A 115,343-nucleotide genomic window follows, 5' to 3' on the forward strand; every position below is an offset into this window, starting at 1 on the left:
ATGTGTTGGGCAGACACAAATTTATGTGAGTACTCATCAAGTAATATGTTTAAATGCTGGTAAAACGAATGACTTAAACCATCACTTACAGCAAACGTCGGGGAATAATTCAACGCAATTGTATCAGGGCAGTGAACTTCTACAAGACGCTTAAGGCACTCCCATTGATCACAATCTTCCGGTTTCCAGACACGTTCATAAAATGGCTCAAAGTTCGGATTAGGATGCAGTACCCACCTTTTCAGTTGTTGATCTCCGTCAAGATAAAACACTAGAATCGTCAATCTCCCGGAACCGTCTATTGATGCCGGATAAAGACTTTTCAGAACAGGATCTTCATTATACTCTCTCCCAGCAATAATCCACATATCAAGATTATGCTTTTTCATTAAGGAAGGTAAAAGGGTATTAAGTCGATGAAATAGCCATCGGTTCCGTGTTTCTTCTCTTTTCTTCAACGGAAGAATTCCCGGTAAATGTTTCATATCTCCACTCATGGGTATCACTCCCTTGTTTCATGAATTGATTTCATTACATTTTCGACAAATAATGATTTTTTCCTCCTGAAAAATAAAAATGACCATTGGATAAAATACCCCCAATGGTCAGCAGCTCCTATGTATTCTCTTTTGCTAAATGGTTCTTTCACCACTAATTACTTCTTTCTGTAGATAGTCTACAAACTCTTCAAGATGACGGGGTGAACAGATATCTTCTTCTAATAGAGGAATTCGATATAAGGTCTGGTTTGTAAACTTCTCTCTCATCAGCTTTAGGTATAATTTTTCCTGGTCCTTTCTTTTTTGCAGGAATTCTCCATCTGCCTGAATCGGGAGGATCTTATTTATGATCAGTCCCCCAATATTCAATCCGTGTTTAGACATCAATTCAATGGCTTTTTCTGTCTCCAGTATCGGGAGCCTTTCAGGAACGAGTACAAAGATAAATCCTGTTCTTTTTTGATCCAGTAGAATCCCCCGTACTTTTGAAAACTTTTCACGACGCTTTTGCAGGACATCATAAATGGGGTCCTCTACCGGCTCGCCATCATTTAATAGCTGTGAATAGTTCTTGTTTGTTTTCTTCCGCCTATCTAGCATCCCGTCCATCCATACTCCCATGAGTTCAGGAAGGGATAAAAGTCGGATCGTGTGGCCTGTGGGCGCTGTGTCAAAAATGATCTTATCGAACTCATCTCCCTCCTCGAGAATGATGGAAACCATCCTGTCAAATAATGCAGCTTCTTCTGCCCCGGGTGCCGAAGCTGCCATATCGATTTGACGGTGAACCTCATTGACCATCTTCGATTTAACCATTCCCTTTAAATTTCGTTTCACTCCGTTAATGTAATCATGTGTTTCAACCTCAGGGTTAATTTCTATACCCCATAGATTTTTGAGTAGAGGAGTTTTATCCCCCTTGATTTCCTGGTGAAAAATATCTCCCAGGTTGTGGGCGGGGTCTGTGGAGATGATTAGCGTCTTTTCTCCCATATTCGCAAACATTACGGCTAATGCAGAGGCAGACGTTGATTTCCCTACTCCTCCTTTACCGCCTACAAATAGAATCGTCTGGTGTTGTAATTCATTCATGTATGAATCCCCCCTCCCTATACTTCAACAACATCTGATTCCATCCAAGGGTGAGTGCTCCATTCCCATTCTCAAATGCCAATCGTGAAATTTCTCTATTATATATGGATAAAGTTCCAATGTGTAATAATAAACGGGATTCGGCAGGCCAAGCATATCTGAATAGAGCAATAATAAGAATAAATCATCCTCATCTCTCAATTCCCTGGCGATTTCCGTTTTGTGAGGGAGGGAAATGATTTCATCGTATAGCTGTATGATTCTTTTAAACTTTTCTTTCATAGACGAATCCATTCGTGCTCCCCTCCTTATTGTTGTGTCTGTAATGTGACTTGTTAATTGCGATAAACTTGTTCCTCCTTTAAAAAGAAGTAGAAAGAGGGGGCAAAGGACCCGAGTCCCCCTTATCTATCTCATGACTAAGCAGAGAACTGTGAAGGATCATCTCCCTTTTTGGATAGGGAAGATGCCGCAGTTATTAAAATCCATAAAGTGAAAATGAGAATGATACTACCAAAGATAAAGAGCAGCATATTCCCTTCTGATTCTCCTACACCTGACCATTCAAACACGACTTGGTTAATCATCGCCCATAAGGTCATGAACATAAGGAATACCATTGGAATTAAGGTAGCGATATAATTCCTTCCTTGACGCTTAAGCCAGATGGTAATCAGAAGTAAACTGATTCCAGCAAGCAATTGATTCGATGTACCAAAAAGCGGCCATAGAAGGTACCCACCCGACCCGAATCCTTTAGGGCCTTGAGGTAATAAAGTTAAAGCTGCACTTGAAACAACGGCAATCGTCGTTGCAACATGAGCATTTGTTAAAGGATTTACGTTGTACTCTTCTCCCAACTCCGCGATGATATAGCGCATCAGTCGAACAGAGGAGTCCAATGTTGTTGCAGCGAAGCTCACAATGATCACTGAAACAATCGTAGCTGCGATATCAGCAGGAATTCCCACACCTGTTGCAAGTTGTCCGGCTCCTTGGATGAAGACACCAAGCCCAGCACCGCTTGCTGCAGCAAAACCGCTGTAAGTAGCTTGGAATTCTTCCACGTTCGGGAAAAATGTGATACATGCAATGATCGCTATCAATGCAAGTGCCCCTTCACCTACAGCTCCTAAATACCCTACAAAGCGTGCATCCGTTTCTTTATCCAACTGTTTTGATGATGTGCCTGATGAAACCAATCCGTGAAATCCGGAAATGGCACCGCAGGCGATTGTGATAAATAGTAACGGGAACCAGGAAACATCTGCAGCTCCGTTTGTCATTGGTGCGGTAATTTCAGGATTTGTAAACAAGAGTCCAAGATATAGCAACCCTAACCCAACGATTAATTGATGGGAGTTGATATAATCACGTGGCTGTAATAGCTTCCAAACAGGTAGAGTTGAAGCTATGTATACATAAATCATCAGAATGATGATCCACACCAGGAAAGCCATACTTGTTGAACTTAAGCCAAACAATGATGTGGCCTCTTGTCCACCAAAATAACGAACTAAATCAATTTGCAAAAAATCAACACGGCTTGCAATGACAGCTGATGCATACATGACTGCCAATGCAACGATTGAAGGCAACAACATGCTGCCATTACGCTTATAAACCGAATACCCAATCCAAACTGCTAATGGAATCTGAATGAACACCGAGACGACACTAGCAGGGAAAGTAATGAACAGATTTGCAATAACCCAGGCAAATACTGCGTTCACCATCAACACAAGAATTAAAATAATAAATAGAAAAAGTACTTTTGCTCTTTTCCCTATTAACTTATTGGCTAATGAACCGACGGATTGTCCTTTGTTTCGAACTGAAAGAACCAAAGTTCCAAAATCATGCACCCCGGCTGCAAATACTGTTCCTAATATGACCCAAAGAAATGCTGGAAGCCATCCCCAGTAAACGGCGATTGCAGGTCCTACAATCGGAGCCGCCCCTGCTACAGAAGTAAAATGGTGACCCCACAGAACAAACTTATTCGTTGGGACGAAATCGACACCATCTTTGTATTGGTGTGCAGGCGTGACATAATTCGGATCCAGACGGTACACCCTCTCAGCAATAAGCTTGGAATAATATTTATACCCTAATAAAAAGACAAGCCCCCCTATTACAGCTAACCATATTCCACCCATCAAATTCCTCCTTCTTTTTTTAATTTGTACACATTTAAATATCTGAATTTTTAGAATGTATACGCTTACTACATTTTACATTGGGTTTTTATGGTTTTCAATGAGAACATTTACTCTTATTGGTCTTATAAACCAAATAAAAAGACAGATTCAATAATAGAATCTGCCTTAGAGTTAGACGACGTATATGCTATCTTCGTCTGTCGGATCTACCGCTTGGGGTATGTCTACTGTGGTTCTTAAAATGGTTTTGTTAGCATCCGTTGTTTTGGGATGATCCGTAGATGTAGGAAATGTGAAAGAAATCCTCTTTTCTTCACCCGCACCAATTGTACCGATCTTATCAAGGATAATCGTGTCTAAATCTTTTTCATGATAAGAAAAGTCACTATCCTTTTTATCCTCCTCATATTTTTCAAGAAGCAATAAACGAATTTCATTAATAGGCTGATCGGCCATACCACCGATCAAAATGACTTCACCTTCGATTGAATCTCCAGGAGAAATTTTCGTTTTGTGCACGATTGTATCTACTTTAACATGCCCTATCCCAATACTTGACAAAAACTGTTTAAACATATTTCAGCCACCTTTCCATGTCTAATTGTCTTTAACCTATCATGTACCCCTCTTATCCATCTATTCCTACATATTCTGCGGATTTTCCGCAAACAATATGAGAGAAACATTGGAAAGGAGTGAATAAAATGAAAAAACTGGTTGTATCTATCTTAGCTGTATTCTTGATTAGCTTGAGTGTCGGTACATTTGCAGCAGCAGAAGGTGAACCACAAACGCCTAAGGTAAACCTTACTGAAGAACAAAAAGCCGAGCTTGCCAAATTGCATGAACAGATGTATTCAACAAAAAAAGAACTTGTGAACAAATATGTAGAATATGGCGTCTTCTCAAAAGAACAGGGAGATAACGTACTTAAAATGATGGAAGCTAAGTATCAAAAACTGAAAGATAATGACTACATGATGAGATGGCATCCACATTCACACCATGGAAAAAAACTAGATCAAAAAGAGTAAGCGGAAGGGCTTTTTTGGCCCTTCCCTACTAAAATGATCAGAATATCCCCTCCAGTAATTAAGAAAGATTCCTCAATATTTCAGACACCTTGTTTATTTCTTCCATTGTAACATCATAATGAGTGGTAAAACGTACAAGAGTAGGACCAAAGGTCACTGCCTGAATCCCCTTTTCTTTTAACTCATCAATGAATTGGTCTGCTGTTTCTCCTCTTCCCTTTACATCTGCAACGACAATATTCGTATCAACTTGATTGATTACTTCAATACCCTTACAGGCTTGAAGGGTTTCTTTAAGTACGATTGCTTTCTCATGATCTTCCACTAATCGTTCTCTCATAGTTGTTAATGCAACCAATCCTGGGGCAGCAACCAGACCTACCTGTCTTAACCCCCCGCCTAATCGCTTTCTCCACTTTCGGGCACGATTAATGAATGTATGATCACCTGCGATGATAGACCCTATAGGGGCACCCAAACCTTTGGATAGGCATATTTGCACAGTATCACAATGATCAGTGAACTCCCTGATATCTCTTCCACTAGCATATACTGCATTAAAGAGCCGCGCTCCATCGATGTGCACTGGAATTGAATGTTTTTTCCCTAGAGTATAGATCGCTTTCATATTCTCTGGAGACACAATTGCTCCACCTGCACGATTATGTGTATTCTCCAAACAAATGAGCCCTGTTTCTGGAAAATGCTGATCTTCAGTACGTATAGCCGCTTCTACTTCAATCGGATCCATCTCTCCATTTATCCCTTGGATCGTACGTGTTTGAACACCTGCCAATGCGGCAACCGCTCCTGATTCATAGTAGAAAATATGAGAATTCGCTTCTAATAGAATTTCATTCCCTGGACGTGTGTGTGTTAATACAGCAACTTGGTTACCTTGAGTACCACTTGTTACAAATAGGGCTGCTTCTTTACCGAGTAAAGTGGCAGCTTCTCTTTCAAGCTTTATGACTGTAGGATCTTCTCCATACACATCATCCCCTACTTCAGCCTCGAACGCAGCCCTTCGCATTTCTTCTGTTGGTTTTGTTACTGTATCACTTCTTAAATCGATCAAAATGAAATACCTCCTCTTAAACCTTAAACTACTTTCATTATAACAAAAGTAGGTGGTTGACGAATCAACCTTGAGATGAATAAAAGACCATACAAAATACCCAGAAAAAAATATAATTATAGGAATATTCAAAACATTTACCTTTTTTATATGTTACTATTTTAATAATCAATTACCTGAACGAAATGAGTAAATAAAACCAGTTAGAGGAGAAGGTCATATGACAATCGGTTCTAAAATCCGCTTTCACAGACTAAAACGAAATTTAACACAAGAAGATTTATCAAAAGGGATTATTTCCGTATCATACCTTTCCAAACTGGAAAACAATCAAGTTACTCCGTCAAATGACATAATTAATTTACTCTGTGACCGATTAGGTGTAAATAATCTTCTTGATACGACTGACCATTTGAACAAACTACTTGAGAAATGGAATCATGCTCTACTGTGGAATAAAACAGAGGACGCCAAGTCTATCAATGAGGTCGTTAAGAAGGACCTTGATCAGACGGATGATCTCATTCCACATTTATTCTATAAGATCCTTTGCTTTCGTGTTCAACTAATTAAAGGGAACCTTCAGAACGCGTTGGATAACATGAAACAGATTCAATCCAACTATAAAGAACTGACCGATGCACTGAAATTCTATTATCACAAATACAAAGGTAACTATTATTATTTGATTAAAGAGTACGATAAAGCCATCGGAGAACTGAAAGAAGCTGAAACCTGCTATGTAATTGGAAATGTGATCAATGAAGAAGAAAGAGCAGATTTATATTATTTATTCAGCCTGGTCCTGACCCGTTTAAGTAGGTACCGATTAGCAATATTCTACGGGGAGAAGTCACTCTCTATTTTCCAGGGGGTCTATTTCCAGAAAAGATGCGCTGAGGTGCATTTGATTTTAGGAATTTGCTATCGGCGTATACGTTATAGCGAAGAAGCGATAAAGCATTATGAGTGGGCCAATTTCATTTCTCAATCCATAGACTATACGTCGTTAAATTCCAAGGTAGAGCAAAACCTGGGATATTTAAAATCATTTATGAACAAGAGCGATGAAGCCATTCAGCATTATTTGCGAAGTATTGAATTGAAAGGATCGGACGAAGAAGGAAAGCTGTACTCTATTCTCTCTCTGGTCAAGGAATATTATAAAAAGAACCAATTTTCCGAGGTGCGTTTCTGGTTACCTAAAGGGTTACACCTTTGCTCAAAAGAAAAGTTCCCCGATAAATTTTATCAATTATCTTATTATCAGTTTGCATTAAATGATTTTCCACAAGGTTTTGAGGCGTTTATGAAGGAATATGCACTCCCCTTCTTTAAAAAAAGCGGATCCCATCTATTATATGCTGAGTATTCTAAATTCCTTGGCCAATATTACCAAGGGGTTAGAAAATATAAATATGCAGCATTTCATCTAAATGAAGCTAATCTCATTTATGAAGAAATGTTAACTGTATAGGAGGTGAAATGATGAAAAAGGTGAAAAAATTATTACTAATCACAAGCCTGACTGCTATGGCACTCTCTGGTGTTGTCGTAATCAACTCCAATGAAGAAGAGTTCCCACCATACTCAGGAAAATTATAAACACAAAGCAATCAGGACTGGCCTATTTTGGACCAGTCCTTTTCAATTGTTCAGCTTATTAGGCAACCCACCCGGGAATAAAGAAGTTCTACATACTTTACGTATACTCCTATCAATCAATTGATTGGAAATTGTAATTATTCAATGAAATTTTCTGAATAAAGAGATATAGTTAGTATTGAATACATATTTTAGGGGGATTTTAGATGAATACATCATTTGAAAGTAATTTAGAAAGATACGCAGATTTAATCGTACAGGTAGGACTAAACGTGCAAAAGAATCAAGAACTTCTGATTTCTGCACCTATTACTGCGTATAAATTTGTTCGACTTGTTACTAAGAAGGCATATGAAGCCGGTGCATTAAATGTACTAACCGACTTCTACGATGAAGAGTTAAAGAAAATCCGCTTAGACAGTTCTTCTGAGGAAGGATTGAAAGCGTTTCCTGATTGGAAGGCAAAGGGATTTATTGAAATGGCGGAAAATAATGTCGCGCTACTAAATTTAGCGGCACCAAACCCTTCACTATTAAGAGATTCAGATCCAAAAAGGGTTGCCATTTTGAACAGAGCTTCCGCTGAAGCAATGAAAGATTTTTCTGCTTATATCGGCGGCGGAAAAATCAGCTGGTTAATAGCGGCATTCCCTACAATCGAATGGGCTCAAACTGTCTTCCCTGAACTCTCTCAGGACGAAGCAATCGATAAACTATGGGAAAACATCTTTTATACAACCCGGACGGATCAGGAGAACACGGTAGCTCTATGGGAATCTCATATTAGTAATCTGAATAAGAACGCCGACCGTTTAAATGAAAGCAAATACAAAAAGCTTCATTATAAAGGACCTGGAACAGATCTTTCCATCGAATTTCACCCACAAACAAAATGGATCAGTGCCCAGTTTACAAATGATCAAGGAATTCCCTTTGTTCCGAACCTACCAACGGAAGAAGTGTTTACAATCCCAGTCAAACAGGGTGTAAATGGGACTGTCACGAGTACGAAACCACTTAACTATAGCGGTACGTTAATCAGGAACTTTTCACTAACATTTAAAGACGGTAAAGTGGTAGAATTTACAGCTGAGGAAGGATATGAAACCCTGAAAAATCTGCTCGAAACAGATGAAGGTGCCTCCTATTTAGGAGAAGTGGCATTGGTTCCTCACAACTCCCCCATTTCTAATACAAACATTATCTTTAACAACACACTTTTTGATGAAAATGCTTCTTGTCATATAGCGCTGGGTAGAGCATTATCAGTGTGTGTGGAGGAAGGCAAAAATATGACGGCGGAACAATTACAGAAAGTAGGTTTTAACGAAAGCATGATTCATGTAGATTTCATGATAGGATCAGCTGAGTTAGACATTGACGGCGAAAAGGAAGACGGAACGATTGAACCTATCTTCAAAGCTGGTGATTGGGTTTAATATTTGATTTAGAAGGAAGAATAATGGTGCAGGCTTAAATAATTTATTTAAGCCTTTTTTTATTGAGGTTTTCGTTCATGGATTGTTTTCTCTCAATCACGCTTTTGGAGAAAAGGGTTACTATTATAAAACCTCGCCACATAATTGGTAAAAGTTACATATAATATGACAAACAAATTTCTTTTTTAACATATTCAATACTTCACGAATCCTTTACAATAGAAGTATACCTTTTTTAAAGGAGCGATTTCCTTGTCGATCAATCACAAACATTCGTTTTTATGGAGTGGCATCATTATCTCTTTCTTCACTTTATATATAATATTTCGCACTACAAATGTACAATCCAGTGAAAAACCCTTAACCGTTGAAGAGAAATATCCCACTGTCTTTGTCCACGGGTACAAAGGTACATATAATTCTTTCAGAACGATGCTGGAACGTTTTGAAAACCAGCATGGCTGGGGTCAAAAAAAATTGGAGATTTATGTGTCAGAGAATGGCAGTGTGGTGTATAAAGGATCTCTTTCCACAAATCCCACTTCACCTCCACTCGTTCAAGTCATTTTTGAAGATAATCGGGCATCATTGGAGAAACAGGCGATTTGGTTAGAAAATGCCATGAAGCTCTTACATCATCAGTTTGACGTTTCAAATGTAAATATTGTTGGCCACTCCATGGGCGGCCTTGCGTCAACAAAATATATTCTAAATACCAGGGATAGCTCGTTTGTCCCCCGGACTCATAAATTCATTACGATTGCCACCCCTTTCCTTGGTGTTACGAAGGATTCCTATGATCAAATCAATACAGGCGCAGCTGTTATAGACTTAAAACCTGAATCACGTGCATTGAAGAAATTATTTCTCAATCGCCATTTAATCCCTTCCGATATAAACGTATTATCCATAGCAGGATCGGGTGATGATGTGGTGAATGTTCAAAGTGCTATAGGCAGTCAATCACTTTTTGAAAAAAACCAATATCAATCCAGGATCGTGTATGATCCATCCATTTCTCATAGCGGACTACATGAAACGATAAAAGTAGACCGGCTTGTAGGAGATCACTTATGGGGTAAATGATCTGCTTCCCTATTCAGATAGTTTTATATCTGAATAGGGAAGTTTTTTAATGTACAGTTGCGTAAACTTCCTTTACGTTCTATACTACACAAGACTAAACCTCAAGGTTAGGATGAGTAGAATGACAAAAGAAAGAATCATTAAAGCAAACCCTAAATACATACAACAATTCCAAAAAGGATTCCCCCTTCTTAATAAAGAAAATGTGACAACATCAATTGAGAATATTCAAGAAGGAGAAGTTCTCAAACTTGTAGACAATAACAATGGCTTTATCGCCAAAGGCTATTCGGGAATACAGAACAAAGGAATCGGATGGCTTCTGAGTTGGAAAGAACAAGAAGCAATTGACAAAGACTTTATCTTTAAAAAGCTTCAAGCTGCCATCAATCAACGTCTTCACTTCTTTTATAGTGAAGATACGACCGCGTTTCGAGTGTTTAATGGTGAAGGAGACGGATTTGGAGGAATCACCATAGACTACTTTGATGGATACTACCTCGTTCAATGGTATTCAAAAGGAGCCTATGCCTTTAAGGAAGAAGTTATGCAAGGGTTAAGAGAATTAACGGATTACAAAGGCATTTATCAGAAAAAGCGATTTGCACAGGAAGGAAAATATGTGGAAGAAGATGATTTCGTTGAAGGAACCCGCCCTTCATTCCCTCTTCTCGTCAAGGAAAATGGCGTTCAATTTGCCATCTATTTAAATGACGGCGCAATGGTAGGGGTTTTCCTTGACCAACGTGAAGTGCGTAAACGAATTCGTGACTCATACTCTGAAGGAAAACGAGTATTGAATACGTTTTCTTACACAGGTGCTTTTTCTGTGTTCGCTGCACTCGGTGGTGCCCTGGAAACAACCAGCGTTGATCTCGCTAATCGCAGTTTAAGTAAGACTATTGAACAATTCAGTATTAATGGGATCGATTACGAAGCACAAAACATCATTGTAGAAGATGTCTTTAAATACTTTAAATATGCCGTAAAAAAAGAACTCTCCTTTGATCTTGTGATTCTCGATCCGCCAAGCTTTGCCCGTTCAAAGAAACATACATTCAGTGCAGCTAAGGATTATAAAGATTTGTTAAAAGAAGCGATTACCATTACTGAAAAAAAGGGTACCATTGTGGCATCCACTAATTGCAGCACCTTCAATATGAAGAAATTCAAAAGCTTTATTGAAACAGCCTTTAAAGAAACCAATGAAAAATATAAAATACTCGAAGAATACACACTGCCGGAAGACTTTAAAACCCTCAGTCAATACAAACAAAGTGATTACCTTAAAGTCGCCTTTATTCAAAAACTATAATGGATAGGGACGGACCTTTAAAGGTCCGTCCCTCCTCCTGTCTTTATATAGAGAAAAGGTGGTAAAATTTCAATTAATGCGTTTAGGTTTATTGTTTCTATAGATGACAGAATAATCTGTCATTATTTCCTCGGAAACCGCATAATGCGACATATCGCTTGAACTTATTGGAGAAAAAGATCGAATAAGGAAGTCTACTGATGAAAAAAGCTGTTTTTCTTGATCGTGATGGAGTAATTAATGAGGTGAAAACAGAAAGAGTGACATTTGTTAATCGACCCGATCAATTTTATTTCCTGGAGGGAGTCCTTGAAGCTATTAAATTATTGACTGATTCCGATTTTCAAGTTTTCGTCGTTACCAACCAGGGTGGAGTTGGGTTAGGATATCTATCTCATGAACAACTTCAATCCATTCACGATCATATGTTAAGGGAAATTGAAAAGGCCGGGGGGTTCATTCAAGAGGTATCCTGTTGTACTCACAAGCCTCACGAAGGTTGTGGGTGCAGAAAACCTGAAGCAGGGATGCTCTTGGACCTGGCAAAAAAGCATGATATTGATATTGGCCAATCGTATATGGTAGGTGATCGCGAGGTAGATATTGAAGCTGGTCGCAAAGCGGGATGCACTACTGTCTTACTTTCAGACAGCCCCTCTCATCTATATAACGCCGATCACATGTTTACTAACTTAATGGATGCTGCTGAGTTTATCCTCACTAATAAATAAGTCTCAAAGGTGCCCCAAACGGGACACCTTTTTTTATCCCATATTTGATTATTAAGTGCTTTCGTGAAGCATTGAATACTTCCATTCAAACTTACATCGGGACATCCGGAAGATCCCGTTTTATCGTTTTCAAAATAGGGAATTCTATGGTAAAGTACTATGGGACTAATGAGAACGGGAGGTATTCGATGAACCAGCAGGAATTATTACAAATTATACGAGATCACTACCCCTTTGATGTTCTGACCACTGAACAGCTAGATTACATTATTTCCGGTTCTAAATACACCACTTTTAAAAAGGGTGAATTCCTTTTTCATGAAGATGAAACGGTAGAAGAACTTGATATATACTTCCTTGTCTCAGGGCTTGCGAAGAATGTTCTCCATCGCTCGAGCGGCAAACAGTATTCACTCCGATTCTATTATCCTGGAGACTTAATCGGGATTATGATTATGCTTACAAGCGGTGAAATGACATTTTCCGTGCAGGCAATAGAGGATTGTACTGTGTTCCGCATTCGAAAGGATCGACTATTGGAGATAATGACCAAGAACAATGACTTTTCAAAGATCATCTTCGAAAGCATTGGAAATCGCATGAAAACATTGTACGATGAAATAAAAGCGAAATCTGCCAATGAATCCGACGACGAAAATATCAACCTGTTTCGAACTAAAGTACATACGTTAATGGATCGCCCCACCTTCATTGACGAAAATGCCACTGTTCTTGACGCAGCCAGAAAGATGAAAAAAGAAGATACATATGGTCTAGTGGTAGTAGATCAAAAGAAACAAATGAAAGGGATTCTTACCCAACATGAAATCCTGTCTTATATTACAAACCCGATAATTAGTGAATCCGTAAAAGACTGGATGAAGAAAAAACCGTTTTGGATTCGTGATGAATCCTTTGCCTATGAAGCCCTTTCTTATTTCAAACATGAAGAAGTGGATTTTGTACCAATCATTCGCAATGATGAAGTCGTTGGGGTTCTGACGAGTACATCATTTCTCAATATACAGGATTCAAATTATTTGGACCTCTCATATAAAATCCAAAAAGCTGTATCGAATGACGAACTCGTAGAGCTGGCAACTGTTAAAAGTAATACCTTTCAACAGTTCATTCAAGATCTACTCCTTCAAGATAGTTTTGGCTACGATATTTGCGAAGTGATCTCAAACTATAATGATCGCCTTCACCGAAAAATCATTCAATTAACCGAAAAAGAAATGCGTCAGGAAGGCTTCGGTTCTGCGCCTATCAATTATTGTTTTATCGTCATGGGCAGTCAAGGCAGGAGTGAGCAAGGCTTTCATACAGATCAGGATAATGGAATCATTCTTGATGATTATAATCACTTGTCCGATCTTAAAAAGGTTGATTTGTATTTCCAGGCATTCACCGAAAAACTCAATTTAAAGCTTGCTGCATGCGGTTTTCCTGAATGTACTGGCGGAATCATGGCGAAGGAACAGAAATGGAAACGATCTTATACTGATTGGAAAAAGGCAATTGATGAATGGCTATATGAAATAGATGCACAGGAAGTTCAAAACATTACGATGTTTTATGATTTCCGCCCCATTTATGGTGATTACTCCATCGCAGAGGAAATTCGAAATTATTTAGCGGAAAAATCGAAACGGTCTCTCAATATGCAACAATTATTAAGAAAAGATGCCCTTCGTTTCAAACTTCCTGTTGGCCCTTTGGGACGAGTCAACCTGAAACCCAGGAATCATTTGTTTAACATTAAAAAGTCGGGGCTTTTGCAAATTGTCAATATGATTCGCATTCATTCGGTAAAATACGGAATTAAAGAAGTCAACACCATAAAGAGGGTTCAAGCATTGAAGAAGATGCAGGCATTCCATCCAAGGGATGCTGAAAATGTAAAAACAGCGATGCATATTCTCCTCACTCTCCGTACAAAGCAAAACCTAATTGAACTTGTAGAAGGAAAACCATTAAGTAATGATATTGATGTACGTACTCTTTCAAAAGAAGATCGTCAGAAATTAAAAGAATCCATCCAGATTGCTAATCGACTTCAACAAGTGATGGAAATTAGTTTTAATAGGAACCGGGTGGTTTAATGAATGATATTGGAATTAATGTGGGTTACCGCATTCTGAAATATTATTTATGGCAGCAATTTTTCTTTCGCTTTCAAGTGAAACGGGAAAAAGAAAAGCTTTCCTACCATAAATTATCTCGTGCCCTAAAAGAGTTTGAAGAAGAAAAACCCACGCTACAACAAAAACATTTATTCGACTGTGACTTTACCATATTCGACCTTGAGACAACGGGCTTTTTTCCGGAGGTAGGGGATGAAATCATCTCGATCGGAGCGGTTAAGGTTAAGGAAGGTAAAGTGCAACGGAGAGATACATTCTACCAGGTCATCAATCCCCTTCAAACGGTGTCGAGGGATACGAAGCGATTTACAGGTCTGAGACGAAAAGACTTTCTGAATGGTGTTACGTTACCTATCGGACTGGAGCGATTTATTGAGTACAGTAAAGGAACGATCTTAGTCGCTCACCCAGCTAGTTTCGACATAAATTTTCTCCAAAAACGGATTTATAAGTGGCAGCTCCCTTCATTTGATCCTGAATATGTCGACTCTTTTTCGCTTGCCAATGGATTATTGGAACGGGACGATTGCTACCTGGACTCCCTTGTAAAACGATTTGACATCGACTACAGGACACGGCATCATGCTCTGAATGACGCTATCATGACCGCCGAAATCTTTGAAGAGCTATTAAAAATCTGTTATCAGCAAGAAGTTCACACGATAAAAGGATTGAATGAGTTTATACTGGAGGAGACAAGCTCGGGCTTTTAATCTGAACTCTTCCCTCCTGATAACTGATTAATGAGAAAAAACGCTTGAGGAAATTACCTCAAGCGTTTTTCTATGTTGATTATCGGATTTGTCCAGTTCCATGCATCATATACTTAACGGTTGTTAACGCTGGGAGCCCCATTGGTCCTCTGGCATGAAGTTTCTGTGTAGAGATTCCAATTTCAGCACCGAATCCCAACGCACCTCCATCAGTGAAACGAGTGGAAGCATTATGATAGAGGGCGGCAGCATCAACGAGCATCATGAATTTCTTCGCTGTTTCTGTGTTTTCCGTGACAATCGCTTCTGAATGCTTTGTACCATATTGTTCGATGTGATCGACTGCTTCATCCAAAGAAGGTACAATTTTCACGGCAATATCCAGACTTAAATATTCATTTGCCCAATCTTCTTCTCCGGCAGGTTTCGCATCTTCAATCGCTTCGACAACTTTTTCATCTCCGTGAATGGATACATTGTGCTCCTTAAGCTTTTCTACAAATGCACTCTTATTTTCTTTAAACCAGTCTTCATGCAAGATGACGGTTTCAGCTGCATTACATACCGCTGGACGGTCTGTTTTTGTATTGATGATTATGTTTAATGCTTTTTCCACTTGAGCTTCTTTGTCAATATAGATATGGCAGTTTCCTACTCCAGTCTCAAGGACAGGTACAGTTGCATTATTAACGACAGCATTGATTAATGCACCTCCACCGCGGGGAATCAGCACATCAATATACTCTTTCATCGTAAATAGCTCACCCGTTGCTTCTCGATCGGTTGTATTAATGAATTGTACTGCATCCTTAGGAATATCCGTTTTCTCAAGTGCTTCATGCATGACATCCACAATTGCTTTGTTCGAGGTAATGGCATTTGAACCACCTTTCAGGACAATGGCATTACCGGATTTTAGTGCTAATCCGGTTGCATCAACCGTTACATTTGGACGTGCTTCATAAATCATTCCAATTACCCCAAGAGGGACTGTTACTTTTTGAACTTGCAGTTGATTTTCAAGAGTCCAATCGGATACTATTTGTCCAGTGGGATCTTCCAGGTCAGCTACTTGACGGAGACCACTTGCGAAATCTTCAACACGTTCTTTTGAAAGTGATAAACGATCCATAAATGCAGCTTCGAAGCCCTTTTCTTTCCCTCTTTCAAGGTCTTTTTCATTTTGCTTTAGTATAGATTCGTAATTCGCCTCTAAATGATCGGCAAGTATATGAAGGGCTTTATTTTTTTGGTCGGTAGTCAGCATACTCAGTGTTTTAGAAGCTTTCTTTGCTAGCATAGCTTGTTTTTTTACATCAGTTTTTTCTATAGTTAAAGTCATCAAATACCTCCTGTTTTTTTGAAAAAGAATTCTACCGGATTGTGCAGGGGAAGAATGAGACAAACTCCTTCTTTTATACTCCTACTGGGATGGGTAAATCAACATGACATACTAGTTGGTCAATTTCGACTGCGATTTGATCAGCTTTGATGTCTGTAGGATTTTTCAGTTGTCCTGAACGGAAATTGACCATTCCCAAACCAATTTCTTCATTTCGATTATCAAGGATTCGCACCACTGCACCTTTATTAAATCGGCCTTTTACAGTATAAATATCATCAATTGTTAAGCTTTCTTTTTGTTCCAGAATACGGTCTTTCGCATCTGAATCGATGGTGATTTCACCTTCGGGACCTGAGTTGAACGCAATCCATTGCTTTTTGGAATCAAGGTTTACGGAATCTTCTGCCGTTTCAAAGTACGTCCCTTTTGCTGTATGTTGGACAGCATCGTAAATAACATCTGAGTTTCCTGATTTACCTAGAAACGCAGGAATTCCAGAAGCCATTGTGATCTTAAATGCATCGATTTTCGATCTCATTCCACCAGTTCCTACAGAACTTCCAGGCTCTCCTGCCATGTCTTCGATATCTTCAGTAATTTCCGTTACGCTTTCTAGCAGTTCAGCATCTGGATTTTTACGTGGATCAGAATCATACAGTCCGTCAATATCAGATAGAATGATGAGTTGATCAGCATCCACTAATGCCGCAACTTTGGCAGACAGGGTATCATTGTCTCCAAATTTCAGTCGATCAACCGTTACTGTATCATTTTCATTGACAATTGGGATGATCCCTCTTTCAAGCAGGACATTGATTGTATTTCTTGCATTGTTATATCGGTCTTCATCAGAAAAATCACTACGAGTGATCAGAATTTGAGAAGCCACGTATCCGTTGGAAATTAACAGATCGGAATACGCTTCAATCAATAGTCCTTGACCAATAGCTGCTGCTGCCTGCTTCTCCGGAAGAGAGCTAGGACGTGTTAAACATCCTAGTTTACGATAACCGGCAGCGACGGCACCTGATGAAACAAGCAATACTTCATGGCCATCATCCTTTAAACGGACAACTTCATCTACAAGGCGTTCCAGTTTTCTACGACTCATTTCTCCATGCAGGCTTGTTAATGAACTACTTCCAATCTTGATTACGATACGTTTCTTCTGATTATTTTGGGACATTCAATCACTCCTAGTAAAAAGGTCCGTCCCACGCCCCTCTTTATGTGTGTAGGGACGGACTTGTATTTCTTGTTTGGTTGGTATTAGTTATTTGGGGTGTTTAGGATTCGATGTTTGTTTAGCTAGTTACTAATTGTTTGGACTGTAAGGATGAGCTTATTTCTTTCGATCGTTTTTCTGCTCCCTTGACAGCTTCTGAGATAGCCTTACCTCCGCCGAACTCTGCTAGTGCATCCAGTCCTGCAGCTGTAGTACCATTTGGGGATGTTACATTCTCTCTAAGTTGAGTTGGTGATTCTTCACGCTCAAGCATCATTTTGGCTGCACCGAAAATGGTTTGAGCTCCGATTTTACGTGCTAATTCAGGATCTAATCCGGCTTCGGCACCTGTCTTTTCAATGTGTTCCATTAAATAGTAAAAGTATGCCGGGCCACTGCCTGCAATGCCCGTGAAAATATCCATCTGACCTTCTTCAATCACGAACACTTCACCAATGCTCGATAATAACGCTTTTGCATTTTCCATATCTTCTCTTGAAGTAAAGCGACCTGCACTTATGGCTGTAGCAGATTCTTTCAACATACTTGACGTATTTGGCATAACTCGGATAACAGGCTGACCTGCAGGTAATTGCTCTTCCATATGAGAAGTAGTGATTCCTGCCAGAACCGACATAATCACTGTATCGTTTCTTACTAAGTGATTAATTGAATCTAATGCTTTATCAATATCCTTCGGTTTCATTGCGAGAATAAGAATATCTATCTCATTAAAGGGTAGATCATCTTTTGTTAAAGCTGTTACATCGTATTTCTCTTTCATTTCCTGAAGTCTTCCTTGATTGCTTCGATTAGAAACAATAATTTGTTCTGATGGGATCTTTCCGCTTTGTACAGTACCTGAAATCATTGCTTCCGCCATGTTTCCTGCACCTAGAAAAGCAATCGTTTTATGTTTTAACAATCATATCCACTCCTCTTCCTACATTATTTTTCGGGTTTTTAATCGTACATTCAATGTTTAAGTTTAATATTAAATATGAAAGAATTGTTTGTTGTTAAATTTCCTGGTTAATGTGTCTAAAAACCTTTGTTGTCGTGTGTTTGTTCACAACGTTTATAATCGTAACATGCTGGTATATGATATCAAGGGCAATAAAGGAAGTAGTTAGGAATTAGCCGAAATACGAAGTGGAAGCGTTATCATTACCATTTATGTTAGTCAGATTCCTTCTAAAGGCTATATATTGGCTCAGAGAGCGTATAATCAGAATTTTTACTTTTGCTTTACTGCTTGAATGAGAGTCGATTTTTCCAACACATACTGTCAGGTCAGTTCTTATCGATGTATTCATTCCTACTTCCCACTCGTCAAAAAAAACCCGTTAAGCATTTTTCAGCTTTACGGGCTTTATAAATTCATTCAGTTGTAACTTCGTCTGAGCTCTTACCATTAAGAAAATCTTTCAGAGCTTGTATATTTTCTTCAAAATTAATATCAAGTACAGATCCTACACCGCTATAGCTGCCAAAACCATACGACCCTTCAACTGGAATGGTGAGCTTATCCATATCACTGCTATTACTCAACAGGATATCTTTAGCGATGGAAATTTGATCAAGCTTACTCATATTTGTCTGAATATAGGGTTGAATGGATCCCGCCATTTTAGGAAGCTTTGTCACTCCACCTATTGAGAGGACCTCATCTTTAAGAGCATTTATGACTTTTTGTTGTCTTTCAACCCTGCCAAAGTCTCCCTCTGCATCAGCACGGAACCTTGCATACCCCAATAATTCTTTCCCATTTAAGTTTTGAACACCAGGCTGAAGGGAAACGCCAATGTTTTCCGACATCGCCTTTTCCACATCCATTTCAATTCCATCAGGTGCCAATACATCAACGGATTGTTCAAATCCTTTGAAGTCGACTACCATGAAATATTGAATATCAATATCGAAGTTGTGTTTGATGGTCTTTCTGAGCAATTCTGGTCCACCTAAATAAAATGCTGTATTCAGCTTATAGTTTTGGTATCCCGGTATTTCAACATATATATCCCTCATAAAGGAAACGAGTTTGGTTTCATTTGTTTTCGGATCGATCTGTGCGAGCATCATCGTATCGGTCCTGGATTTCTCCTCGCCTCTGCTGTCGACTCCCAATAGCAGTACGTTTACCTTACCGTCCTTATCTTTCACACCATTGAATGTATAATCTTCTTGAAGCTTATCGTCTCCAGCCATTTTATATCCGCTATAAAATTGAAACCCTGCATAACCGAGTAAACTAAATATAAGTAATAATAATACCAATATCACTTTTCTTCCGCGTTTTTTCTTTTTAGACTTGCGATCTAATCGTGAATCCATTTCTTCACCTACTTTTATGACATTCATGAATTACTGATGATAGTATGAAATAGTACTCTATTCGAATGAAATTGACAATCAAAGAATCTTGGATGAACTAACACATTTCTCCATACCATTTGAAAGTATATTTTATCACAAATATCCATAAAAGTATTTATTTGTTCCTACCACTGCAAATCGAGTGAATGGAAGAAATCATTTGTAAGGTCTTTTACATCAAGCTCCTCCGCTTTTCTGTATGAAATGATGAATGAAGTAGAAGGCCCGCTGGATTTGTCCAAGTCTTGAGTTGAAGTGACATTCTCTCTTCTTAAAGGCTTCCCTGATAAGAGAGAAAGTTCATGAAGAACGCCTTTAGAGCCGACTGGCATTATATCGATGATAGATGAGTGATGAACACAATTCATAAATAGAGATAATGGAGCGATGAATGTATGTTGGTCTATCACTTCATTTCCTACCAAGGGGGTTCCGATAAGCGCATAAGCAAGATTTGAACAAGAGGAAATGGGACTTTTCTTGTTTCTCATGCCAATACACGTAACTCCAATGGCCGATTGATTAAGACTGATATTCGATTCAGTGCTCCCTGTAATAGGAATACCATCCAGGTTCATTTCACTTAATCCTTTTTTCACACCACTGCAATACTGATCCCATACAGCCTCACTTGTAAAGTTCAGTAATTGAATAGCTTTGAGCCTTGCCCCCACGGCCAAACATTCCATCACTGCTACACGGAAACAGTAATAACCCACTGTCTCAGGATCCGCAAGGACTACATCTTCTTCCTTATTTCCAATCCCTCCGCTGCAATCAGAAGCCAGTATCAGCTCTTCCTGATCTGAAATTGAAATGGATATAACATCTCGAAGCTTGGTCATGCGGTTTCCCCCCTATTCACTTTTGAATGCAGAGGAGGATACAAGAAGTGTGCTACCGTTAAATTAATGAAACTGGCTATTAATAATGAAGGAATAATAGCATAGTAAAATGAAGGATTAAGGATGAATATAAATGGAATTCCTGCTAGTAGACCGTTTCCTATAAAAAACAGAATGGCTGCAAGTACCCTTTTTCCTTTCGCAAACACATATCCAAATATCCATACAAAGAAGGCCATTTCAATAGCAATGAGAACATGAAACGGTCCCAACGGGAAACCAACGTATAAGCTTGATAGTAAGTGTCCTCCCCCTGCAACGATTGCACCCCATCTCCGATTGTAAAGGGATGCAATTAATAGTGCAGGCATACTATCTAAAGCAATCGTCCCAATTACAGCAGGTATCTTTACCATTCCACCGATCGCAGAAAAAGCCATAAACAAGGAAAGTAATAAAAGAGTCCTAAGATTACTTTTCATTTTTTTTCTGAACTTTACCTGTTGAAAATACGTTTGCGCTGCGAATGTATTCAACATCTTTTACATTACAACGATAATTGATCACACGTGCTAAGGCAAAAAAGTAGTCGGATAATCGATTGATATACTGCAATGTCACAATAGGAAAGTCCTCGTCCGTTTTTGAAAGCGAAACCATGATTCTCTCTGCTCTTCTTGTAACCGTCCTAGCTATGTGAATACTTGATGAAGCTTTCACACCTCCTGGTAAAATGAACTTCTCAAGTGGAGGCGCTTCCTTCGTAAACCTATCAATCTTCTCCTCCAACGTCTTGACGGATTGAGTTTGAAGTTTGATTTTTCTATGCTTAGAAACGTTGGATAGATCACCGCCACAATCAAATAGTTCATGCTGAATCGTCTCTAAATCCTGTAGGACATCCTGAAAACGCTCGACATCCAGTTCTGAAACGGCTTGCCCAACAAAAGAATTCACTTCATCCAATGTACCATATGCTTCGACACGAATATCATCTTTATCTACTCTTCCACCGATTAAACTTGTTTGACCTTTATCACCAGTTCTTGTGTAAAGCTGCATACTTACCCTCTCCTTTATCCTTTTAGCGATGTAGCAAGGCCGTACCAAACCAGCCATACTTGCTTAGACATTTTCGCCAGATCTTGATAAACCCATCCTGTCATATCCCGCCATTCCCTGGATAGCTTTTCCATTGGGACAATTCCTTTCCCGACCTCTGAACCTATCCAGATCACTCTACGATCAGGGTCTTCTTCTTCCCACTGCTTTAAGGTTTGCATCAAAATTGTAAAAGACTTTCTGACTTCGGAATCATTATTTAAAATGGTTGATCGAATTCCATACTCAAGTCCCTCTATTACGATGACAGAGTTTGAAAAGTTGATATCATCCAAATGAATCCTTTCTCCACTAAATAATGGAATCCAGGTTGCATCAGTTTCTTTAAGATTAAAATGGGTTTTCACCCATATGCTTTTCCCATTAAAGGAACCTCCCGTAACGAAGTACATGTTTGATTCCTCCAATCATTTTCTGTCTTCCATACCATTTCATACCCTTCTCCATGGTTGACCTTCCATTCCCAAAACGTTCTGTGAACATGTCCAGGAGATAAAGAAGTTAATAGATGTCGAATGACTCCACCATGAGTAATAACGGCGTACCGCTTCCCATTGTGCTCTTCTATCTGGGCAACGATCTGTGCCCAGGCTAAATCGACTCGTTTTCCAAATTGTTCTATCCCTTCTCCATTTGGTGGAGAAATGGATGGGTCCAATAACCATTCTTGATAAGCATTGTCATCCTTTAAGCTCTCATAGGTTAGACCTTCCCAGCCTCCAAAGTGTATCTCTCTTAAAAGGGATGAAGAGATTAATGGAGCATGAGGAAACAGAAAATGAGCGGTTTCTAAACAGCGATTAAGATCACTCGAAAAGCATCGTTCATACTCTTCAAAAAAAGTATTTCGCCTTTTAAGTAATTCGATTCCTTTTCGAGATAAACTGGAATTGGTCCAGCCGAGGTATTTCCCTTTCTCATTTTCCTCTGTTAAACCATGGCGAATACATGCAATAACCATATAGTCATCCATAAAAACAACTCCACTCCCTCTACACTGCCCCCGATTGTATCACCGGACATACCGCCAAACCATTTGATGGATCTAGAATAAACAAAGAAGAATATAGCTAACGTCACCAGGCTGAATAAAGCATAAAAATTAAAGCAATTTAATAAGAAGCTGCCGACTCCACCCAGCAATAAACCAGAAACAATCCATATAAGATCATAACCGGTCACATTCTTTCTGAAACCATATCCCATTCCAGACGTCTGGGCTGCAGGGATAAGGATTATACTCGCCCCCATCACCATTCGACTTAAAAAGGGAATCGACACAAGAATCATACCTATCAAAATAGTGGAATGGGTTTGAAGGATGGTTTCATAAATAAATAAAAACCGTGAAGAAAGCAATACCACCAGTGACAAAACGCCAAAGGCGCCTACCCTCGGGTCTTTCATTATTTCTAATCGCTTTTCCTTATCTCTATAAGAAAAAAAGGCATCACTTGCATCCATATAGCCATCTAAATGAATACCGCCCGTTAATACGATTGGCAATACCCAAATAAAGAATGATATACCTAAAGGGCTTATGTGCGTAAAAGAATTTAGAAAAACATATCCTCCTACAAGAAACACACCTACAAATAAACCTAACAGTGGAAATGTCCGGACCATCCACTTCATTTCCCTATTCCCTATTGAAAATTCTTTACAGATCGGCAGAATCGTAAAAAACTGCAGGTTAAGGAGAAAGCTTTTAAATAGGATCATGAGGAAACCGTCCTTCCTCATTCGGACCCCTCTTTTTCACAACTGGGATTCCCACCGTCATTTCAATTGCCACACATGCTTTTTTCACCATTCTTATGTGCAATGCACCAAGCCGTTTCTGGAAAGTAAGGATATCCTTTGAATCAATTGGAAGGTCAGAAACCAATTCATTGCTAACCAGGAACAGTACATCAACTTTATTTAGCAACTGTACGATAGATTGATAGATTTTCTCTTCTATATATTGACTTTTCTCCTCATTACTATCATACATCTCATTTGTTAAAAGAGTCGTGAGGCAGTCCAACAGTACAACGGAGTGTTGAGGAATTTGGTTGATTATCCTTTCAATTGAATTGGGACATTCAATCGTCGTCCATTCCACAGCAGACGCTTGCCGGTCCTGCTGGTGTTTCAAGATTCTTTGCTCCATCTCCCTGTCAGTGTTTACTCCACAAGCAAGATAGACCAATGGAACGTTTGACTTCTTCTTCTCAATTGCCCATTTTTCAGCAAAAGAGCTTTTGCCGCTTCTAACCCCTCCGGTAATAAAATATAGGGCTCCCAAGCCGATTCCCCCTCTCCTCAATTACCTTTTCATTGAAATGATTCTACTCTGTTTGATCCAAATAGCGTTCAATGGCTTTTTTTGTTACCTCATACACACCGCGCCCAATCAACTTCCCTATTGGTGTAATCGGTCCGGCAAACGGTTCCAGCTCTCCTTGTTGACTTGAGGAGATCAGAATACTGTCGGTCGGTGTCCCGGTTGCAAGTTGACCAGTTCTTCTGTCCCTCACATTCATGTCATGTAGGGCCCTCACTTTCGCTTCTGTTGAGGTTACAAGGGCTTCTATATATGCTTCATCTGAAAGATTCCCATTTATGAACACCCATGTATTAATCGTGCCTGGCCTTAAATCAATATCATATTGATAACTTGTCGAGACATCAATCGCATTCCCGACACCGGCTGTCACTACGACGAATACGGAATGCCCCTGAACTTCGAATGATTCGCAAACCATATTATTTAAAGGAAGCGCCGTCATCATGCCTACAGAAAATGAGGGGTCCAGGTCTTTATGAACAAGAAATTCTTTCATGTCCTCTTGATAATCTGAACAGTCATAATCTGCAGGGACCCTACGATTGATAAAGTGCCTGTACCACCCGATTCCTGCACCAATAATTCCTGAGGACATGCATTTTAATGGGTAAGGAGCAGAGAAATGTATGTATTCTTCTCTTACGTTTAGGTAGCTTTCATCTAACACAAAGTTCTCTGTCGCACTCTCCTCAGGAACAATGACCATTTGAGGTTTTGCAACTAAAGGATGAGCTTGTTTCTGAACCTTTGTATGATACACCTCTTCTATATGTTTCTCTTTCAGAACCTCTTCCGGGTGATGGAGAAGTTTGGTTCTTCCATTATCTAAGAGAAGTAAGCGATCACAGTATAAACTTGCTAAGTTTAAGTCATGAAAGATTGCGATTACCGTTAATTTTTCGTGTATTGTTTGATTTTTAATTAAATCCAACAATGACTTCTGATACGAAAGATCGAGATGATTAGTGGGTTCATCAAGCAACAGGACCTGTGGCTCTTGAGCGAGAGCCTGGGCAAGGAATACCCTCTGCCGTTCTCCCCCGGACAACTCATGAAGGAAGCGGTCCTGAAAGGAAGTAATGCCCGTTTGATCCATTACCTTCTCCACGATTTCAGAATCCCGTTCAGTCGTTCCTTTAAAGAAACCTTTTTGGTGAGCATATCTCCCCAGCATAACCGTCTGCCTCACCTCATAGGAAAAGGATTCTGTCGATATCTGAGGAAGTACCGCTACCTGTGTGGCAAGATCCCTTGAAGAGAAATGATGCAGTTTTTTTCCTTTTAACCTTATGCTTCCATCCATTAATGGAAGCAGACCCGTCATGGCTTTTAACAGCGTCGTCTTTCCACTTCCGTTAGGTCCAAGAATCCCAAAGAATTCTCCTTCCTCTATATGAAAATTCATGTCTTCCACGATTATTTTATCGTTATATCCTACTGTAACACCGTCTACATCTATCATGATGAAAGCCCTCTTTTCTTCAGGAGAATATAAGCAAACATCGGGGCACCAATAAGAGCTGTTATCACTCCAATCGGAAGCTCGGTTGGTGCAATGATGGTTCTTGAAATGAGATCAGCCAATACGAGAAAGCCTCCCCCAACAATGATGGACAAAGGAAGTAAGTGTCTATGGTCATGCCCTACGATCCTTCTTAGAAAATGAGGAATTACGAGCCCCACGAATCCAATTGTACCTGAAACGGCGACAGCCGCTCCCGTGAGGATACTTCCAGCAATTAAGATGAGGAGTTTTCTCTTTTGTACGGATATCCCGATATGATGGGCTTGTTCTTCACCAAAGCTCATGCCATTCAGTTCCTTGCCATTGAGAAACAAAACGATCACTCCAATTAAGAAAAAGGGCAATATAATCGTAATGTAATCCCACCCTCTCATGGATACACTTCCAAGAAGCCAACCGATGATCTGTCTTAATTCCTCTCCCGTCAGGGCAATCATTAAGGATATAAGGGAACCTAAAAAAGAGCTGAAAATGATCCCTGTTAATATGATGGTTTCTACCTTCATGGTTCTTTCAACCTTCTGTGCAAACCATAATACGAGGAACACGGTTATAATCGAACAAAGAATACTGAGAAAGGGAAGCGTAAACTTCCCGATGAACGGAATGCTCCAATTAAAGAACAACGTAATAACAGCACCGACCGATGCTCCTGAAGACACACCCAATGTATATGGATCAGCAAGCGGGTTGCGCAATAGTCCTTGAAAGGAAGCTCCTGCAATTGCTAAGGAACTTCCAACCAATAATGCCAATAATACTCTGGGCAATCTTATGGCATACACTATATTTGCAAACATTGGATCAATTTCTTCCGGTAAAGGGTATCCAAACCATTTAGCTCCAACGATGAACAGAATATCCTTTGGCGGGACAGAGACGGTTCCAATCGAAATACCGGCGAGAATTGCGAATAGTAAAAACGTTACAGCCAACCCGTATGTTATCCATATTTTATTCTGCAAATAACTCCGGATAGATTGACTTTGCAATTTCCTCTACTCCTTCAACTAATCTCGGACCAGTACGTGTGACCAGATCTGAATGAACATCATGGACATCTTCATTTTTTACAGCAGTTACATCTTTCCAACCTTCTCGGCCCATCACTTGTTCTTTAGGATTTTCACTATAAAAACCATAGGTTGTAATGATGACGTCAGGATTTGAAGCGATGACCGCTTCTTGATTTACTTGGACCCATCCCTTCTGATCACTCATCACATTTTCGGCATTTACTAGTGAAAGCATTTGATCAATAAAAGTATTTTTTCCTGTCGAATATATGTCAGGGGAAGGTGAAACCTCTACATACACTTTTTTCTTTTCAGATACACCACTGACTTTTTCCTTAATGGATTCAAGATCCGCTTTCATCTCAGAAATGACAGACTCAGCTTCATCTTTCTTGCCTACCAATGTGCCGATGTTTTCCATCGTGGTGTACACTTCCTCAAAGCTATTGGCATCACGTACGATATAGACCTTTACCCCTGCACCTCGAAGCTGTTCTAACCCTTCTTCCGCCGACACAGCAGTGGACTCATGAGCAAGAACCAAATCCGGATTCAGACCGATGATCTTCTCAACGTTAAATTCCATTCCACCTATTTTTTCTTTCTCCGCCGCTTCTTTTGGATAATTATCAAAATCTGAAACACCTACGATTTCCTTATTCAACCCTAACTCGAATAAGATTTCTGTGTTGCTCGGAATCAATGAAACAATATGCTTAGGTTGCTCATCCAGCGTGACTTTATTATTCAAGGCGTCGTTTACTGACAAAGGAAAAGCAGATTGCCCCTGGCTGACTTCCCCGCTATCTTTATTCTTTTCAACATTTTCATTGTCAGTACCGCAAGCTGAAAGGAGTCCTAGAGATACTATTAGAGCAAGAATGATTTTGAATGTGTGTTTCATACGTTTTCCTCCTGTAGATGAACTTATTCCCAGACAAAAAAACATCTCCAGTGGGACTAGAGATGCTGTGTAAGATGCATAAAAGGCTTTAAACCGTTAAACATGCACATTACACCTTTCTATCCGCGTAGATTTGGTGCGAAAGAAATCAGGCAGGTCTCCTGGCTCATGGTCATTGTTTGCTGCACCTTCCCATACCCATTGGTACAGTGGCATTCATACAGCTCACTTCCATTTACAGTGGCGGGACCGCGTTGGAATTACACCAACTTCCCTATTATGAAGCAAAGAAGTATCGTCACTTCCGCTTCACCTGATCTCATGTCGTATGTAATTATTCCGTTCAACAGAATTATACACAAGATTCTATGGTTAGTGAATGAAATTTGATAAACTTTGCTGAAAATAGCAGGAATCTCTCTTTTCGAAACAATCCAGGTGCAAACTTCGAGCTAATAGATTGTCCCCTCCATTATTTCGTGATAAAATCTGTTTCAAGCAATCGCTTTACTGCTTTAGAGGAGCACATATGGTACAGGAGGTTCAGCAATGAAAGAAAAAAGAGAAATCGCTACCTTTGCTGGTGGTTGTTTTTGGTGCATGGTAAAGCCATTTGATGAATTACCGGGAATTATTGATGTCGTATCGGGTTATTCAGGAGGCCACCTTGAAAACCCAACATATCAAGATATAAAAGCAGGAAATAGTGGACATTACGAAGCTGTTCAAATCACATTTAATCCTGATTTATTCCCTTATGAAAGATTATTAGAGCTATACTGGCCTCAGATTGATCCAACGGATGATGGAGGACAATTCCATGACCGCGGCAATCAGTACCGGACAGCTATTTTTTATCATAATGAACACCAAAAACAATTAGCTGAAAACACAAAGAACGAAATAGTAGACAGTGGACGATTCAAGAAGCCTATCGTCACAAACATCCTTCCTGCTTCCACTTTCTATCCGGCAGAAGAATACCATCAAAAATTCTACAAGAAAAATCCAGATGAATATAAACAAGACCGGGCAAAATCAGGTCGCGATGAATTTATAGATAATCATTGGAAGAACTAAATAGTGGGATGAAAAAAACTCCTTTCGCCAAACTAATGGCAGGAAGGAGTTTTTGTATGAAGAAAAATGAGAAAAATACAGAAGACAATGAGCAGGTTATCGGGTTTGAAGGCCCAGGGAAAGTCGTCAATTTCTTTGACCCCTATCCTGATGAAGATGAAAAGAATGTAAATAACTCGGATACAGTAGATAATCATCCTTCAGAAAAACAGTAAGAATATAAAAGGTGAAGATTATATAAATGTAACCTTCACCTTTTCATATTATCCAATGAAACGATTCACTTTCACTTGCTCATTAATGATTAATTCCGCTGTCAATTGTCCTGAAAGTGCAACCATTGGCACACCTCCACCTGGATGGGTGGAACCTCCCACAAAGTACATATTAGAGAGCACTCTGCTCTTATTCGGAATCTTGAAGCCTCCATTAAGCTTTCGGTCTGTGACAGTACCATAGATTGAACCACCATTCGCCCCATAAAGGGTTTGAAGGTCGTTAGGAGTGAAGGTATATTCGTATTCAATATGGTCCCTTAGATTGGATACGCCCATTTTCTCCAGCTTATCCAGCACTTTGAGTCGATAAAATTCTTTGTATTGAGTCCAATCCTCCCCCTCTTTTAATGGTGGTACGTGTGTCAACACAAACAGGTTTTCTTTTCCTTCAGGAGCCTGTGTGGGATCCGACTTCGACGAGATACCAATATAAATCGTCGGATCATCAGCCAGCTGAATCTCATCGAAGATTTGCTTGAATTCTTTTTTAGGGTCCTTACTGAAAAAGAAGTTATGGTGAGCAAGATGATCATATTTACGATCCACCCCGAGGAGCAGAACCAATCCTGAAACCGTAGGGGCATACTTGCTTAGTTCCTCGACTTCCTTAGCAGACTCATGATGATCAGCCAATAGGGATTTGTAGCAAGGGATCGCCTCTAAATTCGATACCACGATGTCCGCCATCAGCTCTTCCCCTATTTTCGTCCGTATTCCTTCAGCACGGCTGCCAGTGGTAAGAATATCCTCAACTTCACAATTTAAGCGAATCTCTACATCGAGTTCCTCCAACACCTTGGCCATTGCCTCTGCAATTTTATACATTCCGCCTTTTACGTAATGGACTCCCAGCCCCAACTGAACATGTGTAAGCTGTGACATGATGGCTGGTGCATGGTAAGGTGACGAACCGACGTACATGATCAGGAAATTAAACAGCTGCTGCAAATGCTTGTCTTTAATGAATTTACGATTTGCAGCATCCATGGATTTCATCGGATCCATTTGCAGTAATTCTTTGACCGGATGCATCGTGCGTAGGTCCTGCAAGCCATTGATGCTCTTTTTATAGAAGCTTTTCATTGTGAGCTCATACATCTTTCCACAGTAGCTTAAATAGTTAAAGAAATTATTCGCATCCTCCGTGGATGTCTTTTTCATTTCTTCTAACATTGTTGGAAGATCCGAAGATACATCCAGGACCTTTCCGTCTTCAAAAAATGTCCTCCAGCCCGGTTCCACTCTGATAATATCCACATAATCATTCAGATCACGGCTTGCATGAGCAAAAACTTTTTCCAGAACCCACGGCATCGTAAGGATCGATGGGCCTGTATCGAAAGAAAAGCCTTTTCCTACTCTTTTGTTTAATTTTCCGCCAAGTCTTTCCCCTTTTTCAACAATGGTCACGTTAAATCCTTCTGATGCAAGACGGATCGCTGTTGACATACCTCCTAATCCGCCACCTACTACTATCACTTTCTTCTTCATCTCATTTCCTCCTTACGAGAAAGATCGTTGTCTACTGAATCGCTTATTCAGCTTTCCATTGTGCCCATTTTGATTGACTTCAAACAAATTTGACATGAATTTACACACACAAAACAACCAATCCATTTAAAAAAAGGTATCACCTTTAACCAAAATGGTTAAAATGTCGATAAAAACCAAAAGATCAGAAGGTGAAAAAATGTATATTTGGTTAGGGTCTATTATTCTTACCGTTTTCCTTTTTACTAGAATCCCTACAGTCAAAAAGTCCATTCATGTAAGGAATAGCTTTCTCGTAAAAAAATGCTCCATCATCATTCCTGCCAGAAATGAAGAACTGACAATTGGAAATCTATTATCGAGTATTCAGAAGCAATTTATTCAGCCGTTTGAAGTGATCGTGGTAAATGATGGATCGAAGGATCGTACGAAGGCGATAGCTGAAGAGTTCGGTGCAACAGTGGTGGATACTCCCCCTCTTCCAAATGGATGGAACGGAAAATCTTGGGCTTGTTGGAATGGTGCGGAAGCATCCAAGGGAGAATTCTTACTGTTTGTGGACTCAGATACATGGTTCGAGCAAGCAGGACTTCTAAGAATTTGCGAGACTTATCAACAACAGCAATGTCAAGGAGTTCTGAGCATTCATCCCTTTCATAAGATGAATAGTGGATATGAGACTTTATCCATGATGTTTCATTTAATCGTATTCGCCTCAACGAGTGTCACTCATCTCCTATCCGGGCTGGTCAGACCTTCGGGTGGGTTTGGTCAGTGCTTCCTGTGTACAAGAGATGTATATCAGCGAATTGGTGGGCACGAAGCAATCAAAGGAGATATGGTGGAGAATTTTGCTTTAAGTCAACGTGCAAAAAAATGTGGAGAATTAGTAGTAGCAGCGAGCGGAAGCAATGCCATATCCATGAGAATGTATGGGAACGGATTGAGTGAGTTATTCTACGGGTGGTCGAAGAGTTTCGCTTCCGGGGCAAAATCGACAAACATCATCCTCTTGGTACTATCTTCTTTGTGGATTACCTCACTCGCTTCTTTTGTCATTCATTCGCCGGTAATGGTATGGACAGATCCATATATTTATATGATTCAATACTTTTCTTTAAGTATTTACTTGTATCTCATTCTTAGCAGGATTGGAAATTTCACCATTATTGAGACGCTTTTATTTCCAGTCCATATTCTATTCTTCGTGATGACATTCTCCCACTCGGTGTTTACAACATTTTTGACGAAAAACACAAAGTGGAAGGATCGATACATTTATTTAGAGAAAGGAAAGGATGAAAAGATGAAATGATCATCCTTGTAAATATTTTTGCTTGGGTAAGTATTCATTTCGTTATTTCCTTTTTGACATCCAGATTGACCAACAAACAACTCCAAAGGTTGTCCCCCCTCTTTCATCCTCTTGAAATGGAAGCTGGGGGTGGAATATTTGAGTTTTTGAAGATTAAAAAATGGAAGGAATATATACCTGATGCAGGGAGATGGTTTCGTGGTGGGGTAAATAAAAATGAAATCGGCCTCACTTCTCATCAGGGTCGGATCACCTTCCTATACGAATTGACTCGTGCCGAATTATCCCACTGGCTGCAAATGATACCGGCACCTTTCTTTTTCATTCTAAATAATGGAGTCGAGTCCTGGATCATGTTCCTATACGGAATTTCATTTAACCTGCCCCTTATTCTCGTGCAGCGCTACAATCGAATGAGGATCGTTAAGATAATTGCTCAATATTCTCCGTCAAAATCTCGCCCATCAAGGAATCTAAGACCACACATCTCTAACCATTTTACAAATAGTGAATAAATTTTTAAAAATTAGACCATTTTAATGATAAGAACCGAGGAAGTCCTCCACTTCAATAGCCATACATCACCCGATTTGCTCGGTTCCCTCTTCTTTTTCTCCCCATGTTCCATATAACCCCTATATGTAGATATTTGTCGAACAATTAAGTCTCTTCTTTTTCCCATCATTATGCTAAACTAATTGCATCAATTATGAGGAGGAAATAACATGCAAAAAACGTTCAAAACACTTTCAACATTTCAAGGAGGAGTGAACGTTTAAGTTCCTTATACATGAAACGACGCTCCTTCTTCCGGGACAATAGTACATTATTAGGAAGTAGGAGACATATATGGACAAACGAACCATTGCATCCCATAATATCCGGGTGCTATTTTGGATTTCTTTTTTTGGTACGATCAGTTTTCTTCAACCAGTCTTGACTTTATTCTATTTTGAAAGAGGATTAACTTCTTCTCAAATTTTGATTCTACTCATGTTTTGGAGTGGAGCTGTACTAATTGGAGAAGTTCCAACCGGAATGTTTGCTGACCGGTTTGGGGCAAAATATTCATTCTTGTGTGGTTCTGTGCTTAAAATCATTAGTATTGTGCTCCTTTTATTTGCCTACGATCCTTGGATGTTTTTCTTATACAGCTTTATAAATGGGTTTAGCGTGACTTTTTTTTCGGGGGCTGATGAGGCACTAATTTATGACTCGCTCAAAGAATCCAATGAAGAAAATCGCATGGATCATGCAATGGGCAAAATTCAATCTGCTACATTTGTCAGTATGCTGATTGCGGTAATATTCGGCTCTTATTTAGCTGAAGATTTAGCTGACAGCCAATTCAATCTACTTATTATCTTAGGATTGGCATTCCATTTAATAGAGGTATTCTTCGTCCTCAAAATTAAGCAGCCCTCTATGGACTCCTTCAAAAGAGAGAATCCTTTTTCTCAAATTAAAAGTGGTCTGCACGTGATTCGTCAAGCACCAGAGCTTTTGCTGATGTTTCTAAACGTAACGTTGGTCTTCATTCCTGCAGGAGCTGTTTATCAATACTTCGATCAGCCCTTGATGAAGGAGGCAGGATTGCCTGTTTATTTAATTGGCGTTTTTTATGCCATTTCGGCAGTCATGGGTTATTTTGCTTCTAATTCCATTGGGTGGATGACTGCAAAGGTTTCGAGGGTGAAGCTTATGAGTGTCTCTGGTTTGTTAGCCGTAATAGGCTTACTGTTATCCGCTTTATTTGGTTCATCATTATGGATTGTTCTGGGATCTTTTTTCGTTTTAAGACTAGTTCGAGCAATCCGTTACCCGATATACGCTCAATTAAGCAATGATCTGATTCCATCCGGGATCAGGGCGACAACAATTTCCTTGCTTTCCATTGTAGATTCCGTCCTGGACCTTGTCGTGTTCGGAGTGTTATCTACAATTGCAGTAACAGGATATTCAACTGTATTGATCGGATGTGCATTCATCGCATTGCTAGGCACGATCCTGCCTATTAAATCCGTAAGTATGCAGAAAGCCCAGCAAAATGTGAAACAAATAGAATCATAATACAAAAGAGTGCTGACAGTTATGGTCAGCACTCTTTTATATATGTTCAAGAAAACCAGGAAGGACTACACCCTCTGGGCGAGCCTCCCGTTATTGCTTTTACTTTTTTAAATAAGTCCAGCCTTCTTCTTGATAAACCCGGTCTTCCTTCATGAGTTTTCCTAGGGCTCGTTTGAAGGATGCCTTGCTCATATTAAAGCGATCTTTGATGTCATCCGGCTGGCTCTTATCCCAAAAAGGAATAGCTCCATTCCTTTCTGCAAGATACTCCAGAATGACCTCAGCATCATCAAGCATTTTGTCCTGCTTTAACGGTAAGAAAGATACATTTAAGTTCCCGTCATCCTTAACGTCGATGACTCTCCCTTCAACCAGCTCTCCCAGTCTTGGTTCCGCTTTTCGTTCATTCTCATGAACGAAGCATCGATATCCTTGTTCGGATAAGAAAAAGGTTCCGACTCTAAGCAGTCGATACACACGTCCTTGCACTTTTGCGTTCATCATTTCTGTAGATGCTCTTCTAGACACCTGCTCAATGATATTTTCAGTCGCTAATCGTCCGTATAAGCGGTCCTGCTTATCACGATTCAGTGTTAAAAACAACTGATCACCCGGGTTTGGCCAAAGTTCCAGGAATTTAGGAAGATCATCTGCCGAGACTAAAATATCCTTAGGAAGGCCAATGTTAACGAAAACACCTAAATCCTCCCTTTTATCCACTACCTCAGCCCATCCGTAAGCACCGACTTGTACTTTAGGGATACGCATTGTCGCTGTAAGGCGAACATCCTTATCATGATAAAGAAATACCTTCACAGTATCTCCTTCTTGAATTTCTTCTGTTATTTCAGAATGATGCAATAGCACACGATCTATTTCATTCGTTAGAAAGAAACCATAAGGTACTTCATGATCAACGAATAAATCCACTACCGTACCTGGTTTTAAAGAAGACATTATTCTAGTTCCTCCTATTTCAATTACTTATTAACTTAAGTTCTCTCTACTCAAGTTTTGTATTCACTAAATATAGCTTTTTTCAGTGATTATGTATAGTACATGAGGCGATTTTAATAATAAACCATCAATTTAGAAAATAATGAATTCACGAACATTTAGTTGTTCCATTGACCTGATGAAAGTCACTTGATATGATGCTTCTAATTCAATTATAACAAATTCTCATACACCTTGTATAAGTTCAAGAATAAGGCTTGAACGTTTCTACCAGCTACCTTAAATGGCTTGTCTACAAGATAAAATAACACGATTATTTTTATCCTGTGGATATGACTCTGGTTAACTTTTGACCGGAGTCTTTTTATTTTCTACTTGGAGGGTTATTTATGAAAACATTCTTTCAATTTGCTGAAAGAGGAACAAGTTATAGAAAAGAAACGTTAGCAGGTATAACGACCTTCCTTTCAATGGCCTATATTCTTGTCGTCAATCCAATCATCCTCAGTCAGGCGGGAATGGATAAAGGCGCATTATTTACAGCTACTGCCCTGTCGGCGATTGTAGGGTCCCTATTAATTGGGGTACTTGCAAACTTTCCAATAGGTATTGCACCCAGCATGGGACTTAACTCTTTCTTTACCTTTTCTGTATGTATCGGAATGGGCGTTCCATGGGAAATTGCACTGACCGGAGTATTTGTGGCAGGCATAATCTTTATGATCTTAAGTGTCATGAAAATTCGCGAGAAAATCATCAATGTCATTCCACAGGATTTAAAATATGCGATTGCAGGTGGAATCGGATTCTTCGTAGCCTTTATAGGATTTAAAAATGCAGGACTTGTAGTTGCCAATCCAGAAACCTTTGTCTCGATCGGAAATCTTTCTTCTTCTAATACACTTCTTGCAGTCTTCGGATTCGTTATTACATTGATGATGTTAGTTAAAGGCATTCGTGGAGGAATATTTTACGGAATGGTCGCAACCACTGTCCTCGGTATGATTACAGGGAAGATCGAGGTTCCTCACTCCATTATTGGTAAGGTCCCTAGCTTAGATCCTACATTTGGAGTTGTTTTTACTCATTTAGGTGACATTTTCACCCTTGAAATTATGGCGGTGATCTTCACATTCCTATTTGTAGCATTCTTTGACACTGCAGGGGCATTGATTGCTGTTGCCAGTCAAGCGGGGATAATGAAAGATAATAAGATTCTGAATGCAGGTAGAGCTCTTTTAGCTGATTCCGCTTCAGGAGTGGCAGGAGCGATCTTCGGGACTTCAACAACAGCCTCCTTTGTAGAATCCTCTGCAGGAGTAGCCGTTGGAGGCAGAACGGGATTCACTTCAATAGTAATTGCTTTTTGTTTCTCCATCGCTCTCTTCTTTTCTCCAATATTATCTGTTATTACTCCTGAGGTAACTGCACCTGCATTGATAATTGTCGGTGCTCTAATGGCTACCGAAGTAAGGCATATTAACTGGAGTCGCTTGGAAATCGTTATTCCTACATTTATTACGATTATTATGATGCCCTTAACCTTCAGTGTTGCAACCGGGATTGCCTTAGGGTTTGTCCTTTATCCATTAGCGATGATCTCGTTAAAAAAATGGAAAGACGTTCATCCAATCATGTACATCCTTTGTGCATTATTCATAATTTACTTTGCTTTTTCTTAAGACGAAGAGAGTGATTGCTTGATTTAATCAACTCTGCAATCACTCTCTCTTTTATGCTATGGATGTTTATGAAAACTTCTCACTGCTTCATCGGTAGGAAGAAGGAACGTCATCATCCCTAGTAGTGGAAGGAAGCTGCAAAGGATCATGACGAAACGAATGGTGAATAGATCTGCGAGTCCCCCGAAGATGACTGCACCTACAGCTCCCATTCCAAAGGCAAGTCCAACGGTCAGTCCTGATACCATTCCAATTTTGTGTGGCAAAAGCTCTTGTGCATACACGACGATTACACTAAAGCTTGAAGACAAAATAAACCCGATGCAAAAGATAAATGGGTAGACAATACTTAAAGATAAGTAGGGTAAAGCAAGGGTTAACGGGGCAGCACCTAACATTGAAAAGAAAATGATATTCCTTTTTCCAAAACGGTCTGAAAGCGGCCCTCCCAAGAATGTTCCCAGCACTCCCGCAAACATAAATACAAAAATGTATGCTTGCGCTTCTTTAATTGAAAGACCGTAGTCTTCAATCAAATAAAACTGGTAGTAATTGGATAACCCAGCTCCATACCACGAACGGGCAAACACTAAAAACACTACTAATACCATTGCCCATTTAATTCTTCTATGAATCGGGTTTTTCTTCACGTTTGTCTTGTTATGTCGGTTCATCTTTTCATTAGAACGTAATTGTTCAGAGTACCAATTGGATACATGAAATAAAACAATGACCCCTAAGATTGCTACAATGGAAAACCACAAAGCCCCTTTTTGGCCAAATGGAACAAATATAAATGCCGTAATCAATGGGGCAAGTGACTGCCCGGTATTCCCACCTACCTGGTAAATCGATTGAGCCAGGCCTCTGCGGTTTCCAGCTGCCATATATGCCACCCTTGAACCTTCTGGATGAAAGATGGCGGAGCCGAAGCCGATGAATAACACCGACAAAATGATCCATAAAAAATGGCCGGATAATGCAAATCCCACCAAACCAATTAAGCTTGATAGCATTCCTAAAGGAAGTAAATAAGGTTTCGAACGTATATCCGCATAATAACCGAATACTGGCTGCAACAATGAAGAGGTCATATTGAGGGCAAATGCGATCCAGCCGATTTGGGTATAACTCAGCTGCAAGGATTTCTCAATGATTGGAAACATGGCCGGAACAACTGCCTGTAACGTATCATTTATAAAATGACCAGAGCTAATGGCTAATAGAATACCGTAAATAGTAGGATTTTGCAGGGGTTTCACAGCTGTTTGAGCCAAAAATGTCACTCCTCCCTTTTATTTCGTTACTCTAAATAGTATACTGAATTCCCTGTCCATTTCCTACAGGCAAATAAAAAAAGCCGAAGCAATGTTCGACTTTTCATTATTAGGATTACCCTCTGTTCGGAAAAATGCGTTTCAGCATATCTGCCATTTCTTCTCCCAGACCCTCAATCGGTTTTCCGTTCTCTGCTTTGTTTGCATAATCTCTCATACGATCAGTGAAGTCAGGATTAGTTGAAATATAAACGTTATCTATATTTCCGTTCTGACTTTTCACTTGATCCGAGATCTTTTTCTCCAAGTCCTTCGAAACTTTCCCATTCATTTTATCTTCAAGTACCGCCGCTACATACGCGTTTTGATCTGTGGTCAAAACATAAGCGCTCTTCACTTCATTAAGACTGGCCACTTTATTTGCCTCTTTTTCCGCCAGTGAATAATTTTCTCTCATTGTCCCGTCATTGACATACTCACGATTATTAACATAATCACGATTTGCCTGATCGTTTTTGTAGTTCACCTTTTCCAAATTCCGGTTATTCATTTCTTGTCCTTCTTCATTCATGTCATTCCCCATACCGCAACCTGTTGCAATGCCCATGAACAATAACCCTAAAAGGGATATCAATAGATATTTTTTCAATTTGACTACCTCCTAAATATTATTCATCTTTACTATCCCCACAGCACTTTAAAACTATTCAAGGACTGATTTAGCGTTTAATCCAACTCATATTTAGGGAAAACTCATTATGTACAATGTTATGGAGGTGAAGAAATGGGCCAGGCTGCTTTATGGGGAGGAATTGCCAGTTTATCCCTACTAATCGGTGCTGTTATGGGAATTTATTTGCCCATATCAAAACGAATTGTCGCTTATATCATGGCATTGGGAACGGGTTTGATCATTGGTTCTGCCACCTTTGATTTACTAAGTGAGGCAGAAGGGAAAGCGAACCTGCTCCATCTCACATCTATGTTCTTACTAGGGGCGCTCATATTCACTCTTTTCGAAATCTTCATTTCAAAGAAAGGTGGAAGTGAAAGAAAGAGGTCAAAGAAGAATCCCCATGGTCACTCAGGATTAGCAATTTATGTAGGAACCATAATGGATGCAATACCAGAATCCATCATTATTGGAGTCAGCTTTATAGGAGACCAATCCATACAATGGGTGTTCATCATCGCCATTTTCATCAGTAACTTACCTGAATCGTTATCAAGCAGTATCGGTTTCAAGCTTGACCAATATAGTACAGGTAAAATTCTAACCCTGTGGGGAAGCGTAGTCGTTCTCTCATCCCTCAGCTCATTGCTCGGGTATACACTTTTACAGGATGCATCGGAAAGCATATCTTACATAATCGGAGCGTTCGGGGCAGGCGGATTAATAGCCATGGTATCCTCTACGATGATGCCAGAGGCGTTTGAAGAAGGTGGGCCCATTGTCGGATTTCTGTCTTCATTGGGAATCATACTTTCTTATATACTGACAAACTTGTCTTAACCCATTTCCTTTTAATTGCTTTGGTATAGCAAAAACGTCCTTAAGCAAATGCTAAAGGACGTTTTTTACGTTTATTCTTCATGATCTATAGTTAAACCCTCAACAAACCGTTTTCCCATCAGCTTATCTTTTTTCCGATTTTCTTTACTGTTAAAGATAATATCAAAATCATAATCATCGGGGTATAGCTCTTTCGCCGAAACATAAAGATCCAGACGTTTATGATTAATTATTCTTTTCTCACCCTTAATTTGCACCGTGTAATCCCCTCTATCATCTGGTCCTTCATATACAATCCCGAATTCTCCACTCGCTGAAATTTTAACATTATCACCTTTACTAAATAATTTACCTCCACTCTCCCCCTTTGATGAAGATTTACTATGGTTCCTTTTTTTATATTTGTTTACGATAACCTGCTTTTCCATTTCCTTCTTCGCATGATAATCGATTTCTCCCAGGTCATAGTATTTCTTTTCTCTATACGTTATTTCATGGGCCTTTTCAATGATCTCAGGGTGCATCCCCAGCTTTAATGCAATGGCAAATGCTTGACTCTCGCCTCCCTTACCCACTACGAGCTTATAAGTAGGTTGTAATGTATCAATATTAAATTCCATACTTCCGTTCACGAAGCCTTCATGCTCTTCTGCAAAATGCTTTATTTCACTGTAATGGGTAGTTGCGAGTATCGTGGCTCCCTTTTCATATAATTGATCCAGGATGGCTGTGGCCAGCCCCATTCCTTCAAGGGGATCTGTACCGGAACCTAGTTCATCTAACAGAACCAGGGTTTGATCATTTGTATCCTTTAATATATCGATAATATTTTTTATATGGGAGCTGAAAGTGCTTAAATTTTGCTGAAGACTTTGACCATCCCCAATATCTAAAAGAATATCTTGATAAATACTGATTTCACTACCCTTTTCTGCGGGGATATGAAGGCCGCATTGGGTCATGAGAGTGAGAAGGCCCACCGTTTTAATAGCGACTGTCTTACCTCCAGTATTAGGTCCGGTTATCACTAATGCATGAAAATCCTCACCCATCTGAATGGATAGCGGTACTGCCTTTTTTCCAAGCAGGGGATGAACCGCATTTAATAAATGTATTTGATGATTTTCATTTACTATGGCGCTTACTCCATCAATGGAACGGCTATACTTCGCATTTGCAAATAGGACATCGTAATGTACCATCGTCTCAATCGCCAGCTTCAATTGTGGTTCATACGATTGAACCAGCCCTGTTAGCGCCCATAGGATGTTCTCAACTTCACGGTCTTCCTCAAGTTTATAATATAAAAGCTGATCTTGCTGAATGCTTAATTCATCAGGCTCAATATAGAGAGTCGATCCTGAAGCAGATGAATCCAATACCGCTCCTTTCATTTTTCCTTTATATTCTTTCTTGATGGGGAGAACATACCTTCCATTTCTCTGGCTAACAATCGATTCTTGTAGATAGGATTTATATTTGGCTGACTTTACAATCGCTTGAATTTTATCCTTTAACCGATCCTCTTGAATCCCCATTTGTTTTCTAATCCTTAACAACTCTTTACTGGCATGGTCATCTATTCTTCCATTACGGATGCATCGATTGATTTCTTCCCCGATCTCAGGGATCTCTTCAATTGAATAAACATATGAAGATACCCGTGGAGCCACCCATTTTTTATCCTCCATGAATTTTTTGATTTTTTTACACGCATCCAGAAAATAATAGAGGCTTGTAAATTGATCTGGTTTCAAAGGCACCCCTTTATTCAGGTTTGCTACAATGTTTTCAACTCCATCCAAAGCATGAATCGGTATACTCGCACTTTTTTCCAGGATACTTACAGCTTCCGTTACTTCACCTAAACGCATTTCAATTTGGCGTTTGTTGATGGATGGCATTATGTTCCTTAATTCCTTTTTCCCCTTTTCTGTAAGGGCATACCGTGTCAACTCTTCCTTCACTTTGTTAAATTCTAATGTTTGAAAAGTCTTTTCGTTCAATGTTTTTCTCCTCCATATAAAAAAATAGACCACAATGAACAATGTCCATTGTGGTCTTACTCACTCGTATACTGACTTACCAATAATAATCGCATGTGTCTACGTAAAACGTGAATCGTTCATAACTGAAGGTTAGAAACGACTGCACAGATTCCCGATCCATGTACACAAAAAGAGCTGTGCACAAAGACACAGCTCTCCTATTACAGGGTTGAGTATGCTATGACCATTGTTCTTAACTACACTTTGAAGGCAAAGCTAAATAAGCTTATTCAATAACCTGTTTTTAAGGCTATTGCCTGCAAAATGTCCGTATTCATTTCACGGTTAGTTAAGAACGACACCTAACATAGAACATACTCCCTTTGTATACAGTAATTTAACTCATGTATAGTTTACGATGTATGGGATTCATTGTCAATAGGCTACTGTACAGACCTTTTATATTGAAACCTTTTCCATTGAAAACGGATAAAGCAACCGACACAGAATCCCCCAAGCGCGACGGACGCTGAAAGAAATACCATTCCAGAAAAAAGGTAGAATCCTGTGCTCCAGCCAGCCAGAGCACTCATGATTGCTCCTCCCAAGCAAATCACGGCAATCATGTTGTTAAACCGCTGCTGGTCAGCGTCTTCAGGTGGATACGATGAATACTCTTTCTTTAAGAATATCCTCCCTGCCCTTATGACGGGATTGAACTTAAATATCATAGCTGATAACCCCACCATAAATGGAAGCAATAAGAAGAATTCTATTTGAAGCATCCATGAAATGGCTATAGTAGAAACGATGAACCATTGATTTAATTGTACTAAAGGTTTCGGTATTGAATTGAGTAAAGGTGATCCCACTTTAATTCCCACCTTTCTGATTGGTATTTAAGTAATTAAAGTGTAGCGGATTCATCAGAAAAAATCAAAAGAAAAAACCGAAAGCAGCCGCCCATTTTTTGGCTGATTCCGGTTCTCATCATTTACAGGTTCCTGAGTATTTCTGCATGACGCTGTTCATCATAAGCAGCCCTCAAAAACCTTCGCTTGGCTCTAGGTTCTGTAAGCTTGTTAGATATGGATAAATAAAAGGATACCGTTTCACTTTCATCTTTAATGCTTTCTCTTATCCCTTGCCGGTAATTTGAAGGCAGGTCTCTTGGATTGATTAAATTAATGGTTGGGTATCGACCTGTCAGTTGCAAGTACGATTGTGTAAACCCATTAAAGTGACGGATCTCATCCTGCCTTATTCCCAAGATTGCAAGCTTGGCTGTATCATTAGGGGCAAGCTCTGCCAGTTGTGTATAGTAAGATATAGCTAGAAATTCGTCATTAATGGCTTTTTGTATATCTCTTCTCAGTTGTCGATCGATTTGACGGTCATCCTGATTTTCAAAATAATATGGATATTGATCGTACATCAAACATCTCCTCCTAAAGCATAGCCTTTTACAGACTATGATAGAAGCCCATCCATAGTGATGATCTGCATCATTTCTTTAACTCGTATCGATGCTGTAACTCTTCAGGTGCCATCTTCACTATAAGCTGAAGAACAAACGCAAACACTGCCAAATCATCAACAATTCCAAACAAAATAAAAACATCGGGAATCAAATCAAACGGCAGCCAGAAATACCCTCCCACCAACGCAACTGACAATCCCTTCTTAAATAGCGAAACCTCTTTAGACCGAAAAAAATCAACCAGAAACGGAACCGACCTGCGAACATTAAAAAGAAATCTCACCCGCTTCATAAACCTCATCATTCGTCCCTCATCACCAATCTTTTTTTTCTTACGTTAGCATAGCAAACTAAATTAGGGAAGAATTTAACGTATCTATATAACATCTTCAAGATTTTCAGCTCATTTCCTTAAAAGTGGTAGCGAACCCCGCATCCCCACCATTTCATTCAAAATCCTTTATCCGCTTATGTAAATAGCCGGTAAATTTCTCACTGTTCCCGCTAACACTCTATCTTTTTAGCATACTCGCGTGTTATAATCTTTTAGATTGAGTATTAGGAGGTATATCACACATGATTCAAGTATCAGATGTAAGCTTACGTTTTGGTGATAGAAAGCTATTCGAAGACGTGAATATAAAGTTTAATCCAGGGAATTGCTACGGACTTATCGGAGCAAACGGTGCTGGTAAATCAACATTTTTAAAGATTCTTTCAGGAGAAATCGAAGCGCAGACCGGCCATGTATCGATGGGTTCAGGTGAGCGACTTGCTGTATTAAAGCAGGATCACTTCGAATATGAAGAATATGAAGTGCTGAAAGTTGTCATTATGGGGCATACCCGTTTATATGAAGTCATGCAGGAAAAAGATGCCATCTACATGAAAGAAGATTTCTCTGATGAAGACGGCATGAAAGCTGCGGAATTAGAAGGTGAATTCGCAGAGCTTAACGGTTGGGAAGCTGAATCAGAAGCTGCGATCCTACTAAAAGGCTTAGGAATCAATGAAGAGCTTCACACGAAACAAATGTCCGAACTAACGGGTGGAGAAAAAGTAAAGGTATTATTAGCACAAGCTCTATTCGGCAAGCCGGATGTTCTTTTACTGGATGAGCCTACCAACCACTTGGACATACAAGCGATTCAGTGGTTAGAAGACTTTTTAATTAACTTTGAGAACACAGTCATCGTTGTATCACATGACCGTCATTTCCTAAACAAAGTTTGTACTCATATTGCTGACCTTGACTTTGGAAAGATCCAAGTTTATGTCGGGAACTATGATTTCTGGTATGAGTCCAGTCAATTAGCACTTAAAATGGCTCAGGATCAGAATAAGAAGAAGGAAGAAAAAATCAAAGAGCTTCAGGCATTCGTTGCCAGATTCAGTGCGAATGCATCTAAATCAAAACAAGCCACTTCACGGAAAAAATCGTTAGAGAAAATTTCATTGGATGACATCAAGCCAAGCTCACGTCGTTATCCATATGTACAATTCAAGCCGGAGCGTGAAATCGGAAACGATGTTCTGCGTGTTGAAGGTCTTACAAAAACGGTTGACGGAGTAAAGGTCTTAAACAATGTTTCCTTTATCCTGAATAAAGAAGACAAAATTGCACTTGTAGGAGCAAACGAAATCGCCAAAACGACTCTATTCAAAATCCTTGCAGGTGAAATGGAACCGGATAGCGGCACATTCAAGTGGGGAGTTACGACATCTCAAGCTTACTTCCCGAATGAAAACTCCAAGTACTTTGAAGGAAATGAACCATCCCTTGTGGACTGGTTACGTCAATACTCACCGGAAGATGAGAGTGAAACATTCCTTCGCGGATTCTTGGGCCGCATGCTTTTCTCAGGGGAAGAAGTATTGAAAAAGCCAAGTGTCCTTTCAGGGGGAGAAAAAGTTCGCTGTATGTTATCCAAAATGATGTTAAGTGGTTCAAATGTTCTGTTATTAGATGAACCAACAAACCATTTAGATTTGGAATCTATTACTGCATTGAATAATGGATTGATAAACTTTAAAGGTGCGATGATTTTCGCTTCCCATGACCATCAGTTTATTCAAACCATCGCAAATCGCATTATTGAAATCACCGAAGATGGTGTCATTGATAAAGAAACGACTTATGATGAATTTCTTGAGATGAAAGCTTCTATGAAAGCTTAATGTGAACCAGAAAAAGCAGGCAGCCAAAAGGCACCTGCTTTTTTTCATTCCCTCGCTACAAGGTCATTCATATTGACCGTGTTTAACCAAGTAGCCTTTAATCTGAAAATAGCCTATTTTTTTCGGTAATTCTTCTTTAATCGGCTTTAAGAGGTCCGTCCCTACTTTCTCGACTGCTTCTTCGATAAGTGTTTCTTCTTCTTCTGTAAAGAGGATGGTCCAGTCATTCGTGATGCCTTCCTGATAGGCACGGATAATGTGATTTTCAATCGTTGCTGTACTCATACCCCGTTCTTTCGCAATTTTTCTTATATCCATGCTCTCTGTGAACAACTCATAGCTGATTAAATGGGACGCTGTGTCAGAATGACTTGTCTTCCGTGATCGCGAAGGCTTGACGACCTCAACTTGATGTTCGGGATTCTCAGATAAAAAAACAGAAATTTCGTTTATGAAAATTTCTCCATACCGATTCAGCTTGTTTTCACCGACTCCACTAACCTGCAGGAATTCCTCTGATGTTTTCGGCATCTTCACACACATGTCCTGAAGCGACTTATCGGAGAAAATAACGAAAGGTGGTACTCCTTCAGAATCTGCAATCGATTTACGGAGTGTTCGCAAGGTCTGGAACAAGCCATCTTCTTTAGGGATGATGGCCGAAACAGTAGGCTGGACCTTTCTCGTTACGCTTCTTTCCCCCATTAACACCTCTTTGCCTTTTGGTGATACTTTCAGGATAGGAAAGCTCCCCCCCTCGACTTGTATGACACCCTCTGAAATCAAATAATCGATAAACAGGCCGACATCCTTCTGAGATTGCTCCTTTATTAATCCATATGTGGAAAGCCGATCGAACCCCCATTCCAGGATCTTTTTGTTCTTTGACCCTGTCAGTACACCGCTGATGAGTGAGGTTCCAAATCTTTCATTCATTCGCATCATACAGGATAATACCATTTGTGCCTCTCTCGTTACATCCTCGGATTCCCTATCATCCAAACAATTGCTGCAATGACCGCAAGCTTCCTCTACATGTTCACCAAAATACGCTAAAATGTAGTTCTGCAGACATGCTTCTGTATGGACAAAGTCAACCATTTCGCGTAATTTCTGCATCTCATTATCATGTAATTCCTGATTTACGATATTCTGGTCAATGATATACCGCTGCGTCTGGATATCTTGAGGTGAAAATAATAAGACACATTCGCTGTCCACTCCATCACGACCTGCCCTGCCAGCCTCTTGATAGTACCCCTCCATATTCTTCGGAATTTGGTAATGAATCACAAAGCGTACATTTGATTTATTTATCCCCATCCCAAATGCATTGGTCGCAATCATGATGGTAATGGAATCATTCAGGAAAGCTTCCTGCTGTTCCTGCCTTACTGTATCAGACAGCCCGCCATGATATTTCCCAACGGAAAATCCCTTTTTATCAAGATAAATATAAAGGTTTTCAACTTCCTTCCGTGTAGCACAGTAAATGATGCCGGAATCCTGATGATTCTTTTGTACATACCTTTCTACCCAACGCTTACGATCTTCACCTTTTACAACCTGGAAGAACAAATTCGTCCGTTGAAAACCAGTTAATACTTTATATTGATCTGGAATGTGTAAATGATGAAGGATATCAGCTTGTACCTGTGGAGTTGCAGTTGCAGTCAATGCAAGAATGGTGGGATTTGATTGAAGTTGATTAACAGCGTTATAAATCCCTAAATAGCTTGGTCTGAAATCATGACCCCATTGGGATAAACAATGAGCTTCGTCAACAGCTACAAGGGGGATGGGTAAAGAATTGAGGAATCGAATAAACCCAAACGATTCCAATCTCTCAGGAGCAATATAAACGAGTTTGTATTCACCTAAAGAAATCTCTTCCATCCTGGCCTCTACTTCACTATTCGATAACGTACTATTAATGTAGGTTGCTGGAATCCCTTGACGAAGTAACGAATCCACCTGGTCTTTCATTAAAGAAATGAGTGGAGAGATAACAAGTGTAACTCCATCAAGCATTAGAGCAGGAATTTGATAACAGAGCGATTTCCCTCCTCCTGTCGGCATGATCCCTACTGTGTTTTTTCCATCAAGTATGTATTCAATAATATTCGCTTGTCCATCCCTGAATTCGTCGTATCCAAAGTACTGCTTTAATACTTGTTTTGTTTCTACAATCACATTTTCCCCTCCCAATAAATCTAACTATTCCTTTATTGTATTCCAGAACGGGGAACGTGCCAATAGGGTTTCCCATTTTTCAAACATAAGGCTGTACATTCGTATTCATACACGTAATGTACAGCCTTATCATTACATTAAAACCACTTGACTGTTTTTTCTTCTTTATTTACTTCAACAGGTTTCGACAGTTTCCAAAAACTATCCCATACAGTATCTTTACTCTCAGTTGATGATGAACCTTTAACTTCTTTCTCTTTCTTGTTAGACATGGTGCTACCTCCTTTAATACATAAATACATTACATCCTATTCAAATGTAAAAAAAGAGTTTAATAATTTTTCAAAAAACACCTAAGAGTATGAGGCTCATTTTGCCTCGACAAGAAAAAAGAACCAATCAGAATAGATTGGTTCTCTACGATCCATTAGGATGATTTCATTGTAGGATGTGGATTGTCTACAACTTGTAATACCTTTGTAGATGTCACCATATCTTCTTTACAAAGCGGACACTTAGGAGTATCTTCACTTTTGAAGTTATCTCTCATCCAGCCTTTGCAATCTTCAGCGGAACAAGCCCAAATCTTTGTTTCCTCAGTTTTAATTTCTTCCTCAACTTGATTTCTACGACCAAAAGCCATTGAACGTCCTCCTTTAAGGTAAGTAGGATTTCCTTGCTATGCTTTCTAACAGGAAAATAATGATTGTGGTAATTTATGCTGCAGATAGTATGTGGTCAGTTATGTGTAGCTAGTGTAATCGAACAATTTCTGCGATTGTTTCCATTATACCATACTTGACACCAATTTAATATATGAACTCCTCAGTAAAGGTAACAAACGCACCATATGTAATGAAGGAAGAAAAAAAGATCCTTCATTATTTTTTCTTTTTGTTTCTGGAAGAAGGTGCCTCTACCCCACCTGATAATTCCTGGTTGGTCGTACCTTGTCCTTCCACTTGAGAAGAACCCAGCACCGCTTTTGACGGATCTTTTTTCTTCTTGCTCATCTGCTTCACCTCCACTCCTACCTTGCCCAAAACCTCTACAGTATATGTATATTTTAACCACCTTCCTCTTTGATAGGGCACTTTTCGCAATGGTTATCGTTTATTAACATAAGATCTGCTTGGGCTCTGTCAATTGGTGTGTGCTGGATGGTGAGGGGAACTGCTTCGCTTTCCGCGGACGTTCGGCCGAGCCTCCTCAGCTTCGCTTCCGGGGTCTCGGCACGTCCGTATTTCCGCAGGAGTCTACGCAGTTCCCCTCACCATCTATAAGAAAATTTCGTGACAGAGCTTAATAATGACAAAAACAATTATCTAAATGAAACAGCCTTTCAAAAGATCTTTTTACGGCTTGGTGCTTCTTACATTAAACAAAAAGAAGGAATTTTTGATCCAGGAAAATAATTCAATGATCCACCAATATATATGTCTACGATTTCTATAGGGGAATACCCCATCTTGTAGTGTTTTTGTACTCCTTTGTAGATAGTATGTTTTTGGGAACAAACTATCTAAATAGGAGCTTTTTTTGTTGTTTGTCTATCTATACCTATAGCCAGTAATAATGTAATATCACAGAGTGGATTGGAGCGGAAGGCACTTGACTCCTGCGGGTAATAGAGGAAAGGTCGAGACCCCACAGGGCAAGGCCCGAGGAGGATCGACTTCCTCCCCGCGGAAAGCAAGTGCCTGGAGCGGAAAGGAACGGTCAACATTTTGTTTACAAATCACTTATCCAAAACAAATTTACGTTTTTGAAAGTTGCGCAAAACTCTGGGTGACAGCCAGAAGGAGCAGAATTACAAGTAGGCTCACCACCCGCCTCGCGGAAAGCGAACATCCTGTAGCGGAAACAACTATTACTTTCTTCTGTAAAATTGCCACAAAGTTTACTAAAAGATCCTAGATGAAAAAATACCACCTTATGATTAAGAAAAGGATTCATGGGAAGTCTAATCAATAAATTAAGGTTTAGGGTGTTGAATTCTGTGTTTAGACGTAGAGAAGTGAAGAAAGATATAGAAAAAGGGTCCCCCCATAGCTTTGATATAGATACATTTCATAAAGAAATACTTTCATTGGTAAGCAATAGTGAAGATTTGGTAGTCAGAATCATTACAAGAGGCGAACAGAAGCTTGCAGTAGTATATTTTGATGACTTAATTAATACAACATCTATGCAGGACAGCATCATCAGGCCTCTTGAGGAATCCACAGGTGACCTGAATTATCAAATCATCCAGGATACGATCAATATTGCGAAACTTACACAGACGAATCAAATTAATGACGTTGTAGAGAACATCGTCAATGGGACGGCTTATATTTTTAAGCAAGGGGATACTCATGGGATATTAGCGGACGTTGCTGATAAAGGCACAAGGGGTTTGGAGAAAGCTGAAACGGAATCCCTGGTGTTTGGTCCTAAAATTTCTTTTACAGAATCGATTACAAAGAATTTAAATTTAATTCGATCTAATATCAACGATCCTAAACTATGCGTTGAAACCTTCATGATTGGGTCCAGAGCGAAGAAAAAAGTTCAAATGGTTTACATAAAAGACATTGCTGAGGAAGAGAACGTAAACACGTTTAGACAGCGCATTACGGAAATTGAAGTCGATAGTATAGTGGATTCCACAGTACTTGCTCAGATGATTGAAGATAATTCATTTACATTCTTCCCGCAATTTATAACGACTGAGCTGCCTGACCGCTGCACCATCTCACTCTTGCATGGAAAGATCTGTTTACTTGTCGATCGCAGTCCTACAGCGATCATCGGACCATCTACGTTTATGAATTTCTTTGAATCGACGGAAGACATATATATGAGATGGAATATGGGGACGTTTTTAAGATTGATTCGCTTTGTGGCGATTTTTTTCTCGATCCTTTTGACACCTGCCTACGTGGCCGTCCTGACATTTCATTATGAGGTCATTCCTTCTGCTCTTCTTGTTTCCCTGGGACAGTCAAGATCTAACGTCCCATTCCCTCCCGTGTTCGAGGCTATTTTATTGGAATTCATCATCGAACTCCTGAGAGAAGCAGGAGCAAGATTACCAACAAAGGTTGGGCAAACCATGGGGATCGTAGGTGGTATCGTCATCGGTCAAGCATCAGTGCAAGCAGGATTTACCAGTAACATTTTGATTATTATCATCGCAATATCCGCCTTGGGTTCGTTCACTGCTCCTAGTTATGCAATCGGTACAGCCGTGAGGATCATCCGCTTCCCGATCATCATCATGGCCGGGTTATACGGGGGGGTGGGAATCATGTTTTGCCTCTGTTTTATTCTCATTCATTTACTGAAAATAACAACATTGGGCAGACCCTATCTATCACCCATTTACCCATTTAGGTTTGCAGACTTCAAATACAGTCTATTCCGCTTACCTTATCAGTATTTAGTCCAACGTCCCATCTCCAATCACCCCACAGATCAGGGCCGAATCCCTGAGAAAAAAGCAAAAGAGAAGAAAGACGTTGATGAGTAAAGGATGAAATGTATGGATATTAATGTAAAGCCAAAGGAACGGTTAATGTTTAATGCCTTTTTGATAATGTTTATCTTACACACAGCCCAAACCGGAGTGGGGATTGCAGGGCTGCCCAGGATCATTTACATGGAGGCAAACAGGGACGCATGGATTTCAATCCTTTTGGCTGGAACTCTTGTATCTTTTGTTCTTTTTATCATGGTAAAAATGCTTGAAACATACGATAGTCCCGATCTGTACGGTATTCACTTGGACATTTATGGGAAATGGTTCAGCAAAGGATTTAACATCCTGTATATTGGATATTATCTCAGTGTCACTTACGTGATCTTAATGAACTATATTGAGATGGTCCAGGCGTGGATATTCCCTAAAATGCCAACATGGCTCTTGATGGGCTTATTGATTTTTTTAATGGTTTATTGTGTATTGGGGGGAATCCGGGTAGTGGTCGGTATTGCTTTTTTAGGACTCATCCTCGCCTTCTGGTTAGTATTTATGATCTATACTCCAATTAAATATATGGACTTCAATCACCTACAACCAGTCTTAACATCTTCCCCGAAGGAGATTATGATGGGGATTTACAAATCAAGCTTTACTCTCATTGGCTTTGAATTAATATTATTTGTGTACCCTTACATAAAGGATAAGAAAAAAGCACTTAAATTTGGGCTGATCGGTGCAGGGTATTCATGTTTTCTCTTTACGGTTGTGACCGTTGTCAGTATCGGTTTTTTCTCTGAAGATGCCCTTTTAAAGACCATCTGGCCAGTCCTGTCCATGTTTAAGATATTGAGGATTCCAAACTTGGAGCGATTTGAATTTATTGCCGTTTCCTTCTGGATGCTGGTCATCCTCCCAAATATCTGTCTTTATTTCTGGGCAGCTTCAAGAGGAATGAAAAGAGTATTTAATGTATCTCAAAAAAAATCCATTTACCTCTTCGCCATCCTGCTTTGGATATTATCCCTATGCGTGCAGGATCGTCTCACGATGAATACCATTACAGACAAGGTTGGGACGTCGAGTTTTATTCTTTCATTCATTTATCCCTGCTTCCTATTCATACTGGTTAAATTGAAATTCATCGCTAAGAAGGAAAAGGGTGTGAATGTATGATTAGAACCACCATGCTCCTTCTGCTTTGTTTCTCTTCATGTTTCTTAAGCAGCTGCGTGGAGACAAGGTATTTAGAAAAGCTGGGATTGATTACAGCGGTTGGATATGATCAGGCTGATGACGAGAAAATAACCGGCACAATGGTCCTCTATCAGTTTAACCCAGCCATGCAGGATGTTGAAAAGGTACTTATAAGTAAGTCAAAGACGAGTAAAGGGATTCGTCTGTCACAGAATTTAGAGACCGATCATAAACTTGTTTCCGGTCAGTTAAGGATTACTGTATACGGAAGGGAGCTTGCGGAAAAAGGGATTTCTCACTTGGTTGATACGTTGGAACGGGATTCTTCCATTGGGAATATGGTGTACTTAACAATAGCTGATACGACTGCCGAAGAAATCCTCAATTATCAAATGACGGAAAGACCATCGAACATGGGGACATACTTATATAACTTGGTCAGGCAAAATGTTGAATCGGAAACGCTTGTTTCTCCAACGCTACAGGAATTCATCACCGATTACGGCAGTGTCGGCAAAGACCCGATCCTGCCATTGCTAAAGGCATCAGACGGGAAGGTTGGTGTGGATGGGTTCGCATTGTTTACAAGGGATAAATTCATTAAAGAGATTAAAAAAGACAAGATTTTTTTTATTCGATCTCTTATGGAAGATTACAATGCCGGCAGTGTCGAAGTGGAACTACCATTGGAAAAGTTCGAACCTTACTTAACAAGTCCTCATCTTCGACAAGAAAAAGATAAGGTTTATATTATGATTGATAGTATAAAATCATCTCATAAGATAAAAACAGAGAAAAAAGCAACACCATCTTTTGAAGTGAAATTGAAGATCGAATCTCGTTTGCTTGAAATGTCTGAAGAAATGAAGTTGTCAGATCCGAAAGCGTTAAGATTACTTGAAGATGAGATTGGGGATTATATCGAAAAGAACATTAAAGAAATGATCTTGATGCTTCAAGAGCAAGGCACGGACCCGATTGGATTTGGAATGGAGTATAAAAGTATAAGGGGACACGAAGATTTATCGAGGGAAAAGTGGGATAAACTGTACAAGGATGCTTCTTTTCATGTGAAAGTAGAAAATAAAATCATTCGCACAGGAGTGATTGATTGATTAAACCTAAGGGTCCATCCAATAAAGGTGGACCCATTTTTATTATTGTTGAATTCGATCTGTGATTTCATTGATGACGGACTCATCCTTTATTTCCATCGGTCCGTCATTTTCAAAAATGATCAATCCGTAATAGACCTGCAGATCATCGTCACACGCTTCGCAAAAAAACGCTTCACCTGCGTCCCAAAACGCAATAGAGTGCAACTTTTTACTTTTTGACTTACGATGGCTTTGACTCAGTCGTCTCATTTCTTCAAGAAACCTTCCGATTGCTTCATCCCTGTCATTAAACGTCCACTCTTGAACAATATCTTTTTCCCAGCCTTCAAAAAACCACCAAGGCTCTGCATCACTTTTTGTGGTCATGACTCTCCAAGTATTATTCAATGCTTCACCCTCCTTTTTTCCATGTCCAAATTGTACAAAAAAAACGAACGAAAGAAAAATATTTAAATTATACTACTCTAAATTATTGACAAGTTCCCTCCTGTACAAGCATAGGTTTAATAAAAAAGACCTATTAGGATCAAATCTAAAATAAAAGGGAGGAAAAACATTTGAATTTTATTGTATTAAAGAAAGGCTCCATCATCGCATTATTAGTTACCATTATGATCATTACTGTCGGCACGATTTGGGCATTATCTTCTAAAAACTCCTATCCTACCGTTTCATTATCAGATAAAAAGGGTGAGAAACAAGTCATTCAGCTTGTCACAGGGGAATTCAAATCAGAAACACCATCGGGAAAAGAAATAGAAGCTTATCGATGGGATCCGGGTACGATTGTAGTTGAAAAAGATCATCCAGTGGAATTGCGCATTTATGGCGTTAACGGAATGGAACATCCGTTCTATATCGAGGGGACCGATATTAAAGGTACAGTGAAAAAAGGGGAAGAAACCGTTGTAAATGTGTCGTTTTCAAAAGAGGGGACGTATAGACTGATATGCGAAACACATGAGACCATTGATCGTAACGGTCCAATGATTGCGTATATAGTAGTTGATTGATGCATGAATTGTGGGTACTCTAATATGGAAGTTAGCCACTTGGAGATCTTGGGCATGGCATCCTATTACAATGCCATGCCCATTGCATACCCTGCCGCTCCAAATACGATCCCAATGAGATAACTTGCGAAAAAATAAAACAGGCCCATTTTTATATTTTCCTGGAGAAGTCTCAATACCTCCCAGTTTAAGGTTGAAAAGGTAGTAAATGCTCCACACACTCCGATCCCGAAAAAAAACATAACATTCTCCTCGGCACCCCTTCCAACCAGAATTCCCAATAGTAAAGAGCCAAACCCATTAATCAACAGAGTCGCTTTCGGAAACCGCGAACTACTGAATCGCTTAACCACGTTCGCGACTATAAACCGTCCGATTGCCCCAACACTCCCCCCTAATGCGATCAACAATATGCTAACTCCCATGACCAATCATCCTCCCTTTCCTTCCAGAGACAAAGCCCAACCATGCAAAAAGCATCCCTCCAAAAGAAGTAATGGACATATACAAGAAAAGCATGCCCCATTGCTTCTGCAATAAAAAGGTGACCAACTCGATACTAACTGTCGAAAAAGTTGTAAATGAGCCCAGGAACCCTGTTGCAATAAGTAAATACGATTTTTCATATTTAGAAGACCATCGACTATAGAAATAAGCTAATAGAAAGCTTCCCAGGAGATTCGCCGTTAATGTCGCGAACGGTAACCCGTTTTGAATGGTCCAGAGATAACTAATTCCCCACCTGCAAAAACTTCCCAACGCTCCACCGATCCCGACTAATAAATATTTCATTTTGTAAAACATCCCTGTTTTATAAGATTTTTTTGTGTGAAACCTTTTGCTCACAATTTCGTATGTACAATTACTATAGTTTCTTATGCCATTTAGGAGTATACTTTAATGGAATAGAGTTAATGCTTTAACAATTATTTTGATCAGTAAATTGAAGGAGTCTTCTCCATTGACATTTATCATTATACAAGACTTATTGGATTTTTACTTAAGTCCATTACATTTTAGTATCGTATTACTATTTTTCATCGCTTGGATTTGGAATCACTTACCTGGCACATTTCATCTTTACGTACGACCCTATGATAAGAAAGTTGAAGGACCAAATATCATCGCAAAGTGCGTTGCAGCTAATGAAATGATTCCTATCGGGATCCGGTTCATTACTTGCATGAAATTCCAATTTTATCACACCGATAATGACGAAGAATCCTCTTCTGTTTGCTTTTAACCAGCAAGCATTTATACAGAGGAGGAATTATCATTGAGGAAATTTTCATTCATCATGCTACTGGCACTATTCACTCTATCAGGGTGTCAAAGTGCAACCACTGAAGGAGCGTTCTTTCACGACTATCTTGTTAACCCGTTTTCGTTTCTCATCCATGAAATAGGTACCTTCCTGGATGGAAACTTTGGTCTTGCGATCATTGTCATTACCCTTCTTATTCGTCTCATTCTTTTTCCTTTTATGCTTAAAACGTATAAGAATCAACAGGAGATGAAAGGGAAAATGGCTTTAATCAAGCCGGAGATGACCCACATTCAAAAGAAGATAAAAGAAGCGAAAGATAAAGATGTACAAAAGAAACTGCAGCAAGAAATGATGATGCTTTACCAAAAACACGGAGTGAATCCTCTTAATATGGGATGTTTACCTTTGTTAATTCAAACACCAATATTGATAGGGTTATATTATGCGATTCGGTCATCGTCTGAAATCGCAAGCCACTCCTTTCTATGGTTTAATTTGGGACAGCCGGACTATATAATGGCCATTATCGCTGGATTGGTTTATTTAGCCCAAGCCCGGGTATCTTTAATGAATATTCCTGAAGAACAGCAGGCCCAAATGAAAATAATGAGCTATCTTTCGCCCATTATGATCTTTATTTTTTCATTTAATGCGCCTGCTGCCTTGCCCCTGTATTGGACAGTAGGAGGGGCATTTCTCATCTTACAAACGATGATTGGTAAGACTCTTTATCATCAACAACCTTCTTTAGAAAAACAAGAAAGTCATTAAAAAAAGGGAGCTCGCAAGCTCCCTTTTTTTAATCTAAATATTATTTTCAGGATTATTTTTTGACAGATCCTATTCGAAAAATGGAAATTCCCATAATGAAAAGCAGGATCATGTAAATAAAAAACGGATAGAATAGGATTTGTTGTCTTAATTCATCTCCGAAAAATAATTCTGTGCTTTCACTCGAAGCAACTGCGTTTTTATGTTTTACGGGAGATTTCATCACAGGACTGAGATTTGTTGTAGCCATTTCTTCATGATCTTCGTTATATAGTGTTAATACTCCCTTTCGATCCAGGCTCTCGGTGAACTTTCCATTCATAGGCTGGGTATATTGGAAATCCTGATTAAGCTCAAAAGAAGTATCCTCATATTGAAAGACCGTACCTTTTGGAATATGGCTTCTGGTGAAACTGTTCAAGCCATAATCAAGTAGTTTTCTGGTATCTGAGTAAATGGCTCTCTTCGACTGAGCCTTCATTGTAACAATGACCAGAGAAAGGTTTTTATTTTCAGCAGAAGTCACAAGCGTATGTCTGGATTCATCTATGAACCCATTCTTCCCTCCGGTCACTTCCGGATAAGGAAGTTCTCCTTTCACCATTTTATGATGATTATAAAGAGTAGTCTTCCATCCCTCAGTCGACCAATCAATGGATTTCAAACTAAATAGCTCTTGAAATTGTTTGTTTTTTAAAGCATAGCTAGTAATCACTGCCATATCATAAGCCGTTGTATAGTGATTCTTACCGAAGAGTCCATGAGGGTTTTCAAAATTTGTTTTCTCTACGCCAATTTCGTTTTTTAAAAAGATGTTTAATTTTTCAACAAATTGCTGAACGGATCCCTCAGTGTGTTCAGCAATGGCAACCGCTGCATCATTACCGGAGTTGACCATCAGCCCCTGGAGCAACTGCTCCAAAGAAACACTTTCCCCTTCTTCTAAGTAAACGGTTGAGCCTTCTGTATTACTTGCTTTCTCACTTATTACCACCTTATCATCAAGGTTTGCATGCTCGATTGCATAAATAGCTGTAGCAATTTTGGTAATGCTTGCAGGATTCATTCGTTTTGTCGAATTTTTCGAGTACAATATACTCTTTGTTTTAGAATCTATTATGATAGCAGAATCACTAATGATGTTTTTAGGTTTTTTTACATTATTTTCTTGAGCTGATACGATAGAGGAAGAAAAGAAAAATAAGATCAGCACAACGAACCATTTTTTCATATATCCACACACCTGTCTTGTCAATGTACTAACCCATTCTATCAAAAATGTTATATATATAATCAGGAATCTGAGAAATGTTAAGAAATTGAAAGAATGGTGTCAAATCCTGACATCGATTTCAGTTTGTATAATAAAAGGTATCTATATTTCCATTTCACCTTCATATACAATAAAATAAGAGTATGAATATGAAACCTTTTTGCTCATTAAATCGTATTTAACGTAAGCATCTTTATTAAGGGGTAGATGAAATGAATACATTTCTTCAATTTTCAGTAAGAACAGTCATCTCATTCAGTATAGGGACCAGTAGTTTTATCGCCTACTTACTCCTATTTGACTTAGGGTTTCCTCTTACATTCTTGTCAAGTCTCGGTACAGGTATTCTCTTTTTCTTCGTCGTAAAGGGATTCCAAAAGAGATGGTGGCTGAAAAAAAATGGACTTTCCTCACAGGAATTTCGATATATTAACAAGAATTTAAAAGAAGCGAAAGAAAAAGTAAAACGCCTTCAAAAACAACAATTAAGGGTAAGGTCACTTGGGGCATTTAAGCAAATCCTCGAGTTGAACAGATTGAGCAGAAGAATTTATCAACTTGTAAAAAAAGAGCCAAAAAGATTCTTTTCTGCAGAATCATTTTTCTTCTACCATCTGGATTCAGTTGTTGAAATCACAGAAAAATATACGTTTCTTGCTGCACAATCCGGGAAAAACAAAGAAGCATTCTTATCACTTCAACAAACCCGGACTACACTTGATGATCTGACAGGGTCATTGGAGAAAGACTTGCAAAACGTACTGGCTAATGATATGGATACACTACAGTTTGAACTAAACTTTGCCAATCAACATTTATCTCATAAAAAAGACTTAAAATAGATATCGGAGGTTTTACGATGGAGCAACGAAATGAACAATCTGAACTGGACCTGCTGCTTTCCAACCCGTTTGGAGATGAAATGCCTGCTGTAAGTGAGCAGACAAAATCTCCTTTGCTACTCGACCGCTTACCAAAAGAACAGCAGGAAAAGGCAAAACAATTGGCGGCGCAGATTGACTATAAAGACTATGAAGCGATATTAAAATATGGAACTGCCGCTCAGACCCAGCTATCTACTTTCTCCCACTCCATGCTCGATCATGTACAAAAACGGGACATCGGCCCAATTGGCGATGTGTTAGGAGATTTAATGAAAAAGCTCGAGCAAATGAATCCGGATGAGCTAAACACCAAGCAAAAAGGTGTCTTCAAAAAGCTATTCCGTAAAGTCTCTTCCTCCCTGCAGGAGGTCCTTTCCAAATACCAAAAGATCGGCTCACAGATCGATCGCATTTCAGTCAGGCTCGAACATTCAAAAAAGACCCTGCTTGATGATAATCGATTATTGGAAACTTTATATGAAAAAAATAAAGACTATTTTCAAGCTCTGAATATGTACATTGCAGCAGCTGAAATTAAACGTGAAGAGATTCAACATACACTGCTTCCTTCATTACGCAAGAAGGCGGAAGAAACGGATGACGAGTTAATTTATCAGGAAGTCAATGATACGATGCAGTTTCTAGATCGATTGGATAAACGTATTCATGATTTAAAGCTAAGTAGACAAATGACCATTCAGTCTGCCCCTCAAATACGCCTGATACAAAATACGAACCAGGCACTGGCAGAAAAAATACAGGCATCGGTGCTCACAGCCATTCCTCTTTGGAAGAATCAAATTGCCATAGCACTGACTCTTCTGAATCAGCAAAAGGCTGTAGCCGCTCAGAAACAGGTTTCACGCACCACCAATGAGCTCCTTCTGAAAAATTCAGAAATGCTTAAAACAAATAGTATTGAAACCGCACAAGAAAATGAACGTGGAATCATTGATATTGAAACTTTGAAAAAAACACAAGAAAACCTTATTTCCACCATTGAGGAAACCTTGGCCATTCAAGCAGAAGGACGACAGAAACGTCAGCAGGCAGAACAGGAAATGGTCACCATGGAAAACGACTTAAAACAAAAACTCATTGAAATCAGAAAGTAAAAGAGGAGCCGATATGGCCCCTCTTTTACTATTTTTCTTCATTATGAACAATGCTATCCGTTATAGCATCATATTCCTTTTCAGCGATAGAGCTAGTGATGATTTCTTCTTTTTCCAGTTTGGCAACGGCCTCATATTCTGCGTATAAAGCGTGTTTTCTCAGTGTCGTAAGCTGGTCTGCTTTTAACACTGGATTTCTTTTGAATAGATTATCCAATTGAGCTTTTAACATATCAATTCTTTTTGTATACGTATCGATAAGCTCATTTGATACAGGGTCTGTAATATAGAGCTTTTGTTTTACCCGGTGGATTTCACCGATGGCTGTTTCATATCTGTGGAGTTGACTGAGCAATTTTTCAAATTCTGCATGTCCTTCTTCCTTTGGTTTAATCCCTAATAAATTTATCAGTGGTTTGATCGTCAGCCCTTGAATGACAAGGCTGAATAATACCACACTAAAACCAAGAATCAGGACGTCTTCTCTGCCTGGAAAGTCTCTTGGCAGACTAAGTACCAAGGCAATGGATAACGATCCTTTCAAACCTCCCCAATTCAAAATATGCTTCCATTTATGAGGGAAATTCCCAATGAGAGATAAACTTGTATAGACGGCAATACTTCGTGCCAAAAGCACTAAGACTATGGCTGCGAAAATATACGGCCATTTATCAACTAAGTCAATCCTTGTTATTTCAAGGCCAACCATTAAGAAAACGAGGGAATTGGCGAGTAACGCAGCTACATCCCAAAAGCTGTTAATATTCAATTTGGTTGTAGGACTCATACCAATTTTCCCGCCATAATTTCCAAATATAAGAGCCGCAATGACGACCGCGATAACACCTGAAGCATGGACACTCTCTGCAAGAAGGAATGAACCATAAAACAAAATCACGCTAAAAATGATTTCCAACGGATAGTCATCGAAGTACTTCGTTAATATGGAAAATGCATAACCGAGGGAGCTTCCAATAATGACCCCCAGGGATACTACCCGGATGAACTCCCAAATCCCACTTCCAAGTCCAGCCCAGCCTGCATCGATATAGGATAGTAAATAGTAAGCTGAAATATTGAACAGTACCACGGCTAAACCGTCATTAAATAAGCTTTCACCTTCAATGACAACAGCCAACCTCTTCTTTACCCCTACACTTTTGAATATGGATAATACACTGACAGGGTCGGTCGCACTCATCAATGCCCCAAAAACAAAGGCTGTCGGGACCGGAAAGTCAAAGAAGTAATACGCTGTAAATCCTATTATCAAGAAAGAAATGAATGTTCCACCGAAAGCCAGTGCTATAATCGGCTCCTTGTTAGCTCGCAAATGGGTAAAAGGCAGCTTCAAAGCTGCTTCTCCCAAAAGAGCTGGTAAAAAAAGTGTGATAATGACAAAATTAAATACTTCCCCTTCTGTTATAAAATCCTTGAGGGGCTCAAGGATTGGTATATTGAATAACCCGATTAGGGCACCTACAATGACAAGGGCAATTGGATAGGGCTGTTTGAATTTCTTGGCAATTGCCGTTATGCCTGCTGCGATCATCACTAAAATAAGTCCCAGTTCAAAAATATGGTGCATATCTAACTCATGCATAATCACCGTTACCTCCCTTTCTTCATACATTTTTCCTCATCTCTTTATTTATTAACCTTCCCTTCGGCATGAATATGACTCCCATTTGAATGATTTTTCACCATACAAAAAGGCTCTTTTTGTAAAGATTGTAGTTTTCTAGCATAGAATCTGCCAAGGCTCTGTCAACCAGCCTATGCTGGATGGTGAGGGGAACTGCTCCGCTTGCAGCTAGCGTTCGGCCGAGCCTCCTCAGCTTAGCCGAACGGGGTCTCGGCACGCCCGTACTTCCGCAGGAGTCTGCGCACTTTAAGAGAATTTTTGTGACAGAGCTTAAAGGTGTACATGAAAACAATGTAACTAGAAAATAATAATTCTTCTTCTTTAAAAGGAAAATCAATTTCTACTTACCTTAAATGAGATGGTTTGCTAAAATTCTTGTTTTTATTGTTTTCCATTAAGGATACATGCTTAGAAAGTTGATCCTCGCTGCAGGATGTTCGACTCCTGCGGGAATAGCTGGACAGTAAGAAAAGCGAAGGGGCTTTGCCCAGGGGCGACAAGCATAAGACGAGTCTGCCGGAAAGGCGCTCATTGCCTTTTTGGCAGACTTGGCTTATGACCTCGAGCCCCTAAGCCCCGTAGCTAGACAGGTGAGACCCCGGAGGCGCAGCCTAGGAGGCTCACCGCCAGCCCCGCGGAAAGCGAGCATCCTGTAGCGGAAATCAACTATTACTTTCTCCTCTACAATAGCAACAAACTTTACGAAAAGAGCCTTGCGAAAAGAGCATACAAAAAAAGAATGACCTTCTACGATAAAGTGAGAAAAGTCATTCTTTTATTATACATTTTTTTCCTCTCTTTTCGAACTTAATGAATTTTCCACTTACAGATTTTCACCAAACCATGGAGAGTAATATTGTTTCTTTGAGGTTCTTTTTTGCCGCCACCCTTTTAGATTCAAGATGTGATTAATTCTGTGATATTCATGAATCGCGGCATTCATATCAGAAATATTGTTCATCCTATCCATCCCCTTTAATGTTATTACTTTCAGTATATTGCAGGTAAAGGGGATCCGAATGAGATGGATGATTGATTTTGTTTCAGCCAAAGGACTGATTTTAATTCCTCCTCCCCCACCCCAAAAAAAAGACGACTACATGTTTCCCATGTAATCGCCTTGTTCCTTCATCTATATACTTTTGTATAGAAGTTTCCGTAATAAAGGAAACAAAACCTCAGGGAGTTCTTCTACATCCGAAACAAGAATGCTGTAATTCCCATATATATTCTGAATGGTTTTTCTTTGTCCCTCATCTATTTCGCCGTTCGCTAAAAAGACGTTGATGACTTCTATCCCTTGTTTTCTTGCGTCTAATACAGCTTCATGAGTATCAACAATCCCGTTTTGCTCATAATCCATGGCCGCTGGCTCACCGTCTGAAAAGACAAGAAGGAATTTCTGTTTTTCGTTCCGTCTAATAATCCGTTCTGTCATTAACCGAATGGCAAAGCCATCCCTATTATCTTCTTCAGGTTGGAGCTGCATGATTTCTGAACCACTGTTAGGTTTTAAGGAAGAATAGAAGTCCAGTACAGGGTTCATATAATTTGGTTGACTGGTCTTTGTCGCCCGGTTGGTATCTTCCCAGAAGCCGACAACTTCATGTGGCACCCGAACGGACTTTAAAGATTCATGAAATAACGTAATACCCTGCTTTGTTTGATCCATTTTGTCATACATCGAACCTGAACAATCTACCAATAATGAGAAAACAGCATCTATTTCAGATGAAGGGTTTTGCTTTTTATAGAAAAGTCTTGGGTTATCGTCTGTGATAAAGCGCAATAACTTTTTGTTCAGCCTGCCGAAGTGCAAATCACTTCTAGGCTGGATTCGCTTATGCTCCAATGTTTTCTCGATCATTTTCTGAAGTTTCTTTTGATAAGGAGCAATTATCCCTTTGTTAAGGTTATACAAGTGCTTGTCTTCAGAAGTAGGAATGGTTGGAGAAATAAAGTGAGGTACAGCAAAGCGATTGTCCTTTCCATACTCAGCTTCTCCACCACCAAGTTCATCTCTTTCTTGCTCCTGTGGCTTCACATTTTGGTACTGCTCCTGCTCCGTTTCTTTAGCTGAGCCCTGTACCATAGCCATTGCCTGGTCTCCATCATCTCCTTCACGGACACCTTCGCCCATAAGATCGGATTGAGACCCTTGATCTAAGTCAAACTGAAGGAATGACTCCCCTTTGTCACTCGTTTCCCGGTGCCAAGTTCGGAATTCTTCATCTATCACTTCTTCCTCCCCTGTGCTCTCTTCTTCCAACACATCCTGATTAGCAAGGGGATCTTTTCTTTTTAAATCGTCAAATGTTTCAGTAATCAATTCCTCCGTGTTATACACATCTTCAGGTAAATGGAAGTATTCATTCAACATATCTTTTTTTACAATCTCATCTATTACTTCTACCATTTCCAAGCAAATTCTTACTACATCTTTGGTGTTACGGGTTTCAAAGAATCGGGTGATTTGCCGATGCATAAAGGGCATTGCTAAATCAATATCCTCATTTATCCTAACAGGTTCTTCTAATGGAGATTGTGCATGGAGAAGAAGGAATATTGAATTAAATAATGCATCTGTAAAAACACTTTTCGTAATGTTTACTTTAAGCTGTGCTTCGAAGTGCTGGCGATATAATTTTCTTCTTGTCTTAAATGACTTCTTAGTTCCTGGACGCTTTGATTTACAGATTTCCTCTAATCGAGCCTCTTCACCAATGACAAATAGCTGCTTGGCAAATCGGGGAACAGACGTTCCTTTCACCTTCTCAATATAATCGATAACCTCTTCGTTCATGGTTTCATGAAGATTACCGATCGTCCTTAAATAAATATCACTTTTCAATCCATGTATTTCTTCTTCTTTTTTCCGGTGATCCCAAAAATGACTGACATAAACCGTTCCTTCTTTATAATCGAGATAAGAAAACGGTCCGTATTTCAAGTTCATATCGGCATTTTTGGAAAGTGTTTTCGTCAAATCAGCCATTTCCATCACTAAAAAAGAGTCAATGGTTTCATCATTAAATTGGATAAATCGATGCATTACATGTCCCTCATTCAAATAATGTTTCAGCTATATTTTGTATAGCCGCTTTTTCTCGTTCGTCTTCCAGTTTATCTACGATTCCACGTTGTATAGCCCTTTTTGCCGGCAAGTAAACGGCTAAATCACAGGCATCTAAAAGGGCACGTATGGATGCCGCTTCCTCTGAAATTTGACCATTTTTCACTTGAACCATTAAATCCGAAGACAGGGCTACAAACTGAGTAATAAGCTTAGAATCGGACAGCTTGCTTTGACTTTCAATCACACTCTTTAACGTTTCCCCTTCGATATACGGTACATCTATTACAACAAAACGATTTTTTAACGCTTCATTTAATGGAACTGTGCCTACATATCCTTCATTAATTGCCGCAATTACACCGAAAGTTGGCGCGGCTTTGACGATTTCCCCTGTAAATGGATTCGTTATACTTCTGCGGTAATCCAACACACCATTTAAGATCGGCAGCGTTTCAGGCTTAGCCATATTGATTTCATCAATATAAAGGAGATGCCCATTTTTCATCGCTTGAATAACAGGTCCCTCGATGAATTCAATGGTGTTTTTTCCGTCTCTTTCGCTGATTGTTTTATAGCCCAGTAATGCTTCTGCATCTAAATCAACCGAGCAATTTATACTGTGCATCGGTTGGGAGAAGATGGATGACAAGGTATCTGATAGCTTCGTTTTCCCTGAACCAGTGGGTCCCTTAAGAAGAAGATTTTTCCCTAACGACAGAGAGATGATACTATCTTCAATAATATAGTCTTCACTAGCAGTATACCCCCCTTCTCCTATTAATGAAGAATGCTCAGGAGATGAGAATAATTGTTTTCTCTCGTTTAATATATAAGTAACCGATTCTGGTAATAACCGTTCAACATTCATTTAATGACATCCTTTCCATTTCACATACTAGACATTCTACATGTAATAACGCTTACACTGCAAAGGCTATGCCTAATTTTGTTTCAATGCATATATTTTAGTTCTGGATTAGCAACCAATTAATATAACAAAATGTAAAAAAACACCCTTGATTGGGTGTTTCAGCTTCTAAACTTCTAAATCATATCGAGTGAACCCTCGATATACATACATTCCAGCTTTTTGATAAACAATGGTTGCGTCTGTATAGCTGTCACTGTCGACTGAAAGAGCGGCTGTAGTCATTCCTTCCTCTTTCAATTTTGAAAAAGCATAATTGAGCAAATAATGGGCGAGCCCTTTGCGACGCCACTTTTTGCAAATCCCCAAATGAGTGATTTCCCCTAATTTTGTTTCATTGTTAACCGAACAAAAGACAAAACCTACCAGGGCATTTTCTTCTCTTAATACAAACCAGAGATCGGGGTCAAATGAGGGGCGAAGAAAACGTTTCTTAAATTCATCCAGGGTGGATGGGTGATAATCAAAGTGATCCGAGAACACCTCTTCAAACACCTGATGAAGACTCTCCGTTTCGGTATCGGGATTGAAGCTTGAAATACAATATGATGAAGAGACTGATGCAAAAGATAGATCTTTGAGGTCTTTTTTCATCTGAAACCAATATCGAGTTGGTGTAAAGCCATGTTTCTCAAAAGCCTTTTTCTCTTTCTCAAGATTCCCAGATAGGATAATGGTTTTTGAATCTGAATTCGTTTCTTTCTTTCTCCTGGCTGATGTAAAAAGCTCTTCTGCCATCTCACCAATATAGAGCTCCATATGATCGTTAGGAAGGGCAAGGATTAATGAAGGTAAACGGTGATCTTTTTCAGTAAGTATGGAGATAGCTACTAAATCCCCTTCATCCCAAAGCCCTCTTCGGTCAGCTTCGGGAATAGAATCAATCATTTCTTGAATATCAGCTTCACTCGTTTGAACCTCTCCATATACTTCAGTTTCATAAGTCTTGAAAAGGTTATTCAGAGATGCTTGGTCCTCCGTAGAAATGATTCGTTTACTAAATGAGTGTTTCATTCGCTTTTCCCCATTTGCACCATATTTTAGTAGCCATCAAAAAAGCCGGTTTCTCCACATTATAAAGAAACCAGCCAGAAAGAAGTGGTTTATACCTCTTCAAAGTACTCTTTGTAGAAGCCTCCCATTTTCCCACTCTCATCGATGACGAAGTAATACTCTTCAGATTCGTTTTTCACATCGTATTCTTTACCAATGGTTAAAACATTTTCAACTGTATATTTCTTCGCATCCGTATGTACACATTTTACCTTTTTTCCGGTATTGTTTTCCGTCCAAGTTTTATGAATCAATTCAATAACCTCCTTTATGAATGTACTATGCTAATAGTATATTCTTACAGAGCTATAAGTTCAACTACTATCTCATTTGTCAGTTTTTTTGTGAAACTATCACTTACGATAAGAAAATATGGTATATTATAGGAGGAATTTGCAGGAGAGGTTCGATTAAGATGGTGAGAAACGGTTTAAAAAGAATAGGTATGTTCACTTTTGTTTTGATAGTTTTTTACATGAGCACCCACCGACCTAATGAAGAACAATTTTATTTATGGCTTTTAGATGAATACAATATTGAATGTCATGAATCCATAACATGTACGAAGAAACTTGAAGGGAATTCTTATTCAACCCTGATTGAAACAGGCTCAAATGTTAAAAACGGCTACTTGCTATTCAACACAATCGGTAAAATATATGAGGATGAAAATGGCTCAAGAACCACAATTAAGGCATTGGGTGTATTCGGAAAGTATTTTACTATTATTAAGGATGAACAAGATAGCTAGACTGATTAAAGAAGAAGGCATCTTTGATCAGTCTTTTATTATTTTCGATAACGTACCTTTTTCCATTTAGAGGTATCAGGCGTTTTTTTCAAGGTAAAGACAATACTGTACACGATAATCCCGATGAATAAAATGGAGAAAATGATGCCCGCCTTCACACTTACTTCTTCCAGTAATCCCTGAAAACTTTTTGGGAAATACCTCCCTATCTGAAAATACACAAAACCCCAAACGAAGGCAGACGGAAGAGCATATAAGAGGAACTTCATGAAAGAAATCCCTTTTGACGTTCCTGCAATATAAGGCATGAATAATCGGATGCCTGGTATAAAATAGCTAAACGAAATGGCAAATGGACCATACTTATTAATCCATTTTTCACCATTGTCAATGAGTTTCCTTGATTTATCTCCCTTCATAAATCGAGATATTAATTTCGTTCCGAAATACCGGCCGTTTAAAAAGGCGAAGATTCCATAAGAAATCAATCCACTATACATAAAGAAAAAGGAGGTATACGGGTTGAAATTTCTCCATTCAGATAAATATCCCGAGAGTGCAGCAGCGAGTTCGTTAGGTACTGGTAACCCTAAAAATACAATCCAGCTAAAAAGAAACATGGCGATATATCCAAATTGATCGACCAATTGTAGTAAAACATCCATCGTACCACCCCATTTCACACAAAGCGACTATTTTTTCTCACTTATCAAAACGGCCTGCGCATTTCTATTCACTACCCAATATTGATAGGTTGAAAACGCTTGGAAGCCCAGCCTCTTGAGAATGGGGGCGGAGTGACCGACTCTCGCCTGACAGGTTACAAACCGACATTGCGCTCGTTTTGCCATATCCAATCGATGGGCGACTAATGAAGAATATACTCCTCCATGCCTTGCTTTTTGGAGCACCCCTCCTCCATTGAGGTAAAGGACTTCATGATCACGGCTGAACCGATAATTTCCGTATCCAACAGGATGGCCCTCCTTATTGTAAGCTAATGTGAACCCACCATCCGGTCCCCATTTGCTCATAAACTCTTTTCTTTGTTTAAAGATGACCGGTTTGTCTTCTTCCCGATAACTCCATATGGAGGAACTGATTTCTACAAGATCATGAATGTGAAGGTCACTTTCAACAGTAATGACTCTATGAGCAGGTGAAGGGATGAAATGATCCTGATTCAGATCAAATACCAGCCCCTGATAACGCTCTTCCAGAAGACCATCTTGTGATTGGAGGAATTCCTCTTCCTGATTGATAAGTGGCTCCCTGATCCACATACTAAAGGATTCCTTTCCATAAAACTCTTCAATCACCTTCCATTTCATATGAAGTTCGTTCATATTATTCACAATGAATTTAGGTACCTTATTAGCAAATACATTTTTCAACTGTTTATTTTTAATTGCAACGATTCCATCACTGTGTAAACTATCCACTTCACTCGGTATCAATCGATCTGGATAGTCCCAATGGTGTGATTCTATTGCAGTAAATAATAGATCATCACTTACCTTCATGACTTCACCTCCCGGAACTCATTCGTACATCTACTCTTCTCCGATAAGAAGATTCTGCACCTGCTCTTCCGTCATCCCTATTCCAACTAATTGTTGCTGTAACTTTTCATGATAAGACTTGCTTACATGTGGCCTGCTGCCACGTAGAATCTCTTTTGCATAATGATTTGGGGGACAGGTTTCCTGACACTTATCTTTCACAATAAAGGTTAATACGTCCTTGTAAAGCTTCCCACCAATCTGTATGTCGATGAAAGCTGCTCTATACCATCCAGGTGCTACCCCTTCTCTAGTGAACAAGTATTCCACTGCTTGTTGAGGGAGCTCATATACTACCCCTTCCATCGTCCCTTCATCCTCAATGATGTCTCCCCGGCCACCATCATGTACTTTAAAGAGATACTTCATAGAATATCCTTCTAGAACCCCTGCACCAAGACAGTTTTTAAAATGGTGATCTACTTGCGCTATTTTAAAACGCTCATCATCCATGCAAGAACCATACGCAAAATAAAGGATCCTATCAGGCTTTTCATTTAGAAACTGGTGTACTTTCCAATCTCCTGAATGAATTTCTTCCTGGAACAATTCTTCGTTTTCAGAATAATAAACAAAAGCTTCCTGCGGTCCATTATCCGTTTGGACAAGTTTAAGCTTTCGCATATAAAGGTTTTCTTCACGTTCTTCGATGAAATCCTCCAATTCATCTAACGGTGATAATATACTGGGGTCGATTTTATATAATTCGCCATAGGTGGTCCCGTTGCCTTCTTTTAGTGCAGGATATCCTCTTTTAGTATCGTAAAGTACCCCTTCCACCCAAGCTTGTTCCCTAATCAATATGGCTTCCTTTAATAAAAAATGATTGCTTTCGTGTTTTCTTAACGTCCCATAAACAAAAACGTACACAGATGACCCTCCAATTGTTTACATAATTATATTATTGTTAATATATTAATGAGTCTTTTCTTTATTTTAGCAAATAGTCTCTGAAATTTCAGTTATCTAATACTCTACTATACTTTTTATTTCCGCATGAAAAGGACATTCCCTGTGAATTGGGAATGTCCTTTTCGAGGAAGCGTTTTCAATTTGTTAATTACTTTTAGGCAGGGCTGCTTCTTTCGCCTGCTCTCTTAAACGAAACTTTTGAATTTTCCCTGAAGCTGTCATTGGGTACGAATCAGTAAACTCGATGTACCTTGGAATTTTATGACGGGATATCTTCCCTGTACAATATTCTCTGATCTCTTCTGCTGTTGCAGTGAGGCCATCCTTCATAATAATCCAGGCCATAACTTCTTCACCATAGACTTCATCAGGAATTCCAATGACTTGAACATCTAATACCTTTGGATGGGAATAAAGAAATTCTTCAATTTCTCTCGGATAAATATTCTCACCGCCTCGAATGATCATGTCTTTTAATCTTCCTGTAATTCTACAATAGCCGTGTTCATCCATGACCGCTAAGTCACCAGTATGCAGCCAACCTTCCTGATCTATGGCTAACCTTGTAGCCTCTTCATTCTTATAGTACCCTTTCATGACGTGATACCCACGCGTACATAACTCCCCCTGGACACCATGGGGAACTTCCCTGCTCGATCCAGGCTCCACAATTTTCACCTCTACATTTGGCAAGGCTTTTCCAACCGTTTCCACCTTTAATTCAATCGGGTCATGGGTACGCGTCTGCGTAATAACAGGGGAAGATTCGGTCTGCCCATAGGCGATGGTTATCTCATCTGCCCCCATTTTGTCCATGACGCCCTTCATTACTTCGATCGGACAGTTACTTCCGGCCATAATTCCAGTACGCAAATGGGAAAGATCGTATTGTTCAAAGTCTGGGAGGTTTAACTCGGAAATAAACATGGTTGGCACCCCATGAAGGCCTGTACATTTTTCATCCTGTACCGTTTGGAGAACCTGCTTCGGATCGAATTCCTGTAATGGAACCATAGTAGCCCCAACAGATACACATGCAAGTGTACCCAATACACATCCGAAGCAATGGAAGAATGGAACTGGAATACATAAACGGTCTTCGTTCGTCAATCTCATGCACCCTGCAATATTATAACCATTGTTTACGATATTAGAATGGGTAAGCATGACTCCCTTAGGAAATCCTGTCGTTCCTGAAGTGTATTGCATATTGATGGCATCATGGGGGGAAAGGCTTGAAAGTCTTTCATCCAACTCACCTTCCTCAACATCATCCCCTCTTTCCATAATATCCTGCCAGCTATATGTACCTGGATATGTCTTCTCCCCTAAGACAATTACATTTTTTAAATAAGGAAGTTTTGAGCTCTCTAATTCTCCGGGCTTAGACGTTTTCAATTCGGGACAAATCTCATACAACATGTCTATATAGGAAGCACCTCTGAACTCTTCCATCAAAATAATCGTTTTACTGTCAGATTGCTTTAATAAATATTCTAATTCAGCAGTACGATAATTAGTATTTACGGTTACCAGTACAGCTCCCATTTTCCCTGTCGAAAACTGACTTACTAACCACTCAGGAGTGTTAGAGGCCCATATCGCGATATGATCTCCTTTATTGATTCCAAGATTCATAAACCCTTTTGCAGCTTGCCTGCACTGTTGGTTGAATTCATGATAAGACCATCTTAATCCTCTGTCTGCGTAGACAACCGCTTCAACCTCAGGCTGTATACGAGCTTTTTCTTCGAGTAATTCACCTACAGTTGCTTGTATTATCTCCGACAAATGAATATCCCCCTTTATCTGTGTTCATGCTAAGCCTGGAACCTTTCAGTATATGAAGTCAAAGAGGTTAGATTCTCAGTTACTTATGCGTGTAATATTATCACAAAAATTAAAATTTTCAAACTAATTAATAAGGATTTTTTGTCTTTATTACTATTAGGTGAATAGTTCCAGATAGGAGTTAGATGACAAGTTTCTACATGCTAGCGATGTGACAAACTTTTAATATAGACAAAAAGCGTCTTCTCTAAACCTTTTTCTACATAATAACTAAAAATACTACTTAAGACGTAATTTATAAAAAACCCTTTTCAAATCAGTAATTTCTATGTAGAATATATAGAAAATATAGAAAATTCTATATTTTATACATTCCTGGGAGGTTGGTCATGAAAATCTTAAGTAATGAACAGTTGGTGGCAGCTTATCGTGATGCTGAGAAACAAGGGAATGATCAAGACTGGATTTTGCTTCTTAAGAAAGAAATTCGTAACCGAGGATTAAAGCCTTTTAGGAAATCTTGACAATGAAAATTAAAAAAGAATACTAGATTATATCTCACCCCCTGAGATGCGATTTTTACGACAGACTCATACTCACTTGAGTCTGTCTCTTTTCATTCTTATTCATTTAAACTGTGCTACTGAATTCAGCTTCATGCTCTCCAATCGATGATTGAGAAAAATCAACAACACATGTTGAAGCGTATTCATTATAGAACTATGCCTTAACTGTGTTTCTTAATTTTGGATCCATGGTAGTCCTCAATTTGTTTGAATTGCTCATTATCCAATAAACCTATTTTATGAAATAGATACGAATATTGAATCACTTTTTTCGAATTAAAATTCTTCATCATTACGTCTCCCTCCTATTCATGTCCGAGAGTTTCCTTTAGCAAACTTTATTTTAGTTATCCATATTTTATTCTCTTAGTAAAAAAACGTGAAAAAAAGCTGATCCACAATCCACTAATGGATGTATGAATCAGCCAAACATTCATCTATTCTTATTCAATCAGGACTACTTAGCCTTCTAGTAGTAAGTCTTCTGGATTCTCAAGTAAATCTTTTACCATTGCCAGGAATCCAACTGCTTCTTTCCCATCAATAATTCTATGATCATACGATAAAGCAATGTACATCATAGGGCGGTTTTCCATTGTATCTTTATCGATGGCCACTGGACGAAGCTGAATTTTATGCATTCCTAAAATCCCAACTTGCGGTCCGTTTAAGATTGGAGTCGATAGTAATGAACCGAATACCCCACCATTTGTAATCGTGAATGAACCACCTTGCAGATCCCCAAGAGATAATTTATTGTTTCTAGCCTTAGTAGCCAGTTCCATGATTTCCCCTTCGATTTCTGCAAAATTCTTGCGTTCACAATCGCGTACAACAGGTACTACCAGTCCATCATCCGTAGATACAGCTACCCCAACGTCATAGAATTTCTTAAGAACAATTTCATCCCCATCGATTTCTGCGTTCACGTATGGGAACTTCTTAAGAGCCGCTACGACTGCTTTTGTAAAGAAACTCATGAAACCAAGTCTTACATCGTGGTCATCAAAGAATTTATCCTTTTTACGTTTTCTTAGCTCCATTACTTTACTCATGTCAATCTCATTAAACGTAGTAAGCATTGCAGCTGTTTGCTGAACCTCTACTAAGCGTTTCGCAATCGTTTGACGACGGCGTGACATCTTCTCACGAACTACCGGCTTTCCATCATCTTTTTTCGCAGGTGCCTTCTTTTCTTGAACAGAAGGTTTAGATGGAGCTTCTGCCGGCTTATTGCTATAGGCTTCAATGTCCTGCTTACGGACACGGCCTAGAGGATCTGTTGGCACATCGGAAAGATCGATACCTTTTTCACGTGCCAACTTACGAGCCGCAGGAGAAGCGATTGGACGATTTTTTTTGTCCTCTTTCGCTGGTGCTGCTTCAGTTGCCTCTTCTTTCTTCTCTTCCTGTTTAGGGGCAGGTGCTTCTTCTTTTGTTTCAGAAGTAGCTGGAGCTTCCCCACCTGCACCAACAATGGCAATAACTTGACCGACTTCAACCGTATCGCCTTCATCAGCTTTAAGTTCTTGAATCGTACCTGCTTCCTCTGAAATGACTTCAACATTCACTTTATCTGTTTCCAGCTCAACGATGTATTCGCCCTTCTCCACATAATCCCCTGGCTGTTTCAACCATTGTGCGATTGTACCTTCTGTAATTGATTCTGCTAATTCTGGAACTTTAATTTCTGCCACTGTGATGTCCTCCTCTTTCTTATCGAGTTAACGCTTCGTTAATAATTCGTGATTGTTCTTTTTTGTGTACTGTTGGTTCACCTTCTGATGGACTGGAACGTCTGCGACGACCGACATAATGCACTTCAACACCCTCAGGTGCAATGTCACGGAGTCTTGATTCTGCAAATGTCCATGCTCCCATATTCTTAGGTTCTTCTTGAATCCATACAATTTCTCTAAGGTTTGTATATCTTTCCAGGATGGCTGATATATCACCTTTAGGGAAAGGATAAATTTCTTCTACCCTAAGAATGTGTAACCAATCTTTATCATCGATATTTTGAAGCTTCTCTTCTAAATCTATCGCAATTTTTCCGCTACATAATACCACCCGTTCAACAGCATCCTGGTTCTCACCAAGACCCTTTTGCTCCAGAACTGAATGGAATTGTCCGTTGGCTAATTCCTCAGCTGTAACGGCAGCAAATTGATTACGGAGCAAGCTTTTCGGCGTCATGATTACAAGTGGTCTTACTTCTTCTTTTTGTAAAATGGCCGCTTGGCGTCGAAGAATATGGAAGTATTGACCAGCAGTAGAACAGTTGGCAACCGTCCAGTTATATTCTCCACCCAGTTGCAGGAATCGTTCTAAGCGGGCACTTGAATGCTCAGGCCCTTGACCTTCATATCCATGCGGTAATAACATAACCAGGCCGGTTTTTTGACCCCATTTTGCACGGCCGGCAGAAATAAATTGATCGAACATCACCTGTGCCATATTGGAGAAATCACCAAATTGAGCTTCCCAAAGAACCAACGTCTCAGGTGCAAATACATTGTACCCATACTCATATCCAACTACAGCTGTTTCAGTAAGGGGACTATTAAGAACAACAAACGAAGCATGACTGTCCTTAAGATTGTGTAAAGGAATGTATTCTTCACCGGATTTTTCATCATGAAGAACCAGGTGACGTTGAGCAAATGTACCACGCTCTGAATCCTGTCCTGTTAATCGAATCGGCGTACCATCCTTCAATATAGAAGCAAACGCTAACGTCTCAGCATGGGCCCAGTCAATTTTCCCTTTACCTTCAAATACCTGGCTGCGTCGCTTTAAAATGCGCTCCAATTTCTTGAACACATTAAAGCCATCCGGCCATTGAAGCAGTTCATTATTTAAACCTTCAAGCTTGTTAAAATCAACACTCGTATTAATTTCCGGTAAGCCATTTGCCACATACTCTGGTGGAGCAAGAATGGTATCGGGATCTTCGTCTTTAGCAGGTACTTTATCGTAAGCCGCTTTTAATTCTTCTTCGATGTCAGTATCCATTTTCTCTACATCTGCTTCAGTGACGATTTCTTCTGAAATTAATTTATCAGCATATAGTTTCTTAACATTTGGATGGTTTTGAATGACTGAGTACATTAATGGATTCGTCACCATCGGTTCATCCATTTCGTTATGACCAAATCGACGGTAGCCGATCAAATCAATGACAAAGTCTTTTCCAAAGGTTTTACGATATTCATAGGCGATCACCGCTGCAGCAAGACAAGCTTCAGGATCATCTGCATTGACATGGACAATCGGAACTTCAAAGCCTTTGGCAGTATCAGATGCATATTTCGTAGAGCGTGAATCACGGCTTTCAGTCGTGAAGCCGATCATATTGTTCGCAATCAGGTGAATCGATCCACCCGTGTTATATCCGCGTAATTGACTCATATTTAAAGTTTCAGCTACAACACCTTGTCCAGGGAAGGCAGCATCTCCGTGAATCATGATGGCATAGGAAGATTCCGGTGATTGCTCTGGATAACCCTTATCTTCACGAACTTCTTGTGCAGCACGTGTATAACCAGCCACAATCGGGCTCACAACCTCTAAGTGACTTGGGTTATTCGCCAGGGTAACACGCGCTCGCGCTGTTGACGACTGTAAAGGTGAGATTTCGCGATCAGCACCTAAATGGTACTTAACATCACCTGTCCATCCATATGTAATCCCAATTGATCCTTCTGATGGAATCAGATCCTTGCTTGGGGCATGTTGGAATTCAGCAAAAATCATTTCATACGGTTTACCAATAACATGGGCCAATACGTTTAAGCGCCCTCGGTGTGCCATACCGATATTGACTGTTTTCGCACCTGATTCAACTGAATAACGAACCATTTCGTCCAGTAATGGAACCATAGAATCAAGTCCTTCAATGGAAAAGCGCTTCTGACCGACAAATGTACGGTGAATATATTTTTCAAATCCATCCACTTCGGCAAGCCGTTTTAATAACGCAAGTTTCTTTTCCTTAGAAAGAGGAGTGAAATAGGATTCTGATTCAATCTTTTCTCTTAACCAATTCTTTTCTTCAAGCTCATGAACATGAGCATATTCAAATGCCAGTTTTTTAGTGTAGACCTGTCTTAAATGATTGATTGCCTGCAAGCCATCCTTTATGTGAGAAGGTGCATTCGGGCATAAGAAATCAACAGGAATCTGCTTTAAATCTTCTTCAGATAAATTAAACTCAGATAGTTCAATCCTTCTTGTGTCTATATTTCGGTCATTAAGGGGATTAATATCCGCAGCCAAATGACCATATGTACGAATATTATCTGCTAATTTGACTGCAGCTACCATTTTACTTAACGCGGTCGGTTGTGCCGGCAACGTGAATGATGTATCCCCATGCTGAGCACTTGCGATTACTTGTACGTCTTCAGTTGTAGGAGGGCCCCATTGTTCGAATAATTCTTTTAATTCAGGATCTACGTCTGTTGGATCCTCCAAGAATTGTTCATAAACCTCCATTACATAGCCTAGGTTAGGTCCGTAAAACGATTGCCACGGTTCCCCTTTTGCCGATTGCTTTTTCATTGTGAAAAACCTCCAACTATTTTGCCAGTTAGTATAATTTGGGTATCATGTATTCTTACAATTTCAAAGCCATATTTCATTATGCAAGAATAGTAATTTTAAACACATTAAAACGCTTACAAGGACATTTTATCACTGTGCAGTAGTAAGATAAAGTCTTTATGACAAATTTCTCAAAATTTTGTTTTCCGTATGATGCATATGGATATTACTTATATTCCCATAATAAATTACAAGAAAACCTTTTTGTATATCGACTATTCTGAAATAATATTTTATTAAGCGCTTTCTCTTTCACCTTCTTGTATCCTTGATGTGAGGGTACTTTTTTCATAAACCATCTTACTACTGTTACTAAAAAAAACCAAATATTTTTTGTTATTTTTCATAAATTTTTATAGATTATAAGACTTTCAGAATGATAAAGAAACTTTATGTAATTCATTTCTTCCATATTGCAAATGAACTCATCGCCCATACATTGCATACAATATAACAATCATGGCAGTTGGTCTATATAGATAAAGTGAGGTGGTTCACATGTTCCCATGGAGTTTATTTCCTTTCAATAAAGACATGAAAGATCAAATGAATCAGATGAATCCGAAAGAAATGGATTCCTATATACAAGGTATGATGAAAAAAATGTTCCCGGGCGGATGGGAAGGTATGATGAATCCGAATGATATGATGAGCGGGGCACAATCCTTTATGAACCCGATGGGCAATCAGGGGCAGAAATCTCAGCAGGGGCAGCAGCCTTCTCCTTCTTCAAATTCAATACCTGCAAATGTCTTTGAATCATTTGAGGATATTTACATCCGTTTTCAAGTTCCAAGTGAAGAGTCGATGAAGCAATTGAAAATTTTCCACACGTCGAATCAGGCAATTATCGAAAACATCCCTGAACAGGGTGAAAGACAGGTCATTACACTCCCTTGTCTAGTGAAAAAAAAAGGCGCAGTGGCTCAATATAAGGACGGCATATTAGAGCTGAAAATACCTAAAAGCATCGACATGCAATATACAGAAATAGACGTCTCAGATAAATATTGAGACGTCTTTTCTCGTAGAATATATTTAGTGAGCATACTTAAGAGAGATACGAATAATGGTACCTGCGGGTTCGTTTCTTAAGGCTAAGATATCACCGTTGTAGTTTTGGATGAGCTTTGATGCAATGGCTAACCCCAAACCATATCCGCCTTTTTCACGACTTCTGGCCTTATCCACACGGTAAAACCGGTCAAAAACCTTTGGAAGATCATCTTCTGGAATTCCGATTCCTTCATCTTTCACCTCGATCATCACTTCTTCGTCACGATTCACCAGCTTTATTTCAATGTTTGAATGCTTATCAGAATACTTAACGGCATTATCTAACAAGATGATCATAATTTGTTCAAGATGCCTTGGCATAATAACCACCATCGCTTCGTAATCCAACTCATCCAAGCACAAAAAAGTGTGTTCTTGATGTAGAAATTTAAAGTCCCTAATAACCTTATCAACCACTTTTTGTGGATTGGCACGAGCGGTTTGAAGGTCAAATTTCTCACGATCCGCCCTGGAAAGTTCTAGCAATTCACCTATTAACCTTTTCACTCTTTCAAGTTCTTCCAATGATACCTGTAAAGATTCTTCCAGTATCGACGGATCTTTTTTTCCCCACCTGTTTAACAGAGCGAGGTGTCCTTCTAATACCTGTATAGGCGTTCTTAATTCATGTGATGCATCTTCAACAAATTGTTGCTGTTGCTGAAACGATTTCTCGATTTCGCTCATCATTTTATTGAAAATTTGAGATAGGTCACTGATTTCATCATGGGCCTTCACAATCTCCACTCTTTCATGAAATCCTTTTCTTTCGATGGATCTCATTGTTTCAGAAAGCTTATTTAATGGACGCACAAAGCTTCTAGCCATGAAATAGCCGATAATTGCACTGATCAATAGCGCTAATACCCCCGTGATCGTCATCATCCAAAACAGGTTTTTCATGATCTTTTCATATCGGCTCAAAGGCTGAATCATTTCAATATATCCGTTGAATTGACTAGATCTTATCGGAGACCTCCCAATAAGCATTTGTTTTCCCTCAGATTCAATGAGTGTAACTGCCCTCTCTCTAACGGGTTGAAAAGGAATGTAAAAAGCTGATTCATTTTCGCCTCGTATTTCCAATACTTGATCACCCTGACGATCTAAAATACGTATAGTCTGGTCTTTTTCAGCTATTTGCTTCATCAAATCCCTGCTATCAAAGATGTCCTGGAGCTGTATATTTGGCCCTTTTTGTTTAAAAAACACCGTAATTTCATCCAGAACACGACTAAAGTTATTTTCTTCTTCATCCACCATCCACTTACTGATTGCATGATATTGAAAAAAACTAAATAAGAAAAAGGCAAGGAATATGGCTGAGCCAGCCGCTAATGCCCACTTCACTTTAAGAGAAGAGGGCTTAAATCGATTCATGAATGTATTCATGTCCTCATCACATACCCGGTACCGCGTACAGTTTGGATGTAGCTATCTTCATCAGGCGAATCAATTTTATTTCGCAAGTATCTTACATAAACATCCACTACGTTCGTTTCAACCTCAGTATCATACCCCCACACTTTATTGAGAAGGGCTTCACGGGTCAAAACAATATTTTTATTTTCCAAAAAGGCGAGTAAAAGGTCATACTCCCTTTTAGTGACCTCAATTTCATGTTCAAGCTTAAATACTTGCCGTGACTCCTTTTGAACGGTGATATCACGGTAATGATACGTTGTTTGAGCCGAAGCTGTTTCTTCATTTCCGGCTCGTCTAAATACGGCTCTCAATCTCGCTAACAGTTCTTCAATAGCAAAAGGCTTTACGATATAATCATCTGCACCGCTGTCCAATCCTGATACACGATCCATTACACTATCCCTTGCCGTAATCATGAGGATCGGAATAGCCTTCACTTGCCGGATTCTTCTGCAAACCTCAAGTCCGTTTAAATTCGGCAGCATTAGATCCAATAAGATGATGTCCCAATCCTCGTTCAAGCCTTTCTCTAACCCCTCTCTCCCATCATAGGCAAGACCCACTTCATATCCTTCATATTTAAGTTCCAGTTCAATGAACCTGGAGAGATTTTTTTCATCTTCTATGACTAAAATTCTTTTCACATCATTCACCTGCTCTAAATACTTAATACGTCTTATTTTATTTTACTTTTGCTGAAAATAAAATCATTAAGCGCTTGAAAGATTTCAATTCCTTGATATGTCATTAAAGTAATGGCAGTAAAACTGAAAAATAAAATAGGAATTATTCGAATCCACATGGTTCTTACCTCCCTTTTATCATTACAGTCATCTTCCTCCACTTTCATTAAATTTGAATGAGAAAAGGGTAAGTTTTCACTTAGAGAAAGAAAGAAAAAAATCAGAAGTTTACATAATGATATTATAATCAAATAATTAAATGGTATGAAATTGCTCCTGTTGAAGAAAATAATAGTGTTATAAATAAGAATGAGGTGCACGAAATGGAAAGTAAGAAAAAATTAGATTTACTGGCGTTATCTTCTATTCCTTTAGTTATGACACTCGGGAATTCAATGTTGATCCCTGTTCTTCCTCAATTAGAAAAGGAGCTTAACATTACTGGATTTCAATCAAGCTTGATCATTACCGTCTACTCCATCATAGCCATACTCTGCATTCCAATTGCCGGTTACTTATCCGATCGTTTAGGGAGGAAAAAAATTTTAATACCCAGTTTAGTCATTGCAGGAATCGGTGGCCTCATTTGTGGATTTGCTTCCATATACGGTTCTAACGCATATATTTTTGTAATGGTAGGAAGGGTTGTTCAAGGAATTGGTGCCGCCGGCGCCTTCCCCGTCGTCATCCCTACCGTCGGTGATCTGTATGAAGATGATGATCAAATCACCAAAGGGTTGGGCATAATCGAGACATCTAATACATTCGGCAAAGTTCTAAGTCCGATACTTGGTGCATTATTTGCAGCATGGATTTGGTTTATTCCCTTCTTTTCCATTCCAGTATTTTCACTTTTATCCATTCTTCTCATCGTCGTTTTTGTAAAAGTCCCAGCAAAAAAAGAAGAAGTAGCGAAACAAACCATTAAAGAATTTGTTCATGAGGTGGGAATTGTCCTTAGGAAGGAAAAGAAATGGATTTTCGGAATTTTTATTATCGGAATCATTTCCATGTTTACTTTATTTGGATTTTTATATTATTTATCAACCCGTTTAGAGCAGGCTTATGGAATTAACGGAGTAATGAAAGGACTATATTTAGCAGTTCCACTCCTTTTTTTATGCCTGACCTCCTATATAACCGGAAAAGTGATTGGAAAGAGCAAAGACAAGATGAAGTGGGTCATCGTATTTGGATCCCTAATGAGTTCGGTTGCTTTCATACCATTAATCTTTACTGAAGGAAAATGGATCATCTTGAGCATTTTTTCCATTGCTGGTATCGGAATGGGTGCAGCCCTCCCCTGTTTGGATGCATTGATAACAGAAGGAATTGAGAAGGAACACCGTGGAACCATTACCTCCATATACAGTTCAATGAGGTTTACAGGTGTCGCTTTAGGTCCTCCTTTAGTAGCGTTGATTGAACCTTTGAGTACCTTTATCATTTTTATAATTCTAAGCCTATTTTCCAGCCTCGTCGGCATGTTTTTCATTAAAGTTCCAGAAACTCCCCCGCAAGCTGTCTCAACTAAAAAGGCTTAGAAATTCAATCCATGATGAAAAAAACGGTGCTGGATGCAGCTCCGTTTTTTATTGCAGCCACTTTTCTGAGTAGAATATAGAAAGCTCGTACTCTACGATCCCAACATGTTTATTTCGAATCATAATGTGGTAGATATATCCATAAACATGATAAGGATCGTAAGGGAGGAATATATATGACTTGGATAATCGTGATTGTTTCTCTTTTTATACTTCTCATTCTGGCTGAAGAAGTCATTAATTATTTTCTACGTACAAAAGTAATTGATCATCAGCCCAAGGCGAAAAAAAGCGAAGGAAAGATGAAATCTTTGTTTCATAAAGTAAAGCTGAAACTGACTCATTCACAGTAATTGGTGCTACATAGACTAAAAGGTGGAGAAGTTTTTTCTCTGCCTTCCACTTAAATCACTTCTTTGACACAATATGCATCGTTTCATTTGGTTGATGTGCTAACATATCTTTAACCTCTTGAGGATATACTTGTACTTCAGAAAGTTCTGCAATGGGAATCCACTTATATAATAAACGATCGCCTTCCAGTCCATGAAAGGCGTCCTTTTGAAAAATTGCCCTGTCTGTAGATTTCACTTTATAATAAAATCCAATTTCATGGAAATCCCATTCTTTATACGGAAAGAAATTTTCGTTCACCATGATCAATTGTTCTATATGAATATCTATCCCTAGTTCTTCTTGCATTTCTCTCTTTAAACTTTCCTGTGATGCCTCTCCCATGGCGACTCTTCCACCGGGCAACGACCAGTAACTGTCTTCCACTTGTTTATGTAATAAAATATGGTCCTGTTCTATCCAGACGGCCACTACCCTGTAATTAAAAACGTTTTGCTTTTGTTTAAACAATATCCATTTGCCCCCTCCTTCCCCTCATTCTAACCCATAAAAAACCAATTCCATCTAAAAATATACAAAAAGAAGACAAAAGCTTCAGCAAAACTTTTGTCTCCAAAGGAAAGAAATTAGAATGGGTCTTACATAATAAAGATTTAAACAAAAAGAAAGCTACCCCACTTTCTTTTTGCTTAGGGAGTGATAAATCCTTATTCATAAGCAAGATTCATTGTAACGGGTGAAAAAGTGAACTCTATTAGAACAAGATTAAAATTTGATGAGAAAATCATTTTCTTCCTTAATTCCCCACTACTCTATCAGAAAGCATCCAGATTAAATTTATGATATGATAAATAAGAATTCAGAATGTTACAATTCATTCTAGTGGATGAAAGGATGGAAAAATGAAAATCGATTTAAACTGTGATTTAGGAGAAAGTTTTGGTACATATACAATTGGACAAGATGAAGAAATGATGAAATACGTGTCCTCCGTCAATGTCGCTTGCGGATTCCATGCAGGAGACCCCCTCGTAATGAAACAAACAGTCACAAATGCATTAAGTCACAACTTAAAAATAGGTGCTCATCCAGGGTTGCCTGATCTTCAAGGCTTCGGAAGAAGAATGATACAAATAACCCCTGAAGAAGCATACGCCCTTGTACAATATCAAATTGGCGCCCTACTCGCTTTCATTGAGGCACAAGGAGGTAAGTTGTCACATGTTAAACCTCATGGTGCCCTTTATAATATGGCTGCGAAGGATTCCGAACTGGCTGTATCGATTGCTAAAGCAGTATTCGACCTTGACCCTGGATTAACATTGTTCGGCCTTTCTCAAAGTGAGCTGACAAAAGCAGGTGCGGAAATCGGATTGCATGTTGCACATGAAGTCTTTGCCGATCGAACCTATCAATCTGATGGTTCACTAACTCCCCGTTCCCTTCCGAATGCCGTACTTCATGATGAAAACCAAGTTGAAAAGCAAGTCTTACGAATGGTTGAGAAACAAGAAGTAGTTTCAACAGATGGTGAGGTATTATCAATTAAAGCGGATACCATTTGTCTTCATGGAGACAACATGGCTGCTTTGAACCTTGCAAAAAGATTATATGAAAAGTTAAGTTGAATCATATAAGGGCTATACATAGCCCTTATTCTATGGAGAATGTAAAGGATTTGTCTATTGTATAGAAGATAGGAGCAATCTCTAATGAATAAGACTTTACTACTCGAAGGGTTCCGTTGGATGTTCATCTTACTTGTTGCTTGTGTCATCATTCTCTATGGTTATCAGCGGTACCTTTTGCACTCTAGCATTGAAACATCTCTACAAACCGTATCTCCCGACTCAACCATCATAGGAATCATTCAAACTCATACCACTGACAATAAAGAAAAAGTGTATGAAGCTCTATACAAGACAACAGACGGCAAATGTTACCGAGCTTCATTCGAGCGTAAGGGGCGCACATTCATAGGAAACCAGGAGGCATCCTGCGAATAGGGTGAGTAGACAGATGAACCGAGTTATACATATCTTTCCTCATTTCGAATCAGCAGAAGAAAAATAAAAAATCAGAAAATTCATGGGATTTCCCCCTCGTCAGATTACACTCGTTTTCCCGTCTACTGCGATTATTCCAACTTGTGAAATTTGATAAAGAGTATGTCTGGTTTTAATCAGGCCATTTAGTGGAATGTAGAGGAATATGACATACATGGAAAGGATCATTGCTATGATAAGAACTCTTACAATCGATACAAAAAAACGTGATGAGATGGTTGATATCACTACTTATGTCCAAGACATCGTCATCAATGAAGAAATGAAGGAAGGTATTGTTGTGGTTCAATCCTTACACACCACAGCCGGAATCACGGTGAATGAAAATGCGGACCCAGATGTAAAAACGGATTTTCTACGTCGATTAGACGAGGTATATCCTTGGGAACATACGCTCGACCTTCATGGAGAAGGAAACACGGCTGCTCATTTAAAGACAAGTACGGTAGGACACTCTCAAACAATCATTGTCACTAATGGAAGGCTTCAATTGGGAACTTGGCAAGGCATCTACCTCTGTGAGTTTGATGGTCCTCGCTCCGGAAGAAGGGTTTCGATAAAAACGATTGAAGCTGAATAAGGAACGAAAAGACTCGGGGGCTTTCTACCGAGTCTTTCTATTCGATAAAACGATCTCTAATGTATTGCGAAGGCAGCATACAAGAATCTTGTTTTCCAAACCATTTATATCTATTCTTCGCAATCCATCTGTATACCCTATCTCTTAGGGGCTTAGGGACGATTATGCATGTATTGATAAGCTTCCATGGCCATGTCAAATGAGAGCAAACCTTTAAAGCAGCTGTTGATTCCACATACGCTTTATTTTCTTCAATTAATACAAAGCTATCTGTAGTATTCGGAATGTTATGCTTCTGTAATAATTGTTGACCAATATCGCTTTGTAAGGAAGCAAATTGGAAGATCCCTTCAGGATCACGTTCGATAATAAATCGCACACTACTATTGCAAAAATTACATATGCCATCAAACAAAATTATTGCCAATGAAATCACACCGTTTCAGGAATATCCCATATTTACTTCTGATTATAATAGAATTCATAACTTCATTCCAGGAAGTTATCTGCTCTCAACTTTTAAAATGCTCGGATAGGTGACCTACTTCATTGTAGGAATGAACTGCCCATCGTTCACTTCTAAAATGGAGATTGGTCAGGCAGCCGTTAAAAAGCTTCACATGCTCCAGTGCTCCCTTTTCTTGATGAAACTCCCGCAATACTGCATTGATGACAGCACCGTGAGCAACCAACAGTACCTTCTTTGCGGGAAACTGAGCATGAATCTCTTCCAGCCCTTCCTGCACCCTCCCGACCAACTCTTCATACGATTCCATATACGGAAAGTTAAAATCAGGATACCGCTTTTCCCTTTCTTCACGGGATAATCCCTCTCCCTCCCCAAAATGGCGTTCCTTGAAATGATCCATTTCCACAATTGTCAGTTTCAATGATTCATTGATAATTTCCGCTGTTTTTCTCGCTCTCATTAAAGAAGTGGTTATGAGAACATCCCATTCTGATTTCTTCAAAAACTCCCTGCATTCTTCTGCTTGACGTTTTCCAGTTTCATTTAATGGTATATCTGTTTGGCCCTGTAATTTACCCAATAGATTCCATTCAGTTTGACCATGTCTTACTAAGCATATTTGAGTCATTTCATTTACTCCTTCTGTCAAATTTCTGTTTCTATTTGTCCGTACAATATCATGCTTCAAGAAATCTATAATTCTACTAGATTTTATGATATACTATATTACCATTAAAAGAGATTATTTCGAAAGTTTTAAATAAATGAGGCAGTATAAGGAGTTGGCTGAAAAGGATGAGAGATGAATTATTATATCTGGGTCAAGAAATCGTTTCACATAAATCTGAAATTGCTAAAGGTGTAATTGACTATCAGGAACAACGATACTCCGAACAACTTAAGTTTTCAGGTGTTAACATGGAGAAAGTCACAGAGTGGAGAACTGAGTTAATACAAATATTGGGAGAATCTTTACTTGAAAATCAAAAGGATTCTCTTATTAAAATAAAAGAGTGGACGCAGAAAGTTGGGAATATTGCTATTGAAAAAGGTATCTCCCTAAACGAATCTTTAAAAACTCTATCAACATTCCGTACGGCCATTTGGGATTTCTTCCATCATCAAATTGACAATCAAATTTCAGCCTCTATTATGCTGCAATCAAACAAAAAGATAAATCCCTTGCTTGATGAAATTGCTTATCTTTTCAATGAGCTATTTATTAAGCAACAGAAAGATCAGTTGGCCCTGGTTCATTCTGCCATGGATGAACTATCAGCACCGATTGTGCCGATAGCTGACAAAATTGCAATTCTTCCTCTTATTGGGGAAATTGACACTCATAGATCCAGCTCTGTTATGGAAACGGCACTAAAGAAAAGCTCTGAATTGCAATTAGACTATTTATTTATTGATATATCCGGTGTAGCAATCATGGATACGATGGTTTCGCATAATATCTATCAAATTGTAAATGCTTTAAAAATGATGGGTGTACAATCGGTATTAACAGGAATTCGTCCTGAAGTTGCCCATACATTAGGGAATCTGGGTATAACCTTCGACGATTTAAAAACCAGCTCCAGTTTAAAGCAAGCCCTCGAAGACATCGGATTCACTCAATATGAGGTTGTCCTCCCCCTATAATGAAAACCAGAAGCCACATGCAGCATGGCTTCTGGTTTTTTGGTTATTTACAAACACTAGGCACTCTTATTTATTTTATGATGAAATAATAGTTGAATGCTTTGAACAGCCATATATATGGGAATCGACCAATACATTTCATACCCTTTATCGAAATGGAATATACCGATTCTGACCGTGAACCATTCCATCAAGATAGAAAATGCTGTCCAGATCAATAAATAAGCAAGGTTCATAATCCCTCTTATCTTTAGCTTTTTATATATGTATATGAAGAAATAACTATAAGGGCCATACATGATGTAACTTACAAAGTCAATTGCCTGGTAAGCTGAACTGTCATTGACATCATAAAAATCCCATGGAGGAATACTAATTGTATGATCATAGAACATTCCAATTGAGATGCCATAAATATAATGACTTAACCCTTCGAGGAATGAAAATATTTTTGGAGTGATCCAGATCAATAAAAGGAGAGTGAATAGACTAATGATGATAAACCATTCGTTTAAGTCAAATGACCTCTCATAGATTCTGTCCACTGTCTCTCTCCTCCTTTTTCTGCAAATAATAAAGCCCTTGACCTATCCAAATACACATCAATAAATATGTTCCATTAATGATAATTGTATTTAACAGGCTCCAGTGAGGATACTCAAGCGTTTTAAAGTGTATGTGAAGGATATCCAATACACTGATAAAGCATAGCAAACATACAAATAATAAGAATCGATAAGTCCTATTCCCGTAATTCAAGTAACCGTTCACCATGACAATCCCGACTAATGGCAAAATGCATTCCCGGTTTATCAATAAGCTGATAAATTGAGTGACATCCTCTGACGCCTTCATCCACTCCAGGTTATTGGTCATAATCGTAATATAGTTCGTTGAAATGATCGATAACACCATGAACTGTATGAAGTTTGAAGTAAATGAAAGCTTTTTTCGCATAAAACTGACAATATAAATCAGTATGATCAATATGGAAATAAAGAAAGGAAGAGACATTGATTTCTCCTTAGATTTTTCTTACTATCCTTGCCTTAATCGACTCATTACATAACCAAAATAGTGACAAGAGAGTTTGGATGTTTGTATTGTATTGCAAGGGGAAAAGAGTAAAGGAGAATAAAGGAGGTAATTTTATGAAACATGAATCTATCACCCCCAATGCAAGAGATGAAATAAAAGAAGTCTTTGTGGATGGTTTGCAGCGTGACCTATCACCTGAAGAAGAAGGACTTATCACAGGATGGACTCAAACCTTTAACAAAAGCGAACGTGCAACCATCATTAATATGCTAAAAGAACTACTAAACAAACATAAAAAACATGACTAAACCTAAAGCGGAGGCTGCTTGGTCAGAGGCGACAAGCATAAGACAGGACTACCGGAAAGGCGCTCTTTGCCTTTTTGGTAGTCCTGTCTTATGACCTCGAGCCTCTAGCCGCCGGAGCTGGATGAACCAAAAGCGGAGGCTGCTTGGTCAGAGGCGACTAGCATTAGCAATCCGTCATAATGCGAGAATAAAGAAAAGGCAAGCCTGAATTAAGGCTTGCCTTTTCTCTTTTATAGTAATGTTCCTCTTACCTATCACTCGTCAAATCTAGAAGTTTATCAATATCAATGCGATAGATTGGGCGATTTATATCCTCTTGTCCAAGTTCTACGGTATCTTCTAGTACATCATCAATGTTCATACTTTTAAATACCTCCCAAGTTGTGTGTCTACTCTGCATGGCTACAAACCTTTTGCATTCTTATCAAAGAATACGAAAGAAGGATCCCATTCATGGGGGTACTTACAAAATTATTTTTTAAGATGAATTGTAGGTAATAATCTTAAATTTGAATCAAATGATTCACTATGTTAATGTTAAGCGACTATTGATTCTACTTAAATAACAAAATGGGTAGAATAGCTTTCTCCTTAAAGGAGGCATTTCAATGAAACGATTTTCCATGCTTCACGTTCCTCAGGATTATAGGCATAGGGGGCGTCCGGCGGTTACCGTTCATGTTCTGCCTGTTCACAAAGAATATTTCGCGATAGGTAAATCATTAAAAGGGAACGGCCGGGCTGCAAACAACAATGAAAAACTAGCCGCATATTATGCGTATCTAGATACTTTAACATAAACGCTCTTCTCTATAGAATGACTTATTAAAAAAAGCTGATCAGATAAGTTTCTGATCGGCTTTTTGCATGTTGAAATGACTCATTCCTTTATCCCAATTGTTTCTTAAATTCATTTAGCATACACTGGTGGCTTCCCACAATAGTATCAGGTAATTCTTCTAGATTACAAAACTTTAGTTGAATGGATTCAGAGTGTTCTGCTTTCATTTCTCCACTGTACTCATTTGTAAAGTAGGCTGTGGTGACTACATAAAACTCATCTCCATTTTCAGCAATAATGTATTGATCCGCACCAGAATATACGTTTAACAGATTCAACTTACCTAATGTCAGATTCGTCTCTTCCTTCACTTCTCTCCTCGCCGTCTCTTCCGTTGTTTCTGCCAATTCCATTAATCCCCCAGGCAGTCCCCATGAACCGTTCGGAAATCTCCTTTGCTGCAGAAGCACTTCCTGTCTGTCATTCAAAATAATGACGACCGAACCGACTAAAATAAGAGGGCGTGTTCCAACAATTTCTCTTAATTCTTCTATGTAACCCATTGATCATTCTCCTCACTGAATCTGCTAACGCAATGATACCCAGACCAAATTAGTCCGTTGTATACTGACAAGCCTCAAAACCATTACCATCTATATCCCAGAACTCAAAAAACGTAACCTCTCCATCCTTTTTTATCTCTCCAACCTTTACGTCCTTTTCCACAAGCTTTAACCGGGTCTCTTCCAGTGCATCAGAAAAGAGAATCGGCTTGACGGATGAGGGACGGACTTCTCCTTCTTGAACCGTTAAAGTAGAGTCTCCTTGACCTATTTGAAACACAACATACTCTCCCGAATCAAAAACGCGCTCAAACTCCAACACCTCTACATACCATTGAATAGACCTTTTTAAATCTTTTACACACATATGGACCGTATCCACTTTAGAAAACAATGAAATACCTCCTTCTTTCTCTCTAGTTTTTTAATAGTGTTAAGTGCCCGACAATCTCTTTTGCTTCAAACTTCTCCATTGGCGGAAGTGCCACTACTGTTAAAGATCCCTCTTTAATTTCAGTCAATCCGCTATCATGAATACTGAAATATCCATCACCCTCTAATTTCTCCAGCTCACCGGTTTTTCCCTTTAAAACAATTTTTTTCATTCCAGTCTGCACCCATTCTACAAAGTCTGCTTGTCGATCTTGAAAAGGTGAATCAGATGACATCATCGTCAGCGTACTAAGAGTAGCAGCATGTGCCACTTGCGCTGCCGTTTTCCCTTTTGACCTATTAAGTTCCTTATTAACAATAAAATATTGAACGAGATCACGCTTATTCATTCGTCTAATCAGCCCTTTTTATCATTTAATACTTGTTATTTTAACATGCGAAGGAGATGTACCTCAGTATTATTTACTTCCTTCTTATTTTCACGTAATTATTTTCAACTGAAACTATTTTGACCCTCTCTCCTATTTTATAATCTAAATATTGATCACAATCCAACTTATAGGTGTGACCGTTATCAAATTTCATAGAGCATGAAGGATCGCTGCTGTTTTCATCTATAACCTCACCTGATTTAATTCCTTCCGAACCTTTTTTATCATTCGCCGGAAAGTACTTTTCCTCAATCATTACCCAGTCCTCATGACTGATAACCACCAGCTTCAGAATAACGAGCCCCGCCAGAAGAACAAGTAACATACTAAGTATCGCAAATTTTGCCCGTAAGCCCATCATGTATATCCCTTTCCTTCCATATAAAATCAACAAATGATTATATGAAAGGAATCTGATATATATTCATTCATTTGAAGAAAGTGGATTATCTTCCCCTCTTGCATTTATTTAAAAAGAGATATAAACTAAAACTAACGACCGTTAGTTAGTTTGAAGGGAAGGTGAATGAATATGAAGAATGACAACAAACAACTCATAAAAGATGTCGCCTTGGAACTATTCGGCCAAAAAGGTTATGAGGATACCTCATTAACGGAAATTGCAAACTCGGTTGGAATTAAAAAGCCATCCATTTACAACCATTTCCGAAGCAAAGAAGATATATTTATGGAAGTGATTGAGGATTTAAGTGTGTCTGAAGTGACTGCCTATAAGAATGCATCGAAAAAAATGAATATAAATGAACCACTAAAGAATGTACGAATCCTCTTTGACCTATTTTGTCACCGATTAGTTACAACCAAAGAAGCTCTTTTATGGAAAAGAGTCACATTCTTTCCTCCAGAAGTGTTTAAAGATCTTATTCAAAAACAATTCATTCATTTTGAACAGGTGACAACAGCAATTTTGGTATCGATTTACCAAGAAGGTCAAAAACAAAAACTGTTCAGTGACATCGAGGAGGATGAATTTATTGCCTCCTTTTTATGTTTAGTGGATGGTGTCTTTTTAGAACATCACTATTACACAGAAGAAATTTTCAGACAACGAATAGAATCGGCTTGGAAGGTTTACGAATTAGGTATATCAAGTCGTAAAGGAGAGTAGCATTATGGGTTGGATATACGTTATTATTGGTGGAATTTTAGAGATTGGCTGGGCTACTGGGTTATCCCTTTCGGAGGGATTTACAAAACCTATCCCAAGTATTGTCACTGCGGTTCTCATCTTAATCAGCTTTTATTTCTTCTCAAATTCCATGAAATTATTGCCAATCGGAACTGCATATGCCGTCTTCACCGGTATTGGAGCAGCCGGCACTGCCGTTGTAGGAATGGTATTTCTAAATGATGGGATTAGCATTTTGAAAGTTGCGTTTATTACACTACTCATTTTTGGAGTGATCGGCCTCAAAATGAGTGATAAAGAAGAGCAAGATACAGGGAGGTCTTACTAATGGCGTGGATGTTACTCATTTTTGCCGGGTTCTCTGAAGTTGTGATGGTAACGTTTATGAAGCTTTCTGAAGGATATAAGAAGCTGGCCCCTTCCATCGTAAGCTTCGCAGCAGGAGGTATAAGCTTTTATTTATTATCCCTTTCTCTACTAGATATCCCAGTAAGTACAGGATATGGAATCTGGACCGGGATAGGATCTGCAGGTGCTGTCATCATCGGGATGATCTTTTTCAGGGAAACGAAGGATTTAAAGAGATTATTTTTTATTAGTTGCATTATAGGGAGTATTATTGGTTTAAAGATTGTTTCATGACTGTAATAAAAATGTCCAGCCATAGTATTACTAAAGGCTGGACATTTTGATAAATCTTAAAAATACATATTAATTAATAATCCCGTGACCCACGATATCCACTTTTATAGTCGGTACAATGGTAATGGTGGGGTATGTTTCTGTCCAATTTATTTTTTCCCATGTTTTCGGATGATAAGCAATCAATTCTCTGCCAATTCCAAATAAATCAGAGTTGGCGATTTGAATTTTTTCTATCATTTTTTGGGCATCTTCTGTTAATTGCTTTGAAATTTCTTTGTTTAGGTATTTAAGTTTATTTTTGTCGGTTAATTTGTCCTGAGGGTACTCTGCGATTGAAACATCCATATTCGTGTCGATACCTACCTGAATATTGTCTGGTGTGTCTGAGACAATTGTAAGTTTTGATTTAGATTTAGCAACATTGTACGTAATATAATTGTCAATGTTCATTTTTTTATCATTGTCAATTTTTGTAACGAACCGAGTTCGCTTTGCTCTTTGATTGTCCATAAGCAGATATAAAGTTGATTCTTCAAAGGATAAAGTCCCCGTTAGTGAATTCTTGTGGAAAATTGCTGTTCCATCTAGTTCAACTTCACCATCTTTCATTTTAATAAGTGGAAGCGCAAAATCCTTTCCTTCATCAAACATTATCGTACAAACCGTCTGTAAATTTTGTTTAGGTATACCTGTAGAGCCTTCCGCACTTGTAAGTATTTCAATCAGAAACTCAGATATCAAAACATTTTTCTCATTCAATTTAGATAGAATTTCTTCCCCGCTTCCTTCCACCACGGCCAATTTCGCAGAAATAGAGCTATTGGGATCGCGGTAGAAGATATCTAAAAATTTATAAATATCTTTCTTGGCTAATTCTTCCCCCAATAAGAACACCCGGTTTTTTGAGGGTTCAAAGACTCCGGAAATCTTCCTGTCCATACTCATCCTTGTCTCGCGAATCGTTTTCCCTTCACCCTGTACCATAACATTGGTAGGGGTTCTATCCTTAAAGTCACGAATGATGGCAGTCGCTTTAATGGTATCTTCATCAACCATATCAAAGGAAGAAGAAAAAACAAGCCTTCCGTTTTTAAGTAAACGTTGATCCCAACACCCCGCCAAAGAAAGGTTGATGAAAAGTAGAACCAATCCTATAATGTACTTTTTCCTCATACACGTTTCCCTCTTTCCTTCTTCTTGAAAATAAAAGAGACTCCCAATAATATAAATGGAATGACAAGTACAAAGAGATAGGATATATTAAGCACCCATTTGTTGTACATATCCATTTGTGATGCTTTATTGGGAACTAAGGCTATGATGAAAGATAAACTGCCAAAAAATATCGTAATGACAGGACGTTTGATTCGCTTAAAGATATGGGTACTTCCCTCCGTCGATAAGAAAAGGTAGCTGGTTAACGAAGTTATTACACTGACCACCCAAAGTGAAACAAATACCAAATCAACTCTCTCAACGATTTGCAAATACAGGGATTTCACATAATATAGAACCGGCTGAGGGATGATGACTAACTCTTCAGGACTGAACGTTATTAGACTTACAATGGTGAGAAATGCATACATCAATGTCACAAAGAGATTGGCCATTGTAGCTGAGAATAAGACAGACCGTACCCCATTATGCTGGAAATAAGGAAAGAGAAATAATAGTAATTCAAAGCCAAGCATTGAAAAATAAGCTTCTTTTACCCCTTTCAAAATATTGACGCCGCCGGAGTGTCCAATTGGGAGTAAATATCTCCAATCCACAGGGTACATGAACAACACAACGATAGAAATCATAATCAGAAAGAAAATCAGTCCCGAGACCACAACATAAACATTGCAAATGTCGGATAAAAGTTCCTTCCCTAAGTAGATTGCTGTTCCCATTAAGAGAAGCATGATAATCCATTTTGGTGTTAGTGTAAGCACCCACGTTTTAATGATAGCAGTTGAGTACATCAATATAAGGCTGGTTACAAGTAGTCCATAAAAGACATAGGATACATTTATGAATGTACCCCCTGCTTTACCTACTAATTGTATTGAATACTGGAAAAGAGATTTAGAGGGAAATCTTCTTCCTAATACCCAAAAAATTGTTATAAATGATTGAACAACAATACCAGCCAGTAATACTGAAATCCACGCATCACCTTTCGAAACGGAAAATACGTTAAAAGGAAGCCCAAGAACCCCGACTCCAATTTGTGTTTGAATAATGAATAACATCAATTGAATGGAAGTGAGATTACTCTGATTCTTCATTTTTTTTCCATCCTCGAGGATCCGTCGTTTTCCACTTATACTGTGGTTTCAAATCCTTTGGCCTTTCTTTCATCAGCCACATAGGTACACGAATAAAGGTGTCTTTTAGTGACTTGAAATCCAAAGGTGCCACAGGGTATAAATAATATTGGCCCAATGATTTAAGCGTCGACATATGTATCAACAACAACATCAAACCTATTACTATTCCGAGAACCCCAAATAAAGCAGCAAAAACCATTAACGGAAATCCCAGTATCCTGACGGAAGTACTCATTTCGTTAGATGGAATAACGAAAGACGATATAGCTGTAATTGCGACTACGATAACCATCGTATTGGAAACCAGGTTTGCTTCCACAACAGCCGTCCCAATTACAAGTCCTCCCACAACACCAATGGTTTGAGCAATAGGATTCGGTAAACGTATGGCAGCTTCACGAAGTAATTCTAAGGTCAATTGCATTATTGCTGCTTCAATCAATGGGGGGAATGGAACATACTCCAGGGAGCTTTTAATCGAAAATATTATTTCTACCGGTATGATTTCATAATTATATGAAATGACAGCGATATAAAATGCGGGTAAGCAAAGTGTTGCAATAAAACTGATTAATCTAATGAATCGTACAAATGAACCGATAAATGCCCGATTATTATAATCCTCTGCCGTTTGAAAGAAAGAGAAAAAATTCACAGGCAGAAGTAAAACGGTAGGACTTCCTTCCATTACAAGAGCAATCCTGCCTTCCATTAGATTTCCGGCTACACGATCTGGTCTTTCCGTATTCAAAAACTGGGGAAAGGGAGAAAACGAATTATCTTCTAAAAATTCTTCAAAGTATCCAGGTGACTGAATCGCATCTACTTGGACATAATTGATCCGGTCTTCAATCGTTTTCAGCAATTCAGGATTTGTCAAATTAGATAAATAAACTAAAGCGTACTTTGTTCTTGTTGTTTCTCCTACACTTGAGTATTTCACTGTCAATTTCTTACTGGAAATTCTCTCTCTTATTAAATGCACATTTTCTGTAATATTTTCACTGAACCCTTGATGTGATCCTCTAATCACCTTTTCATTTATTGGTTCAAAACGATTAGTAAGAATTTTGGGCATACTGATAAAGGTCAGGATTTCACTGTCTTCCGTAATTAATAGGCAGTGTCCATCCACCATTGCGCTGAGTGCCTCGTCTAAATACAAGGTTTCTTTAATACTATTACTACTAACGACATCACGTATTTCGCCTGAGCCTTTTTCTAATATAGGTTTTATAATATATGTCTGTAAGCTCCTATTATCAATGACCGAATCAATAAACATAATTGTCATTATTTTACTATTAAAGGTTAATTCTCTTATTATTAAATCATCAGTATTAAATAAACCGTTACGAAAATAAGAAATTTTCTCTTCTAAAGTGAGAAATTCGGGAACTACTTCTTCTTTTTCTGAAAGCAGCTGCTTGGGTATTCTTCTATTCCTTTTATTAAACGAACTCATATTAGCACCTTCAGTAAGAATCTTTTTTTCTATGTTTCCCAAAGGAGGTGCTATTATGCATCCCCGAGGCTCATGTTAACGTTCCTTTCCGTAAAAATGCATCCCCCATACATCTTCTAAAATAGTGATGAATGTTTCGTTTATATGTCCCCATTGAAAAGAATCATCCATGTGTAGATTCTCCAGAGTCCCGTTCATTATTAGTAAGTCATTACTTATGTAGTCTTCAAAATTCCTAACAATGGGGTTAGGAACCTCCTTTCCATTAACTCTTGCTCGAATCATAGATGAAATGGTGTCCTTTATTTCTTCATTTATATTAATGTGGTAAATCATTTCGTTCATCCCATTTGGAGGAAAAGTTTGAAACTCTTCAATCCATTTACAAGCAAGCCACGGTCTGATAATCGTCATCCATTTCTTCAAATCTTTGGTATCCTCATACAGATACTTTTCAATATTGCGTTTAGCCATCTGGTTGTAATGAATTAAACAGCTGGCGGGAGAAAAAGTCATGTCTCTCAGCTCCCTGATATTCTTTATAACCGAGAGCTCCCTATACACGTTTTCATTTGTTAGCCACTCCAATAGAGAGGGGTTTGATTTCCGAAGTAGTTTGAGTGCTTTACTAAGGTCCCAGCCGCTGAATTCAATGGAATCGTATGTAGACTTTATAATAACGTCCTTGGTCTCTTGAAGATTTAAATATGCGGTAACCTCCCGAATATAAATAAAACGGACATCATAATCACTCTCATCTGTTTGATACCCCCATGCACGACTCCCGGCTTCAACGGCATACAGAATTATTACTCTCTCTTCTATTTCGATATTTTTCAGCTCACCTAGAATGATTTTTCTCACAAAATAATTCTCCTTAACTTATCTTTATTAGTAGGGTTTTCCTTTCAGTATTTGATATACTTAATCACACAAACAAGTCGATAGATAGAGGTGAATAGCTTGACCAAGAAAAAAATGTACTCATGGAGCCTGCAGGTTCTCATTATTCTTACCATTATTTATGTTTCAACAAAGATCTCCTTTTTATTTGAACCGATTGTCGTATTCGCTTCAACATTATTTTTTCCTATCATCATTTCAGGATTTCTGTATTTTTTATTAAATCCATTAGTCAATCTCCTGGAAAAAGCAAGATTACCGAGAACCATTGCCATCATCGTGCTTTATGCTGCTATCATTGGTGTAATGGTGCTAATTATTGGGAATATCGCGCCTATTCTCACAAAGCAGATAACAGGGTTGTTCAATGAACTTCCGGAGTATGCAAGACAAACGAGGAATTTCATCGAATACTTATCTGAGACTCAACAATTCAAATGGATGATGAGTCAAGACTATGTGTCACTAAAAGATGTAGAAAAACAGCTAATGGACTTTGCCAATACTTTACCAGATAATATTACAACTGCTCTTAAAGGAGTAGTAAGTGTACTGACCAGTATTACGATATTGATTGTCACCGTCCCTTTTCTATTATTCTTTATGTTTAAAGACGGTCATAAATTTCCTAAGGCAATCTCAAAATTCCTTCCTCCTGCCTACCGGGAAGAAGGGATCAACACTTTAAAGGATACGAGTGATACACTTGCCGCATACATACAGGGACAATTGACGGTAGCATCCTTTGTAGGAACCCTGACTTTTATCGGGTATTTGATCATTGGACTCCCCTACGCATTGGTGATGGCGTTAATAGGGGCGGTAACGAATATCATTCCATTTATCGGCCCTTTTATCGGTGCTGCACCTGCCATCATCGTGGCCCTGTTTGATTCACCGACGAAAGCCATTCTCGTCATAGTGGTTGTAACGATTGCACAACAAATAGAAGGGAACCTCCTTTCACCTCTTATTTTAGGAAAGCGGCTGGATACTCATCCAGCGACGATTATCATTTTATTGCTGGTGGCAGGAAACTTAGCGGGTATCCTTGGAATGATTTTAGCCGTTCCTTTTTACGCGGTAACAAAAACCATTGTGTTAAATTTAGTGAAGTTTATTAAACTGAGAAGATCTGCGATTCAAGAATGATAGTGGAGAGACAACCGGGCTAGCCCGGTTGTTTATTTCTGACGTGACAAAAACGTGGAAGTTGAACCGAAAGAAGGTTAAGGAGCAGATATGATTGACTCGATCCCGACAATCATATTTGTTTATACATAATCACATGCGGCCCGATTGGTTCTATTTCAAATACATCCCCCAACTGAATTAATCCCAATTTCTCATAATATGCCCCAGCCGAAATTCTGGCATTGCACCACCACATTTCGCACCCTTTATCTTTAAGAATTTCTTCACTGTATTCGATGAGCTGCTTTCCAATGCCATTCCCCCTGTAATCCGTAAGGGTGGCCATTCCCCTTAACCGGTAAGGCAGATATCCATTCAAACCCGGTTGTTCCTCCTGATAAAAGGAACCGATACTGATCAGCACTTCTCCTTCAAAAACACCAATGTGGAAGGAACTGTCGTCTAAATCTCCTTCGTAACGACACTCCTCTATCGATTGAGTCGGCCTTAAGATTTGTTGTCTAATGGCATATGTATCGGTAGCTGAAATAAAACGAATATGAATCATTTTCACCCTCCATTTTTGATCTCTAGTTTTTCATCCCTATTTTATCATAGCATCTTCGTCATATTTGAGGTGAATAAGAAAAGGAGCCATCCCTCCATAGGAGATTGCTCCTCTTGTATCCTTATTTCTTTTTAAATAACTTATTTGATGCACCTTTGACTGCCTTGCTTGCGGTGTCTACTGTTTTCCCGACCATTTTGTTCCCTGTATTGCTTAGATTTTTCACAAAATCTGCCGATGTATCTGACACTTTCCCTACAAGTCCGCCTTTACCGCTTACACTTTTGATTATTTCGTTAGCTGTGTCTGCCGTTTTATTCACTAGCCCGCTGGCTTGCTTTGAAGTGTTCTTTACAAAGTCACTTGGAGTATTTCGTTTATCTTCAGCCATGATGTTCTCCTCCTTAGAAAAAGACTCATCACTATCCCTATGTCAACCAATTTAAAAGTATGCTGATTCAGGGACTATCCTTATACCCCTTTTTTAGAAATTCTGTCGATAAAACCGTTTCGTGCATATCGCCATCTCTCTTCTCGACCCAATAGGCCGAAGCATGAACTCTTGAACTCACTACTTTATAAAGACTTTCATCAATAAAATGTAAAGCAGCACCATCATCCACCCCATAGCCTGCTTGAAATATCCCTTTACGGATGAATGAATGAAATTGGGTACGCCTATCTTCTTCGCCGTCATAATGAGGGGAGTGGCTTCCTTTTAAGAATCCCAACCCTTTAATCGTTTCTAATTCTTCACCATACGAATCAGTAATTCCTTCTTCAAACCAACAGATCGAACCTGCGCTCAAACCTGCAAGAATCGTCCCTGATTCCCAAGCTTTCTTGATGATAGAATCGACCTCCCACTCTCTCCATAGGGCAAGCATACTTTTTGTATTGCCGCCACCCACATAGATAATATCCTTTTCAAGAAGGAACCCCTCTAAATCTTTGGTAGGCAATTTGAATAGTGATAAATGGGAAGGCGTACACTGAAGCGAGAGAAAGGAATTGTAAAATCGCTCTATATAACCCTCAGCATCTCCACTGGCTGTAGGTAAAAAGCAAACCTTTGGCTTAGATTCCCCGGCCTGATTTATTATATATTGATCTAAGAGCAAGTTCTCAGGCTCCATGGAAAATCCGCCCCCACCCATTGCGATAATCTGTTTCATTGAATCAACACTCTCCCTCTATTCGAAATTCCCAATAAGTATCTTAATCCTATCAAAATCTGTGACTATAAGCGTACATTTTTTACAATTCAAGAAGAAAAAACAATAGAAAAAACCCCCTATACGAAATAGAGAGTTGATCACTTACTTTATTACTTCTACTGTTAATAAAATCACTTACCAGCACCAGACGTTTTTTTCTTTTTCAATTTCATTTCTTTTTGGAATGAAAGAATTAATCCATATGTCATGACAAATAAGATGATACCTAATGGTAATGCTGTGATGATGGTGGCAGCTTGTAAACCGCTGATTCCCCCAGTGCCCATCAAGATCGCTGCAATGGCAGCTAGTACGATTCCCCAGCTGAACTTCACGAAGAATGGAGGGTTCAAGCTTCCATTGGACGTTTGCATCCCCAGTACAAATGTTGCAGAGTCAGCCGAAGTCACAAAGAACGTGATAATCAAGATGAGGGAAATAATCGACAGCACCCCACTTAGAGGCATTTGATCATATACATAAAATAGTGCCGTCTCCAAACTTTGACCCGCTACATCTACGCCTTGAACAAAGTCGTAATACAATCCTGTTCCTCCGAATACTCCAAACCATAGAGCGCATACGATTGTAGGAACAATGATGACGGCGATGATAAACTCCCGAACTGTCCTTCCTTTTGAAACCCTCGCAATAAAAGTTCCCACAAACGGTGTCCATGATATCCACCACGCCCAATAGAATATCGTCCAATCCTTCACCCACTGATTATTCTCCACATTAAAAGGTGAAAAGCGTAATCCCATACTAGGAAGGTTCTGAACATAGCTCCCAAAAGTGGTCAAAAACAATTCCAGGACAAATTGCGTAGGACCTGCGATGAGAAAGACAATGAATAACAAGACCGCCAATATCATATTGGCATTGCTCAGGTATTTAATTCCTTTTGATAAACCAGAAGCAGCAGAAGTAATAAATAGGACCGTTGCAACTCCCATGATGATAAGCTGAACTTTAAAGTCAATCGGGGTTCCCATCAGATAATTAAGTCCACTATTAATTTGTTGTGCACCAATTCCAAGTGAAATCGCCACACCGAAAAGTGTGGCAAACACAGCGACAATATCAACAATATACCCTATTGGACCTTTCACTCTATCTCCAATGACAGGATATAATGTGGCACTCATCAGTCCTGGCATGTCCTTCCTGAATTTATAATATGCAAGTGCCAATGCTACGACCGCATAAATGGCCCAGGCATGGAATCCCCAATGAAGATATGTATAGCGTAATCCGATTTTAGCTGATTCAATGGTCCCGCCTTCCCCATATGGTGGAGTGGAGTAATGAGAAACAGGTTCCGAGACCCCATAGAAAAGGAGTCCGATTCCCATTCCCGCACTAAAGAGCATGGCAAACCATGTCAATGTGGAATATTCAGGCCTATCAGTGTCCTTCCCTAATCGAATCTTCCCATATTTACTAAATGCAAAGAAGATGGCGATGATGAAAAAGAATGAAGCTGAAAATTGATAAAACCAGCCAAATTTGTCTAGAAGAACTCCTTGAGTATTGGACATGATATCGATTAATGCCTGAGGAAAAATAACCCCCCAAGCCACAAAAATGATGCCGATTGTAATCGCAATCCAAAACATTGGTGTAAAATTTTTCAAATGACTTCCCCCTTAATTCGTTGTTGTAGCTCTATCATGTAGAAATAGGTAAGTAAAGAAAATAAATGCACGAACTTATTAGTACCCCCCTTTTCCAAGGGATAAACTAGTAAGTAACTGGAAAGTGAGGGACGGACCTTTACCAGGTCCGTCCCTCACTCTAAATTTACATATTCCAAATTCACATTTTTATATTGATTTTTCGTGTATCTTTTTTTCATTTAGGGGCAAATTATAGTAGACGGAGGTGATAAACATGACTAACAACAACAACAACAAACCACAACAACAAAAAAATGAAGCAGAATTTGCACAAGAGCAAAACGCTGCTGAAAGAGCTAGAAAAGCTGCTAAACAACAAAATCAGCAAAATCAACAAAACCAACAAAATAAATAAAACATAGGACACAATTGAATACTTAATTAGAGACTAGTCAACTGACTAGTCTCTTACTATTAAGCCCGTTTCTCTTAGCACAAGGATTTCTTTAAACCATTCCACAATGTGTAAATGAACTTTCATAATGACTCCTATGGGTTGGCTAGATCCTTATCATGATGTTACATAGAAAAACCTCCCAGGATTGTTCCGGAGAGGTTAGTGTGATTAGCTTATTCTTGATGTTATGTAGTGTGCACATATAAAGAAATAAGATATATAAAGGGAAAAAGAAACTCACAACGATTTCCCCTGGCAGGTTATGCCTGCTCTTTCTTTTTCAACGGTTTGTACGCAACAAAAACCGCAAGTACTGCGGCTACGACATTGATCAAGGTCCCAATAACGGGAGAACCTTTATATCCATCACTATGATATAAATTGGTTAAAACCAGACCAGCAATAAGACTTAGTATGATGTTACTTCCTATGAAAACTCCAATAAAAACAAAAAATTTCTTAGCGTTATTCCACAAAATTCAGCACTCCAGTAAATAAGTATCGTTAACAGTACAGTAACAGAATTATTGAGGAAAAACCACTATAGAGGCGTACTTTTTAGAGTCCGGTATCCACTGGATGTGGGAAAACACAAAAAAACAGAGTACGTCAGCTGACGTACTCTGTTTGGAGTTTTACGATTGAATTACTTTTGAACGTTAGCTGCTTGTGGTCCACGAGCACCTTCAACGATTTCAAATGTAACGTCTTGACCTTCTTCTAATGATTTGTATCCTTCACCTTGGATAGCCGAGAAGTGAACAAAAACATCGTCTTGACCTTCAACTTCGATGAAACCGAAACCTTTTTCAGCGTTAAACCATTTAACTTTACCTTGTAACATAAAACAAGTACCTCCTAGTGCAGTTGCACATAAAAATATTTATATTCCTGCTCTGATTAAGATTCAAGACGAATGTTCTTCAATCATGCATATTAACCGAACAAAAATAACTATCTTTACTATAACAGAATCTCATGCAAAACTCAAGAAATGTATGGGGCAATTTGTAAATTACAAGTGTGTTTCTACTCTGCCATTGTTGGATTGTGTTCTTTTGTATATAGTTTTTTGATCATACGTATTTGTCCCCTATGATTGATTTCATCTTCAAATACATGAAACCACTTAAAGAAGTTATTTCCTTTTTCACCATACCACCAATCCGTTTCTTCATATAGCCAGGATTCATCCAATTGTTTGAACTGTTCCACCGTTTTGTTCCTGGTCATCTGTAAGTTTTCCAGGTAGAATTCGACTCCATTTCCTTTAATCAATTCGGCTGCCTTACTGCCTAAGCTTAAGGCAGGTTCTAAGGTCGTTGCGTATTCTTCAATTTCATCATCACTTAAATTTTCAAAGGTCAAGACCTGATAAATTTTTTCAACTGCATCAAAATGAGCAAGAAGCATCCCGATTGAATTTGCCTCATCATGACATCTGTAGTCAAGCATTTCCACCGGTAAGTTCTCCACTTCACTGATAGAAGTGAACCGTGCATAGTCCATCATTGATAGGAGTAAAGAATAGTCTTTCTTCATTCCATTTTTTTCTTTAATTAAATATATTGAGTTGATTTCCATTGTTTCTCCCCCCGGTTTATTCTTCTCTTACTATATATTGGATAAATAAAGTTAATCTCCTTGTTTATTTTGTCGATTATTCAATTATTCAGGACTGTGCTGGGGATCTTTTAATAAATCACGTATCTCTTTAAGCAGCTCTTCCTTCTGATCGACCTTTATTTCCGCTTTGATCTCCTCTTTTCGCTCCATTTTCTTATATAACCGAATAATAAAGAATATGGCGAGGGCTATGAGGAAGAAATCCACAACGTTTTGCAGGAAGACTCCATATGTAATGACAGCGTCTCCTACCGTAACTTTTAAGTTCGCAAAGCTGATGCCACCAAGCAATATACCAAGAAGGGGCATTATGATGTCATCCACCAGGGATTTGACGATTTTACTAAAAGCTGCACCTATAATGACCGCGACTGCCAGATCTATGACATTTCCTTTCACGGCAAACTTTTTAAACTCCTCCCACATTCGCATTCTCCTTTTGTTTACATTGAAGTACAGGAACCTTGCCTGTCAGGAGTTAGTTTGCCACAATTATACAATTTTATATAGTAGTATGAGTTTCTTTATAGCTACAACAGTTTTTTAGAATTACATGGGAAAGGAGAGAACAGATGATGTTCTTTTCCCTCAGATACAAGACAGGTTTCTTCAATATGTACTAAGGGTAAGCCGGAAGTTTTCATCAAAGACAGTGAATTTTATTTAACACATCGATTCATAAATCAATGCCCACCCTTTGGTACAATTGTTCCAAGGAGGGATAATATGTTTTGGATATGGTGTGGACTCCTTCTTTATGCATTATTTCTTGCACCTGGAAAAGTTTTTACAACTGATCCTATTGTACAGAACTTACTTACTGGTAACTTTGCTGAGGTGGATCCACTTGTTGTAACTGTTTTTAACTTCCTTGGCCTTTTCCCATTATTGTTTGCTTCATTATTGATCCCAGTTGAACGGGGCAAACCCCCCGTATGGCCATTTATTTTAGGATCATTCGTTTTGGGGGCATTCAGTCTTCTCCCTTATTTTTTCTTACGAAAGAGAAAGACCCCTTCATCAAAAAGAAACCCTAAATGGATTCATAAAATTCTCAAATCCAACGTTTACAGTATTCTACTTATTCTATTAGCATTCTCTTCGTCCATCTATCTTCTAAATGGATTTTCACTGATCGCTTATTGGGAAGCGTTCAACAATTCAAAACTTGTAAGTGTCATGACAATTGATTTCTTAGTTCTTCTCTGGCTCTCATCCTATGTAATGAAGACTAAATACAATGTCACACTTTTTCCTATTCTTAGCTACATTCCCGTTATGGGTCCGCTTGTGTTACGATGGATAAAATACAATGGGAGGAAAACTTATCATGTTTACGAAGATACCAAAAGAACAGAAAGACACGATGATTGAACGGATTCAAACGTTTTATTATGAACAGACCGGTGACGAAATTGGGGATTTAGGTGCTGAAAATTGGTTCGATTTCTTTATGAAAGAGATTGGTCCATATCTCTATAATCAGGGAGTGATGGATTCTAAAGATGTATTGATGGATAAGATGCTTCTTCTCGAAGATGATTTGTATGCTTTAAAAAGACCGGTAAATACTAGATGATCAATACAGACAAAGGAGCAGGACAATGCTGTCCTACTCCTTTGTTACGTTATGAAGAACTGCATCATCAATTCGACCGTTATCATTAACAAGTTCAATTGTGACAGCTTCTTTGTCTTTATTCTTTATTTCTCTTATCAACTTGTCGATCTCTTCCGGTTTTTTAATATCTACAGTTTTCATAACCTCAAACTCTTGCGGAGATTCTCCCTGTTTACGGCTCTTTAACTCTTCATCTGCGTAAATCAGATCCGTTCCCAGGGCATTTTTAATCGTGGTTCCCTGCAGGAAGAAACGGGTTTGAAACGGAGTATCAGGTTCAAGTTCTTTGTCTGTGACCACTCCTCTGAACGTAATCGTATTGGCCTTTTCATCTATTGTCACTCCACCACTCACGACCATTTCAGCAGCATTCCGGTTACATGCACTCAATAGAACGGCCATAAGTATTCCGGCTATGATTACTACTTTTGATGCTTTCACTAAGGTGTCCTCCTTATATGTATGTGCATTAATATTTTACCAAATGTTGAATGAAAAGTGCCAGATACAATTTGCACTGTACTTTTAATGCAAAATTAGTGGGATTTAATGATAGGAGGCAGTATGGATACAGGACAGGGAACTTTGTGAGGTGAAACAGTGGATTAAAAAAGAGGTCGGTGGTCAAAGGGCTTTGTCATTCAATTTTATCGATTGATAAACATACGAAAAATTACTTGGTGGCCGGATCAAAGTCGCCATCTTCACTCTTTGTTGGAGGAAATGGAGTGCATACTGATTTCCGATATAACTTATAGCTTTTTTGATATTTCATTATGTTGGTTTGATCTTACCACCAATCGATGACATCAAGTAAATCAGCCGGACGATTGTTAAGCTATCGCCAGCTAGAGAAAATAAAAGAATTCCTATTCATTACTTTGTGAGATGCTTGTTACATACGGCTTTAAGGATAAACATTTTTTCTTGTAGACTTAACATTCTCCAACACTTTGCACGAATAATCATAATGATCTCCCCTTTCCTTATTTTCATACTCTTTTACTTACTTGTCTTTACCTCCTTTTCAACCATTACAAACACTTCAATTTGCTACATATTTACAAACAAAAATACTTTCTCCGACATGTTGCCCTATCGAAAAAAGTATTAATTGAAAACATATGTCAATACGTATAGGTAAATGTAGAATTCTTTTTGAAAAAGATCTCGTTTTAATTTGAAATCATGTTTAATAATCATTGATCTCGTGGAACTTTTAGAAAGCACCTTATTAAAAAGTCCATTTACGAAAGGAGTTTCACAAAATGATGAAGTACCCTGGCTGTTAGCCCCCATATTACTTTGTCTTCATAGTAATAAAAATGTTCTTTCATATTTCTCGCTTGCCAGTTGTAATTTTCTCCACCGGGAATCTGTTTGAAGGGAAAGCTCTCTTCTGGCTCCATCTTGAACTTGATGTTATACAAGTCCGGTTCCCTTTCCTGAAGATAGGTTAATGGTGTAGTAAAGATTTCATCCACTTCAGCTTGATTAGGTTTTAATTCTTTTAAGGATACATTTATCTTGCCTACATATGGATAAATGATCGTCCCAAAAGGAGATACGATATAATCAAGTGGATACACATCTGTAATGGTGTCCGTATGAATTCCCAGTTCTTCTGATGTCTCACGAATAGCTGCTGCTTTCTCATCCGAATCACTTCGATCTATCCTTCCTCCAGGAAAACAGATTTCTCCAGGTTGTCTTCTCATGTTTAAGGAACGAACTTCAAATAAAACATGTGTTTGGCCGTTGACCTCAATCAAAGGAAGTAGAATAGCATATTCAGAAAATGTTTCACTTCCAAGCACTTTCGGAGTTCTATCTTTGAATAGCTGCAGTATCTCATTCACATCCATTCTATCCCCCCCTTCTTTAGATAATCTATTCTATGATTTTCTTTATTATAGTATGAACAAGTAGCAAGACCAAGCTATACGTCTCCCCACTTTCCTATTTGATCTATAACACTATCGTATACTGAAAGAATCTTAGAAGTACTATTTTTCGTATTGGACATCCTCTTTCCCACGACCTTAATTCATTGCCTAGTATCCAAATAAAATAAACATCCTGCTGAACGTATTGGCAGGATGCTTTGTTACTTATTGTTCAGGATTTATTCCTTTCCATTCCTGAATTCCATCGTCTTCGATGATCCCCAACGTTACGTCCGCAATGTCCGGATCACTCATTAATTTATCTTGAACAGAGAATTTAATATCATCTGCTTCCGAAAGGGGTAATCCCCTTTTCAGTTCAAGGTAAGATTCAACATGATAGTATCGACCTTCCTGAGTGATTCTCAGTTTAAAGATATCGATTACTGCTTCGTGCTCAAAGATCGCACTTGCGATTCGGTCCTCGACTTCCTTTGGAGCAGCCACTCCTATCAGACCGACCATGTTGTCATAACCGACTCTGAAGGCGACTCCAACCATGAGGAATCCAATGACAATGGTGACGATTCCATCCAAAAGCTGATAGGCAGAGAAATAGGACACCAATACCGCAATCAGAGCTAAGATAGCCCCTGAAACAGCGACCAAATCCTCATAAAAAACGAGCCTTGTCGGTGGTGAAGCACGCTTTACGTTTTTAAACGCTCCTGAGAAAATTCCCAAACCCGTGCTTTCAGCTCTTGCTTCCTGTCCGATTTCCTTCATTACTTTATAGAGAATGGCACCATCGATAAGGATATTCAGTAATAATACCGACACGTTCAGCCAAATGCCCTTTACCTCTGCGGGATGTTTAAGTAAATGAATCCCTTCCCGTATGGTTTCATAGGCCATGATGGAAACAACGATAACCGCAATCATGCAGAAAAGATTGATGACTCTTCCAAATCCTGTCGGGAACTTATCCGTAGGTTGTTTTTCTGAAAGAACACTTCCTATAAATACAAAGCCTTGATTCACTGCATCAGCTAACGAATGCATCGCCGAGGCAAACATTGCTCCACTTCCACTGATGAAGTAGGCTATCCCCTTTGCAATCGCCAGAATACCGTTCCCCACCATAGCGAAAAATGATGACTTGTTTCCTTTCTTCACTAATGAAATAAAAGATTGATCCCCCACATTTCACACCACCTATACTTAATTCTTAATAAGTAGTATCTCACCAGATAGAACTTTCATAAGCCGATTGACGAACCTTTTCAGCTTTTCTATACTGTAACAATGAATGTATAGATGATTACATAAAACGAATTTATTAAGGTCAGGAGAACAAAACATGGATTTTACTATTCAAAACCTTTCCTTCTACTTAATACAGGTAGAGGGCAAAGGGGAAGAAGCCGATAAACGGCATAAGCATTTTCAGACGTTAACTGGTACCGAATATGAAGAAAGTCCATTAAAAAGCTTTTTAGATGGCGAACTAACCAAAATCGTGAAACGGAAAGTAGATCGACATTCAAAGTCCGAGTCTGCCCCAACAAAAATTGGACGATTTGTAGTGGAACCAGGTCATGAACTGACTTCCAATCCAAATTTTAATTTATTTCACCGCACACGTTATGCTGAAAACAAAGAGGACTTTCGCGAAGCCTGTGATCAAATTGTTCAAATGTACTTAGAAGCGAGTGCTATCCGCGGTGGTGCATTCCTCGTTGCGACTGCAAAGCTGACTAAATTCTTCGACGATCCTTTTGTGTTCATCATGAAATGTGATTTTGAACCAAAGGTTGCCACCATTACCGATGAAGCGACTCTGATTCACAATGTCGAAATGGCGATTACGACGAAAAACATGAAATCCATCCAATATCCTTACATGCCTGAAGAAGGCATGATGGACTCTGCCGAAATCAAGATTCATCAAGCTTCACACGCCAGATACTTTGAAGATTTCTTGAAATGGGTGGAATATGAGAAGTCCATGCCGGAAATCGTGAAATCTCAGGTTTACGGCATGGTCAAGGAACATATTTCAGAAACCTATGCCGAAGAGAGTGACGAACGGGTTGAATTTGAAGAAGCAGTGGAAGAATGGGCAATCAGTCCAAAGCGTGAGCTTCAGGAAAGGTTCACGACTGAACAAGTGGTAGAAGCCACCTCCCAAATCGTCGAACAGTCACCTGAAGTCGAACTGAAGGTGAAACTTGATCATGTATCCGTTAAAGCTCTTCTTTCCGACTTTGGTGACAGCATTCATCTTGCGAAAGTAAACGGTCGATATGTACTGATGATCGAAAGCGAGTCCGTCATGTTTGAAAAAGGCTTCTCCCCACTGGAATTTTTAAAGCCTGATGAACTGCATGAAGTGATTCAGCGAATACAAGAAAAAGAATAAGATAGAGCCATGTTTTAAAATACATGGCTCTTTTTCTAAGAAATCTCTTGTCTAGATGAAGGAATTTTCATAAAATTTAGTAAGTAACTTCTTTACATTTTGATTAATTGGAGATGAAACATGCTTACTTCAAAACAGCTTCAAGACATTAAAAGCCTGCAGATCGTCTGCGAAAAACACGAAGAGATAAATTTAAAACTTAACTGGGATATGCTTAAAAACCGTACAAACAGCCTGGATGATTTTCTTCTTTACGAAGAGGAGCAACTGATAGGATTTTTAGGGTTGTACGGCTTTGGTGAAACATATGAATTATGTGGGATGATTCACCCGGATTACCGTAACCAACAACTATTTCGAGAACTATTCCAGGAAGCCATACAATCACTAAGGTCACGATCTGTTCAAAAACTCTTACTGAATTCTCCCGGCTCTTCAGCTTCCGGGAAGGGGTTTATTGAAAAAATAAAAGCCACTTATGATTTTACAGAATATGAAATGAAGTGGAATAAAAAAAGTTTGTCCTTAAACAACACTGATCTTCAATTACGGAATGCTTCTGAAAAGGATATAGAAACGATCATTGACCTTGATGAAAAATGCTTTCACGTTGTAAGGTCTGATGCTGAATCATACACCAAGAGATTACTTGAATCAGGTGAAGGAAACTTAATGATTGTTTACAATGGAGCCACCGTAGGGAAGATTAGAATTCAACGAGTGGACAATCGAAGCTTTATTTATGGCTTCGCTATCCATCCCTCCCATCAGGGAAAAGGCATCGGTAGAAATGCCCTGTCTCAAGTCGTGATGAAGGAATCCGAGTGGACCGGCGATATTTACCTGGATGTATCGGCTACCAACAGGAATGCCCTTAAGCTTTATGAATCAAGTGGATTTCAGACCTTCTATAGTCAGGATTACTACCAGTTTCCTTTATAAGATTTAGCCATATTAACGAGGAAGAGCACAGAGGTTCAGACCCCTGTGCCTTTTTAACGGTAAAATTTATGTTCTATTTTCCACGTGTCTTCAATGGTCAAAACACCGTGGGAGAAGTAAGGAAGTTTACGTTTATCCGTGGGGGATCCTGGATTAAACAAAAGTCTCCCTTTCATATAGCGGGAATATGGGATATGTGAATGACCAAAGACGATCAAGTCTACCTCATCAGATTCGAACGCTTCCAGAGCTCTTTTCTCCGTTGTTTTCCCCTTCCCGTGTCCGTGCACCACACCGATTTTCAGTCCTTTTTTCTTGATGATTCTTTTTCGGGGAAGAAGCGCTTGAAGATCTGCATTGTCCCCATTTCCGACAACGGCAATCAGTTCTCCGTACTCCATAAACTCTCGATAAGCATCAAGGGTTTGAAAGTCTCCTGCATGGATGATCAAATCACTACTCATGAGATCTTCCTTCAGAATTTCAGGAAGCCCTCTCCTTTTTTTAGGCATGTGGGTATCGGACACGACTATAATCTTCATCTCATACTCCTTTTGGTTTCACTGTGCTTTCTGTTTTAATTGTTTCCGTTCTGTCTCAATTTGATCAAGGTCAATACGGTTAAACAATGGTGTTGTCGCTTCAATGCTGATTTCTACCGGCAAAGATACTGGAGCCCATACGGATTGCCCGCTCATACCCAGTTGATCAGCCAATTTTGAAGAAGTGAAGGGGAGAAACGGTTGAATGAGATTCCTTAAATTACATAATAGGTACAGGAATTCCTCTAATATCTTTCTTCCTTCCTCCCTATCCTCTTTTAATACATTCCACGGTTTCAATTCATCAAAACGCTTATTCGACCATCGAATGAATTCGAATGCTATTTCAATTCCCTGTCGAGTGTTCCCTTCCTCAATCGATTGCCCAACCGAATAAAATGTTTCTTCTATTTTATCCTTAACAACATTAGGCATAATAGAGAGAGTAAGGTTATGACCAAATTCTTTCCCATAAAATTTCAACGTGCGTTGAGCCAGATTCCCCAGAGCTCCCAGCAGTTCACTGTTATGACTATAAATGAATTCTCTCCAGGAGAAATCTGCATCTCTCTTTTCCGGTGCATTAATGGTAAGAAAATACCGAATGGAATCTGGATGATAGTCGTTGAGAAGTTCCTTCACCCAAACAGCCCAATTCCCGCTCGTTGAAATTTTCCTTTTCTCAAGGGTTAAATATTCATTTGAAACAATATAGTCAGGAAGATTCCCTTCGCCAATTCCTATAAGAATGGCGGGCCAAATAATACTATGAAAAGGGATATTATCTTTTCCATGTACATAATAGGACGTGGTTGCCTCCTGCCAAAAGTCCTTCCACTCACGCTGATGCTCCCTCGCCCACTTTTTTGAAGCACTCAAATAGCCACTCACAGCCTCTATCCATACATATATTTTCTTATCTTGAAAACCTTGAATCGGGACCTGCACACCATTCTCTAAATCCCTTGTAACCGGTCGGTCATGCAAGCCTTCCTTTAAATAGCGATTTGTAAGCTGAAGGGCATTATCTCTCCACCCGGTGCCGTTATCCATCAGTAATTGTTGAAGAGGTTCCTGTAATTTAGAAAGGGAGAAATATAAATGCTTTGTCGTCCTAAGCACCGGTTCATGACCACAGAGCTTGCAGGTTTTATCCATTAAATCAGTCGGGTCTAAAACCGTCGAGCATTGATCACACTGATCACCTCTTGCCCTCGAGCCACATACGGGACAGGTTCCTTCCACAAACCGATCAGGCAAAAATTGATGATCATGCTCACAATACGTTTGCTCCACTTCTTTTTCATAAAGCCAGCCCCGTTGATAAAGAGTGGTAAAGATGTTTTGAACTTCTTCATGATGATGTGAGTGATCTGTTCTTGTGTACTCTTCATAACTAAAGCCTAAAGCGTGGAAACACTCCAGGAACTCGTGGTGATATCGATTCGCTACCTCTTCAATGCTTTTTCCTTCCTGTCTGGCCCGAATACCGATGGGGGTCCCATTACAGTCACTTCCTGACACGTAGAGAACATCTTCTCCTTTTAGACGGTAATATCTTGCAATAATGTCCCCTGGCAATAGGGCTGCGATGTGACCTAAATGTAACGACCCATTTGCGTATGGCCAAGCGCCACCAATAAATATAGTCATGACCTTATCCTCCTCCTGAAAAATATAAAAAACCCCTCGTCCTTAGATATCGATCGACATCTAAGGACGAGGGGTTGAACTCGTGGTACCACCTTAGTTTATAGCTTGCTCACACAAGTCTATCTCAGCAAGTACGGAGCATATAAACAGCTCTTATACCGTGACAATGATAACGGATGCCCACTCCCGTTCCACCCTACACCAAAGCGGTTCGAGTAGAATGCTCCGAGACCATTTTCCATAACGAGTTACCCTGCTTCTTTTCAGCTTCCGAAGCTCTCTGATTAAGGACTCATCTATGTACTCTTCTCATCAACGCAAGTTAGATTTGTTTATATTATGCCACTTTTCCAAAAAATTGCAACATCGCTTTAAAGGTTTTAATTGTGAGTATTAGTGGAAAGGTGTATAGACGATACTATTTTATTAGACCAGATTTCAGCAAAAGAGGTGATGCCCTGTTGTTTTCATTACAAAAGCAATTCAAGCGTCCTAATGGATTACTCGGCTGGTTTGTCGGAAAAGTAATGGAATTCGATAATCGAAAAATAAATAATTGGTCCATTAAGCAATTGTCCATTAAAGATGGCGATCATATTCTGGAAGTAGGCTACGGGCCCGGATATTGTATTCATCGCATTTCAAGTCGTTTTCCTAAATCGCTTGTGGATGGGGTTGATATTTCTGAGACAATGAAGAATGCTGCACACAATAAGAATGAAAAAGCCATTGAGAATGAAAGAGTTCGGTTATTTGTTCATGATATTAGTCAATTTGAATTGAACAATGTTGAGTACGATCGGATTTTTTCCGTCAATAACTATCCTCTATGGAAAGACCAGAAAAAATCACTTTCACATTTATATAATATGTTAAAAAAAGGTGGCACCCTTCTCATTACCGTCCAACCACGCGGGGATGAGGAAAGGGATAGCAGGGCGAAACACTATGGCGAGAAAATTTCTGAAGCTTTGCATGAAGCTGGCTTTAAAGATATCACTCTTTCTTATTGGAATGTTAAACCCGCTTTAACGGTATGTGTGAAGTGTGTGAAGTAGATTTGCAAAAACAAGCACCTCCTTAAGAAAATCAATTCTTACAGGAGGTTTTTCCTTTACCGTTTAAATGTTCTTAATCCATTTTAACCCGTACAAATCATCAATAAATTCCCGTTGACATCTCTAAAGTTAAAATAAGAAAAGTCGGGAAACGTGATGATCCCGGATTCAAATGTGACTTTCTTTTCGTGAAAGTCTTCTCTTACTTTTTCAATTTGAGTGGTATGGAAATTGCACATTGGAACATTTGAAGCAGATGGAGTGAATCCTTTTTCCTCTTCTAAAGTTAGTGATGTTTCCCCCATCTGAAAAGTATAAACGGGAAGCTCCTCAATCTCATTATACTGCACTGGATCGACTTCAAAACCCAGTACTTTTTCGTACCAATCCACAGAATCCTTTAGATTAAGAACGGGAATAAACACTGTATTCATTTTTCTTTGAATCATGTGAACTCCTCCTTATTATGTAGCCGGCTTTTCCACCAGATGGAAATCAATTTGATTTTCGTGAACTTCAAGCCGGGCTTGGATTCCGTTTGGAAGGATAAACATAGGGTCAGTATGACCAAAATCCAGATCCGTAACGACTGGGATTTCATACTCCTCTGTGACACGGGATAAAATGCCGGCCGGTTGATTCTCTTTAAAGCCAACGTGATCATGAAAACGTCCAACGACTAGACCATTAATTTTCGAATATACACCCATGTGACTGAGTTGAGTTAAGTATCGATCAATTGACGACGGGGTTTCCTCTGGATCATCTTCAATACATAAAATGGAACCATCGAGATCTGGAAAGTATTCTGTACCTGCAAGAAGGAGCATGGTTCCCATATTGGCTGCAATGATTTTTCCTTCTGCTCTCCCTTCTTTGACTACATGAGGTCCCTTATTTACAATTTGTTCTCTTAATCGATTGTCTTCTTCGTCCCACCATAGATGTTCCATTACATAGGAAGAAGAGGCGGAGTAATCTACTCTTTCACCTTGAACGAGTGATTGGAAGAAGTGTTCCTTTGTGTATGTTTGCAGTCCTCCATATTCTCCAAACTGTGGCAGAACGGCAGGTCCAAGATATGTTGTGAGACCGGTCTTTTGATAAATGGCCAAGTGGAGAGCCGTTATGTCACTGTATCCGAGGAATATCTTTGGATGCTTTTGGATTAAAGAGAAATCCAGAAAATCCAGTAGTTGATGAGAACAGGTTCCTCCAATGGTGGTGATGATGGCTTTTACATCTTTATCCCTGAAGAGATTATGTAGGTCCTCCACTCTTTCCTCGATGGTACCAGCCATATACTCTTCAATTTTCAACGTGTTTGGCGCTACTTTCACGTTAAAGCCTAAATTCTTAAGCTCTTCAATCCCTCTTTTCAATCTCTTAGGGCAATGAGCAGCGACTGGGGAAGATGGGGAACAAATCCCGATTGTATCTCCTATTTTTAATCGATTTGGAATCGTCATCTGCTTGACCTCTCCATCAAATATGTCTTATAATGTCAGATTAATAGAAATAGTAGTACAATACAACCTTTATCTTCGCATTTCAGGTTCAAAAATAAAACAGCCAGCCCACTTAGGACTGACTGTTACCATTTTATTCTTCTGTATTGTTTTCTTCAGTGTTGCTTTCTTCTTCCATGTTTTCTTCCGTTTCAGTACCTGTGTCTTCCTCTGTGTCTCCACTGCATCCGGCTGCAAATGTTACTACTGATAGAGCTGTCATTGACATTAATAACCACTTTTTCATACTTTTCATTTTTAATAGCCTCCTGTTATGATGCTTTGTTCAACTACATCTCTATCATACTGATTTCAGGAGGAAAAAGAAGGTTATTTACCTTTATTTAACATACATTTAGAATCTGTTAATCTAGGCGTTCATTTATTTACGAAGAATTCAGTAATCTTTACAATTTTAATTCTTTAGCCTTTGAAGCACTGATTAATTCTTTTATTTCATCAAATGATCCATGCTGAATCAAATCGATTATTTTGCTTCCAACGACCACTCCATCACAGTATTTACTCATGGTACTCACATGTTCAGGAGTAGATATTCCAAACCCGGCAAGTACTGGGACTTGACTGTTTTCTTTTAATTTATTCAGGTGATTTGAAATATTGTTTCCAAATCCTTCTCTCGTTCCAGTAATACCATTAATCGTAACAGCATAAAGGAACCCTTCAGTGACGGAAGCCAATTCCTGAATTCTCTCTAACGGACTCGTAAGCGTTGCTAATTGAATAATGGCGATTCCATTTTCTTGAGATGGCTCCCTAACCAATTCATGATGTTCAAGTGGCAGATCAGGAATGATCACACCGTCCACCCCTGCATTCTTACATTCCTGAAAGAAACGCTCTACTCCATATTTGTAAATGGGATTAATATACGTCATAAAGACTAACGGAATGCCAATTTCCTTTCTACTCTCATTAAGCACTTCAAACACCTTTTGCAGTGTCGTCCCGTTCTCCAGTGCCCGCTTCCCTGCCTCTTGGATGGTCGGGCCATCGGCAACGGGATCAGAGAACGGAATCCCGACTTCTATGGCCGTCGCCCCTCTTTCTTCGAGCATTTTCAAGGTCGATATCAAGTTCTCTATACCCCCATCCCCTGCCATCACGTAAGGAATGAATAGTTTGTTTCCTTTATCCAGTTCAGCTTTATACGTATTCTCAAGAAATGA

125 protein-coding genes, 2 riboswitches and 1 other annotated feature (2 of these 128 running past the window's edge) are annotated in these 115,343 nt (G+C 39.1%); of the genes, 45 read left to right on the top strand and 80 right to left on the bottom strand.

Going from position 1 to position 115,343, the window contains the following annotated elements; translation table 11 throughout:
* The 5 genes from FZC88_RS05765 to FZC88_RS05785 form a co-directional block, all read right to left on the bottom strand.
* Nucleotides 1-497, bottom strand: the start of a protein-coding gene (locus tag FZC88_RS05765) for a M24 family metallopeptidase (RefSeq protein WP_148993988.1). Its footprint begins 757 nt before the window's first position; 497 of the gene's 1,254 nt are visible here — the first part of the coding sequence; it begins with the start codon at nucleotides 495-497; the stop codon falls past the left edge of the window.
* A gap of 135 nt (nucleotides 498-632) precedes the next feature.
* Nucleotides 633-1,592 (bottom strand): ArsA family ATPase, encoded by a 960-nt coding sequence (locus tag FZC88_RS05770; protein WP_148993989.1) that lies wholly within the window; start codon nucleotides 1,590-1,592, stop codon nucleotides 633-635.
* Nucleotides 1,593-1,616: 24 nt separating this feature from the next.
* Nucleotides 1,617-1,874, bottom strand: coding sequence for a cory-CC-star protein (locus FZC88_RS05775; RefSeq protein ID WP_148994297.1), 258 nt, complete (start codon nucleotides 1,872-1,874; stop codon nucleotides 1,617-1,619).
* Nucleotides 1,875-2,011: 137 nt separating this feature from the next.
* Nucleotides 2,012-3,751, bottom strand: a complete 1,740-nt coding sequence (locus FZC88_RS05780) for a carbon starvation CstA family protein (RefSeq protein WP_148993990.1) — start codon at nucleotides 3,749-3,751, stop codon at nucleotides 2,012-2,014.
* A 174-nt stretch (nucleotides 3,752-3,925) separates the two neighbouring features.
* Nucleotides 3,926-4,330, bottom strand: coding sequence for a sporulation protein (locus tag FZC88_RS05785; RefSeq protein WP_148993991.1), 405 nt, complete (start codon nucleotides 4,328-4,330; stop codon nucleotides 3,926-3,928).
* Nucleotides 4,331-4,458: 128 nt separating this feature from the next.
* Here FZC88_RS05785 and FZC88_RS05790 point away from each other — a divergent pair, with 128 nt between their 5' ends.
* Nucleotides 4,459-4,788, top strand: a complete 330-nt coding sequence (locus FZC88_RS05790) for a YckD family protein (RefSeq protein ID WP_148968871.1) — start codon at nucleotides 4,459-4,461, stop codon at nucleotides 4,786-4,788.
* 58 nt (nucleotides 4,789-4,846) lie between these two features.
* Here FZC88_RS05790 and ltaE read toward each other — a convergent pair whose 3' ends face one another.
* Nucleotides 4,847-5,866, bottom strand: a complete 1,020-nt coding sequence (gene ltaE / locus FZC88_RS05795) for a low-specificity L-threonine aldolase (RefSeq protein WP_148993992.1) — start codon at nucleotides 5,864-5,866, stop codon at nucleotides 4,847-4,849.
* A 220-nt stretch (nucleotides 5,867-6,086) separates the two neighbouring features.
* On the opposite strand from ltaE, the gene FZC88_RS05800 reads away from it, so the two are divergent.
* The 7 genes from FZC88_RS05800 (at nucleotide 6,087) to FZC88_RS05830 (ending at nucleotide 14,902) form a co-directional block, all read left to right on the top strand.
* Entirely contained in the window at nucleotides 6,087-7,343 is a 1,257-nt protein-coding gene (locus tag FZC88_RS05800) for a helix-turn-helix transcriptional regulator (RefSeq protein WP_148993993.1), read from the top strand.
* 334 nt (nucleotides 7,344-7,677) lie between these two features.
* Nucleotides 7,678-8,910 (top strand): aminopeptidase, encoded by a 1,233-nt coding sequence (locus FZC88_RS05805; protein ID WP_148993994.1) that lies wholly within the window; start codon nucleotides 7,678-7,680, stop codon nucleotides 8,908-8,910.
* Nucleotides 8,911-9,162: 252 nt separating this feature from the next.
* Nucleotides 9,163-9,996 carry an alpha/beta hydrolase gene (locus FZC88_RS05810; protein ID WP_187443508.1) on the top strand — a complete coding sequence of 278 codons (834 nt, stop codon included), beginning with the start codon at nucleotides 9,163-9,165 and terminating at the stop codon, nucleotides 9,994-9,996.
* Nucleotides 9,997-10,117: 121 nt separating this feature from the next.
* Nucleotides 10,118-11,311 (top strand): class I SAM-dependent rRNA methyltransferase, encoded by a 1,194-nt coding sequence (locus tag FZC88_RS05815; protein ID WP_148993996.1) that lies wholly within the window; start codon nucleotides 10,118-10,120, stop codon nucleotides 11,309-11,311.
* 200 nt (nucleotides 11,312-11,511) lie between these two features.
* On the top strand, nucleotides 11,512-12,042 hold the full coding sequence (locus tag FZC88_RS05820) for a D-glycero-alpha-D-manno-heptose-1,7-bisphosphate 7-phosphatase (protein ID WP_148993997.1): 531 nt from the start codon (nucleotides 11,512-11,514) through the stop codon (nucleotides 12,040-12,042).
* Between the two features lie 188 nt (nucleotides 12,043-12,230).
* Nucleotides 12,231-14,147: a DUF294 nucleotidyltransferase-like domain-containing protein gene (locus tag FZC88_RS05825; RefSeq protein ID WP_148993998.1), complete on the top strand. Its 1,917-nt coding sequence runs from the start codon at nucleotides 12,231-12,233 to the stop codon at nucleotides 14,145-14,147.
* The gene (locus tag FZC88_RS05830) at nucleotides 14,147-14,902 is read left to right on the top strand and encodes a 3'-5' exonuclease (protein ID WP_148968863.1); all 756 of its coding nucleotides are present in this window, start codon (nucleotides 14,147-14,149) and stop codon (nucleotides 14,900-14,902) included. The genes FZC88_RS05825 and FZC88_RS05830 overlap by 1 nt, the downstream gene beginning before the upstream one ends.
* Nucleotides 14,903-14,981: 79 nt before the next feature.
* On the opposite strand, the gene FZC88_RS05835 is transcribed toward FZC88_RS05830, so the two are convergent.
* From FZC88_RS05835 to FZC88_RS05900, 14 genes are all read right to left on the bottom strand, one after another.
* Nucleotides 14,982-16,244, bottom strand: coding sequence for a glutamate-5-semialdehyde dehydrogenase (locus FZC88_RS05835; protein WP_148993999.1), 1,263 nt, complete (start codon nucleotides 16,242-16,244; stop codon nucleotides 14,982-14,984).
* A 73-nt stretch (nucleotides 16,245-16,317) separates the two neighbouring features.
* A complete protein-coding gene (gene proB, locus FZC88_RS05840) occupies nucleotides 16,318-17,433 on the bottom strand; it encodes a glutamate 5-kinase (RefSeq protein WP_148994000.1) in 1,116 nt (371 codons plus the stop codon).
* Between the two features lie 118 nt (nucleotides 17,434-17,551).
* Complete coding sequence (gene proC, locus FZC88_RS05845; RefSeq protein WP_148994001.1) at nucleotides 17,552-18,397, bottom strand: pyrroline-5-carboxylate reductase; 846 nt, start codon at nucleotides 18,395-18,397, stop codon at nucleotides 17,552-17,554.
* Between the two features lie 455 nt (nucleotides 18,398-18,852).
* Nucleotides 18,853-19,806, bottom strand: coding sequence for an LCP family protein (locus FZC88_RS05850; protein ID WP_148994002.1), 954 nt, complete (start codon nucleotides 19,804-19,806; stop codon nucleotides 18,853-18,855).
* Nucleotides 19,807-19,973: 167 nt separating this feature from the next.
* Nucleotides 19,974-20,693: an ATP-binding protein gene (locus FZC88_RS05855; protein WP_148994003.1), complete on the bottom strand. Its 720-nt coding sequence runs from the start codon at nucleotides 20,691-20,693 to the stop codon at nucleotides 19,974-19,976.
* Nucleotides 20,690-21,175, bottom strand: coding sequence for an ECF transporter S component (locus FZC88_RS05860; RefSeq protein ID WP_148994004.1), 486 nt, complete (start codon nucleotides 21,173-21,175; stop codon nucleotides 20,690-20,692). Before FZC88_RS05860 ends, FZC88_RS05855 begins: the two co-directional genes overlap by 4 nt.
* Nucleotides 21,165-21,755, bottom strand: coding sequence for a cob(I)yrinic acid a,c-diamide adenosyltransferase (locus tag FZC88_RS05865; RefSeq protein ID WP_148994005.1), 591 nt, complete (start codon nucleotides 21,753-21,755; stop codon nucleotides 21,165-21,167). The genes FZC88_RS05860 and FZC88_RS05865 overlap by 11 nt, the downstream gene beginning before the upstream one ends.
* Before the next feature lie 14 nt (nucleotides 21,756-21,769).
* A complete protein-coding gene (locus tag FZC88_RS05870; RefSeq protein WP_148968855.1) occupies nucleotides 21,770-22,207 on the bottom strand; it encodes a bifunctional adenosylcobinamide kinase/adenosylcobinamide-phosphate guanylyltransferase in 438 nt (145 codons plus the stop codon).
* Complete coding sequence (locus FZC88_RS05875) at nucleotides 22,159-22,788, bottom strand: histidine phosphatase family protein (RefSeq protein ID WP_148994006.1); 630 nt, start codon at nucleotides 22,786-22,788, stop codon at nucleotides 22,159-22,161. The genes FZC88_RS05870 and FZC88_RS05875 overlap by 49 nt, the downstream gene beginning before the upstream one ends.
* Nucleotides 22,746-23,537 (bottom strand): adenosylcobinamide-GDP ribazoletransferase, encoded by a 792-nt coding sequence (locus FZC88_RS05880; protein ID WP_187443509.1) that lies wholly within the window; start codon nucleotides 23,535-23,537, stop codon nucleotides 22,746-22,748. The genes FZC88_RS05875 and FZC88_RS05880 overlap by 43 nt, the downstream gene beginning before the upstream one ends.
* On the bottom strand, nucleotides 23,524-24,105 hold the full coding sequence (locus tag FZC88_RS05885; RefSeq protein WP_187443510.1) for a bifunctional adenosylcobinamide kinase/adenosylcobinamide-phosphate guanylyltransferase: 582 nt from the start codon (nucleotides 24,103-24,105) through the stop codon (nucleotides 23,524-23,526). Before FZC88_RS05885 ends, FZC88_RS05880 begins: the two co-directional genes overlap by 14 nt.
* A gap of 43 nt (nucleotides 24,106-24,148) precedes the next feature.
* The gene (locus FZC88_RS05890; RefSeq protein ID WP_148994009.1) at nucleotides 24,149-25,609 is read right to left on the bottom strand and encodes an adenosylcobinamide amidohydrolase; all 1,461 of its coding nucleotides are present in this window, start codon (nucleotides 25,607-25,609) and stop codon (nucleotides 24,149-24,151) included.
* Nucleotides 25,606-26,664 carry a FecCD family ABC transporter permease gene (locus FZC88_RS05895; protein WP_148994010.1) on the bottom strand — a complete coding sequence of 353 codons (1,059 nt, stop codon included), beginning with the start codon at nucleotides 26,662-26,664 and terminating at the stop codon, nucleotides 25,606-25,608. Before FZC88_RS05895 ends, FZC88_RS05890 begins: the two co-directional genes overlap by 4 nt.
* Complete coding sequence (locus FZC88_RS05900) at nucleotides 26,627-27,592, bottom strand: ABC transporter substrate-binding protein (RefSeq protein ID WP_148994011.1); 966 nt, start codon at nucleotides 27,590-27,592, stop codon at nucleotides 26,627-26,629. Before FZC88_RS05900 ends, FZC88_RS05895 begins: the two co-directional genes overlap by 38 nt.
* Before the next feature lie 134 nt (nucleotides 27,593-27,726).
* Nucleotides 27,727-27,924, bottom strand: a riboswitch (cobalamin riboswitch).
* Nucleotides 27,925-28,141: 217 nt separating this feature from the next.
* On the opposite strand from FZC88_RS05900, the gene msrA reads away from it, so the two are divergent.
* A complete protein-coding gene (msrA, locus tag FZC88_RS05905) occupies nucleotides 28,142-28,672 on the top strand; it encodes a peptide-methionine (S)-S-oxide reductase MsrA (protein ID WP_148994012.1) in 531 nt (176 codons plus the stop codon).
* 56 nt (nucleotides 28,673-28,728) lie between these two features.
* Nucleotides 28,729-28,887, top strand: coding sequence for a hypothetical protein (locus tag FZC88_RS23860; RefSeq protein ID WP_187443511.1), 159 nt, complete (start codon nucleotides 28,729-28,731; stop codon nucleotides 28,885-28,887).
* Nucleotides 28,888-28,935: 48 nt separating this feature from the next.
* On the opposite strand, the gene FZC88_RS05910 is transcribed toward FZC88_RS23860, so the two are convergent.
* Nucleotides 28,936-30,441, bottom strand: coding sequence for a phytoene desaturase family protein (locus tag FZC88_RS05910; protein ID WP_148994013.1), 1,506 nt, complete (start codon nucleotides 30,439-30,441; stop codon nucleotides 28,936-28,938).
* 199 nt (nucleotides 30,442-30,640) lie between these two features.
* Here FZC88_RS05910 and FZC88_RS05915 point away from each other — a divergent pair, with 199 nt between their 5' ends.
* From FZC88_RS05915 to FZC88_RS05925, 3 genes are all read left to right on the top strand, one after another.
* Entirely contained in the window at nucleotides 30,641-31,756 is a 1,116-nt protein-coding gene (locus FZC88_RS05915; protein WP_187443512.1) for a glycosyltransferase family 2 protein, read from the top strand.
* Entirely contained in the window at nucleotides 31,753-32,271 is a 519-nt protein-coding gene (locus tag FZC88_RS05920; protein ID WP_222928931.1) for a glycosyl-4,4'-diaponeurosporenoate acyltransferase CrtO family protein, read from the top strand. Before FZC88_RS05915 ends, FZC88_RS05920 begins: the two co-directional genes overlap by 4 nt.
* Nucleotides 32,272-32,605: 334 nt before the next feature.
* Entirely contained in the window at nucleotides 32,606-33,826 is a 1,221-nt protein-coding gene (locus FZC88_RS05925) for an MFS transporter (RefSeq protein ID WP_148994016.1), read from the top strand.
* A gap of 99 nt (nucleotides 33,827-33,925) precedes the next feature.
* Here FZC88_RS05925 and FZC88_RS05930 read toward each other — a convergent pair whose 3' ends face one another.
* A complete protein-coding gene (locus FZC88_RS05930) occupies nucleotides 33,926-34,783 on the bottom strand; it encodes a CvfB family protein (protein WP_148994017.1) in 858 nt (285 codons plus the stop codon).
* 214 nt (nucleotides 34,784-34,997) lie between these two features.
* Nucleotides 34,998-35,098, top strand: a riboswitch (purine riboswitch).
* A 74-nt stretch (nucleotides 35,099-35,172) separates the two neighbouring features.
* Between FZC88_RS05930 and FZC88_RS05935 the strand changes: the two genes are divergently transcribed.
* Nucleotides 35,173-36,465, top strand: a complete 1,293-nt coding sequence (locus FZC88_RS05935) for an NCS2 family permease (RefSeq protein ID WP_148994018.1) — start codon at nucleotides 35,173-35,175, stop codon at nucleotides 36,463-36,465.
* A gap of 56 nt (nucleotides 36,466-36,521) precedes the next feature.
* On the opposite strand, the gene FZC88_RS05940 is transcribed toward FZC88_RS05935, so the two are convergent.
* Entirely contained in the window at nucleotides 36,522-37,742 is a 1,221-nt protein-coding gene (locus tag FZC88_RS05940; protein ID WP_148994019.1) for an MFS transporter, read from the bottom strand.
* Nucleotides 37,743-37,857: 115 nt separating this feature from the next.
* Nucleotides 37,858-38,391, bottom strand: coding sequence for a YhcN/YlaJ family sporulation lipoprotein (locus tag FZC88_RS05945; RefSeq protein WP_262371731.1), 534 nt, complete (start codon nucleotides 38,389-38,391; stop codon nucleotides 37,858-37,860).
* Between the two features lie 135 nt (nucleotides 38,392-38,526).
* Here FZC88_RS05945 and FZC88_RS05950 point away from each other — a divergent pair, with 135 nt between their 5' ends.
* Nucleotides 38,527-39,255, top strand: coding sequence for a ZIP family metal transporter (locus tag FZC88_RS05950; protein WP_148994020.1), 729 nt, complete (start codon nucleotides 38,527-38,529; stop codon nucleotides 39,253-39,255).
* A 71-nt stretch (nucleotides 39,256-39,326) separates the two neighbouring features.
* Here the strand turns inward: FZC88_RS05950 and FZC88_RS05955 are convergent, their stop codons facing one another.
* The 4 genes from FZC88_RS05955 to FZC88_RS05970 all read right to left on the bottom strand — a co-directional run bounded on the left by FZC88_RS05955 (nucleotide 39,327) and on the right by FZC88_RS05970 (nucleotide 43,027).
* Nucleotides 39,327-41,261, bottom strand: coding sequence for an endonuclease MutS2 (locus FZC88_RS05955; protein WP_148994021.1), 1,935 nt, complete (start codon nucleotides 41,259-41,261; stop codon nucleotides 39,327-39,329).
* Nucleotides 41,262-41,686: 425 nt separating this feature from the next.
* Nucleotides 41,687-42,115, bottom strand: coding sequence for a DUF4395 domain-containing protein (locus tag FZC88_RS05960; RefSeq protein ID WP_148968838.1), 429 nt, complete (start codon nucleotides 42,113-42,115; stop codon nucleotides 41,687-41,689).
* 122 nt (nucleotides 42,116-42,237) lie between these two features.
* Nucleotides 42,238-42,678 (bottom strand): ferritin-like domain-containing protein, encoded by a 441-nt coding sequence (locus FZC88_RS05965; protein ID WP_148968837.1) that lies wholly within the window; start codon nucleotides 42,676-42,678, stop codon nucleotides 42,238-42,240.
* A 70-nt stretch (nucleotides 42,679-42,748) separates the two neighbouring features.
* Nucleotides 42,749-43,027 (bottom strand): YkvA family protein, encoded by a 279-nt coding sequence (locus FZC88_RS05970; protein WP_148994022.1) that lies wholly within the window; start codon nucleotides 43,025-43,027, stop codon nucleotides 42,749-42,751.
* A 272-nt stretch (nucleotides 43,028-43,299) separates the two neighbouring features.
* On the opposite strand from FZC88_RS05970, the gene FZC88_RS05975 reads away from it, so the two are divergent.
* Nucleotides 43,300-44,901, top strand: a complete 1,602-nt coding sequence (locus tag FZC88_RS05975) for an ABC-F family ATP-binding cassette domain-containing protein (protein WP_148994023.1) — start codon at nucleotides 43,300-43,302, stop codon at nucleotides 44,899-44,901.
* Between the two features lie 63 nt (nucleotides 44,902-44,964).
* Here the strand turns inward: FZC88_RS05975 and recQ are convergent, their stop codons facing one another.
* From recQ to FZC88_RS05990, 4 genes are all read right to left on the bottom strand, one after another.
* Nucleotides 44,965-47,094, bottom strand: coding sequence for a DNA helicase RecQ (gene recQ, locus FZC88_RS05980; protein WP_148994024.1), 2,130 nt, complete (start codon nucleotides 47,092-47,094; stop codon nucleotides 44,965-44,967).
* 137 nt (nucleotides 47,095-47,231) lie between these two features.
* The gene (locus FZC88_RS24385) at nucleotides 47,232-47,366 is read right to left on the bottom strand and encodes a hypothetical protein (RefSeq protein WP_262371735.1); all 135 of its coding nucleotides are present in this window, start codon (nucleotides 47,364-47,366) and stop codon (nucleotides 47,232-47,234) included.
* 155 nt (nucleotides 47,367-47,521) lie between these two features.
* Nucleotides 47,522-47,737 carry a cold-inducible protein YdjO-related protein gene (locus FZC88_RS05985; RefSeq protein ID WP_034758928.1) on the bottom strand — a complete coding sequence of 72 codons (216 nt, stop codon included), beginning with the start codon at nucleotides 47,735-47,737 and terminating at the stop codon, nucleotides 47,522-47,524.
* Nucleotides 47,738-47,975: 238 nt separating this feature from the next.
* Nucleotides 47,976-48,107, bottom strand: a complete 132-nt coding sequence (locus tag FZC88_RS05990; protein WP_148968833.1) for a YuzL family protein — start codon at nucleotides 48,105-48,107, stop codon at nucleotides 47,976-47,978.
* Between the two features lie 986 nt (nucleotides 48,108-49,093).
* On the opposite strand from FZC88_RS05990, the gene FZC88_RS05995 reads away from it, so the two are divergent.
* Genes FZC88_RS05995 through FZC88_RS06005 form a run of 3 tightly spaced genes read left to right on the top strand, consistent with a single transcriptional unit; the run spans nucleotide 49,094 to nucleotide 52,869 of the window.
* Nucleotides 49,094-50,608 carry a spore germination protein gene (locus FZC88_RS05995; protein WP_397541169.1) on the top strand — a complete coding sequence of 505 codons (1,515 nt, stop codon included), beginning with the start codon at nucleotides 49,094-49,096 and terminating at the stop codon, nucleotides 50,606-50,608.
* A gap of 12 nt (nucleotides 50,609-50,620) precedes the next feature.
* The gene (locus FZC88_RS06000; RefSeq protein WP_148994026.1) at nucleotides 50,621-51,733 is read left to right on the top strand and encodes a GerAB/ArcD/ProY family transporter; all 1,113 of its coding nucleotides are present in this window, start codon (nucleotides 50,621-50,623) and stop codon (nucleotides 51,731-51,733) included.
* Nucleotides 51,730-52,869 carry a Ger(x)C family spore germination protein gene (locus FZC88_RS06005; RefSeq protein WP_148994027.1) on the top strand — a complete coding sequence of 380 codons (1,140 nt, stop codon included), beginning with the start codon at nucleotides 51,730-51,732 and terminating at the stop codon, nucleotides 52,867-52,869. The genes FZC88_RS06000 and FZC88_RS06005 overlap by 4 nt, the downstream gene beginning before the upstream one ends.
* Before the next feature lie 42 nt (nucleotides 52,870-52,911).
* Here the strand turns inward: FZC88_RS06005 and FZC88_RS06010 are convergent, their stop codons facing one another.
* A complete protein-coding gene (locus tag FZC88_RS06010) occupies nucleotides 52,912-53,259 on the bottom strand; it encodes a DUF1033 family protein (protein WP_148994028.1) in 348 nt (115 codons plus the stop codon).
* A 170-nt stretch (nucleotides 53,260-53,429) separates the two neighbouring features.
* Here FZC88_RS06010 and FZC88_RS06015 point away from each other — a divergent pair, with 170 nt between their 5' ends.
* Nucleotides 53,430-53,885 (top strand): cupredoxin domain-containing protein, encoded by a 456-nt coding sequence (locus FZC88_RS06015; protein ID WP_148971126.1) that lies wholly within the window; start codon nucleotides 53,430-53,432, stop codon nucleotides 53,883-53,885.
* A 65-nt stretch (nucleotides 53,886-53,950) separates the two neighbouring features.
* On the opposite strand, the gene FZC88_RS06020 is transcribed toward FZC88_RS06015, so the two are convergent.
* Together FZC88_RS06020 and FZC88_RS06025 are read right to left on the bottom strand one after the other, a co-directional pair.
* A complete protein-coding gene (locus FZC88_RS06020; RefSeq protein WP_148971125.1) occupies nucleotides 53,951-54,310 on the bottom strand; it encodes a fluoride efflux transporter FluC in 360 nt (119 codons plus the stop codon).
* The gene (locus FZC88_RS06025; RefSeq protein ID WP_148994029.1) at nucleotides 54,300-54,677 is read right to left on the bottom strand and encodes a fluoride efflux transporter FluC; all 378 of its coding nucleotides are present in this window, start codon (nucleotides 54,675-54,677) and stop codon (nucleotides 54,300-54,302) included. The genes FZC88_RS06020 and FZC88_RS06025 overlap by 11 nt, the downstream gene beginning before the upstream one ends.
* Before the next feature lie 169 nt (nucleotides 54,678-54,846).
* On the opposite strand from FZC88_RS06025, the gene FZC88_RS06030 reads away from it, so the two are divergent.
* Nucleotides 54,847-55,128, top strand: a complete 282-nt coding sequence (locus tag FZC88_RS06030) for a hypothetical protein (protein ID WP_148994030.1) — start codon at nucleotides 54,847-54,849, stop codon at nucleotides 55,126-55,128.
* 33 nt (nucleotides 55,129-55,161) lie between these two features.
* Entirely contained in the window at nucleotides 55,162-55,923 is a 762-nt protein-coding gene (gene yidC, locus FZC88_RS06035; RefSeq protein ID WP_397541170.1) for a membrane protein insertase YidC, read from the top strand.
* Between the two features lie 52 nt (nucleotides 55,924-55,975).
* Here yidC and FZC88_RS06040 read toward each other — a convergent pair whose 3' ends face one another.
* Entirely contained in the window at nucleotides 55,976-57,154 is a 1,179-nt protein-coding gene (locus FZC88_RS06040; protein WP_148994031.1) for a D-alanyl-D-alanine carboxypeptidase family protein, read from the bottom strand.
* A 254-nt stretch (nucleotides 57,155-57,408) separates the two neighbouring features.
* Here FZC88_RS06040 and FZC88_RS06045 point away from each other — a divergent pair, with 254 nt between their 5' ends.
* Together FZC88_RS06045 and FZC88_RS06050 are read left to right on the top strand one after the other, a co-directional pair.
* Nucleotides 57,409-58,038, top strand: coding sequence for a 5-bromo-4-chloroindolyl phosphate hydrolysis family protein (locus FZC88_RS06045; RefSeq protein WP_148994032.1), 630 nt, complete (start codon nucleotides 57,409-57,411; stop codon nucleotides 58,036-58,038).
* Nucleotides 58,039-58,055: 17 nt separating this feature from the next.
* Entirely contained in the window at nucleotides 58,056-59,195 is a 1,140-nt protein-coding gene (locus FZC88_RS06050; RefSeq protein ID WP_148994033.1) for a toxic anion resistance protein, read from the top strand.
* Nucleotides 59,196-59,223: 28 nt separating this feature from the next.
* On the opposite strand, the gene FZC88_RS06055 is transcribed toward FZC88_RS06050, so the two are convergent.
* From FZC88_RS06055 to FZC88_RS06075, 5 genes are all read right to left on the bottom strand, one after another.
* The gene (locus FZC88_RS06055; protein ID WP_148994034.1) at nucleotides 59,224-60,798 is read right to left on the bottom strand and encodes a cation:proton antiporter; all 1,575 of its coding nucleotides are present in this window, start codon (nucleotides 60,796-60,798) and stop codon (nucleotides 59,224-59,226) included.
* Between the two features lie 1,174 nt (nucleotides 60,799-61,972).
* Nucleotides 61,973-63,892 (bottom strand): vWA domain-containing protein, encoded by a 1,920-nt coding sequence (locus FZC88_RS06060; RefSeq protein ID WP_148994035.1) that lies wholly within the window; start codon nucleotides 63,890-63,892, stop codon nucleotides 61,973-61,975.
* A gap of 10 nt (nucleotides 63,893-63,902) precedes the next feature.
* Nucleotides 63,903-64,784 (bottom strand): ATP-binding protein, encoded by an 882-nt coding sequence (locus FZC88_RS06065; RefSeq protein WP_148971117.1) that lies wholly within the window; start codon nucleotides 64,782-64,784, stop codon nucleotides 63,903-63,905.
* Between the two features lie 168 nt (nucleotides 64,785-64,952).
* Nucleotides 64,953-65,858 carry a GNAT family N-acetyltransferase gene (locus tag FZC88_RS06070; RefSeq protein ID WP_148971116.1) on the bottom strand — a complete coding sequence of 302 codons (906 nt, stop codon included), beginning with the start codon at nucleotides 65,856-65,858 and terminating at the stop codon, nucleotides 64,953-64,955.
* 89 nt (nucleotides 65,859-65,947) lie between these two features.
* Nucleotides 65,948-66,151 (bottom strand): DUF6501 family protein, encoded by a 204-nt coding sequence (locus tag FZC88_RS06075; protein ID WP_148971115.1) that lies wholly within the window; start codon nucleotides 66,149-66,151, stop codon nucleotides 65,948-65,950.
* A 161-nt stretch (nucleotides 66,152-66,312) separates the two neighbouring features.
* Here FZC88_RS06075 and FZC88_RS06080 point away from each other — a divergent pair, with 161 nt between their 5' ends.
* On the top strand, nucleotides 66,313-66,648 hold the full coding sequence (locus FZC88_RS06080) for a hypothetical protein (RefSeq protein WP_148971114.1): 336 nt from the start codon (nucleotides 66,313-66,315) through the stop codon (nucleotides 66,646-66,648).
* Between the two features lie 38 nt (nucleotides 66,649-66,686).
* Here the strand turns inward: FZC88_RS06080 and FZC88_RS06085 are convergent, their stop codons facing one another.
* The 4 genes from FZC88_RS06085 to FZC88_RS06100 all read right to left on the bottom strand — a co-directional run bounded on the left by FZC88_RS06085 (nucleotide 66,687) and on the right by FZC88_RS06100 (nucleotide 70,904).
* Nucleotides 66,687-67,313, bottom strand: coding sequence for a DedA family protein (locus FZC88_RS06085; protein WP_148971113.1), 627 nt, complete (start codon nucleotides 67,311-67,313; stop codon nucleotides 66,687-66,689).
* A gap of 27 nt (nucleotides 67,314-67,340) precedes the next feature.
* Nucleotides 67,341-68,171 (bottom strand): GNAT family N-acetyltransferase, encoded by an 831-nt coding sequence (locus FZC88_RS06090; RefSeq protein WP_148994036.1) that lies wholly within the window; start codon nucleotides 68,169-68,171, stop codon nucleotides 67,341-67,343.
* Between the two features lie 30 nt (nucleotides 68,172-68,201).
* Complete coding sequence (locus FZC88_RS06095; RefSeq protein ID WP_148994037.1) at nucleotides 68,202-69,080, bottom strand: gamma-glutamylcyclotransferase family protein; 879 nt, start codon at nucleotides 69,078-69,080, stop codon at nucleotides 68,202-68,204.
* A gap of 186 nt (nucleotides 69,081-69,266) precedes the next feature.
* Nucleotides 69,267-70,904 carry an AMP-binding protein gene (locus tag FZC88_RS06100; RefSeq protein ID WP_148994300.1) on the bottom strand — a complete coding sequence of 546 codons (1,638 nt, stop codon included), beginning with the start codon at nucleotides 70,902-70,904 and terminating at the stop codon, nucleotides 69,267-69,269.
* 398 nt (nucleotides 70,905-71,302) lie between these two features.
* Between FZC88_RS06100 and sda the strand changes: the two genes are divergently transcribed.
* Nucleotides 71,303-71,437, top strand: a complete 135-nt coding sequence (gene sda / locus FZC88_RS06105; protein WP_044336757.1) for a sporulation histidine kinase inhibitor Sda — start codon at nucleotides 71,303-71,305, stop codon at nucleotides 71,435-71,437.
* Nucleotides 71,438-71,640: 203 nt separating this feature from the next.
* Here sda and FZC88_RS24390 read toward each other — a convergent pair whose 3' ends face one another.
* The 3 genes from FZC88_RS24390 to FZC88_RS06115 all read right to left on the bottom strand — a co-directional run bounded on the left by FZC88_RS24390 (nucleotide 71,641) and on the right by FZC88_RS06115 (nucleotide 76,042).
* Nucleotides 71,641-71,772, bottom strand: coding sequence for a hypothetical protein (locus tag FZC88_RS24390; RefSeq protein ID WP_262371741.1), 132 nt, complete (start codon nucleotides 71,770-71,772; stop codon nucleotides 71,641-71,643).
* 168 nt (nucleotides 71,773-71,940) lie between these two features.
* Entirely contained in the window at nucleotides 71,941-73,176 is a 1,236-nt protein-coding gene (odhB, locus tag FZC88_RS06110) for a 2-oxoglutarate dehydrogenase complex dihydrolipoyllysine-residue succinyltransferase (RefSeq protein ID WP_148994038.1), read from the bottom strand.
* Nucleotides 73,177-73,195: 19 nt separating this feature from the next.
* On the bottom strand, nucleotides 73,196-76,042 hold the full coding sequence (locus FZC88_RS06115) for a 2-oxoglutarate dehydrogenase E1 component (RefSeq protein ID WP_148994039.1): 2,847 nt from the start codon (nucleotides 76,040-76,042) through the stop codon (nucleotides 73,196-73,198).
* A 540-nt stretch (nucleotides 76,043-76,582) separates the two neighbouring features.
* On the opposite strand from FZC88_RS06115, the gene FZC88_RS06120 reads away from it, so the two are divergent.
* A complete protein-coding gene (locus FZC88_RS06120; RefSeq protein ID WP_148994040.1) occupies nucleotides 76,583-77,098 on the top strand; it encodes an Hsp20/alpha crystallin family protein in 516 nt (171 codons plus the stop codon).
* Between the two features lie 24 nt (nucleotides 77,099-77,122).
* On the opposite strand, the gene FZC88_RS06125 is transcribed toward FZC88_RS06120, so the two are convergent.
* Nucleotides 77,123-78,532 carry a HAMP domain-containing sensor histidine kinase gene (locus tag FZC88_RS06125; protein WP_262371745.1) on the bottom strand — a complete coding sequence of 470 codons (1,410 nt, stop codon included), beginning with the start codon at nucleotides 78,530-78,532 and terminating at the stop codon, nucleotides 77,123-77,125.
* Entirely contained in the window at nucleotides 78,529-79,209 is a 681-nt protein-coding gene (locus FZC88_RS06130; RefSeq protein WP_148994041.1) for a response regulator transcription factor, read from the bottom strand. Before FZC88_RS06130 ends, FZC88_RS06125 begins: the two co-directional genes overlap by 4 nt.
* A gap of 362 nt (nucleotides 79,210-79,571) precedes the next feature.
* Here FZC88_RS06130 and FZC88_RS06135 point away from each other — a divergent pair, with 362 nt between their 5' ends.
* A complete protein-coding gene (locus tag FZC88_RS06135) occupies nucleotides 79,572-80,792 on the top strand; it encodes an MFS transporter (RefSeq protein ID WP_148994042.1) in 1,221 nt (406 codons plus the stop codon).
* 176 nt (nucleotides 80,793-80,968) lie between these two features.
* On the top strand, nucleotides 80,969-81,145 hold the full coding sequence (locus FZC88_RS23865; protein ID WP_187443514.1) for a hypothetical protein: 177 nt from the start codon (nucleotides 80,969-80,971) through the stop codon (nucleotides 81,143-81,145).
* A gap of 55 nt (nucleotides 81,146-81,200) precedes the next feature.
* Here the strand turns inward: FZC88_RS23865 and FZC88_RS06140 are convergent, their stop codons facing one another.
* Nucleotides 81,201-81,656, bottom strand: a complete 456-nt coding sequence (locus FZC88_RS06140) for an NUDIX hydrolase (RefSeq protein WP_262371746.1) — start codon at nucleotides 81,654-81,656, stop codon at nucleotides 81,201-81,203.
* 392 nt (nucleotides 81,657-82,048) lie between these two features.
* On the opposite strand from FZC88_RS06140, the gene FZC88_RS06145 reads away from it, so the two are divergent.
* The 3 genes from FZC88_RS06145 (at nucleotide 82,049) to FZC88_RS06155 (ending at nucleotide 83,792) form a co-directional block, all read left to right on the top strand.
* Nucleotides 82,049-82,774 carry a LamB/YcsF family protein gene (locus FZC88_RS06145; protein WP_148994044.1) on the top strand — a complete coding sequence of 242 codons (726 nt, stop codon included), beginning with the start codon at nucleotides 82,049-82,051 and terminating at the stop codon, nucleotides 82,772-82,774.
* A gap of 84 nt (nucleotides 82,775-82,858) precedes the next feature.
* Complete coding sequence (locus FZC88_RS06150; protein WP_148971103.1) at nucleotides 82,859-83,152, top strand: hypothetical protein; 294 nt, start codon at nucleotides 82,859-82,861, stop codon at nucleotides 83,150-83,152.
* A gap of 232 nt (nucleotides 83,153-83,384) precedes the next feature.
* Nucleotides 83,385-83,792: a secondary thiamine-phosphate synthase enzyme YjbQ gene (locus FZC88_RS06155; RefSeq protein ID WP_148994302.1), complete on the top strand. Its 408-nt coding sequence runs from the start codon at nucleotides 83,385-83,387 to the stop codon at nucleotides 83,790-83,792.
* Between the two features lie 37 nt (nucleotides 83,793-83,829).
* Here the strand turns inward: FZC88_RS06155 and FZC88_RS06160 are convergent, their stop codons facing one another.
* A complete protein-coding gene (locus FZC88_RS06160) occupies nucleotides 83,830-84,219 on the bottom strand; it encodes a thiol-disulfide oxidoreductase DCC family protein (RefSeq protein ID WP_148994045.1) in 390 nt (129 codons plus the stop codon).
* A gap of 85 nt (nucleotides 84,220-84,304) precedes the next feature.
* Complete coding sequence (locus FZC88_RS06165) at nucleotides 84,305-84,889, bottom strand: histidine phosphatase family protein (protein WP_148971101.1); 585 nt, start codon at nucleotides 84,887-84,889, stop codon at nucleotides 84,305-84,307.
* A gap of 167 nt (nucleotides 84,890-85,056) precedes the next feature.
* On the opposite strand from FZC88_RS06165, the gene FZC88_RS06170 reads away from it, so the two are divergent.
* The gene (locus tag FZC88_RS06170; RefSeq protein ID WP_148994046.1) at nucleotides 85,057-85,908 is read left to right on the top strand and encodes an STAS domain-containing protein; all 852 of its coding nucleotides are present in this window, start codon (nucleotides 85,057-85,059) and stop codon (nucleotides 85,906-85,908) included.
* A 56-nt stretch (nucleotides 85,909-85,964) separates the two neighbouring features.
* On the opposite strand, the gene FZC88_RS06175 is transcribed toward FZC88_RS06170, so the two are convergent.
* Both FZC88_RS06175 and FZC88_RS06180 read right to left on the bottom strand, forming a co-directional pair.
* Nucleotides 85,965-86,453 carry a hypothetical protein gene (locus FZC88_RS06175; RefSeq protein ID WP_148994047.1) on the bottom strand — a complete coding sequence of 163 codons (489 nt, stop codon included), beginning with the start codon at nucleotides 86,451-86,453 and terminating at the stop codon, nucleotides 85,965-85,967.
* A complete protein-coding gene (locus tag FZC88_RS06180; RefSeq protein ID WP_148994048.1) occupies nucleotides 86,437-86,922 on the bottom strand; it encodes a hypothetical protein in 486 nt (161 codons plus the stop codon). Before FZC88_RS06180 ends, FZC88_RS06175 begins: the two co-directional genes overlap by 17 nt.
* Before the next feature lie 137 nt (nucleotides 86,923-87,059).
* Here FZC88_RS06180 and FZC88_RS06185 point away from each other — a divergent pair, with 137 nt between their 5' ends.
* Together FZC88_RS06185 and FZC88_RS06190 are read left to right on the top strand one after the other, a co-directional pair.
* On the top strand, nucleotides 87,060-87,254 hold the full coding sequence (locus tag FZC88_RS06185) for a hypothetical protein (protein WP_262371747.1): 195 nt from the start codon (nucleotides 87,060-87,062) through the stop codon (nucleotides 87,252-87,254).
* 608 nt (nucleotides 87,255-87,862) lie between these two features.
* A complete protein-coding gene (locus tag FZC88_RS06190) occupies nucleotides 87,863-88,054 on the top strand; it encodes a hypothetical protein (protein WP_148994050.1) in 192 nt (63 codons plus the stop codon).
* Nucleotides 88,055-88,142: 88 nt separating this feature from the next.
* On the opposite strand, the gene FZC88_RS06195 is transcribed toward FZC88_RS06190, so the two are convergent.
* From FZC88_RS06195 to FZC88_RS06210, 4 genes are all read right to left on the bottom strand, one after another.
* Nucleotides 88,143-88,598: an NUDIX hydrolase gene (locus FZC88_RS06195; RefSeq protein WP_148994051.1), complete on the bottom strand. Its 456-nt coding sequence runs from the start codon at nucleotides 88,596-88,598 to the stop codon at nucleotides 88,143-88,145.
* A gap of 49 nt (nucleotides 88,599-88,647) precedes the next feature.
* A complete protein-coding gene (locus FZC88_RS06200; protein ID WP_148994052.1) occupies nucleotides 88,648-88,992 on the bottom strand; it encodes a VOC family protein in 345 nt (114 codons plus the stop codon).
* A 22-nt stretch (nucleotides 88,993-89,014) separates the two neighbouring features.
* The gene (locus tag FZC88_RS06205; RefSeq protein WP_148994053.1) at nucleotides 89,015-89,380 is read right to left on the bottom strand and encodes an aminoacyl-tRNA hydrolase; all 366 of its coding nucleotides are present in this window, start codon (nucleotides 89,378-89,380) and stop codon (nucleotides 89,015-89,017) included.
* Between the two features lie 73 nt (nucleotides 89,381-89,453).
* On the bottom strand, nucleotides 89,454-89,678 hold the full coding sequence (locus tag FZC88_RS06210) for a hypothetical protein (protein WP_148994054.1): 225 nt from the start codon (nucleotides 89,676-89,678) through the stop codon (nucleotides 89,454-89,456).
* Between the two features lie 276 nt (nucleotides 89,679-89,954).
* On the opposite strand from FZC88_RS06210, the gene FZC88_RS06215 reads away from it, so the two are divergent.
* Genes FZC88_RS06215 through FZC88_RS06225 form a run of 3 tightly spaced genes read left to right on the top strand, consistent with a single transcriptional unit; the run spans nucleotide 89,955 to nucleotide 91,214 of the window.
* On the top strand, nucleotides 89,955-90,551 hold the full coding sequence (locus FZC88_RS06215; RefSeq protein ID WP_187443515.1) for a TetR/AcrR family transcriptional regulator: 597 nt from the start codon (nucleotides 89,955-89,957) through the stop codon (nucleotides 90,549-90,551).
* 4 nt (nucleotides 90,552-90,555) lie between these two features.
* On the top strand, nucleotides 90,556-90,900 hold the full coding sequence (locus FZC88_RS06220) for a DMT family transporter (RefSeq protein ID WP_148994056.1): 345 nt from the start codon (nucleotides 90,556-90,558) through the stop codon (nucleotides 90,898-90,900).
* Nucleotides 90,900-91,214 carry a DMT family transporter gene (locus FZC88_RS06225; protein ID WP_148994057.1) on the top strand — a complete coding sequence of 105 codons (315 nt, stop codon included), beginning with the start codon at nucleotides 90,900-90,902 and terminating at the stop codon, nucleotides 91,212-91,214. The genes FZC88_RS06220 and FZC88_RS06225 overlap by 1 nt, the downstream gene beginning before the upstream one ends.
* A gap of 69 nt (nucleotides 91,215-91,283) precedes the next feature.
* Here the strand turns inward: FZC88_RS06225 and FZC88_RS06230 are convergent, their stop codons facing one another.
* The 4 genes from FZC88_RS06230 to FZC88_RS06245 all read right to left on the bottom strand — a co-directional run bounded on the left by FZC88_RS06230 (nucleotide 91,284) and on the right by FZC88_RS06245 (nucleotide 95,861).
* A complete protein-coding gene (locus tag FZC88_RS06230) occupies nucleotides 91,284-92,390 on the bottom strand; it encodes a Ger(x)C family spore germination protein (RefSeq protein WP_148994058.1) in 1,107 nt (368 codons plus the stop codon).
* Nucleotides 92,387-93,490, bottom strand: a complete 1,104-nt coding sequence (locus tag FZC88_RS06235; RefSeq protein WP_148994059.1) for a GerAB/ArcD/ProY family transporter — start codon at nucleotides 93,488-93,490, stop codon at nucleotides 92,387-92,389. The genes FZC88_RS06230 and FZC88_RS06235 overlap by 4 nt, the downstream gene beginning before the upstream one ends.
* Nucleotides 93,474-94,997, bottom strand: a complete 1,524-nt coding sequence (locus FZC88_RS06240) for a spore germination protein (RefSeq protein ID WP_148994060.1) — start codon at nucleotides 94,995-94,997, stop codon at nucleotides 93,474-93,476. Before FZC88_RS06240 ends, FZC88_RS06235 begins: the two co-directional genes overlap by 17 nt.
* A gap of 75 nt (nucleotides 94,998-95,072) precedes the next feature.
* Complete coding sequence (locus tag FZC88_RS06245; protein WP_148994061.1) at nucleotides 95,073-95,861, bottom strand: nucleotidyltransferase domain-containing protein; 789 nt, start codon at nucleotides 95,859-95,861, stop codon at nucleotides 95,073-95,075.
* A gap of 99 nt (nucleotides 95,862-95,960) precedes the next feature.
* Here FZC88_RS06245 and FZC88_RS06250 point away from each other — a divergent pair, with 99 nt between their 5' ends.
* The gene (locus tag FZC88_RS06250; protein ID WP_148971084.1) at nucleotides 95,961-97,052 is read left to right on the top strand and encodes an AI-2E family transporter; all 1,092 of its coding nucleotides are present in this window, start codon (nucleotides 95,961-95,963) and stop codon (nucleotides 97,050-97,052) included.
* 112 nt (nucleotides 97,053-97,164) lie between these two features.
* On the opposite strand, the gene FZC88_RS06255 is transcribed toward FZC88_RS06250, so the two are convergent.
* The 4 genes from FZC88_RS06255 to FZC88_RS06270 all read right to left on the bottom strand — a co-directional run bounded on the left by FZC88_RS06255 (nucleotide 97,165) and on the right by FZC88_RS06270 (nucleotide 100,456).
* The gene (locus tag FZC88_RS06255) at nucleotides 97,165-97,602 is read right to left on the bottom strand and encodes a GNAT family N-acetyltransferase (protein WP_148994062.1); all 438 of its coding nucleotides are present in this window, start codon (nucleotides 97,600-97,602) and stop codon (nucleotides 97,165-97,167) included.
* A gap of 121 nt (nucleotides 97,603-97,723) precedes the next feature.
* Nucleotides 97,724-97,993, bottom strand: coding sequence for a hypothetical protein (locus FZC88_RS06260; protein WP_148994063.1), 270 nt, complete (start codon nucleotides 97,991-97,993; stop codon nucleotides 97,724-97,726).
* Between the two features lie 67 nt (nucleotides 97,994-98,060).
* The gene (locus tag FZC88_RS06265; RefSeq protein WP_148994064.1) at nucleotides 98,061-98,777 is read right to left on the bottom strand and encodes a Type 1 glutamine amidotransferase-like domain-containing protein; all 717 of its coding nucleotides are present in this window, start codon (nucleotides 98,775-98,777) and stop codon (nucleotides 98,061-98,063) included.
* Nucleotides 98,778-98,950: 173 nt separating this feature from the next.
* A complete protein-coding gene (locus tag FZC88_RS06270; RefSeq protein ID WP_315633790.1) occupies nucleotides 98,951-100,456 on the bottom strand; it encodes a glycine betaine uptake BCCT transporter in 1,506 nt (501 codons plus the stop codon).
* A 256-nt stretch (nucleotides 100,457-100,712) separates the two neighbouring features.
* On the opposite strand from FZC88_RS06270, the gene FZC88_RS23870 reads away from it, so the two are divergent.
* A complete protein-coding gene (locus FZC88_RS23870) occupies nucleotides 100,713-100,853 on the top strand; it encodes a hypothetical protein (RefSeq protein ID WP_187443445.1) in 141 nt (46 codons plus the stop codon).
* A 302-nt stretch (nucleotides 100,854-101,155) separates the two neighbouring features.
* Here FZC88_RS23870 and FZC88_RS06275 read toward each other — a convergent pair whose 3' ends face one another.
* From FZC88_RS06275 to mscL, 4 genes are all read right to left on the bottom strand, one after another.
* Entirely contained in the window at nucleotides 101,156-101,371 is a 216-nt protein-coding gene (locus FZC88_RS06275) for a hypothetical protein (protein WP_148971081.1), read from the bottom strand.
* A gap of 170 nt (nucleotides 101,372-101,541) precedes the next feature.
* Nucleotides 101,542-101,739: a cold-shock protein CspD gene (cspD, locus tag FZC88_RS06280; protein WP_032088076.1), complete on the bottom strand. Its 198-nt coding sequence runs from the start codon at nucleotides 101,737-101,739 to the stop codon at nucleotides 101,542-101,544.
* Nucleotides 101,740-101,924: 185 nt separating this feature from the next.
* Nucleotides 101,925-102,479 carry a DinB family protein gene (locus FZC88_RS06285; RefSeq protein WP_148994065.1) on the bottom strand — a complete coding sequence of 185 codons (555 nt, stop codon included), beginning with the start codon at nucleotides 102,477-102,479 and terminating at the stop codon, nucleotides 101,925-101,927.
* Nucleotides 102,480-102,563: 84 nt separating this feature from the next.
* Nucleotides 102,564-102,947, bottom strand: coding sequence for a large conductance mechanosensitive channel protein MscL (gene mscL / locus FZC88_RS06290; RefSeq protein ID WP_148994066.1), 384 nt, complete (start codon nucleotides 102,945-102,947; stop codon nucleotides 102,564-102,566).
* A gap of 300 nt (nucleotides 102,948-103,247) precedes the next feature.
* On the opposite strand from mscL, the gene FZC88_RS23875 reads away from it, so the two are divergent.
* Nucleotides 103,248-103,895: a hypothetical protein gene (locus tag FZC88_RS23875; RefSeq protein WP_187443544.1), complete on the top strand. Its 648-nt coding sequence runs from the start codon at nucleotides 103,248-103,250 to the stop codon at nucleotides 103,893-103,895.
* The gene (locus FZC88_RS06295; RefSeq protein WP_262371757.1) at nucleotides 103,852-104,100 is read left to right on the top strand and encodes a DUF2164 domain-containing protein; all 249 of its coding nucleotides are present in this window, start codon (nucleotides 103,852-103,854) and stop codon (nucleotides 104,098-104,100) included. The genes FZC88_RS23875 and FZC88_RS06295 overlap by 44 nt, the downstream gene beginning before the upstream one ends.
* 33 nt (nucleotides 104,101-104,133) lie before the next feature.
* Here the strand turns inward: FZC88_RS06295 and FZC88_RS06300 are convergent, their stop codons facing one another.
* The 3 genes from FZC88_RS06300 to FZC88_RS06310 form a co-directional block, all read right to left on the bottom strand.
* Nucleotides 104,134-104,583, bottom strand: a complete 450-nt coding sequence (locus FZC88_RS06300; protein WP_148994067.1) for a hypothetical protein — start codon at nucleotides 104,581-104,583, stop codon at nucleotides 104,134-104,136.
* Nucleotides 104,584-105,389: 806 nt separating this feature from the next.
* The gene (locus FZC88_RS06305; RefSeq protein WP_148994068.1) at nucleotides 105,390-106,007 is read right to left on the bottom strand and encodes an NUDIX hydrolase; all 618 of its coding nucleotides are present in this window, start codon (nucleotides 106,005-106,007) and stop codon (nucleotides 105,390-105,392) included.
* Nucleotides 106,008-106,253: 246 nt separating this feature from the next.
* Nucleotides 106,254-107,231 carry a cation diffusion facilitator family transporter gene (locus FZC88_RS06310; protein ID WP_262371760.1) on the bottom strand — a complete coding sequence of 326 codons (978 nt, stop codon included), beginning with the start codon at nucleotides 107,229-107,231 and terminating at the stop codon, nucleotides 106,254-106,256.
* A 157-nt stretch (nucleotides 107,232-107,388) separates the two neighbouring features.
* Here FZC88_RS06310 and FZC88_RS06315 point away from each other — a divergent pair, with 157 nt between their 5' ends.
* Nucleotides 107,389-108,450 carry a DUF3900 domain-containing protein gene (locus tag FZC88_RS06315; RefSeq protein ID WP_148971075.1) on the top strand — a complete coding sequence of 354 codons (1,062 nt, stop codon included), beginning with the start codon at nucleotides 107,389-107,391 and terminating at the stop codon, nucleotides 108,448-108,450.
* Nucleotides 108,451-108,570: 120 nt separating this feature from the next.
* Nucleotides 108,571-109,392, top strand: coding sequence for a GNAT family N-acetyltransferase (locus FZC88_RS06320; RefSeq protein WP_148994069.1), 822 nt, complete (start codon nucleotides 108,571-108,573; stop codon nucleotides 109,390-109,392).
* Nucleotides 109,393-109,445: 53 nt separating this feature from the next.
* Here the strand turns inward: FZC88_RS06320 and FZC88_RS06325 are convergent, their stop codons facing one another.
* Entirely contained in the window at nucleotides 109,446-109,934 is a 489-nt protein-coding gene (locus tag FZC88_RS06325; RefSeq protein WP_148994070.1) for a metallophosphoesterase family protein, read from the bottom strand.
* A gap of 18 nt (nucleotides 109,935-109,952) precedes the next feature.
* Nucleotides 109,953-111,587, bottom strand: a complete 1,635-nt coding sequence (gene metG / locus FZC88_RS06330) for a methionine--tRNA ligase (protein WP_148994071.1) — start codon at nucleotides 111,585-111,587, stop codon at nucleotides 109,953-109,955.
* Between the two features lie 59 nt (nucleotides 111,588-111,646).
* Nucleotides 111,647-111,912: a binding site (T-box leader), on the bottom strand.
* Between the two features lie 136 nt (nucleotides 111,913-112,048).
* Between metG and FZC88_RS06335 the strand changes: the two genes are divergently transcribed.
* Nucleotides 112,049-112,645 (top strand): class I SAM-dependent methyltransferase, encoded by a 597-nt coding sequence (locus FZC88_RS06335; protein WP_148994072.1) that lies wholly within the window; start codon nucleotides 112,049-112,051, stop codon nucleotides 112,643-112,645.
* Nucleotides 112,646-112,728: 83 nt separating this feature from the next.
* Here the strand turns inward: FZC88_RS06335 and FZC88_RS06340 are convergent, their stop codons facing one another.
* The 4 genes from FZC88_RS06340 to trpA form a co-directional block, all read right to left on the bottom strand.
* Nucleotides 112,729-113,094 (bottom strand): VOC family protein, encoded by a 366-nt coding sequence (locus tag FZC88_RS06340; RefSeq protein ID WP_148994073.1) that lies wholly within the window; start codon nucleotides 113,092-113,094, stop codon nucleotides 112,729-112,731.
* A gap of 15 nt (nucleotides 113,095-113,109) precedes the next feature.
* A complete protein-coding gene (locus FZC88_RS06345) occupies nucleotides 113,110-114,114 on the bottom strand; it encodes a S66 family peptidase (protein WP_148994074.1) in 1,005 nt (334 codons plus the stop codon).
* A gap of 133 nt (nucleotides 114,115-114,247) precedes the next feature.
* On the bottom strand, nucleotides 114,248-114,409 hold the full coding sequence (locus FZC88_RS23880; protein WP_187443443.1) for a hypothetical protein: 162 nt from the start codon (nucleotides 114,407-114,409) through the stop codon (nucleotides 114,248-114,250).
* Between the two features lie 151 nt (nucleotides 114,410-114,560).
* On the bottom strand, nucleotides 114,561-115,343 hold the 3' portion of the coding sequence (gene trpA, locus FZC88_RS06350) for a tryptophan synthase subunit alpha (RefSeq protein ID WP_148994075.1). The gene runs 9 nt beyond the window's last position; only the last 783 of its 792 coding nucleotides appear in the window; its start codon lies off the right edge, out of view; the stop codon is at nucleotides 114,561-114,563.

It is taken from the genome of Rossellomorea aquimaris (assembly GCF_008180865.1).
Classification (GTDB): domain Bacteria; phylum Bacillota; class Bacilli; order Bacillales; family Bacillaceae_B; genus Rossellomorea; species Rossellomorea yichunensis.

Coding starts and splice junctions, on each gene's coding strand:
- FZC88_RS05880 (WP_187443509.1), bottom strand. CDS start 23,537: ATGATCCTATTTAAAAGCTTTCTCCTTAACCTGCAGTTTTTTACGATT.
- FZC88_RS06210 (WP_148994054.1), bottom strand. CDS start 89,678: ATGATTGAGGAAAAGTACTTTCCGGCGAATGATAAAAAAGGTTCGGAA.
- FZC88_RS05915 (WP_187443512.1), top strand. CDS start 30,641: ATGTATATTTGGTTAGGGTCTATTATTCTTACCGTTTTCCTTTTTACT.
- FZC88_RS06180 (WP_148994048.1), bottom strand. CDS start 86,922: ATGTCTCTTCCTTTCTTTATTTCCATATTGATCATACTGATTTATATT.
- FZC88_RS23865 (WP_187443514.1), top strand. CDS start 80,969: ATGACTTGGATAATCGTGATTGTTTCTCTTTTTATACTTCTCATTCTG.
- FZC88_RS23870 (WP_187443445.1), top strand. CDS start 100,713: ATGACTAACAACAACAACAACAAACCACAACAACAAAAAAATGAAGCA.
- FZC88_RS06025 (WP_148994029.1), bottom strand. CDS start 54,677: ATGAAATATTTATTAGTCGGGATCGGTGGAGCGTTGGGAAGTTTTTGC.
- FZC88_RS05970 (WP_148994022.1), bottom strand. CDS start 43,027: ATGATGAGGTTTATGAAGCGGGTGAGATTTCTTTTTAATGTTCGCAGG.
- FZC88_RS06135 (WP_148994042.1), top strand. CDS start 79,572: ATGGAAAGTAAGAAAAAATTAGATTTACTGGCGTTATCTTCTATTCCT.
- FZC88_RS06055 (WP_148994034.1), bottom strand. CDS start 60,798: ATGCATGAGTTAGATATGCACCATATTTTTGAACTGGGACTTATTTTA.
- FZC88_RS06225 (WP_148994057.1), top strand. CDS start 90,900: ATGGCGTGGATGTTACTCATTTTTGCCGGGTTCTCTGAAGTTGTGATG.
- FZC88_RS05830 (WP_148968863.1), top strand. CDS start 14,147: ATGAATGATATTGGAATTAATGTGGGTTACCGCATTCTGAAATATTAT.
- FZC88_RS05930 (WP_148994017.1), bottom strand. CDS start 34,783: ATGTCTTCTTTAAAACCAGGTACGGTAGTGGATTTATTCGTTGATCAT.
- FZC88_RS06260 (WP_148994063.1), bottom strand. CDS start 97,993: ATGGCTGAAGATAAACGAAATACTCCAAGTGACTTTGTAAAGAACACT.
- FZC88_RS06230 (WP_148994058.1), bottom strand. CDS start 92,390: ATGAGGAAAAAGTACATTATAGGATTGGTTCTACTTTTCATCAACCTT.
- FZC88_RS06020 (WP_148971125.1), bottom strand. CDS start 54,310: ATGGGAGTTAGCATATTGTTGATCGCATTAGGGGGGAGTGTTGGGGCA.
- FZC88_RS05805 (WP_148993994.1), top strand. CDS start 7,678: ATGAATACATCATTTGAAAGTAATTTAGAAAGATACGCAGATTTAATC.
- FZC88_RS06070 (WP_148971116.1), bottom strand. CDS start 65,858: ATGAAACACTCATTTAGTAAACGAATCATTTCTACGGAGGACCAAGCA.
- FZC88_RS06170 (WP_148994046.1), top strand. CDS start 85,057: ATGAGAGATGAATTATTATATCTGGGTCAAGAAATCGTTTCACATAAA.
- FZC88_RS06195 (WP_148994051.1), bottom strand. CDS start 88,598: ATGGGTTACATAGAAGAATTAAGAGAAATTGTTGGAACACGCCCTCTT.
- FZC88_RS06050 (WP_148994033.1), top strand. CDS start 58,056: ATGGAGCAACGAAATGAACAATCTGAACTGGACCTGCTGCTTTCCAAC.
- FZC88_RS06120 (WP_148994040.1), top strand. CDS start 76,583: ATGTTCCCATGGAGTTTATTTCCTTTCAATAAAGACATGAAAGATCAA.
- FZC88_RS06000 (WP_148994026.1), top strand. CDS start 50,621: ATGGATATTAATGTAAAGCCAAAGGAACGGTTAATGTTTAATGCCTTT.
- FZC88_RS06065 (WP_148971117.1), bottom strand. CDS start 64,784: ATGAATGTTGAACGGTTATTACCAGAATCGGTTACTTATATATTAAAC.
- FZC88_RS05875 (WP_148994006.1), bottom strand. CDS start 22,788: ATGGATGACTATATGGTTATTGCATGTATTCGCCATGGTTTAACAGAG.
- FZC88_RS05855 (WP_148994003.1), bottom strand. CDS start 20,693: ATGACCAAGCTTCGAGATGTTATATCCATTTCAATTTCAGATCAGGAA.
- FZC88_RS06115 (WP_148994039.1), bottom strand. CDS start 76,042: ATGAAAAAGCAATCGGCAAAAGGGGAACCGTGGCAATCGTTTTACGGA.
- FZC88_RS06125 (WP_262371745.1), bottom strand. CDS start 78,532: ATGAATACATTCATGAATCGATTTAAGCCCTCTTCTCTTAAAGTGAAG.
- FZC88_RS06005 (WP_148994027.1), top strand. CDS start 51,730: ATGATTAGAACCACCATGCTCCTTCTGCTTTGTTTCTCTTCATGTTTC.
- FZC88_RS06265 (WP_148994064.1), bottom strand. CDS start 98,777: ATGAAACAGATTATCGCAATGGGTGGGGGCGGATTTTCCATGGAGCCT.
- FZC88_RS05870 (WP_148968855.1), bottom strand. CDS start 22,207: ATGTACTTCGTTACGGGAGGTTCCTTTAATGGGAAAAGCATATGGGTG.
- FZC88_RS23875 (WP_187443544.1), top strand. CDS start 103,248: ATGTTTTGGATATGGTGTGGACTCCTTCTTTATGCATTATTTCTTGCA.
- FZC88_RS05785 (WP_148993991.1), bottom strand. CDS start 4,330: ATGTTTAAACAGTTTTTGTCAAGTATTGGGATAGGGCATGTTAAAGTA.
- FZC88_RS06205 (WP_148994053.1), bottom strand. CDS start 89,380: ATGAATAAGCGTGATCTCGTTCAATATTTTATTGTTAATAAGGAACTT.
- FZC88_RS05800 (WP_148993993.1), top strand. CDS start 6,087: ATGACAATCGGTTCTAAAATCCGCTTTCACAGACTAAAACGAAATTTA.
- FZC88_RS05900 (WP_148994011.1), bottom strand. CDS start 27,592: ATGAAACACACATTCAAAATCATTCTTGCTCTAATAGTATCTCTAGGA.
- FZC88_RS06080 (WP_148971114.1), top strand. CDS start 66,313: ATGGTGAGAAACGGTTTAAAAAGAATAGGTATGTTCACTTTTGTTTTG.
- FZC88_RS05850 (WP_148994002.1), bottom strand. CDS start 19,806: ATGGATTCACGATTAGATCGCAAGTCTAAAAAGAAAAAACGCGGAAGA.
- FZC88_RS05965 (WP_148968837.1), bottom strand. CDS start 42,678: ATGTACGATCAATATCCATATTATTTTGAAAATCAGGATGACCGTCAA.
- FZC88_RS05990 (WP_148968833.1), bottom strand. CDS start 48,107: ATGAGCAAGAAGAAAAAAGATCCGTCAAAAGCGGTGCTGGGTTCTTCT.
- FZC88_RS06060 (WP_148994035.1), bottom strand. CDS start 63,892: ATGCATCGATTTATCCAATTTAATGATGAAACCATTGACTCTTTTTTA.
- FZC88_RS05770 (WP_148993989.1), bottom strand. CDS start 1,592: ATGAATGAATTACAACACCAGACGATTCTATTTGTAGGCGGTAAAGGA.
- FZC88_RS06190 (WP_148994050.1), top strand. CDS start 87,863: ATGAAACGATTTTCCATGCTTCACGTTCCTCAGGATTATAGGCATAGG.
- FZC88_RS05815 (WP_148993996.1), top strand. CDS start 10,118: ATGACAAAAGAAAGAATCATTAAAGCAAACCCTAAATACATACAACAA.
- FZC88_RS06185 (WP_262371747.1), top strand. CDS start 87,060: ATGAAACATGAATCTATCACCCCCAATGCAAGAGATGAAATAAAAGAA.
- FZC88_RS05910 (WP_148994013.1), bottom strand. CDS start 30,441: ATGAAGAAGAAAGTGATAGTAGTAGGTGGCGGATTAGGAGGTATGTCA.
- msrA (WP_148994012.1), top strand. CDS start 28,142: ATGAAAGAAAAAAGAGAAATCGCTACCTTTGCTGGTGGTTGTTTTTGG.
- FZC88_RS05890 (WP_148994009.1), bottom strand. CDS start 25,609: ATGATAGATGTAGACGGTGTTACAGTAGGATATAACGATAAAATAATC.
- FZC88_RS05985 (WP_034758928.1), bottom strand. CDS start 47,737: ATGGCTTTTGGTCGTAGAAATCAAGTTGAGGAAGAAATTAAAACTGAG.
- FZC88_RS06255 (WP_148994062.1), bottom strand. CDS start 97,602: ATGATTCATATTCGTTTTATTTCAGCTACCGATACATATGCCATTAGA.
- cspD (WP_032088076.1), bottom strand. CDS start 101,739: ATGTTACAAGGTAAAGTTAAATGGTTTAACGCTGAAAAAGGTTTCGGT.
- FZC88_RS24390 (WP_262371741.1), bottom strand. CDS start 71,772: ATGATGAAGAATTTTAATTCGAAAAAAGTGATTCAATATTCGTATCTA.
- FZC88_RS05790 (WP_148968871.1), top strand. CDS start 4,459: ATGAAAAAACTGGTTGTATCTATCTTAGCTGTATTCTTGATTAGCTTG.
- FZC88_RS06320 (WP_148994069.1), top strand. CDS start 108,571: ATGCTTACTTCAAAACAGCTTCAAGACATTAAAAGCCTGCAGATCGTC.
- FZC88_RS23880 (WP_187443443.1), bottom strand. CDS start 114,409: ATGAAAAGTATGAAAAAGTGGTTATTAATGTCAATGACAGCTCTATCA.
- FZC88_RS05820 (WP_148993997.1), top strand. CDS start 11,512: ATGAAAAAAGCTGTTTTTCTTGATCGTGATGGAGTAATTAATGAGGTG.
- FZC88_RS06215 (WP_187443515.1), top strand. CDS start 89,955: ATGAAGAATGACAACAAACAACTCATAAAAGATGTCGCCTTGGAACTA.
- FZC88_RS06085 (WP_148971113.1), bottom strand. CDS start 67,313: ATGGATGTTTTACTACAATTGGTCGATCAATTTGGATATATCGCCATG.
- FZC88_RS06295 (WP_262371757.1), top strand. CDS start 103,852: ATGTTTACGAAGATACCAAAAGAACAGAAAGACACGATGATTGAACGG.
- FZC88_RS05950 (WP_148994020.1), top strand. CDS start 38,527: ATGGGCCAGGCTGCTTTATGGGGAGGAATTGCCAGTTTATCCCTACTA.
- FZC88_RS06155 (WP_148994302.1), top strand. CDS start 83,385: ATGATAAGAACTCTTACAATCGATACAAAAAAACGTGATGAGATGGTT.
- FZC88_RS05775 (WP_148994297.1), bottom strand. CDS start 1,874: ATGAAAGAAAAGTTTAAAAGAATCATACAGCTATACGATGAAATCATT.
- mscL (WP_148994066.1), bottom strand. CDS start 102,947: ATGTGGGAGGAGTTTAAAAAGTTTGCCGTGAAAGGAAATGTCATAGAT.
- FZC88_RS06220 (WP_148994056.1), top strand. CDS start 90,556: ATGGGTTGGATATACGTTATTATTGGTGGAATTTTAGAGATTGGCTGG.
- FZC88_RS06305 (WP_148994068.1), bottom strand. CDS start 106,007: ATGGATGTGAATGAGATACTGCAGCTATTCAAAGATAGAACTCCGAAA.
- FZC88_RS06045 (WP_148994032.1), top strand. CDS start 57,409: ATGAATACATTTCTTCAATTTTCAGTAAGAACAGTCATCTCATTCAGT.
- FZC88_RS06040 (WP_148994031.1), bottom strand. CDS start 57,154: ATGAAAAAATGGTTCGTTGTGCTGATCTTATTTTTCTTTTCTTCCTCT.
- FZC88_RS05860 (WP_148994004.1), bottom strand. CDS start 21,175: ATGAAAAGTAATCTTAGGACTCTTTTATTACTTTCCTTGTTTATGGCT.
- FZC88_RS05975 (WP_148994023.1), top strand. CDS start 43,300: ATGATTCAAGTATCAGATGTAAGCTTACGTTTTGGTGATAGAAAGCTA.
- FZC88_RS05780 (WP_148993990.1), bottom strand. CDS start 3,751: ATGGGTGGAATATGGTTAGCTGTAATAGGGGGGCTTGTCTTTTTATTA.
- FZC88_RS06340 (WP_148994073.1), bottom strand. CDS start 113,094: ATGATTCAAAGAAAAATGAATACAGTGTTTATTCCCGTTCTTAATCTA.
- sda (WP_044336757.1), top strand. CDS start 71,303: ATGAAAATCTTAAGTAATGAACAGTTGGTGGCAGCTTATCGTGATGCT.
- FZC88_RS05835 (WP_148993999.1), bottom strand. CDS start 16,244: ATGACTTTAACTATAGAAAAAACTGATGTAAAAAAACAAGCTATGCTA.
- FZC88_RS06325 (WP_148994070.1), bottom strand. CDS start 109,934: ATGAAGATTATAGTCGTGTCCGATACCCACATGCCTAAAAAAAGGAGA.
- FZC88_RS05920 (WP_222928931.1), top strand. CDS start 31,753: ATGATCATCCTTGTAAATATTTTTGCTTGGGTAAGTATTCATTTCGTT.
- FZC88_RS05825 (WP_148993998.1), top strand. CDS start 12,231: ATGAACCAGCAGGAATTATTACAAATTATACGAGATCACTACCCCTTT.
- FZC88_RS06345 (WP_148994074.1), bottom strand. CDS start 114,114: ATGACGATTCCAAATCGATTAAAAATAGGAGATACAATCGGGATTTGT.
- FZC88_RS06090 (WP_148994036.1), bottom strand. CDS start 68,171: ATGAAGGTAAGTGATGATCTATTATTTACTGCAATAGAATCACACCAT.
- FZC88_RS06240 (WP_148994060.1), bottom strand. CDS start 94,997: ATGAGTTCGTTTAATAAAAGGAATAGAAGAATACCCAAGCAGCTGCTT.
- FZC88_RS06145 (WP_148994044.1), top strand. CDS start 82,049: ATGAAAATCGATTTAAACTGTGATTTAGGAGAAAGTTTTGGTACATAT.
- FZC88_RS05925 (WP_148994016.1), top strand. CDS start 32,606: ATGGACAAACGAACCATTGCATCCCATAATATCCGGGTGCTATTTTGG.
- FZC88_RS24385 (WP_262371735.1), bottom strand. CDS start 47,366: ATGTCTAACAAGAAAGAGAAAGAAGTTAAAGGTTCATCATCAACTGAG.
- proB (WP_148994000.1), bottom strand. CDS start 17,433: ATGTCCCAAAATAATCAGAAGAAACGTATCGTAATCAAGATTGGAAGT.
- FZC88_RS05865 (WP_148994005.1), bottom strand. CDS start 21,755: ATGCAGCTTTACACAAGAACTGGTGATAAAGGTCAAACAAGTTTAATC.
- FZC88_RS23860 (WP_187443511.1), top strand. CDS start 28,729: ATGAAGAAAAATGAGAAAAATACAGAAGACAATGAGCAGGTTATCGGG.
- FZC88_RS06285 (WP_148994065.1), bottom strand. CDS start 102,479: ATGGAAATCAACTCAATATATTTAATTAAAGAAAAAAATGGAATGAAG.
- FZC88_RS06150 (WP_148971103.1), top strand. CDS start 82,859: ATGAATAAGACTTTACTACTCGAAGGGTTCCGTTGGATGTTCATCTTA.
- FZC88_RS06235 (WP_148994059.1), bottom strand. CDS start 93,490: ATGAAGAATCAGAGTAATCTCACTTCCATTCAATTGATGTTATTCATT.
- FZC88_RS05935 (WP_148994018.1), top strand. CDS start 35,173: ATGAAAACATTCTTTCAATTTGCTGAAAGAGGAACAAGTTATAGAAAA.
- FZC88_RS06165 (WP_148971101.1), bottom strand. CDS start 84,889: ATGACTCAAATATGCTTAGTAAGACATGGTCAAACTGAATGGAATCTA.
- FZC88_RS06315 (WP_148971075.1), top strand. CDS start 107,389: ATGGATTTTACTATTCAAAACCTTTCCTTCTACTTAATACAGGTAGAG.
- metG (WP_148994071.1), bottom strand. CDS start 111,587: ATGACTATATTTATTGGTGGCGCTTGGCCATACGCAAATGGGTCGTTA.